The organism is Segatella hominis, assembly GCF_004535825.1.
GTDB lineage: Bacteria > Bacteroidota > Bacteroidia > Bacteroidales > Bacteroidaceae > Prevotella > Prevotella hominis.
This window is the reverse complement of sequence record NZ_SGVY01000002.1, coordinates 1-115,343: the sequence shown is the minus strand read 5'-3', so window position 1 is coordinate 115,343 and position 115,343 is coordinate 1. Positions and strand designations below refer to the sequence as shown.

The following is a 115,343-nucleotide window of genomic DNA, read 5'->3' as shown; positions in this document are numbered from 1 at the left end:
AATGAATGAGAATCAGAAAAGTGTAAATATGAAAAGGAAGGAAAATAAGGTAAAAATAGAATGAAATTCGACAAAATAGGCTAAAAACTGCTTAAATTGAGAAAAAATGAAGTTTTTTCGAAAAAAGTTCGCTAAAAATTTGGTGGAATCAAAAAATAGTAGTACCTTTGCACTCGCTTAAAAGAAATAACAATTAAGCAAGCTAACATGGTGGACGTAGTTCAGTTGGTTAGAGCGTCAGATTGTGGTTCTGAATGTCGTGGGTTCGAGTCCCACCTTCCACCCAAGATAAACCCAGTAAATCATTGATTTACTGGGTTTCTTGTTTCTACTTTCTATAAAATGGTTTATCATTTGTCTTTTTTATTCCCCCATGATTGTGGCGATGAGATGTCTGCTGCCGCCGCCTTCTCTAAACTCGCATAGGTATATCCCCTGCCAGGTTCCGAGGTTCAGTCTGCCGTTTGTGATCGGAATCGTCAGTGAAACTCCTACCATACTTGATTTGGCGTGGGCAGACATGTCCGTTGGACCTTCATCTTGGTGCAGGTATCTCGGATCTCCATCTGGCACTAATCTCTCAAAGATTCCCTTCAAGTCGTATCGCACATCTGGATCGAAATTTTCGTTAAGTGACAATCCACAACTTGTGTGTCTGACGAAAAGATTTAGTATTCCTGTCTTTGGCAGTGCGGGTAATTGACGGAGTATTTCATTCGTTACGAGGTGAAAACCGCGAGGAAAAGGTCGCAATGAAAATTCAACTTGTTGTATCATATTTTTTTTGTTTATATTCTTATAATTCATTTTTCAGCCATTCACCAAAGAACTTATCGTACAATTCGTAGGTTCCATCTGTTTCTGTAACAAAATCTTTCTCCAATAATCCTTTGATGCCACCTTGTACAAAACTGGCGGAAGGAAGATTGTGCTTCTTGATGAATGCCGACGACATGATATTTTGAGCCTTGCCAGCGTTGCAGATGGCAAAGAGAAGTTCCTTTTGCTTAGCTGGCAATTGAAAGAGAAGGGCTTCGTATGCAAAAGCACTCTCATCTATAATCGAGTTGAGTGCCAGTTCCATTATCTTGCCATCAGCCTTTTCCGTCATCTTGCCATCAGCTATTTCCGTAAGTGAGAAAATCTTATTGAGCATTCTCTGAAGATACCAGGTGATGCCGTCAAAACGGTCGTATATCTGATAAATGGTTTCTCGTATGATACGCTTCTGTCTTTCCTCAAAAAGGCGAGTAGCGAAGTCGGCATATACCTCTCTATCAATAGCTTTCAGAGTTTTAATGGAGGTGCTCTGATAGAAAGGACGGGCATGACTCAAAAACATCTCCGACATCATGTTGCGTTGAGATCCGGCAAAGATGAAACTGGCATTGTGACAGTGCTGGATGTAGGTGCGTAGTATCGCTTCTACATTCGCTTCTCTATAGCTCCTGATGGTTTGGAATTCATCAATAGCCACAATGCAAGGCTTATCAGCACTCTCCAGATAATGGAAAATTTCATCGAGCGTTGTGGTTGGACTGGTGATTTCTCCCAAATCCACTCCCCACGAAGGCACGCCATTCATATCGAAGCTGATGGATGAACGGAGTGAGTGGAGACAGTTCAGAAAATGTTCCACTACTTTGGTGCCTTTGGGTTTCAGACTTTGCAGAATACTTCTGCCTAGTTCCTGAATGAAGTCGGTTAGGGTCTTCGTGGCATAAATATCAACCAGGAATGTATAGTATTTATCCTTGATTTCTTCTTGGGCATAGACGTGTTGAACCAACCCTGTCTTGCCGATTCTTCTAGGTGCAATCAGGGTGATATTATTGCCATTCTTGATTTCTCTTATCAAGTCGATGGTTTCCTTTTCTCTATCACAGAAGTAAGCGTCGGATATGTATCCTCGCAGAATAAACGGATTCTCTATCATTGTATATAATCTTCTTAATTGTCTTTGAATAGTCTTATATCTTTCTGATAATCATGGTACAAAGATAATTATAATATTGTTATAATAATACTATTATAATGTAAATATAGGAAAGTTTAACCATTCCAGTTTATCTCTCCCGATTAAGTGGTGGATTTCCTTGCTATCTGGTAAACCTCGAAAAATCTTCTTCTTTGAAGAAGGGAGAAGGCTTTAGAAAAAAAACGAAAAAAAATTTGGTGGTTTCAGAATAAAGATGTACTTTTGCAATCGAAATAAGCATTAAGAGTTGCCCAGTTGTGGCACACCAACCGAGTTTCGCATAGAGATAACCACGGTGGTAAAAGAATGTGTAAGTGTTTAACAACTTAAAATAATTATCTTTATGAATCCAAATTCAGATTTAAAGAACAATGAGAATGTGATGGCAGCTAATGCCGAGTCAAGAATTTCAGAGTATGCAGCCCGCTTTGCCGCATATAGCGATGAACAACTAAAGCAGACCGTAGATCACGAGCGCAAGGTTCGTGGTTGGGGCAGCGAGCGCAGTTACTTCCTCGCTGCTCTGCGTAAAGAGTGCGAGAAACGAGGGATACCATATTGCTGGTAATCGTATCAGGAGATTGCAAAAATACGATTATCTTTGCGATCTCCCTGTTTTTTTTATTATTTCTTTCTATATTTTACTTACTTGTTTTAGTCAAGTGGCACTCACAAAGTGGATGAAAAAAACGGTTAGAGAAAAAGTAGAACTAAAGAAAAGGGGAGCTATTTGAGGCGGTGTTTTTTGAATTTTTTAAACAAGAGCCGTTAAAGGTCATTAATTTATGGGGCTATTAGGTTTTTATTCTGAGGAAAATACTTAATTTTGCAACCAGATAAAAGGAAGGTGTGCAAAAAATAGGTATGAAACGTTCGCTCAACATATTGATGGCTTTGATGCTCTCGTTCATGGTGGTTTACCTGAGCGTGGGCACTACAGTCATGCACTGCCTTCGTTCTGACAAGGTGATGGTGGGTATGATGGCTGACTGTTGCGTGGGGCATGACTGTTGCCAAGGTAAGCTGGGCGCACAGGTGAAAAAGCATTGCATGAACGTAAGGCAGGTGAAGCTATCGCCTACGGTCTCTGTCCAACATATGGATTTCGATACAGCACCGGTGTTTGCTGGCATCGTGCCAGCTCTTTGGCAGACGTTGTCTCGTCCTGTTATTAGTAGCATTCAGAAGGCAAGATATTGGAATCAGAACGTTCCGCATTCGCCTCCAAGGGCTTATCTTGCCCTCCTTAACACTCTGATTATTTGATTTTTTCCCTATTTGCAAATAGGTTGCAAAAGATTTATTGTACTTTTGCAACCAAGATTGTCGTATGCTTATCCCTATCAGTAAAATCTTAGGGTTGCATACATATATAAAAAGGAAAAAAACATCCGAAATTAAGATTTTGATTCGGATAAAAGTAAATATATTTATGTATTCAAAATATCTATTGCTCAGTGCCTTGCTGGTTATTGGTGCTGAGACTTATGCAAAAAATAATAAGACAGAGGTTGCGTCCCTGTTATCATATCATAATTCTGTAAGAAATGACTCTGTAGATTCCTCCTCTCAGGATTCCATCTTCAAGGACGAGACCTTGCAGGTGGTGAAGGTGGTGGCTCGTAAGTCGGGCACTTCTCGATTGGCTGGTGCCGTGAATGGCATTGCTGTGAATAAGGATGAACTCTTCAAGGCGGCTTGTTGCAACTTAGGTGAGAGTTTCACGACCAACCCATCGGTTGATGTGGCTTATAATGATGCTACGACGGGCGCAAGACAAATCAAACTCCTCGGTCTTTCGGGCACTTACGTACAGATGCTCACCGAGAATCTGCCGAATTTCCGTGGTGCAGCCATCCCATACGCCCTGGGCTATGTGCCGGGACCTTGGATGAAAGGCATTCAGGTATCTAAGGGTAGTGCTTCGGTGAAGAATGGCTATGAGTCGATTACAGGTCAAATCAATGTGGATTACTTGAAGCCAGAGGATGAGCAACAGGTGGAGGTAAACCTCTTTGGTGATACCAAGAGCCGAATCGAAGCAAACGCTGATGCCAACGTTCATCTATCGGATAAGTGGGCAACGGAGATATTGTTGCATCATGAGAATATCCTCAAAAACCATGATGACAATGGCGATGGTTTCTATGATATGCCAGGCAGAGAACAATATAATGTACAGAACCGTTGGCTGTATAAAGGAAAGCACTACATCTTTCATGGTGGACTTGGGGCTTTGAAGGAGATTCGTACCAGTGGGCAGGATGAGGAACATGTTCATAGTGATGATATTTATCGAATCAAGCTCCATACCAACCGTTATGAGGGTTATATGAAACATGCCTTCATCCTCAATCATGAGCATGGTACCAATATTGCCTTCATGTCCTCAGCTTCGATGCACCAGCTCGATGCCCAGTATGGCAACAGGTTCTACGACCTCAATGAGAAGAATCTCTATGGCTCGCTGATTTTTGAGACCAATTTTACTCATCAGCACAATTTGTCGGTAGGTTTGAGCGTCAACCATGATTACCTGGGACAGCGCGCCAATGTGAATGTTTCTCCAAGACCGACAGTAGGGGTAGAAGACTCTCCTTACCTTTTGTCGGAGATGCAGAGAATGAACGAGAAGGAGACGACTCCTGGAGCATACGCCCAATACACCTATACGTTAGGCACGAAGTTGACGGCAATGGCAGGTGTCCGTTTCGACCATAGTTCGCTTTATGGCAACTTCTTCACCCCTCGTTTCCACGTGAAGTATTCGCCTATCGATGCCATCAGCATCCGCTTGTCGGCAGGCAAGGGCTATCGCACGGTGTTTGGTTTGGCTGAGTACAATTACCTCTTGGCGAGTGGCAGGGAGTTTCAGATTACGGGTGATGGACTTAAGCAAGAGGAGGCTTGGAACTATGGACTGAGCACGGCTTTCTATATCCCTATGTTTGGTAAGACGTTGAAACTGAACGCCGAGTATTACTATACCGACTTCAGGAATCAAGCGGTAGTGGATTATGATGCCAACAAGGGGTTTATCTCCATCTATAATTTGATAGGTAAGTCTTATTCGCACACCTTCCAGATAGATGCCTCTTATCCATTGCTGAAAGGCTTAGAGATAACAGCGGCTTATCGTCTGAACGATGTGAAGTGTACATACGATTATGGCAAAACCTTGAAAGAGAAGCCATTGACCAGTAAATATAAGGCGCTTTTCACGGCTTCCTATAAGACCCCACTTGGACTTTGGCAATTTGATGCCACCGTGCAGTTGAATGGTGGAGGCAGGAATCCAGAGCCTTACCAGTTGGCAGATGGAAGCCAGTCATGGTCTCCTCGTTTCCATAGCTTCGAGCAAGTGAGTGCGCAGGTTACGAGATGGTTTCGTCATTGGAGCATCTATGTGGGAGGCGAGAACCTGACTGGTTTTAAGCAGAAGGCTCCTATCTATGGTGCCAGCAATCCATGGGGAAGCGATTTCGAGCCAACCTTGGTTTGGGGACCTGTAGAGGGACGGATGTTCTACGCAGGCGTGAGAGTACACTTTTAAGTGGAAATATTTAATGTTGAATTATTTAAGCAAATAGAAAAGTTATGAAGAAAATTTTAGTAATGTTCACAATGATGATGGCAATGGTAACCTTTGCCAAGGACATCAAGACCGTAGTGTTCACCACAACACCACAGATGCACTGTGAGGCTTGTGAGAACAAGATCAAGAGCAACCTTCGCTTCGAGAAGGGTATCAAGAGCATAGAAACCTCTGTACCGAATCAGACAGTCACAGTACAGTATAATGCCGACAAGACAACCCCCGAGAAACTCCAGAAAGGTTTTGAGAAGTTTGGCTATAAGGCTCGCATCCTGAAAGATGGCGAGAAGGTCAAGAAGAACACCGAGGAGAAGTGTGACTTGATGTAATTCTATATGCTGATGTGAAAGGAAAAATGATTATCATAAAATGATAATGAAATAAGAATTTTATCTTTTGCAGACTACTTATCGTCTTGATAATGAAAATCCCGGTAAGAGAATAGCTTCAAGCTATCTCCTGCCGGGATTTATTATTTTATGAAACTACATATCCTCCATTGACAACCCTTGGTATCCGATAGTGAATTTCTTGAATTTTCCTGTTGTCTGGAAGAAATGCTCGGCTTTATCTTTTAAAATGCCGAGATTTATATCCTTGGCTTGGCGTTTCACCTCATAGAAAATGACTTTCTGTTTCAGTTCATCAGCAGCGATAATATCAATTTCATTCTCTCCCTTTCGGTCCCACCAAGAAGCGATTTGGGTATATTCTTCGCTTTCTATCATTTTTGCAATGAAATATCTTTCCAGAACCTTGCCTGTGTATGTGGTGTAGCTCTTATCCATAACCATCTTAAGTTTTTTATTGGCGCCAACCTCTATCATGTATCCATATTTGTAGATGTAGCGAAACCAGATGCGAAGGAAGTTATCTTCTATCTGATAGCGAATGTTGCGATTGGTCTTTTGAAACATCGGTGTATAACGAGAAATCAAGCAATAGTCATTCTCCAGTTTAGTGAGATAGCCTGAGAGTTCTATTTTCATAATGCTTTCTATTTCACCACGAGTTGTGTAGCCAGAAGCAATAAGTTGCAATATTTCGAAATAACGGGCATAGTCTTTACCGAATTCTTCTATCAGCATATTTTTTCCTTCGTATATGAAATAAGAATTCTTTGCAACAAACTTCTCTGTCATTTTTTCCTTTGTCGTGGCTCCAGCATCCATCATCATTTCTACATATTCTGCAACTCCGCCTGTATAACTGTAGAGAGCCAGTAGGTCATCGTTGGTGTAGGCAGAATTATATGTTGAGAGAATTTCCTTGATAGCAGAAGGAGGAAATGGAGTGACTTTTATTTCTCCAGTCTGCCTACCATAAAGTGGTTGCTTGTTGTTTTTAAAGATGATGTTCATAAGTGAATAAACAGAACCGCAAACCACGAGATTAATATGAGCTTCCTGTTTGTTAAGATCCCATATCTTTTGCATATCTGAAAATATAGATGGATTAACCCGTTTGAAATCTTGAAATTCATCAATGATGAGAGTGATAGGGCGAATCTTGGATAGTTGAAGCAGATATTTAAAGATATCTGCAAAGCGTGTTACTTCTCCGAGAATAGGAAGCTGAAGTTTGCTTGTTATCTCTTCGATAAAATCTCTGCAGAGTTCAGCTTCTGATTTTCTTGCAACAAAGAAATACAGCATATCCTGAACATCCTCGTATGCTTTTATCAATAAGGATGTTTTTCCGCTACGTCGGCGTCCTGTTACGATTGTGAAACGAGCCGTTTGCAAAGATAGATTTCTTATCTCTTGCAATTCTTTTATTTCGTTTTGTCTTCCAAAGAACTTCATATTTCTATAATTTTATAGTTTCTTTTTATTTATGTTATTTTCGAAACCGCCGTTTCCGAAATGACGGTTTCGAATGCAAAGTTAATAAAAATGCTTGAATATCAGCCTATTTGTTTGCTAATTTAAGTTTTTTTGTTTGTATGAATGTTGTCGATGTTTTCGAAATAGCGGTTCCGAATATAGTATCTCTACAGCTAAGTATGTAATCAACAGTGATTAGCAATAGTTTCTAAAGACCAGATTGAGTGATAATCCGATAAGAAAGATTCAAGCCAGCTTTATGTCCTTCTTTAAATTAAATCCTAATACGAGTTACAAAATTTTGAGTTTTCTTTGTAACTCCCAAATTTTATTGCATAAAAACTGGGATAATCTCATTCTCGGGGGCATAAAAGTGCCCTTACCTCAGCACAAAAGTGCCCTTCCTTAGGCACTTTACAAACTTGGTGAGACATGAATATCTGCTTGATGTTCTGTTCTCTTATTTCCTTTTTATAGAAAATGTTAGTAGTGGTTTTATATAAAGATACAGGTGATAGGTATTTGGAAAAATCTTTATAACGGATTTTTTTTCTAAAACAGGAATGTGATTTTACCCTTCACCCTTCACCTTTTTGCCTGGAATGCCGATAAACACGGGGGCCTGAGGGGTGAAAGGTAAGATTTAACCCTTCATTACCCTTCATCTTTTTGCCGTTTTTAGCGGTAAGCGGCTCCGCGTTTATACCTTGCATAATTGAAAAAAGCAGTAATAGCTGATTGAATAATGCTGTTACTGCTTTTTCCATCTGTCAGGAAGCAAGTCTCTGTATTTTTCCAATGGAGTATTTGGTTGCCATTCTACGGTCTTTTCTATGACATCGCTAATGTATTCGAACAGATTAATGCCATTCATTTTGCATGAGATGGCGATAGAATATAGGATAGCTCCTCGTCTTGCCCCTTCGTGCGAACCAAAGAATAATGAGTTTCTTCTCGACAGCGATATGTACCTCTGGATTCTCTCAATATAATTGTTGTCGAGAGCAGTATCACCTCTTTTAAAAATGTCACAAATGGCATTATACTCGTTAAGGGCATAGCCGACGGCTTGCGCCAAGGGCGATTTGGGCAGCAAATCCTTCCTGGAAGATAATTCCTCCAGTTTCTCTAATAAATCCTGCAAAATGTCCGGTGCGTATGATTGCCGATAAGCCAGATGTTTCTCTATTGTCCATCCATTTACGCCAACCTTATGCTTTTTGTCTTCTTGATAAAATCTGTTGATGATGCCTGCTACTTCCTGTGCATCCTTGTCGTTCTTGCCACAGTCGATGAAGTTTCTCTTGACATGCTGCAGACAGGCAATTCTCATAATGTCCGGATAAGCATCCGACTCCAGCTTCCGGTAAGGAGCATATGCATCACTCTGTACTGTACCTTTATAATCCGAGAACACATCAAGTATGATCTGCTCAGAACGTGATCCATCCTCATATACGAAGAACACAAGTCCCAGTTTAGGTGCGCTTACCGCCCACAGGTAACCTTTCTTCGAGCCATTGTCTGTAGGCTTTACCCTCGTCAGCAGTACTTTATGATAAGTTTCATCTGCCGTAACATAATCCTGCTGTAACACCTTTTGGCAGATGGCTCTATAGATATTTTCCAGTACGTCTGCGCTTCTGGCAATCAGCTTGTTTGCCGTGGCTTTCCTTAGTGTGAACCCACTGTCGGCAAAGTATTTGACGATTCGCTCCACCGGCATGGAATAGATATACCGCAACTGCAGTAGACCTGCTGCAAAAGAAGATGTATAGGATGAGTTTAGCAGCAATGCTGATGGGGTCTTTCCTGGATACAGGACATTTCCATCCGTATAAGTGTTGATGTGATATACGGTCTTGATGAACTTGATGGGCTCCATGCTGTAACGCACACAGGTGCGGGTGCCATAGATGCGCAGCGTCTTCAAAAGTTCCGCATCCATGTCTGGATTAACCGTAACATGTTTCTCCTCCATCTCATAATGCATGTCACGCTTGGCCCCATTGTTTTTGCGCTCCTTTCTCTTTTCCGCCTGCTCTTTTTTCTTCCTGTCAAATTCTTCCTGAGTCATTGAGTCTTGCAGACACTTCTCCTGACGTTCGGACTTTTTGCCGGAAACGAGCTTGCCGAGCGCCCTGTTCTGGCGATTCGCTTTGTCTATGGCGATTCCTTTCTGGACGAGTTGCTCTTCTAATGACTTTATACGTTCAATGAGTTCACCGACCTGTATGGTCAGCGAACTCACAGTATCGTTAGCAAGCTGAAGTTGCTCCTTCAAAAGTACTATGATTTCGTCCTTTGTCATAGTGCAAAGGTACGAAAAAATATTGAGACATGCAAGTATTATTGGATATTAATTTTATCTATTTTATTGATATACAGCACGTTATTGGCATTATAATACTGCTATAAGTTAAGCCTCTTTCTAAATCTCATACTTTTAAGGCAAATTCCGCTCATGATGGCAGACAGAGTCTTGTGCGGCATTTTGCATTGCTTGTTCTTAGGGTCAAAGAATGGCAATTCAAAGGTTCCTCGTTCCAGTCGCTTGTGATATAGCAAGAAACCATCGCCGTCCCATTTTAGCAGTTTAACCTGCTGGCGATTCTTGGAGAAGAAGATGAAGACAGCACCGCCAAGTGGTGGCAGCTCCATCTCCGTCCTTACTATCTGATACAAGCCATTAATACCCGTGTTCATTCGAACGTATCGCTGGCAGACATAGTATTGGGTGTTCTCATTTAATCCAAACATACCGCATCCTCCTTCTCATAAAGTTTCATTAACGCCATAACAGACTTGGCGCATCCTTTTTTGATCGACACAACGGTTCCATTGGGAAAGGTTATGTTTATGCCTTGAAGAAGATCCTCCATAGGAAGATCTATAGTTGGAGACTCCATAGGCACGAACATCACGCCGGTATTTGCAGTAGAGGCTTCTGCTCTTTCCTTACGGGCTGCCTCCTGAACTTCACGGATTTCATGCTTGGCACGCAGGACAGAATATCCCTTCTCGGACATCCAATTTTGCATGGTGCGGTGATTTACATGCCTTTCCTTCAAGAAAGGAGTCAGATGAGCCTTTGGATTTCGATTCAAATAGATTAAGAAGGAATTCCAAGCCTTCTCAAAACGTTCGTTTGTTGTCATAATTCATGCGATTAAAAAATTATGGTGCAAAGGTACGAACAAACGAGAAAGCTACAATGGTATAAACGCGGAGCCGCTTACGGATTACGCAGACTTAACGGAACATTCTTGCTCTACAAATTATTCACGGATTTTCACGGATATAAAATTGCATCATAGACTTATGACACAGCTTCCCTCTCTTAGTCTTAATAGACGATTAATCTTAGTCTTAATAGACGATCAATTTTAGCTTAAGATGAAGGGAGGTGAAGGGTGGTGAAGGGTGCTTTTATGTTATTGCGTCTATAACTATTTATATATCAGGTACTTATGCTTGACGGGTGAAGGGTGAAGGGCTTTTATCGTTTCGCTTTTCAAATTTTCAATGATTTTATCCTCAAATCCGTTACCCCATAGGTCGCGGACTTGAGGTTTTTTTTTATTTTATTGCCAAGTGGCGGCATAAGATAGAGCCTTTTAGAAGTTGCAAGGCAATGCAGAGAGCTGTTGCATGACGGTCTTTGCCATACGAGCATGACCGGCATCGTTTGGATGAAGGCGATCTGTATCCATTTTGTTGAACATCTGGGCACCAGCATCGTAAATAGGGAAGAGACCTGAAAGGGAGTTGAGATCGATGACTGGTACAGCCCAGACATTGCCTACTTCCTTAATCGCCTTCACATATTCATCGAAGAAGAGACCACGTGCATTTTCGTACATTTCATCTGGCTGAATGTTCTTGTCGCTAGATGCAAAGTAAGCACGATGTACTGGTGTCATCACCACGATTTGCTTGGTAGGGTACATCTGCTTCAGTTTTGACATGGCAATGTTGATACGCCCTTTGAGCGTATTCTTGTCCATGGCAAAGTGCCGGTGACGACGCAGTACCATTTCACTTGGTTTGTGGCGGGCAACTCTCACGCTGTCGAATGTCTCTGTGTACCAGTCTCCGATAGGCACACCATTATTGTAATCGTTGGTACCCATAAAAATGAGGATTGCATCGAAATTATCACCATGTTCTTTCTTGAGTTTGTCCGCCTGGCGGGGAATATCATTCCATTGTCTGCCACTCACGCCATATACATAGGGAGTAATGCCAAGCCATTCTTCAAGAAATCCCCAGTATTTTACCTTTGATGCCTTGATATTAGGGTCGGTGATAGAATCGCCAAAGTAAGCAACTTTCTTTCCTTTCCATGGATTCTGGAGATTCTTGAATGCTTTTTCTTTTTCAGCAATTTCTTTCTTGGTCATCGCCTTTTGGGCGAATGTTGGCATTGTCATCGTAAGGGCAAGTGCCAGAGTGATAATCATTTGTCTTTTCATTGTTAGTTTGTTTATTTTCAATTCTTTTAGGCAAAGGTACATTAAATATTTCATAACTTAGAATCTTTTTCGTTTAAATATCGTTTTATTTCTTCTTTTTTCGTAATTTTGCACTCGCTTTTGGAGGATTGTAGGTTTTACATAGAAGATAAGAGTTCATACCGATTTTTCTCCCATATTATTGAAATTTTGATATCATATATATTAAGGTAAATACAAGGATGACTGTAGCTTTGAAAAAAATGAGTGATTTGTTGCGTAAGCGTATAGCCGTTGCGGCTTATTATTTTGTACCAGGTGTAGTTTTTGCCAGTTGGGCGAGTCGTATTCCGGATGTGAAGCAGATGCTGCATCTCACGAATGGTCAGTTAGGTTCTGTGCTCTTTGCCATTCCTATCGGTCAACTCCTGATGATGGCTTTTTCGGGTGTCTTGGTCAGTAAATTCGGAAGCAAGAAGATGATACTTCTTGCAGAAATAATTTATGTTCTCGTTCTTTTTTCTATCGGAAGTAGCAGTACAGTTTTCCAACTCATTCTCTCACTCGTAGCTTTCGGAATGATGGCGAATCTGATGAACATCGCCACCAATACGCAGGCATGTCTGGTAGAGAAGATGTACGGTCGCAACATTATGTCGTCGTTTCATGGCTTGTGGAGTTTGGGTGGATTTTCGGGCGGTATCATAGGTGCAGTCTTTGCGAATACCCTACTTCCGATAGAGGTGCATTTCGGAACGGTTTTGGTGATGAGTCTTCTCATTATAACTATCGGATTCAGATATCTGATAGATGATGCAACAGCAAAGGCAGAAGAGGAAGATGTTCCGAAGTTCTCGTTCAAGACTATCGACCCGATTCTGTTCCTCTTAGGATTAATGGGATTTGCCGGCATGTTCTGTGAAGGTACTGTTTATGATTGGAGTAGTGTATATTTCTCATCAGTGGTGAAACCCGATGAGGCTTTTATCCGTGCAGGTTATGTGGCTGGTATGGGAGCGATGACTCTGGGTAGATTTCTTGCTGATGGTTTTGTTACGAAATATGGACCAGCCAGGGTATTGAAGGTTTGTGGTGGTTTGATATTGGGCGGTTTGTGGCTGGCTGCTGCTTTGCCTTATCTCATTCCTGCCACCTTGGGTTTCCTGCTGGTAGGTTTCGGCATCTCTTCATCGGTGCCTATTTGCTACAGTATTGCGGGAAAGTTGGGAACTATCAAGGCCAGCATTGCCATCACCATAGTTTCGAGCATCAGCTTCTTCGGTTTCCTGGTAGGACCACCGGTTATCGGATGGCTTGCAGAGGCTACCGGACTTCGTATCGCCATCAGTATTGCCGCCTGTTTAGGTTTGATGATTGCTTTTTTTGCCGCAAAGGTTGGAAAGAGAATATCCATTTAATTTTGTACCATCAAAAAATACTCTTATTGACATGATGACAATTAAAATGAACTATTTAGAAAAGGTTGCAAAAACAGCTGCGCTTCTTGTTACATAAGTATGTGTAGATATTCAGAGAAAAATGTAATAAATTATTTGTAATTTTGTGGTGATACAGATGAAAAAAGCCCTTAAACTTCAAAAGCGAGGTCTAAGGGCTTTTATTTTTGCGTGCCCATGCAAAAATTCCTGCGTGCCCACGCATAATTTCATACGTCGGCACGCAGTTTTTGGGGCAGGGGTTTATGTTTTTATTTTATATAAATAAATTTCCTATCTGGAAGACTAAGGCTGATACTACCCATGCCAATAGCGTGGTGTAGCCAGCGGCAAAGCCTGCCCATTTCCAACTGCCCGTCTCGCCCTTGATGGCGGCGATAGTGGCGATGCAAGGGAAGTAGAGTAATACGAAGAGGAGGAAGCAATAGGCGGTAAGCGTAGCCTTGGATGCAGCCTCGGCATCGCTGTAACCGTAGGTCTTCTTCAGGTCAGAAGTCATCTGCTTCTTCAAAACCTCGTATTTTCCGTCTTCATCGTTGTAATCCTGGTCGTCAGAGAAACTGTCGTTGTTGCTGTAGAGCACACCCATCGTTGAGGCTACAATCTCCTTGGCACCTACACCGGAAACCAGACCCACATCTAACTTCCAGTCGAAACCCTGTGGGGTAAAGATTGGCTCGATGGTCTTACCGATTCTGCCGATATAGCTCTGCTCCTGTTGTGCCTGGGTATCAAGCTCCTCATTGTGAGGGAAGTAGCCTAACGCCCATACGATGATACTTGCCACAAGGATGATACCACCCATCTTCTTCAGGTACTGCTTACCCTTCTCCCAGGTATGTCGGCCTATTGCCTTCCAGGTAGGGAAGCGGTAAGGAGGCAGCTCCATTACGAATGGAGTATCTTCGCCCTTCACCACGAAACTGGCAAAGATGCGGCTCAATATCACGGCAAGGAAGATGCCGATGAGATAGAGCGATACCATGATGAGCGAACGGTATTGGATGGCAAAGAATGTTCCGATAACCATGATGTAGATTGGCAGACGAGCCGAACAACTCATCAATGGCAAAATCAGCATCGTTATCAGACGGGAACGGTGACTCTCGATGGTTCTCGTTGCCATCACGGCAGGCACGTTACATCCGAATCCCATAATCAGCGGAATGAATGATTTGCCATGCAGGCCCATCTTGTGCATCAGTTTATCCATGATGAAGGCGGCACGAGCCATATATCCCGAATCCTCCATGTATGAGATGAAGAAATACAAAATCAGAATCTGTGGCAGGAACACGATGACCGCACCTACACCACCAATCACACCATCTACCAGCATGTCCTTCACCGGTCCGTCCGGCATCGTGGTACTGATGAATTCGCCCAGCCATGCTACGCCGTCCTCAATCCATCCCTTAGGAATCTCGCCCAGTACGAAGGTGGCTGAGAACATGATGAACAGCAGCAGGATGAAGATAGGGAAGCCTACATATTTATTGGTCAGGATTCTGTCGATGAGATGGGTTACCTGATAGGTATCCTTTGCTTTGCCAGGTTCATAGCCTGCTTCCTGCAATGCTCCATGAATAAAACCGTATTTGGCATCCATGATGGCGGTTTCGCTATCTTCCAGAGTCTCTTCCTTCACACGCTTGGCTGCCTCATCGCGGGCTGCGAAGATTTCCTTGGCAGATTTCAGATGACTTACGTATTCCTCGGCGTGCTTATCATTCTCCAGCAACTTGATGGAGAGGTAACGGGTGGAGTAGCGCTGGCGGATGGAATCATCTACCTTCAGATACTTCTGGATATGTTCGATGCCGTGCTCTATCTCATGTCCGTGGTTTATGTGGATATGGCGATAGTGAGCGTTGGAATCTTCCTTGCCTTCGTAAAGTTCGATGATGGTCTCGAAGAGTTTATCCACGCCTCGACCATTGGTAAAGACGGTAGGTATCATCGAGATACCGAAGAGTTCGCCCAGTTTGTCGTAGTCGATGTTATCGCCACGCTTCTCGGTTTCATCAAACATGTTGAGGGCGCAGACCATGCGGATGTGCATGTCTATCAACTGGGTGGTGAGATAGAGGTTGCGCTCCAGATTGCTGGTATCAATAACGTTGATGACGATATCCGGCGTATGCTCGATGAGTTGCTTGCGCACATAAAGTTCTTCTGGTGAATAAGCAGAAAGAGAGTAGGTGCCTGGTAAATCAACAAGATTAAAGTGATAACCGTTAAAATCGGCTTCACCTACCTTGGCATCTACGGTTACACCACTATAGTTGCCCACACGTTCGTGAGCACCCGATGCAAAGTTGAAGAGGGAGGTTTTACCACAGTTTGGATTTCCCACTAAAGCAACGTTGATGACATGATGCAAACGCTCGGCTTCCTGTTCTGCCAAAGCCTCGTTTTCTGCAGAATTTTTTCTTTCTGCCACGAGCATCTTGTCGCCCAGCGCATTTTCGTCGCTATCGTTTGTATTGATAGTTTGTGAGTCAATTACTTGCTGTCTATCTTCTGCATCTGCATGATTCAGTTCTTTATTGTTTTTTGCCTCGTCAATAGAAACTACTTCTATGTGGTCAGCCTCACTATGTCTGAGTGATACCTCATAGCCCATGATTTTGTATTTCACAGGATCTTGCAGTGGAGCATTGAGGAGTACATCCACTTTTTTGCCTTTGATAAAACCCATCTCGATGACTCTCTTACGGAAGCCACCGTGACCGGATACTTTGACGATGACGCCACTTTCTCCTGTTTTGAGTTCTGATAATTTCATCGTATCTTTCCTTGAATTAACCTTATATTCTATAGAAACTGGCTTTATTGCCAGCTCTTTTTTTTTTTCAACTGCAAAATTACGAATAATTTTTTGCAACTCGGTAGCAATGATGTCATTAAATAAAAAAATACCAAGAAATGATGAGAGTATCATCAATTCTTGGTATTCTTATCATTATTTCTGATGATGTGTACCTCTTATACCTTATTATATATATAAGAGCATCACCATTTCTTGTGATTACAAGTTTCTGCCGTGGCAGTTCTTGAACTTCTTGCCGCTGCCGCATGGACATGGATCGTTTGGACGAGGCATGCGCTCTGCACGGTAAGGAGTGTGGTTTGCCTGGCTTGCGCCTTCACGAGTGTCTTGGTTGGCTGCAGCCTGTTGAGCAGCACGCTCTGCACGTTCACGCTCTTCGTCAATGTCAACCTTAGACTCTACATAGTTCTGCTGTGTTGGCTGTTCTGGAGCAGCCTCTTGTACAGGCTGTTGTTCCATTACAGGAATCTGACCACGCATCAGGATGCTTGAAATACGATCGTACATTTCGTTGATCATTGCATCCCAAATCTTGGCACTCTCCAGTTTGTAGATCAACAATGGATCTTTCTGCTCGTAGCTGGCGTTCTGTACTGAGTGACGGAGTTCGTCCAGTTTGCGGAGATTCTCTTTCCAGTCATCATCAATGATATGGAGCAGCACGCTCTTCTCGAATTCCTTCACAACACTCTTAGCCTCAGACTCGTAAGCTTCCTTGAGGTTGCATGGTATCTGGTACATACGCTTACCATCTGTCAATGGCACCATGATGCGCTCATACATAGCTCCCTGGTCCTCAAATACTTGCTTGATGATAGGGAATGCAGTAGCCTGAATGCGGTCTGTCTTGCGCTTGAAAGCTGCCATTGCCTCCTGGAAGGCACGCTCTGCCAAATCTTCACGTCTGCCAGATTCGTATTCTTCCACGGTAAAAGGAATTTCCATAGCAAGAACCTTGAGGAACTCTTCCTTTGCACCATCGAAATCATTGTTATTGATGATATTCAAGCAGCGGTCCCAAATAATGTTGGTGATATCCATGCCGATACGCTCACCCATCAAGGCGTGACGACGCTTTTCATAGATAACGGTACGCTGGCGGTTCATCACGTCATCATACTCCAGGAGGTGCTTACGGATACCGAAGTTGTTTTCCTCAACCTTGCGCTGGGCACGCTCGATGCTCTTGCTGATCATAGGACTCTCGATACGCTCGCCATCCTCGAAACCAAGACGGTCCATTACCTTTGCAATACGTTCAGATGCGAACAGACGCATCAGCTTATCTTCCAATGATACATAGAATACAGATGAACCTGGGTCACCCTGACGACCTGCACGACCACGGAGCTGACGGTCAACACGACGGCTCTCATGGCGTTCTGTACCGATGATAGCAAGACCACCTGCAGCCTTTACTTCTGGAGTCAGCTTGATATCGGTACCACGACCTGCCATGTTGGTAGCGATGGTTACGGCACCCTTGCCATTTGTTGAGCGACCAGCCTCGGCAACAATCTGAGCCTCCTGCTGGTGCAACTTAGCGTTCAACACGTTATGAGGAATGTTACGCATCTTCAACATCTTGCTCAACAACTCTGAGATTTCTACAGATGTTGTACCCACCAAAACAGGGCGACCAGCATTGCGCATTTCTTCAATCTCATCAATGACGGCACGATACTTTTCACGGGCTGTCTTATAGACGCGGTCGTCCAAGTCGTGACGTGCAATAGGACGGTTGGTAGGAATCTCAACTACGTCGAGTTTGTAAATATCCCAGAACTCACCAGCTTCTGTGCTTGCAGTACCGGTCATACCAGAGAGTTTGTGGTACATACGGAAATAGTTCTGGAGTGTGATAGTTGCGAATGTCTGAGTAGCAGCCTCAACCTTTACATGCTCTTTAGCTTCGATCGCCTGATGCAAGCCATCGCTCCAGCGACGACCTTCCATGATACGACCAGTCTGCTCATCGACAATCTTCACTTCGCCATCCATGACAACATATTCGTCGTCCTTATTAAACATGGTATAAGCTTTCAGCAACTGCTGAAGTGTGTGAACTCGTTCACTCTGTACACCATAGTGTGCCAACATCTCGTCTTTCTTGTCGAGACGCTCCTGGTCAGAGATGTCTGTGCGAGCTTCCAACTCACTCATCTCTGTAGTGATATCAGGCAATACGAAAAGTTCCTTATCGTTTACCTGTTTTGCCAACCAGTCTGTACCCTTGTCGGTAAGGTCGGCTGAATTCAATTTCTCATCTACCACGAAATACAAAGGTTCTACAGCCTTAGGCATCTCACGGTTGTTGTTAGCCATGTAGTATTCCTCGGTCTTCAACAAACCAGCCTTGATACCTTCCTCAGAAAGGTACTTGATCAATGGCTTATTCTTAGGCAATGCCTTGAATGAACGGTAAAGAGCCAAGAAACCAGCCTCAAGTATTTCCTGATTCTTGGTCTTGCTTCCTTCGCTAATCTTCTGCTTAGCTTCTGCGAGCAATTCTGTTGCCTGTTTGCGCTGTACTTCATAGAGACGCTCTACCAATGGCTGGTATTCCTCAAACATCTGATCGTCACCCTTTGGGATTGGACCGGAAATAATAAGTGGAGTACGGGCATCGTCAATCAAAACGGAGTCAACCTCATCGACGATTGCATAGTTGTGCTGGCGCTGTACCAAGTCTGCAGGACTTGTTGCCATATTGTCGCGCAAATAGTCGAAACCAAACTCATTGTTAGTACCAAAGGTGATATCTGCCAAATATGCTTTGCGACGCTCGTCAGAATTAGGGCGATGCTTGTCAATGCAATCTACAGAAAGACCATTGAACATATAGAGAGGTCCCATCCACTCAGAGTCACGCTTTGCCAAGTAATCGTTGACAGTAACGACATGTACACCATTGCCAGTTAAGGCGTTCAGGAATACAGGACAGGTACCAACGAGTGTCTTACCCTCACCGGTAGCCATCTCGGCAATCTTACCTTGATGCAAAACGACACCACCGAAGAGCTGAACATCGTAGTGAACCATTTCCCATTTCAGGTCGTTACCACCAGCTGTCCAATGGTTGTGATAGATAGCCTTATCACCATCAATGGTGATGAAGTCATTCTTAGGGTCTGCTGCCAACTCACGGTCAAAATCAGTAGCTGTAACGATGGTCTCCTCGTTTTCTGCAAAACGGCGAGCTGTATCCTTTACAATACTGAATGCAGTAGGGAGCACTTCATTGAGGGCAATCTCATATTTGTCGAGTGCCTCCTTCTCCAACTTATCAATCTGGTTGAAGATACCTTCACGCTCGTCAATAGGAGTTTCTTCTATCTTAGCCTTGAGTTCTGCTATCTTAGCTTTCTCCTCGTTGGCATACTCCTGTACATACTTCTGGATTTCTTTTGTCTTAGCACGAAGCTCGTCATTGCTCAAGGCCTTGATATTAGGATATTCTGCCTTGATTTTTTCTACGATTGGCTGGATCAACTTCATGTCGCGAGTTGATTTGTTGCCAAACAATGACTGAAGAATTTTGTTAAAGTTCATTGTTATATTTATTTTTTTTGTTATTCGAAATTTATCGGGAGTAATTGAAAATAAAGGAGTTATGAGTCATTTGACAAGTACTTGTCGCTCTCTTTTTCTCTATTTCTTTCTCCACATTATATTTATTGTCTGCAAATTTACAAAAAATATCTGTAAATCAGCAATGTTTTGTTAATTAATGCTCGTTTGCAAGTGATATTTGTGATATTCTGTCCTTATATGACTTGCAATGGGATTAAAAACAATCAGGTCCTCGAATAACAATACTACCATAAGGAGCCTTGTATTTATGCTCCAGAATAGGGTGGAAATAAATATTAGAATGAATGTCTGTCAGAAAGTCAGAAGTATCTGCTGTTAATGAAGCAGATACTGAGTGAAACTGAGGTCTTGAATGGTTTTCATCAGAGGCTTCTTTAATAGCCTTGATGATATAGAGAATGTCTTCCTCTAATGCCTTCGCCTCAGGTTGCTGGATAAATTCGTCATAGGATATATCTGTCAGCGCAAACTTCAGTGCTTGCTGATAAGTCTGCGCTTCCATGCCTGTTGCCGCTAAGACAACCAGGAGGGCGGTAATATATCTGTTGACAATCATAAATCCTAATTTATTTTATTTGTTTAATTGTTTTTTCTGTTTACGGAGATCATATACTATAGATCTTATGACATATCGCATTAGCAAAGATAATGCCAAGATTTCCATACCTTCTGCATAGTGCTGCCAGATTTGCATAAAGAGGGACACGAAAAGAAGTATTCCCCATATATTATAGTACCAATATATTTTACCTTTATACAGATTTCTGCAGGTTTTCCATGCAAAGATGAGATTGAGTGGATTCAATATCAAAATCTGGAAATTGATCTGAACAGTAGGGTGCTCTGAGTATATCATCGCCAGAAGTATAAATCCTGGAATACCTGTAAGTATCAGAAGAGTCATATCTAACCACCAGAAGTTCTTTCGTTTGAAGACTTCTATGATGGATAATAAGAATATGACTGCGCCCAGAGCGAGCGCTACTCTGAATGGAGTGATGCTTTCGCTTTCTATTGCATGGTCTGCTTGTACCGGTATCAGGTAGAATGTACTATCTACTAATTTGATATATCTTTTTTTAGTTGGATATACTTCCGCCATCGTTTTTTGAACGGTTGTGTCCTTTCTTGCTTCTGTAGCAAAGTCCTTACTGAGGTTTTCTGGCAGGAACTCCCATTCTTGTTTACTGATAGGGCGGTCTGCCATGAATCCTAAAAGTAAATCATTTCCGAATCTGGCCCATTTATGATTTTCGTTCAGACGATGGATTTCTTTACGATAGGTTGATTGGGCATCAACGTCCTTGAAATCTGTGATATGTTGCCCGAGATTTCTGATAATCATATCACGGGCTCTGGTAGTACAGTTGTCAAAGAAGAAATTGTAGCGGTAAGTGCGATTCTCTTCTTTGTTATTCTCGTCAATAGCAGAGAGAATCTTTATCTTCTCCTCTCTGGTGAGTGCCAGTCTTTGTTGTCTTACCCATCTTCCTTCGCTTGAATATTCTGCTATGAAATGCTCCATAGGGAATATACCTATCTGATAGTCGGTCATGCCGAACACAAACCGAAGAATGAAAAAGGCCTGCTTAAAGGAGAACATTCCCCAGTTGACTGCAAGGTCTGTACCGTGGACATGGTCTTCAATGCGAAGGGCAGTGTGTCCATAGTATGACCATACTTCTTGTCCTGGCCCGCAAGTCAGGAGAGATATATCTACAGAGTCGAGCCATGCTTGTGACTCTGGGGATGACATATAGTTTCTCTCAGAATTTTCTTGAGGTCTGTTACCCTGAAAATCCTGTGCGTTAGCCAAAGTCGTTAAATTGATTAACAAAACGGCTAAAAAAGCTCTAAAAATATACTTAAATCGTTTCACGATGCAAAAATACCTTATTATTTTCAATTATCCTTCTTTTTTTCTAATTTTTTTTAATACTTTTGCACTCTGAATATAAATTTGAATGATAATTATCAATGAGAAAGCTTTTTTTAGCTACCCTTTTGTTGGGTACAGTTATTTCGGTTAATGCCCAAAGTGGTACTAATTCTCCATACAGCCAGTATGGTCTTGGCGTGTTGTCAGACCAGACTTCTGGTTTCAATCGTGGTATGAATGGCGTTGGTCTCGGTTTTCATGAGCATAACCAAATCAACTATTTGAACCCTGCTTCATATTCAGCCATAGATTCCTTATCTTTTATTCTTGATGCAGGTATCTCAGGTCAGATTACCAATTTCGAAGAGAATGGAGTCAAGAAGAATGCTAATAATGCTAACTTTGAATATGTGGTTGCTGGTTTTAGAGCTGCCAAGCATTTAGGTGTTAGCTTTGGTGTGCTGCCATTTACTAATGTAGGTTATAACTATACTTCTACAGAAAAAGTAGGCTCACAGTTTAATGATGCTACTTATACCAATACTTATAATGGTGAAGGTGGACTTCATCAGGTTTATCTCGGTGTCGGTTGGGCTCCGGTTAAGGGATTGGCTGTAGGTGCTAATGTGGCATATATTTGGGGTGATTATAATAAGTATGTTTCTAATGCTTATAGTAACTCCAATTATAATACGTTGATTCGTACTTATTCTACTCAGGTCAACAGCTATAAGTTAGATTTTGGTATCCAATATACAGCCAAACTCTCCAAGAAGGATTGGGCAACAATCGGTGCAACCTATTCACCAGGTCATAATCTTGGTGCAACTGCCGACATGAATATTATTTCTAATAATTCTCAGACAAGTGCATCGGATACAGCCTTTTTCTCTATTGATAAAGCATTTGAGCTGCCTCATATGTATGGTGTAGGTTTGATGTGGAATCATAATAATCAGTGGAAAATAGGATTTGATTATACCTTGCAAAAGTGGGGTAGTTTGGAATATCCTCGAAGATATGTAAATGTCAATGACAAGAATCATGTCCTTGATGTGGATGGTGCTTACACAGACCGCAGTAAGTTCAATTTGGGTATGCAGTATTGCTATGGAGAATATAACCGTAGTTTCTTCAAGCGTTTGAGATATCGTGCCGGTGTAAGTTATGCAACTTCGTATTATAAGGTAAATGGTATTGATGGACCTAAGGAAATCTCTGTTAGTGCAGGTTTCGGTATTCCAATTATGAACAATTACAACCACCGTTCTTTCCTCAATATCAGTGGACAGTGGGTGAAGAGTTCTGCAAAGGATTTAATTAAGGAAAATACTTTCCGCTTGAATATTGGCTTTACTTTCAATGAAGAGTGGTTTAGAAAGTGGAGAATGAAGTAATATATAATAATGTATAAGATTAAAAGCACTTTTTTAGGATTATTGATGTTCATTTGTTTGGTGGCTTGCCAGGAACAAGTGGAACATACTGCACCTGCAATCTTGGCGCGTGACTCTGTTGCCATGATGACTTCGTATGGTGTTAATACGCTCATCAGTGATTCGGGTGTGATGAAATATCGTATTGTTACGGAACGATGGGAAGTGAATACCAGTAAGAATCCTTCTCAATGGATTTTTGAAAAGGGTATTTTGCTGGAACAATTTGATGAGAAGTTTCATGTGAATAGTTATATTCAGAGTGATACGGCTTATTATTATGACCAGCAGAAGATATGGAAACTTTATGGAAGAGTTCGTATCTTGACTAAAGATGGATTGAAATTTACAAGTGAACAACTCACTTGGGATCAAAATAAGCATGAGCTTTCGAGCAATGTCTTCAGTAAATTAGTTACTCCTGAACGTACCCTGCAAGGGTCATATTTCTGGAGTGACGAGAAGATGACGCGTTATTTTGTTAGTAATTCTAAAGGTAGCTTTGAAAAGGGTGATGTGGCTGGTACACAGAGTGATACTATCTCTTCTCAGCCAGATTCTGTAAAGCAGAATTTACGTCCGCAAGCTACACCGCGAAGTGCGACAAATTCGATTCCGCTTATGCACTAATATTGAATAAAAGAAAATGGAAGAAGTAGGGATTAGTCTCATAATTGGAATCTTGGTGACAATGGTCTTTTCCGCCTTTTTCAGTGGTATGGAAATTGCCTTTGTTTCATCCAACCGTATGTTGGCTGAGATGGATAAGGAAAAAAACGGATTTACACAACGTATTATTTCTTTGTTTTACTCTCATCCTAATGGTTTTGTCAGTACCATGCTTGTGGGTAATAATATTGCCTTGGTTGTATATGGTATTCTGATAGCCCGTCTCTTTGATAACACTATTTTCATTGGGCTGGATGATGGTCTGAAGGTTTCTGCTGATACGATTTTATCTACATTAATCGTGCTTTTCACAGGTGAGTTTTTGCCTAAGACTCTTTTCAAGTCCAATCCTAATAGATTGTTGTCTCTTTTCAGTCCTTTAGCTTACTTATGTTATGTCGTCCTTTGGCCTATCAGTAAGTTCAGTACTTTTTTAAGTAAGATGTTGTTGAAGATTCTTGGTGTTAAAATGGACGATGAGACTGGGGATGAAGGATTTTCTAAAGTGGATTTGGATTATCTTGTCCAATCCAGTATAGATAATGCAGAGAAGGATTCTGATATTAACGATGAGGTCAAGATATTCCAGAACGCATTGGATTTCTCGGATACCAAAGTAAGGGATTGTATGGTTCCTCGTACTGAAATTCAGGCGGTAGGTCTGGATGCAACACTTGAGGACCTGCGTCAGAAATTCGTGGAAAGTGGCAATTCTAAGATTGTGGTATATAAGGATGATATAGATCATGTAGAAGGATATATTCATAGTTCTGAGTTGTTCCGCAATCCGAAGAAATGGCAAGATCATATTCGTACGATGCCTTTTGTGCCAGAGACGATGCAGGCGCAAAAGTTGATGCAGATTTTCCTACAGCAGAAGAAGACGTTGGGCGTAGTCGTTGACGAATTCGGAGGCACCAGTGGACTGGTCAGTTTAGAGGATATTGTAGAGGAAATCTTTGGTGATATTGAGGATGAGCATGATTCAGCGAAATATGTCGCCAAACAAACTCCTGAGGGTGATTATCTTTTGTCTGCTCGTTTGGAAATAGACAAGGTAAACGAGATGTTTGATTTAGACTTGCCTGAAAGTGATGAATATATGACTGTTGGTGGATTGATACTTCATGAATATCAGAGTTTTCCAAAGTTGAATGAAGTAATACGCATTGGTAAGTTTGAATTTAAAATTATCAAGTCAACCTCTCGAAAAATAGAATTAGTTCACTTGCATTTGTTGAAGTAAACTCCTGAAAATAGAGCAAAAAGCACTTGTCGTTTGCGATAAGTGCTTTTTTCTTGCTATTTTTGGGACTTTTTGGCATGTATGTCCAAAAAAGGCATAAAAAAATTCCCTTATTTCCGATTTTCTTTGTATTTTTGCAAACAATTGGCTAAAGTCTTACCTTGCTTTCATTGATTCGGAGCAGGGTTATGGAAAGAAAAGCCTATATAACTAGAGAAAATAAACAAAAAATAAAAAATAAAATTAAAACGTAATGGCAGCATTAGGAACAATTAGAAAAAGAGGCGTCATTCTGGTTTGCATTATCAGTTTTGGCCTCTTCGCCTTCATTGCTGAAGAAGCTTTCCGTTCTTGTGATTCTGCAAAGAACAACGAACGCCAGCAGATCGGTGAGGTATTTGGCGAGAAAATCAGTGTACAGGAGTTCCAGAAACTCGTAGATGAGTACACAGAAGTAATTAAAATGCAACAGGGACAGGACAATCTCCCTGAGGAGCAGATGAACCAAGTCAAGGATATGGTTTGGAATTCATACATCCAAAACAAGATTGTTGCTCATGAGGCAGAGAAGTTGGGTCTCACTGTTACTGATGCAGAACTTCAGGATATCTTGAAGACCGGTACCAACCCAATGTTAGCTCAGACTCCTTTTGTTAATCAGCAGACAGGTCGCTTTGATGTTTCTGCTTTGCAGAAGTTCTTGGCTGATTATAAGGCTCAGAAGGCTAATCCATCTGCAAATGCTCAGATGATGGATCAATACACCAAAATTTACAACTATTGGTCATTTATCGAGAAGACTCTTCGTCAGCAGACTTTGGCTCAAAAGTATCAGTCTTTGCTCGCACACTGTTTCCTTTCAAATCCTGTAGAGGCTAAGATGGCTTTCAAGGAGGAAAACGAGGAGAGCAAGATTCAGTTGGCTGCTTTCCCTTATTCTGATATCCAGGATGACAAGGTGAAGGTTGTTGAAAGTGATTTGAAGGCTAAGTATGATGAGATGAAGGCTCGTTTCAAGCAGCCTGTTGAGAGCCGTGATATCAAGTTCGTTGATATTCAGGTAGAGGCTTCTCAGGCAGACCGCGCTGCTCTTAACAAGGAATTTGCTGGTTATCATACTCAGTTAGCTGCTGCAGCAGATCCTACAGAGGTTGTTCGCAAGTCTGCATCTACAGTTGCTTACTTGGGTATTCCTGTTGGCAAGGATGCTTTCCCTTCAGATATCGCTGCTACTCTTGATTCTATGGCTGTTGGTGCTACTACTGCAGTGAAGGCAAATAAAGCTGATAATACTTTGAATATTGTCAAGTTGGTTAACAAGCAGCAGTTGCCTGATTCTATTCAGTATCGTGTTATTCAGGTTGCCGCAGCTTCTGTTGCTGAAGCTAAGACAAAGGCTGATTCTATCCAGGGTGCTATTTCTGGTGGTGCTGATTTCGAGGCTATCGCTAAGAAGTATGGTCAGACTGGTGAGAAGGCATGGATGACAACTCGTCAGTATGAGTTTGCTCAGTCTATGGATAAGGATAATAAGGCATTCATCAACGCTTTGAATACTCAGGCTGTTAATGCTACTTCTCAGTTGCAGTTGGGACAGGGTTATGTAATCCTTCAGGTTTGCGACCGTAAGGCAATGATCGAGAAATATACAGCTGCTGTCATCAAAAAGAATGTTGATTTCTCTCAGGATACTTATCGTACTGCTTACAACAAGTTCGCAAGTTTTGTCAGCGCCAACCAGACTGCTGATGAGATTGTGAAGAATGCAGCAAAGAGCGGTTATAAGGTTCAGGATTTGAAGGATATTACAACAGCTACTCACTATGTAGCAAACATCCATTCTACTCGTGAGGCTCTCAAGTGGATCTTTGAGGCTAAAGAAGGTTCTGTGTCTCCTATGTATGAGTGTGGTAACAACGATCACCTTTTGGTTGTAGTACTTGATAAGATTAATCGTATTGGTTTCCGTGGCTTGGATGATCCTCAGGTAAAGGAGATGGTTAAGGCTGAGGTTATCAAAGACAAGAAGGCTGAAATGATTGAGGCTAAATTGAATGGTGTTAAGAATATCGCTGCAGCTAAGTCTAAGGGTGCTAAGGTTTCTGAAGTTAATCAGATTACTTTCGCAGCTCCTGTATTTGTAGCTTCTGCTGGTGCAAGCGAACCTGCTCTTTCTGGTGCAGTTTCTGCTACTAAGAAGGGGGCATTCTCTGCTCATCCTGTTAAGGGTAATGCGGGTGTATATCTCTTCTTGGTTACTAATAAGTCTAACAGACCTGTTAAGTTTAATGAAAAGGCTCAGGAGCAGAAATGCCGTCAGAAGTCTATGCAGTATGCTGGTAACTTCATGAACGAGCTTTATCTCAATGCAAATGTCGTTGATAACAGATATCTCTTCTTCTAAGTAAAAGAGAAATTCATATAAAACAAAAAGAGCGTGGCTTCATTTCGAAGTCACGCTCTTTTTGTTTTATATATCTTGTGATATTATTTATCCTCGATTCCACCAATGCTTTTTCTTAGGTGGCTCTTGGCCCGCTCCCATGCTTTCTTTAATGATGGTTCTATAGCTCTTTCCCTGGCTTATTATCTGGTAAATTTGCCCCCAGTCGGGAAGTCCACCTATATTTCTGTCATCAATGAAATAGTCAGCTTTCAGTTTTCTTGAGAAGTGATTGTTGTTTTCTAAACTTTCTTCAGGATAGTCCTTGTTTACAGCCCAGAATTCTACTCCTCTCTCTTTACACCAGTCAACTGCTTCCTGCAGGAGATATCCTTCTCGGACACTCCACAGGATTAAGCGGTGATGGTCTCTAATCAACATTTTTAAGGTTTCGATGGCAAATGGTATCTCGGTACCAATCTTTGGGTATTCATGAGTTACAATTGTGCCATCGAAATCAACTGCGATTGTTGCCATTCTTTACATTTATTTCTTTACGCTGTCGTCATTGATATCGCCATAATGACTCTTGCTGTAATTACCATAGCTACCATATGAACCGTAGCTTCCATAGCCGTAGCTCTTGTAGCCATATTTGCCCTTGCTGCCGTACATGCCGTAATTACCATATTTTCCGTACTTTCCGTACTTACCATATCCGTAATAGTAGCCATACTTCTTCTTAGATAAGTCAACGCCATTGAGTACAATGCTCATATTTGGCAATTTCTTCTCCATGCTCAAGCTGTTGATGAGACCAAAACTTGCCTTCTGGGTGAAGTCTGCACGACAAACATAAACTGTAGCATTTGAGATGCGGCCCAATGCCAATGTATCAGTTACAAGACCTACTGGAGCTGTATCGATTAAGATATAATCATAGTGCTCTTTCAACTGCTCCATAGTTTGTTCGAGGCTTTCTCTTGTTACCAATTCACCAGGGTTAGGAGGAACAGGACCTGCCATGAGGATATCCAATTTGTCATTAATACCAGAAGGGATAATCTGTTCTTTTACGTCGCTCCAGTTTACTTCGTCTTTTACGAGCAAATTAGTAATGCCATGATGATGATCGTTAATCTCGAATAATTCTGCCAGACGAGGCTTACGGATATCCAGACCAACCAATACCACCTTCTTGCCAAGGAGAGCGAAACTGATAGCTACATTCGAAGCAATGAATGTTTTACCTTCACCTGATGTGGTAGAAGTAAACATAATTACCTTGTCATGTTGTTTGAGTAAGAACTGCAGGTTAGTACGTAAACTACGGAAGATTTCCTCCATCAAGTTGTTCTTATTCTCATGTACTACGATATCAGCTTTGGTCTTAGCTCGTTCACTTGCGATGGCAACATCAGCGATGATAGGCAAGTTTGTCAATTTTGCAACATCGTTGTGTCCTTCAATCTTGTAGCGGAAGAATTCCAAGAGGAAGAGGATACCTGCTGGGATAGCCAAACCAAGAATCAATGCGATCAGCATAATCATAGAATTCTTAGGTGTTACCTTACCTGCAAACACAGGGGTATCAATCAGCTTACCCTTATCTGCAGTAGCTGCCAATGAAATAGAGTTTTCCTCACGCTTCTGGAGCAACATCAGATACAAACCTGATTTTACTTCCTGCTGGCGACCAATCTGGGTCAACATACGCTCTTGTTCTGGAGTGTTGTTGATTTGTCCTTCATACTTGCCTGCTTGAGCTGCAATACTATTACGTTGAATTCTCAAACCTGCACGGGCTTGTGTCATTGCACGTTTGATAGATGAATTCAGATCATCCAACTGAGCTGTCAGTGGTGTTACCGTAGGAGAATTCTCACTTGCACTGTGGAGTAACTGATTGCGCTGCAAGGCAATTCTGTTATACTCGTTGATGAGGGAAGTAGCACTTGCATCAGACAAACCTACATTTGATGGAATTGGCTGGTGACGGTTGCTTGGCTCATTCATGTATTTAGTTAATTCGTCCAACAGAGCCAACTGTGTATTAGCTTCGCTCAACTTTTGGGCATATTGGTCTGCGTTTGAAACAGCTTGAGATGCATTCATCTTCAACTCAACCATGTTGTTACGTTTCTTGTAATTTTCCAACTGACCTTCTGTACTACCCAGTTCAGCGTTGATTTTCTCCAATCGTTGATTGATAAACTGCTCTGTACGTACTGCAATTTCGTTCTTGTCTTCGTTAGCTTGTCTGTTATATACGATAGCCAACTGCTTCAGATAATCAATAGCTCTTTGTGGAATTTCATCGTTCAGCACCAAATCGACAATTGTAGTAGTCTTTGAGGTCTGTGTTACGTTTAGGCTTCCTACATATTTGCCTGCAGCAATCTCTGGAGCAATCATGGTAGCTTTGAGTGATTCGCCATCTCGCAACATATAGTTGCCGTTTTGTGTGAATCTTACAACACCCACTCTTGTACCGATAGTAGCAGGAAGTGCAGAGAAAGTCTTGTCGATATTGACTGCTCCTGGGTTGAATGAGTTATTATCAATAGGAACATAGTATGAACCCGTTACATGATAGTTTCTTCCTTCTCTTGTAATCTTGAAGTTCATTGGTGCATTCAACTTTTTCAAATGCTCCAAGTCCATATCAATGTTGACTTCCTGATCACCATAAAGTATATGGTCTTTCAACTTGCCTTCATGTCTGTAATTCACATAAAGTTTCAAGTCATAGACAGCCTGTTGTGCCAGGGTTCTTGACTTCAAGATTTCCATCTCGTTATCAATACCATTGGAGTTTGATATGATACCCAAATTTGTGGCACTCTGGATAGAATTACCACCTCTACGGCTGCCTGAGCCTTCGTCATCCTTGATCAAGAGTTTGGCTGCAGATTGGTATATTGGCGTGGCATAGCGCAAATATATGTGGGCTGCACCCATACAGATGATAAGGGAGAGTACAAACCACTTCCAGTTGAGTATGAGAACGGTGTAGATAGTGGCAAAGTCAAAACTTGACTTCTCCTCGTTCTCCTGGATACTCTCCATTTCTAAGTTCTTGTTTTCTTCCATTATTCAAATGTCGTTTATTATTATATAATATGTATTATCTCTTCTTATACAATTTGCCTATTTAGTAGTGGCCAATTCCATCAAATATTGTCCATAACCATTTTTGAGCATTGGTTTGGCTAATTCCTTGAGTTGTTCTGCGTTAATCCATCCCTGTTTGAATGCAATTTCTTCCAGGCATGCAACTTTCAACCCCTGTCGCTTTTCGATGACCTCAATAAATGTGCTGGCTTCTGAAAGGCTATCATGCGTTCCGGTATCAAGCCATGCAAATCCACGCTGTAAAGTTCTTACCTTTAGTACCTTTTGCTTGAGATATTCTTGGTTCACTGTAGTTATTTCAAGTTCTCCACGAGCACTTGGCTTGATGTTCTTGGCGATTTCTACCACGCTGTTAGGATAGAAATACAGACCCACTACCGCATAGTTGCTCTTAGGTTCAGCAGGTTTTTCTTCAATGCTGAGACAGTTACCATCTTTATCAAATTCGGCAACTCCATATCTTTCTGGGTCGTTCACGTAGTAGCCAAAAACGCTGGCCTGACCATTTTCGGCAGCCTTGACACTATCTTTGAGAAGACCTGTAAATCCGGCACCATAGAAAATGTTGTCTCCTAAAACCAGGCAGACATTATCATTTCCAATAAATTTCTCACCAATGATGAAAGCTTGAGCCAATCCATCAGGTGAAGGTTGTTCTGCATATTCGAAATGAACGCCAAGTTCGCTGCCGTCACCTAATAATCTGCGGAACCCAGGTAAGTCGAATGGGGTGGAGATAATCAGGATTTCCTTGATACCGGCAAGCATCAAGACTGAAACCGGATAGTAAATCATCGGTTTGTCAAAAATAGGAATCAACTGTTTGCTGATACCTTTTGTGATGGGGTAAAGGCGAGTGCCTGATCCACCTGCTAATACAATACCTTTCATATTTTTATGTGATTTTATTAATAAGCATTCTTATCGTGTATGATTATACTCTTGGCTGTCAGGTAGATAATGCGCAAATCCAACCAGAACGACCAATTTTCAATATACCATATATCTCTTTTTATTCTTTCTTCCATCTGCCAAAGCTCTTTGGTCTCACCGCGGAAACCTGTTACTTGTGCCCATCCTGTAATTCCTGGCTTGGAGAAGTGACGTACCATGTATTTGTCGATGATTGAACCGTAGATTTCTGTATGATGCAGCATGTGAGGACGTGGTCCAACGATGCTCATGTCTCCCTTGAGTACATTGAAAAATTGTGGGAATTCATCTATGTTGGATTTTCTCATAAAGTTTCCGAAAGCAAACTTCCTTGGGTCATTTTCGGTAGCTTGAACTGTATCTGCATCCTTATTGACATGCATGGAACGAAACTTCAGACATTGGAATGTATTGCCGTTGAGCCCGGTTCTTGCCTGTCGGAAAAATATCGGTCCAGGACTCTGTATCTTGATGATGATAGCTATGATAGGTAAGAATGGTAAGAAACAAAGACTGATGATGGAACTTACAGCAATATCAAAACTGCGTTAAATAACTCTGTTGCCTAATTTCGCCAAAGGCTCACGTCGATTGGTAAATACACTTTTCCCAAGATAGAGTTGTGGGTCCAGGTGCAAACTGTATTCTCCAAATTGGCGTGGCATATAATAAAAGTGAATAACGTTCTTGTCACAGAACTGCATGATACGTACTATCTCATTGGAGTAATCATGAGATAAGCAACAGAAGAGTTCTTCAATATTACTTGGAATACCATTGATGGTATTATTGATGCTTTCTGCCATCACCTTATTGAGGTGTTGCATATCCCCCAGCCATTTAAACTCTTTAGGAGCATTAGCTATTGGCTCATTTGCATAATATCCGTGTACACGATATCCGGCAGATGGGTCTTCCATCAGCGTATTGTACATTTCTATGACAGCAGGATCGTTTCCGATAAATAAAACTGTTTTGATGTTTCTACCTCTTGATCTGTAATATTTGAGAATGCTTAATTCTATATATCGGGAGAGTATTAAGCAGATGTATGTAGCAACTGCAAAATAGATGCAGAATTTGATTAAGTCGTAGCCACCCTTCAGCAAATAGGACATGGTAATATTGAAGATAAGTATCGTGGCGAAAATCAATTTGAAAGTTCTGCCCAATACCTGTATAAACCTTACCTTACGAACGTGGATAATGGACGCGAAGAGTAGTTCACCTAAGAAAAGTGAAACGTTAGCTACAAAATAACATATCTTGCTTGCATGGAAAAAGACTATTGGAACTGAGATCTTATCCCAGTTGATAGCCAGAAAAAGAACAAAGTTGAGAATGATAAAGTCTGCGACTATTACTAACCATCTCACTAAATCACTACCTTTATAAGCTTCTTTCATGTGAATGTGGTATTTCTTTTATTGATAAGTTAAAAGATGCATCATTTAAACGTGCGCAAAGTTAGCATTTTTTTTTCATATTTTGAAACATTTATGGTTAAAACTTTGTTTTTAGACACAATTATTTCAGATTATTGCAAAAAAGAAGCCTTGAATTTTGATATTTTGCGATTTTATTGTATTTTTGCAGAACAAATTAGTAAATCAATTGAAAATTTAAAAGTTTAAAAGAATAAGAAATGGGAATATTTTCAAAATTATTCGGTCATAAAAATGAAGAAAAGGTTGGAGGAATGGAAGATTACATGACCTTGGTGCGTGTTTATTTCCAGGCAGCCTTGGCTTCTCAATTAGGTATCACCAATTTGGCAATGCTTCCAGACCTCCGTGTTTTCAAAAATACCTTCCATGTTCCTACAGTCAATAATCGTTTAGGTATTGGCGAAAAAGCTCATGTGAAGAAGATGATGAAGGGCGTCTATGGAACTGAAGAGGATTATTTCAAGGAAATAGACCAAAGTATTCGTAAGAATTGCCGCAAATTGCAGGATGTCAATGTTTATCTGATTCAGTTCCAAACATTTACACAGGATTTGATGATGTTGATGGGAAACTTGATGAAGTTTAAGTTACGTTTGCCTTCTTTCATGAAGAAAGCATTATACAACATGACTCAAAAAACGGTAAATGATATTTTCAACAAAAATGATTTCAATGATGCCAGTGTCTTGAAGACTGTGGCACAGTTGAGACAGTTGAACCAACGTTTGGGATTCAGCCAGAAGTGGGTAACTGATTTTACTTACCAAGTAGTCATGTTGGCTAAGAAAGAACCACGCCCTTCTGATGAAGATGTGGAAAAAGCCAAGGCTAAAATGGGTAAGTAATCCCGCTTTTTCATTAAATTTAATAAAAATATAGAGGAATATTTGTTCTTTTCAAATTATTCCTTTATATTTGTAGCCAAAAAAGAAGTGTAATGAGTGCTAATGAGAAAAACATCAATACGTTTGCTACAAGAGTAAGGCAGATGATTCTCCAGTTTGAAGAACTCAAAAAGGAGAATGCTGAACTATACTCTATGGTGGATGAGCGTGATGCAAAAATCAAACAGTTGGAGGATAAGTTATCTCAGTCTGAGCATGATTACAATAGTCTCAAAATGGCTAAGATGATGACGATTTCTGATACGGATATGGAAGCTACGCAAAAACGTATAGCTAAACTTATCAGGGATGTTAACAAATGTATCACGTTATTGAGTGATCAGTAAAACTATAAGCGTTATGGCAGATCAAGGTGAAGAGAAATTATTGATTAGATTACATGTCTATGACACAGACCTCTCTGTGAGAATTCCCAGAGAGGATGAGGAATATTATCGTAAGTCTGGAAAACTGATTGATGATATTGTCAATTCATATAATAAAATTTTCAAGGGAAGAAAAAGCGACAAGGAAATCCTCTATATGGCGCTTATTGATATTGCCTTGAGATATGAAAAAGAGGTTGGGCGCAATGATACTGAACCTTATGATGATCTTCTCAAAAAGCTGACTGCCGAAATAGAAGATGCATTAAAATCATGATGCATGTTAGGTAGAATGTTCTATAAATACATATTAATATAATAATAATGGTAGAAATAATTATCGCCGCTCTTGTGGCTCTTATCTTAGGTGGAGCTGCAGGGTTTTTCATTTTCCGTTATGTTATTAAGGGAAAATATAATGAAATGATAGAAGCAGCCAATAAAGAGGCTGAGGTAGTTAAAGAGAAAAAGCTTCTTGAGGTAAAGGAAAAATTCCTGAATAAGAAGGCTGAGTTGGAGAAGGAAGTACAGCAGCGTAATTCCCGTATCCAGCAGAGTGAAAACAAACTCAAGCAGCGTGAGATTTCTCTCAATCAGCGCCAGGAAGAACTGGGTCGTCGCAAACAGGAAGTGGAGCAGAACCAGCAGCGTATTGACAATGAGAAAAAACTCCTCACCGTCAAGCAGCAGGAACTCGAGAAAATGCAGAAGATGGAGCAGGCTAAACTGGAGGAACTCTCTGGTTTGAGTGCTGAGGAAGCGAAACAGCGACTGGTAGAAAGTCTGAAAGATCAGGCTAAACTGGATGCTGCAAGTTATATCAATGAAATCATGGATGATGCTAAACTGAATGCCAACCAGCAGGCTAAGAAGATTGTAATCCAGACCATCCAGCGTGTGGCTACGGAAACTGCTATAGAGAATTCCGTTAGTGTCTTCCATATTGATAATGATGAGGTGAAGGGACGTATTATCGGTCGTGAAGGTCGTAATATCCGTGCCTTAGAGGCAGCTACTGGTGTTGAAATTGTTGTTGATGATACTCCTGAGGCTATCGTTATTTCAGCTTTCGATCCAATCCGTCGTGAAGTTTGTCGCTTGGCTCTCCACCAGTTGGTAGCTGATGGACGTATTCATCCTGCTCGTATTGAGGAAGTTGTGGCTAAGGTGAAGAAGCAGTTGGAGAATGAGATTATCGAAACAGGTAAACGTACTGCTATCGACCTCGGTATTCATGGCTTGCATCCAGAGTTGATTCGTATTATCGGTAAGATGAAGTATCGTTCTTCATACGGACAGAACCTCTTACAGCATGCGCGTGAAACTGCTAACCTCTGTGCTGTCATGGCTTCAGAGTTGGGATTGAATCCAAAGAAGGCTAAGCGTGCTGGACTCTTACATGATATTGGTAAGGTGCCTGATGAGGAGAGTGAATTGCCACACGCTTTGTATGGTGCCAAGATTGCTGAGAAGTTTAAGGAAAAGCCAGATATCTGCAATGCCATCGGCGCTCACCACGATGAGATGGAGATGAATACGCTCTTGGCTCCTATTGTTCAGGTCTGTGATGCCATCTCTGGTGCCCGTCCTGGTGCCCGTCGTGAGATTGTAGAGGCTTATATCAAGCGTCTGAATGATCTTGAAGCTATCGCAATGAGCTATCCTGGTGTAACCAAGACTTACGCTATTCAGGCTGGTCGAGAACTTCGTGTGATTGTGGGTGCAGACAAGATGTCTGATGACGAGAGCACAAAACTTTCTGATGAGATTGCAACCAAGATTCAGAATGAGATGACATATCCTGGTCAGGTGAAGATTACTGTCATCCGTGAGGTTCGTAGCGTTGCTTATGCTAAATAATAAAAGCTAAGTATATTGAGTAAGATACAAAGCCGCTGTTCTTTTGGGCAGCGGCTTTTTATATCTTAATTGGTCATTTACATCTTATTAAATTTGAAGTTATGAAGGTGGAACGTAAGGTTTTAAAACAGTTCAATAAAGGTTGTGTGGATTATCATCTTCTGGAAGATGGTGATCGCATTCTGATTGCTTTGAGTGGTGGAAAGGATTCTCTGGAACTTGTTCGTTTACTTGCACAACGTTCTCGTATTTTTAAGCCGCATATTGAGGTAGAGGCGGCGCATATCATCATGGATAACATTCCTTACGAAACCGACCGTTCTTATCTCCAGGCATTCTGTGCAGAGAATGGCATCAAGCTCCATATCCTGCATAGTTCCTTCGATGAATCCACCGACCCCCGCAAGACCCGTTGCTTCCTCTGTGCCTGGAACCGCCGCAAGACGCTCTTCGAGTTTGCGGTGAGCCAAGGGTTTAACAAGGTAGCTCTGGGTCATCACATGGATGATATCCTCGTTACCCTGCTGATGAATATCACCTTCGAGGGTTCACATTCCACGATGCAACCAAGTCTTTCTTTAAAGCATTATCCGCTAACTATTATCCGTCCTCTCTGTCTGGTTCATGAAGCTGATATAAGGCTGGTTGCTGAGGAATTACATTTCAGCAAACAGAAAACATTGTGTCCTTACGAAGAGACTACTCGTCGAGCTGATATGCAGGCTATTTTCCAGCAGTTGGAGCAGATGAACCCCGAAGCCCGCTACAGTCTTTGGCGCTCCGTTTTTATGATATAACTATTGTAGAAGAAGCAATAAAAACGAAAGTAGTTTCATGTGCTCATGAAACTACTTTCGTTAGCCAATGAAATAGGCTTCATTTGCCATCGAAGCCTATTGTATTTGTTCCTGGGGTAGATCTAGTAAATGGCAGTTACTAATTTTGGGGAGCTGCCCAGAAACGTGAAGTATCTGTTGTCAGTACTGAATGGTCGGGAAGTTCAAAACCTTTGAATCCAGAAGGAACAAGCACGATATGGCGATTATTGTTTCGATAAGCAGGATTATTATCTTCGCGACCATAGCCTGTTGTCTCTCAAGTATCAAACCTGTATAAGTTTTTTGCCCAATATGCCCTGTAATAAACAAAATCATTATCTGAATTCAAGAGAGGACGGTAAACGATTTCTCTGCCGTCAATATATCGCTCACGCATTTCTGTAAGAGAAAGTGGAGTGCCTTTTTCATCTTCTGCCCAAGCTTTCATATCCGAGTCTAGCATAGCCCATTTCTGTAATTCTGGCAGCCACACCAGGTTAACAACATGGCAGTCGGAATCCTCGGAATCTGCGGGTTGACAAGTTACAAAGCGGTTTACAATACCCTCAGACAGCAATAGTTCGTGTAAGAGGATGGAGTGTAATCGACAGTTGAATGCAGGCTCTATCGATCGAGTGTATTTCCATAGCGCCGGATATGCCCGTCCTCCGTTAAGCGTCCCGGCGGATATGTTATCCGCCGTTAAAAAATGTCCTAACCTCTTTATGCTTTGGGGATATGTTATCCCCAGCCCCCAGGCAGTAGCCGGTAGAGTTTTGATTCGAAGATTCAAAGATATCATATATCTATAAATATAAATATCAACCCCTAATGGATTGATACTTGCTTTTGTTTTTTTAGGTTTACTTATCACATAAGCCCCCCCATCCGGCTTGAGAAGGCAGGATGGGGGATTTCTGTATTTTGAGAATGCTTCGCTTACTTCTTGCGAGGCTGGATCTCGTAGGATGGATTGTTGCGGATCTCCCAGCGGTCGAGCTTAGTGCCGTTGGTCAGGATCAGCTTCTCCTTCTGGTAGGTTACGATGGTCTGGGATGGCAGGCTCACACGGCTGTCGCTCGCAAAGCTGCGGGTTGGCTGAGAGAAGTTGCGCTTCTGGATATCAGCCAGAGTGTATTCTGCCAGCTGCATCTTGCCGTCCTTCTCCATCGATACGAAGAACTTCTCCTTGTCGTCGGTCTTCGAAATGGAACGGATTTTCTCTGTTGCGTTCTGGGTAATCTTGGCTGGCGCATCGTTCTTCTTCTCGATGATGTCCTGTACCTTCCAGGAATAGATGGTACCTGTACGAGGGATGAAACTGTAGAGCGAATCGCCTATCGCTTCCATATCGTAGGATTCTGACTGCGGCTCAAACTTGCTGCCGATGAAATAACTGTCTGTAGCCAGCTTGGCATACACATTGTTGTTGTTGGCAGCACCCAGGTTGATAGCGTTGCGGTCGAATACTCTGATATTGGTCTCCTTAGAGTCTCTTACGAACACCAGACGAGGGGTGGCGCAGACGCATCCTGCCCAGGAAACATTGCTGGCTGGCCAGGAGCCGGTGCCCAGACGGCTGAGATACTTGCCCGTCTTCTTCTCGAAGATCTGCACCTCACGGCTGTCGCCGGCTGCCACGAAGAGGTGGTCGCCCTCGGCATATACATCCCTAGCCAGGGTGCGGTCGCCATTGCTCATGCTGCGCTTCAGACCCAGGGTTTCGGCATCGAATACGTCGATGCATTTGCCGGCAAAGTTGGCTACATACAGCTCTTCGCCATCGCTGAAGAGATTTACGGCATTCAGCTGTCGGCCTCCGATGTCCTCGGATGTGCGCGAGAGATAGCCGTCCAGGTAGAAGTGGTCTGCCACCTTGATGGTATCCACCGGCTGCGACACTACACGGTCTTCTGTAATCTCTCTATATTCTGTCTGGTTGCAGGATGCCATTGCCATCATCATCAGTCCTGCGCTTATCATCATTACGTCTTTTCTCATTTTCTCTTTCCTCCTTACTTTTTGTTGTCCTTGAGTGGGTTCTCGGTGAAGTACTTCACGAGTCGGCTCTTCTTGTAAAAATTATCGATGTTCTTCTGCAATACGGCATCATCCTGGAAAATCTCCATGATGGCGCAGTCACGATACTGCGCATTCTCCGGTTTGTGGAAACCCAGCAGGTTGCGGTCGGTATATGGCAGGTCGCCCTTCTTGCTCAACCACATGTGCAGCTGCCAGATGAACTCTGTCCAACCTACGTTCACGCCTTCCGGAGTCTTTGCCGCATAGGTCATGTTACTGTTGTGACCGTAATCCATGCAGTGCATGAACTCGTGGGTGATCGACTCCCATCCGCTGAAGGATGCATAATGGCCGTAGAAGTTCCAGTCGGTAATGCCCCAGGTGGCACCGCCGCCCAGGCCGCCATAGGCAGGTGAGGTCTGTCCGAGCACGAAGTTCTTCTTAGCCTTGAATCTCTCTATCTCGCTCTGATACTTTTCGGCTGTGAATGGTACCTTTTCGTTGTCGTAGAGGTCGCCGCCCATCACCTTCTTGAAGTTCGCCAACACGTACTTGTACTCTGGGGTGGTCATCATATAGGCATAGTTGGTGAGTATCACCACCCATTCGCGGGCATAGATAGGTCTCATCTCGCGGAAGTTGTGCGATTCACCTACGGTAGGAGTCCATCCGAAATTGGAGAAGCTGCAGTTCCACTGGGCGTCAATCTTCTGGAGCATCTTGAAGTGCTCGTCGTCGCTGGTGAGTCGTGCCTTCATCTGGTTCATATCGAGATATGGACAAAGGAAGCTCACGAAATTTCCGCCTTCCTTCTTCCATACGTTTCTTCTGCCAATGAAGGATGGCTTGAAGGAGAAACGGGAGAAAGCAGGAATGGTTTCGAAAAAAGCCACCGGGATATACTCGTCAGCCTCCGGGATATACATCTCGAGGGTGACGTTGGAGACGGTTTTCGCACTCCAGCTGGTGATGACGAGCGAATCGCCCACTGCCGATTTCTTCACGCTGATCAGGTTGTTGGTCTGGAAGGTGTAGTCTGCCTTGCCTACGATTTCCGTTGAAGGGTCGGATAGATTCAGGATGTGCTTGGCGAACTCAGCCGGCAGCTTGTCGAAAACCACGGTGTCTTTCTTGAAGTCCTGCTGGAATGGCTGCTGGATGTCGTTGTACACAATCTTGTCTTCGTAGTTTGTGGAGCAGGATGCCATCAGGGTCATCGCCGCCACGAGCGTAGTACTAGCTGCCAGAGCCGGAATCTTTCGATGTTTTTTCTGTTTCTTCATTTTGGGTTTTTACTGTATAATCATTTACTATTTCATTAAAACATTTTCTTGCAAAGATACTGAAAATAATTCAAAATTCCAAATATTTAGAAGGATATTTCGTCTAGTCCGTAGCGCCGGATCAGCATATCGATGGGATGGCTGAAGCTACACTCTCAGCGAGAGGTTGAATGCTAAGTACATGATAGTTAGGTGGATAGATTTAAGAAAATGGCCCTTATACTATACCATATATAGTTATATATATACTTTATTATACTTTTTATACTATACGTAAACGCGTGTGAGAAAATTTTTTTTAGTAAAATTGATGGAAAATGTATTTTTTTCCCAAAAAACTCTTAATAAACTGTTAAAAAAATGATTGAACATTCATTCCTGCTCCTTATTTCATTTCATCCGAGTTGAGTATGGTGATGGTCTTGCCCTCAATCCTGATGGCACCCTTCTCCTCGAATTCGGAGAGGCAGCGGAGGAGCGAGAACTTCTGGATACCGAAGATATCCGCCATTTCCTGGCGGCTGACATCCAGTCGGATGGTTCTGCTCTGCTGTTCGGTAGCCATCTTGATGAGGTATTGCGCCACCTTCTCCTTGACGGAGAAAAGGGAGAGCATGCGCATTTTCTGCGAAAGGAAGATATCTATCCTTGACAGGTGCTGGATGAAGTTCCAGCGTATGCGCTCGTTGGTATCTATCAGCAGTTTCAGTTCCGAAGGCCTCATGCGCAGGAGGGTAGTCTTCTTGCTTGTCTCCACGCTTACGGGCATCTCGTTATTATGTGCGAAGATATAGGCAGGGGCTATCAGCATCGATTCTCCCAGTCGCTCTATTTGGGCCTGCTTGCCCGACAATCCCGACATGCGGGCTATCATCTCCCCCTCGACGATGATGTCGGCATATCTGCAGGGCATTCCTGCCAGCACATAGGTTTCCCTGGCAGCAAGCTCCACCATCCGGTAGCTTACCATCGACAGTGCCTCTCTGATTTCCTCTGGAGTAAACCCCTCAAACACTGTGCATTTCTGCAAGGTAACGAATATTGATTCTTTCATACTTTTAAGTTTTATATTCAATAACGCATTTTCCCCCGATTTATTGTTCGCTCAAAAAATAAGGCACTTTGCAACACTATCGAGAATGTTATTGCAAAGTGCCTTTTAAACATGAAAACTTATCTTTTGATTTTTTCCCCGAGTTTTACAGATTCTCCCTTAACTCAGTAGCTGCTGTTCTTATCCTATATATTTTTTGATGTCCTCTTCTACCGTTCCGTTTCCGGCAATGCCAAAGGTATCTACCAGTACCTTCAGTACGGCTGGTGAACAGAAGGCTGGGAGCGTAGGACCCAGATGGATGTTCTTTACGCCTAGATGCAGCAGGGCAAGAAGTACGATGACTGCCTTCTGCTCGTACCAGGCAATATTGAAGAAGATAGGAAGTTCGTTGATGTCGCTGGCTCCAAAGATCTCCTTCAGCTTCAATGCCACAACCGCCCAGGAATAGGAGTCGTTGCACTGACCGGCATCCAGCACACGAGGAATGCCGTTGATGTCGCCCAGATTGAGCTTGTTGTACTTGAACTTGGCACAGCCGCTGGTGAGTATCACTACATCCTGAGGCAGCGCCTTGGCAAACTCCTCATAGTAGTTGCGGCTCTTCATTCTGCCATCGCAGCCACTCATCACCACAAACTTGCGGATGGCTCCGCTCTTCACAGCCTCTACTATCTTGTCTGCCAGGGCAAAGACCTGGGCATGCGCAAAACCGCCGATGATCTCGCCTGTCTCTATCTCCCTAGGTGGCTGGCAGGTCTTGGCAAGTGCAATCACCTCGGAGAAGTCCTTGTGGCCGTCGGCACCCGCCTGGATATGCTTCCAGCCAGGGAAACCGGTAGAGTTGGTGGTGAAGACGCGGTTCCTGTAGCCTGCCGATGGCGATGGCGGTACGATGCAGTTGGTGGTGAAGACTACAGGACCGTTGAAGCTCTCGAATTCCTCCTTCTGTTTCCACCACGCATTGCCGTAGTTGCCCACCAGATGCTTGTACTTCTTGAGCTGCGGATAGTAGTGGGCAGGAAGCATCTCGCCATGGGTATAGACGTCGATGCCCGTGCCTTCGGTCTGGATGAGGAGATCTTCGATATCCTTCAGGTCGTGACCGGAGATGAGAATGCCCGGATTGCTGCCTGTGCCGATGTTCACTCTGGTGAGTTCCGGATTACCGTATGCCTGGGTGTTGGCCTTGTCGAGGAGTGCCATCACATCCACGCCGTACTTTCCTGTTTCGAGCACCACGCCCAGCAGCGTGTTCATATCAGCATCAGGGTTGCTGATGGTGGCGAGAGCACGGCAGATGAAGCTGATAATCTCGCTGTTCTCTTCTCCCAGATGGGCTGCGTGCTCGTAGTATGCTGCCATACCCTTCAGACCGAGCATGGTGAGTTCCTTGAGCGAGCGGATATCTGCATTCTCGTGGCGGAGCACGGATTCACGGGCGCCCTCTGCCTCATAGTCTGTCTTCTCGCCACCCCAGGTTACCTCCTGATAGGCAGGGAGGTGGATATTCATGCTTGCCGCCTTTTGCAGCAGCTGTTTCTTCAGTACGATGCCCTTATCTACCTTTTGCAGGATATCCTGGTCGTTGAAGTTGGCGTTGGTAATGGTGGTGAAGAGTGCATCCGTGAGGAAACGGGTTACCTCTGGTGTCGGCTCTTTGCCTATGCTATGCTGTATGGTTCCTATGCCACGAACCACGCTGAGCAGCAGATCCTGCCACTTGGAAGTTGTTGCCTCCTTACCGCAAACACCCTTGATGGTACAACCTGTACCCTTAGCTGTTTCCTGACACTGGAAACAGAACATCTTGTTTTCTGCCATATTGCTATAAATTAATGAGTTATTTTAATGTTTTCTTCCAGGCGGCAATCTGCCATTCCTGGTTTCCGGCTGCAAAATTACGGCTTTAAAAATATTCCTACGGTAACAATTGTGACCGTAGGATATTAAAAAACATAAAAAGAGTGTGGGGGAACGGATTTCTCCCTTCTTGAAGAGCATGATGATTAGATTGATGTCAACACCATCATATATTTATCCTTAAGGGAAAATAAAATTAGCCTTAAGGGAAAATAAATTTTGCCTTAAGACTAAATATATTCTGTCTTCTGATGGGCTATGCATAAGAGTGCATGCCCGTGAGGAAATAGTTCACACCGAAGTAGGTCATGGCGATACTCAGGAAGGCTAAGGTGATGTAGATGTGATACACCAACGGCTTGCGGAAAACCGGCAGGCTCTGCGTGTGTACCACCACGGCATAAATCATGAAGGTGATGAGTGCCCATGTCTCCTTGCTATCCCAACTCCAATAGTTTCCCCAGCTGACATTCGCCCAGATGGCACCGATGAAAATGCCGAATCCCATGGCTGTAAGGGCAGGGTAGAGGAATATGCGACTCAAAGTCTGTAGTTCCTCAGCATGAGATTGCATGCAGATCCCCATAATGCCACAAATGAAGGTTAGCGACAGAAGGGCGTAGCTCATCATGATGATGCTTACATGAATGCTGAGCAGCGGGCTGTTCAGTACGGGCATCATCTGTCCGATGGCAGGATCCATCTGGTTGATGTGGCTTACCAGCAGGAAGAAACCTGAGAGCAAGAAGCCGAATACCATCACCAGTCGGATTCTGAACTGCATGAAGATGGCTATCAGCATTACAAACCATGCCACGGTGAGCATACTCTCATAGCCATTCGACATCGGTACGTTGCCACTGATAATCCATCTCAATATCAAACCGAAGGTCAGCGCCAAGAATGATACTACCAACAGAATAGGCAAGGCGATGTCCAGGACTTTCACTTCTCTCTTCTTCGTCATGCGATAGATGGTATAGAAGAGGGCGATGAAGCCTAATGTCAGGTTTACCATAAAGAGCACGGTGGCAAAAGGGAAGGCATTGTTGATGCGCTCCGCCTTGTACTGGGTGCTGGATGGCAAGGAGTTGCCGCCGCTTATCTGCTGATACTTCTTCATCTTGTCGAAGAAGATGTTCACTCTGTCTATATTTCCTGCCTTTACGTCGCCATAGAGCAAGGAGAATACGTTGGTGATATAGAGTGCATGCTGTTTTTCTACAGCGTAAGGCAACTTATCTGTTGGTGAGAACCAAGTGGTGGTTCCTGCCTTGATAAATGGATTCTCCTTGGTGGCACGCACGTTCTTTGTGAAAGTATAAGGCAATACCTTGAGTGATACACCGCGGCGCAGATCCATGATGAGCTGTATCTTGCCATCAATGTCTCCTGCCTGATGATGGAATTTATCTTGCGCTCCATTATAATATTCCTGCACGTATTGTCCGATGGTGTAGCCGCCCATATCCTTATTGAAGAACTGGCTGACAGAGCAGTAGTCTGGCAGATTGAGCGTAGATTTCAGTTCGCCGCTCTTCACCCTGATGAATGGTTCTTTTGCCCATTCATCTCCATAGAATATCCAACCGCTCAACACCTGTTCGGCAGTCAAGCCTTTGTAGCTTCTAGCGCCATATATCTTCTTGCAGAAGTCGAGGGCGTAGGTCTGAACGGGACAAATACGGTCGTTATAGAGAATATTTAGCTCTCCAAACTTCTCTGCTGTCTCCTTAGGAAGCACCGCATGATCCAAGGCTCCCGTTTCGGCTGCTTGCAGATTGCCCACGCTCAGAAGCAAGGCTATTCCCAATGCACCTTTCTTCAGTAGAGGACTGGCAAGGAGCTTGCGATAACCGCCCTTAGGATCCAAGAGCATCCAGATGAGCGAGAGGAAGAGTAGGGCATAACCGGTATAGGTAACAGGTATGCCAAATGGATCGGCATTGATGGCGAGCACGCTACCCTTGCCGTCCTCATCGTATGATGACTGGTAGAAACGATAGGAGCGATGTGAATAAATATTGTTCATCGACACCAACCCCTCGCTCTTCTCATTACCATCCACTACCGTAAACTTAGAGGAATAGTCGGCGACCGCCTGAGTACCATCGTGCATCTTTGCCTCAAAGTTCTGTAGGCAGAGCGAGAAAGGTAGTTTCTCCTCCTTCATTCCTTCACCATCTTCGTCAGCCATGAGATAGCTGTCTGTCGGTTGACCGATGCGTAAATGAATCATTCCTCGCTTGGCGGAGATATGCGTGAGCAGTGCGCCTGCGAGTATAATGATAAAGGAGAGGTGGAGTGCAAGTGTAGAGGCACGCTTCACCTTTCGCTTGATGATATAGAATGCTCCGAGGGCAGCTATCACTGCCCACATCAATATAAACCACCATGCGCCGTAGTAGTGGGCATGGACGTAGTCTGTACCCTGGCTTTTTTCCACGATAGTGGCGACAGCCATGCTGATGAGTACAAGGATGTAAAGGGTGAAAATAATCTTTTTGACCATCATTCCTGAATTAATTTTGCTGCAAAGTTACGATAAATAATCGATATGTGTAAGGTCTTTGGGCAATTAATTTCTTTTGACTATGAAAAAAGCTGCCAAGTCTATGGAGGGCTTGGCAGCTTTCTTATTGATAATGCTTTGTAATCAGATATGCAAAGTTGCTATCTATTTCATCTGTAGATTAGATAGAGCGCAAGAACTTCACCACTGCATCACGGTCTGCCTTGGAAGCATGGTAGAAGTGGATGGCTGAAGAGTAAGCATGACTCTGCTTGCTGTAGCAGTGCCACATGATAGCCTCTACCTCGTTGCGAGCACGGCAGTCGTGCAAGCGATCCTCGGCACCTGTGTTGAGCAATGACAAGCCACGACCCCAAAGTGGAGTGGTTCGGCACCAAGAACCATGGATGTCGTTCTTCATATAGAGCTTGTGCTGAATCAAGTCTGAATATGGATAGATAGTCTGGTTCTGATAGCGTGGCAATGGTTTGTCAGCGATATACTTAGAGGTGATGTAGTTGTCGTCGCCTGTCTTCCAAGATGGCTTGTGGCAGTTAGCACAACCCCATTCCATGAAGAGCTTCTTACCCTGTTGAACCTGTGGGTCGTTCAAGTTACGAGCACGAGGGATGGCGAGACCACGATGCCATACCATGAAAGCATAGTAGTCATCCATGTTCTGCTCTGGTGTGAATTTGTGGATGTTGTTGTCGAACTGATTGGTATAAGGATTCAACAGAACTCTTACTGCATTCTTGATACCTTCGTCCGTACCATCTGCGTAGTAAGGAGAACTTGGATCTTTCTTGATGGCTGCAATAACTTCAGGGTCCTCGGACATCTTTTGAGCCCAAGCTTCAGTGGTGTAGAGCAAAGGACGGTCTGGGCGAGTTACGTTGGTGATATTCCAAATAGCATTGGCACCAGGACCGTCTTGCAAAGAACCACGGGTCAAAGCGTATGTATAACGCTTCACTATCTTCTTGTTGAGGTCTGTTGTGTTAGGGTCGAATGGAGTACCATCTGCATGAACACCACCTGTTACATTCTGTGTGCGACTGTCTTTTGTACCATCTGCGCTCTTTTTGGCTGCGTCACGACCGAATGTGGTATAGAATGCACTTGATGCGAAATCATTTGCCTCTGCATCCCACATGCTAGGGTTGATATAGTCTGATACGGTAAGACCAGCCTTCTTGAAGTAAGCAGCCTCTGCGGCATACTGAGCCTTGATGGCCTCGTTAGGGATGGCATCAATCAAACCTGTACCGCCGATACCGATGGTTGACTCCAAGCGGCAAGCTACAGCACCGTTTCCTGTCTCGTATGGGGTAGGAGAGGTACGGAATGCGCCCTTAGGAATAGAAATCTCAGGATAGATAAGGTCGAACTTCTCACCATCAGGGAACTGCATGGCTGGAATCTCGTCTGTTTCCATCTTGCTGATGTGTGGCCATTGAAGGTTAATCATGCTCTCGTCGATAGGAGCTTTGAATGGAGAAGCGGCTTGTGTCTGAGGCATACCTGTTACTTCGGCTACATAGCCACCATCATTGCTGTTGGCACCATCAAGTGGGTGATAAACTACGAGCAAATAACCATTACCATTGCTATAGCGAGTCTCGAATTGCTTCATACGTTTGCCGTGACCATACTCTGGGTGGCAATCGATGCAAGATGTGCGGACGGAAGCAGGACCGAGTCCCTTGAAAGCACCAGTGTTGAGTGTGTATTGACGCTCAAACATCTGTTCACCTTGGAAAAAGGCATCAAATAAATCTTTATGGTTGTCAACATAAGGAGTCTGGTCGCTATAACAGCTCGCTGTTGTATTCTCGGTGGTTCCCAATTTACCACCTGGATACCATTCGTCGGCAGAGAAATTACCAACATCCTGTCCTACGTAGTTAGCATCAGTCTCTACGATTTCAATGTCTTTGTCGTCGGAGCAACTTACAGATGTGAGTGCCATGGCCAAAGCCATAGACATCCATGCATAATTCTTTTTCATAATGTATTTTTGTAATGTACTTTGTAAACGTGACAATACGTAGCCCACCTTTTTCTGTGAAGGAATCAGGAGAGGCTACGTTTTGTATTATATTCTTATTTTCCTAAGATATGGAATGGCTTATTTAGAAGCACGAATCTTACGGAACCAAGCACCTGCCTTGTTCAACTCGTCATCGAGATTGTTGATCTTGTCGATGCAAGTCTTCACACGTGTATAGGCTGCCTCGCTATTGATAGTGCCATTCTTGTATGCTTTTTCTATAGCTGCGATATCAGCAACGAATGAACTGCTGTTCTTGGCAGTCTCCAATGCTGCGATAGCCTCATTGAGGGCAGTGTTGATGTCGTTGTAGCCACTGTAGTTGTACTTCTTCATGATGTTCATCATAGAGTTGGTTACAGGAGTTGTGGCTGTAACGTCACGAGTGCCATAGAGAGAATTCTTAATAGAATAGATGTTGTCCTGGTAGTCGATGTATGAACGCTTGCTGTAAGGAGACTCGATGTAGTCTCTTGACTCCTTCTCACCATCTTCAGTAGTGCCACCCTGACCAGAAGCTACACGGAAAGCCTGACCCAATTTCTGAGTGTAAACCTCTTGGCAGATGTTAGAGCAACCAGCTACGCATGCATTCTCCAATGTTTCCTGCCATGTCTGGAACCAACCGTCTGTGGTGTTGCCCTTGAGCAACCATGCACCATAGCCAATGTTGTCTTTGCAGAGACCATTCTTACCACCTGTTGTTGTTCCTTCCTCTGCGTTGTTCTCGTCCACTTCAAATACCCACTTACAGTTGTTGTTAATCCAAGAGTAATCAGTGTTGTCTTGTGTCCAACCATAGTGGAGCAAAGTTGTCATGTTGTAGATGTCGCCAGATACTGCATCAGCAAAGGCAAGCTCGTCGATACCGGCAACTGATGTCATGCCAGCCTCTGTGTCGTTAGCAGCGAAGTCGGCTGCTGTACGAGCGGCACCATTGCGGAAGAGTACGAACTCAAGTCCGTGGAAACCCAATACAGAGCTGAATTTGCCATTGTTTGTGAAAACATATTGAGAACCTTGACCCTTGATGCCTGACATAACGTTAGCATCAGTCAAAGCCTGTACCAACTGGTCGTGGTCCAAAGGCCATGAGTCGATGTGTGGGTCGATTTCGTGGTCGGTAGCAGCACCATAGAGAAATGCCTCGCTGCGCTCCCACTGAAGACGTGCGTTCTTGAATGCTTCGCAAGCAGCCTCAACATCTGCGTTAGTCAAGTTGCCAGCCTTTGCATTGGTGTAAAGCTTGGCGCAAGCCTCATGCAAGGTCTTGCAGTTGTCACGCAAGGCTTGGTATGTTGGATAAACTACATCGTTCACATAAGTGTTAGCTACAGCAGAAAGTTCTGCTGAAGGGACGATGTCGTTACCTGTTGATGGACCATCATTGTCATCACTACATGAAGCGAAACCCAATGAAAGTGTCATGGTTGCTACGAGCATCATGACGTTTTTGAATGTTTTTTTCATTTTGTGTTTTGATTTTATTGTTCAGTTATAAATGTTTCTTGTTGTTCGATTAGAGGAAGAAACCCTCGTAAGCGATACCGATGTTGATGGCTGGCTCATCGTTGTATTTTGATCTCAAGAAGCGATGGTTGTACTCTGCCTTTACGCTGATTTGCTTCATAGGGTAGTAGTTGATACCAGCTGCGAGAATCTTCTTGTTGGTCCACTTTGATGTAGTGTTGTGTACAGATGAGTCATAGTACTCATAGTGACCGAATACATAGAGCTTCTGGTTGTTCTTTCGTAGAGATGGAATCTGTGAGAACACATTGTATCCTGCCTCTATCATGGTTGCTACAGCATGACTACCGAAGTACTTGTTCTTGCCAGACTCATTTGGTTTTACCAATGCGGTGCCTGGGTAAGTGTGGTCGGAAATCTTGTCTGCATCACTTACGTAGCCATAGTCCACATTACCACGTACAATCCAGTTGTATTTATTATAGGTAAAGTCAAATGCGCCTACATATACATTTCCCTTGATATCTTTATACACAGCATCGTAAGGAGTGGTGTTGCTCATGGCTTGTCCGTAGTAACCGCTCAAACCTAGGCGAAGACCAGGTATGCTATAGTTGTCCACACGTAAGGTTACCGCATATTTGTTGGCTACCTCAAACTCGTAAGGACTCTTGTTACCGCCTTGAATCCAGTTGCTTCGGCTGAACTTATAGGCATTCAAACCTGCCAAGAACTGAGCCTCATAGCGGAAATCGCCTGCTTTACCCCAGAAGCTAACACCTGTTTGGTGCCATGTACAAGGAAGAATGGTGTTCTCGCCCTCTGGACGATAAACAGTGAAGAAGTTCAATGGCTCATGATAAGCATTGGTCAAACCAACAGGCACAACGATATGACCCATCTTGATGTTGGCAAAATGACCGAAAGATTTCTGAATCCAGAACTGCTCCAGTTCAACTTCGCCACCTTTCTCCTGTTCCTGCTCGTACTCAATAGCCTCTTCTGCCTCATATTCGATAGAAGAACCTGTACCACCGTGCTCAAACTCAATCTCAGTACCCATGGTCCAACCCTTACCGAAGTCGTAACCCAAGTAGATGACTGCATGAGGAATGTCGAAACGACCATGTGAAGGAGCGTTCTTGTAAGCATTAGCGTTAGAGTAACGGTTACCTGCGTCGCTATAGAAGTTGCGACTCAGAGCTACCTCTCCATATCCTCCGACGCTAAGTCGTTTACCATTCACGTGCTGCATAACACTGTCAGCAGCAACTGTCTGTGCGTTTGCACTGGTCAAGCCGGCAATCAAGGCAGCAGACATGAATCCAATTCTTAAATTGTTCATTTATTTATTTCTTTTGTTATCTTTATAATCTTTTTCCTTATCATCCTAACCTAATATATAGAGTTGGAACGAAATGAAAAGAAAAGTGCGGTTGTCTGCTTGCGGTCTCGACTTCAAGTGGGTTATCCTTTATATATAGGAACACAGCACTATCCACTCGGGAGTGGCAAGCATCACCGCACTATTCTGATTTCGGGTGCAAAGGTACGGAGTTTTAAAAAAACTTGCAATACCTAAAAATCGGTAAACTTTGGCATCCCCATTTTTAGGTATTGCATGTTTCAGAGATTTTTTGTAACTTTGCAGCCGAATAGCAGAATGAAAGTTTTGCTGTCGGGATACTTGACATTATGAATGTTTTCAAAATAGGTGACAAAGATGAAAAATCAAAAGATGTATGAGGCTGGTGACAAGATGATCAGCATCATTAGAGACAATTATAACATCTTGCAGAGCCTTGGCAGCTTCGGCATCAACTTGGGATTTGGTGACAAGACGGTAGAAGAGGTATGTGCAGAACAAGGAGTGGATACTTATACTTTCTTGGCTGTAGTTAACTACGCTATGAATGGGTATAAGGAATATGATAATGCTGAACGTTTGTCCTTATCAACTTTGTTGCATTATCTCAAGGCTTCTCATGCTTATTACATTGATTTTCAATTACCTTTCATCCGTAAGGAATTGGTTGAGGCTTTGGATGAAAATGACAATTTAGCGCGTCTCATCCTCAAACTTTATGATGAATATGCTCATAGTATCATCAATCACATGAAGTATGAGGAAAAGTCGGTATTCCCTTATGTACAGTCACTTATAGAAGGTAATCCACTTGCAGATTTCAATATAGAGACGTTCTCTAAGCATCATGTTCAAGTGGATCAGAAACTCAAGGAGTTGAAAAACATCATCATCAAGTACCTTCCTTCTGATGGCTTGCATAATAATCAGCTAAGTGCTACGCTTTATGATATATATAATAATGAGGAATGGCTCAAGCATCACTCAGAAGTTGAAGAGGAAATTTTCATTCCAGCAGTAAGAAATGCAGAACGGAAGTTGAAGCAGAATGATGTAAGTGCGAAGATTTCTAATATGATATCCCAGACTCCACAGAACGATGAACAGTTGAGTGATCGTGAGAAGGATGTTATTGTAGCTTTGGTTCAAGGTATGACCAATAAGGAGATAGCTGATCATCTCTATATCTCTATTAATACAGTGATTACGCATCGAAGAAATATAGCACGAAAGCTTCAGATTCATTCTCCAGCAGGTCTTACAATCTATGCGATAGTGAATAATCTCGTGGATATTTCAACGGTCAAACTATAATTCTTTCAATAGAAAGCTCTTGGATAGATTCTTACTATCCCTATTTTTAGGTATTGAAGATACACAATAAAGCCTCCTATCAAAAAAATGATGGGAGGCTTTATTGTCTCTTTTACAGTTGATACCTACTTATAATGATGGCTTATATATGATTGATATCCACAAAACCGTGCATGACAGCATAAATGGTAAGAGCAGATACCGATTTGATACCTAATTTTTCTTGAATATTCTTTCGATGTGTTATCACAGTTGTCAATCCGATACATAGGAGGTCGGCAATTTCTTTGTTAATCTTTCCTTTTGCCACCAATGAAAGTACCTCAATTTCCCGGTCGGTGAGTGTTTTTTCCTGTGTATGTTCCAATGTTTCTGGCAAATACTCTCCATGAGGATGTCCTTTTTTTTGTAAACTGATGAGTTCTTTGATGAGTATTCCTTCTGATACATTGACGCAAAGACAATGGAAATCATTCAGTTGTGACATAGGATCATTGCTGGGAGTGAGGACGATGGTCTTGTGTTTGTAATCTAAAAAGAAATTCCGATTAGCGAGTACAATATGCATAGATACAAAAAAGTGGATGAAATGCTCTGGATTGGAAGCTTGCAATTCACCAAATGTACCAAATGCCTGAATTTGTGCAGAGGGGATGGCAGACTCGAGCAATTGCCTGAGTCCCATTACTGCCAACGTGTTGCTTTCTACTATAGCAAACGCTGGTGCTTGTCTGCCTATTTGTTGTTTCTTCATTTCTTCTTTCATTCTATATCTCTGTTTTTTCTCCTTGTTAGGAATTTATAAAAAAGGTGTCAGCAGTTTGGCTGCAAACCATCCTTTGAATCTTTGCCAGCCTGTTCTCCATTCCCGCCAATTTTTCTCATTGAGCAGGAAACTATCTTTCTTCTCTCCATCGAAGAGTTCAACAAGCTGTTGGGTTGTATGTGAATCTATGATAACTGCATTTTCCTCATAATCCCAACGAAGACTTCTCGCATTGAGGTTGGCGCTGCCCACTGTACAGAATCTGCCATCTACCATGATAATCTTGGTATGATGGAAGCCCGGGGTGTACATCCAGATATTGCAACCTTCTTTCATCAACTTATGGGCATTATAAAATCCACAGTCGGGCGTCAGCGGTATATCACTCCTTGTACTGAGCATAATCTCAACCTTCACTCCTCGTTTTACCGCATTCTTTAATGCTTTCTTCAATTTGCGGCTTAAAGTGAAGTAGGGACTGATGATTTTGATACTGTCTTGGGCATCATTGATGGCATTCACGTAGAAGTATCGGATGATGTCCTTGGAAATATGCGGTTCACGGTTGATGATGCCCACCATCTTATGATAGGCTGTTGCGGTAGTGTCTGGTTTCAGATTCTCTACCAGATATTCCTTTTTGGCTGCCCGATAGTATTCTGCACCATGTATGTTTTGTCCACTTACTTTGTTCCACATCTTGAGAAAGATTTTCTGCAGGGTATTCACTTCACTACCATCGATGCGACAATGCATGTCGTGCCATTCACCCACTACCTTTGTACCTTTTATATAATAGTCGGCAACGTTCATGCCACCTGTATAGGCGATTTGTCCGTCGATGACTACAATCTTTCGGTGATCACGGTTGAACACTCCATGTACCCATGGGAATTTCATCGGTTTATATTCATAAATCTCGATGCCCATATTGCGTATTTTTTTGAGGTGCTTCTTTCTGAGCGGTTGATTGTTGGAAGCATTTCCGAAACCATCATAGAGTGCCCTTACCTTGACACCTTCCTTGACTTTCTCGCCAAGCAGATCAAAAAGAAGTCCGGCAATACTATCATTTCTGAAGTTGAAGTATTCCAAGTGTACGCTATGTTTGGCCTGTCGGATAGCCTGGAACATATCATCAAATTTCTCCTGACCGCTCATCAGAAGTGTAACAGAATTATCGTGAGAAAAGCGGATGCCTTTCCCGCGAAGCTGATTTACGATCAATGAATCGCTTGTCTGTGCGCTGCACAGCGAACAAGACAGCCACAATGTCGCAATGAATAATAAATATCTCATCTTATTAATCAATAACCTCTAAAATCAATAACCCATGAAAGAATCCCTTACAAAAGGAATCCCCGCATAAAAAATCCGTGTAATCTGTGCATAAATCCCTTATACCATACAAGCATAATGATCGACGATTCCCATGAGATGGTTTTCCTGATCTACTACGAGTACAGTATGAACCTTGTACTTGTGCATGATGCGTTGTATCTCGGAGATTTTGGTGTTTGGATTTACCATCTTCGGAGTAGTTGTCATGATGTCGCTCACAGTCTTGTTGAAGAATTCTGCCTGCCATTTCTCCATAGCACGACGGATGTCACCATCGGTAATCAATCCGATGACCTTCTTGTCCTCATCGAGCGATATTCCTAATCCTAACTTGCCCTTACTTACATGGATGATAGCTTCACCGAGATGCATTTCCTTAGGAATAATAGGCAAATCGTCGCTTCGCATGACATCCTCTGCAGTTGTCAGCAATCGTTTTCCTAACTCACCGCCTGGATGGAATTGCGCAAAATCACGAGGTTGGAAATGGCGCACCTGCATCAGCGCAATAGCCAAGGCATCACCCATGGCAAGTGCTGCTGTTGTGCTACTTGTTGGGGCGAGGTTTAATGGGCAGGCTTCCTTCTTTACCTTTACTGTGATATGAAAGTTGGAATATTTTGCCAGCAGTGACTTCGGATTACCTGTCATGGAAATGATTGGGATGTTCATGTGAAGTACCATTGGAATGAATCGGAGCAATTCGTCTGTCTGACCGCTATTACTCAAAGCCAAGACCACGTCCTTATCTGTCATTACACCCAAATCGCCGTGATACACATCGAGTGGGTTGATATAGAAAGCTGGTGTTCCGGTTGATGCAAGTGTAGCTGCTATTTTAGCTCCTACATGTCCACTTTTGCCTACACCGGTTACGATGATTTTTCCCTGGCAGTTGTACATCATGTCAACTGCTTTTTCGAAGTTCTCGTCCAGGAAAGGGATTTGATCAAGAATAGCCTGTGCCTCTTCTCGAAGTGCCTGTTCACCATAGGCACGGACGGTTTTGTCCTCTATATGGTTGTTCTTTTCTGTCATGATTGATGATTCTTAAACTGAAATGTTATGTACTAAGCCAATAGATCGGCGATTAATGCTTCAAGCTTGTCCAATTCCAGCATGTTAGCAGCATCGCTTTTTCCATGGTCTGGGTCTGGGTGTACTTCAAAGAAATAGCCTGTAGCACCGAAAGCTTTAGCTGCTTTAGCCATGGCTGGTACGAATTTACGGTCTCCAACGGTTTTTCCGTCACCAGCACTTGGACGTTGTACGCTATGGGTACAATCCATGATGACATTAGGGACAATCTCCTTCATATCTGGAATGTTACGGAAATCAACAACCAGATTGTTGTATCCGAAACAGTTGCCGCGTTCTGTAAGCCATACTTCCTTGGCACCGCTATCCAGTGCTTTCTCCACAGGATAGCGCATATCTCTACCGCTCAAGAACTGAGCTTTCTTGATGTTTACAATTTTACCGGTCTTTGCTGCAGCCACTAATAGATCGGTCTGGCGGCAGAGGAAAGCTGGAATCTGAAGTACATCACATACTTCACCTGCAGCTTCTGCTTGATAGCTCTCGTGAATATCAGTGAGTACACGTAAGCCGTACTTCTCCTTGATATCGCTGAGCATCTGCAAGCCTTTTTCTATGCCTGGTCCACGGAAAGAGTGGATAGATGTGCGGTTAGCCTTGTCAAATGATGACTTAAATATGATGTCTGTTCCCAACTCCTGGTTGATGCGTACCAACTCCTGGGCTACTGTTTCCAGTAACTCCATGGATTCAATGACGCATGGACCTGCTATAAATGTTGTTGCCATATCTTATTATTTTAAAGTATCTAATTTTAATCTCCTAACTCTTGTTTCTTGACTCCTAATTCCTCTGTCGTTACGTTCTTGATTGTTATTTCACGTTGTGGGAAAGGAATCTCAATATTATGCTCGTTGAGCGTATCGTAAATGCATTCCATGATGATACCATCGTCTGCATACTGTGTGAGTACGTTGACCCATACCAATATTTTAAGCGTGATACAGTTGTCATCAAAACTCTTCAAAACGATGCGTACACCTTTTTCATGATAGATACAATCGAGTTTGTTGAGTGCCTCAATGAGTATTTTCTTAACTTCTTTTACGTTGGTACCGTATGCCACACCTACTTCTAATATGTCCAACTCATAACCATGATTTCGGGTCATATTTTTGTAGTTCTTGGCAAAGAGTTGAGAGTTCTGGAATGCTATGACGGAGCCGTCTGTAGCCTCCAGCATCGTGGAAGTATAGCTGATACTGCTTACGCGTCCACGGGTTCCTTCACAAATGATGTAGTCGCCAACTTTCACGCGACCCATCATGAGGGAAACGCCATAGTAGATGTTCTCCAAGATGTCTTTCGATGCAAAACCCAGACCCGTTGATAAACCTGCGAAGATGGCCAATAACCAGGATTTGCCTACATGGAATATCGTGAGAGCTATCATCAGCCAGATGCCCCAGATCACTACCTGCAGCACATTCTTGAACATCATAATCTTGGAAGCTGCAGACGTCGGATCTGACTTCTCGAAATGATGGCGCATGATATCGGTGGTTGTGATATTCAGATAGTTGAACAGGAAGTAGAGGCATGCTACAAGACTTAAACTGTATAGAGATGCCGAGAAATTCTCACTGTCGATATAATGCTTGTTGAAAATCATCCAGGTTGTGTCGCTCATGTTGAATACCGCTGCCGCCCAGTAGATGGCAATAATAAATGAGAATACACCGGCTACAGGTAAAGCTACCTTATTGATAAAGCGGAAGAACCACTTGTCTGTAATAGGTTTGTGCTTTAAATTCTTGCGCTCTGCATATACCCCCAGCCAGTCTTTGATACAGGTGATACTCAGAATACAGGTAAGCTGCATCATCCACCAGATGATGATCTGTACGGCAAGCAGGGTAAAACCAATCCACGAACAGAATGTACTGACGGTGAATACTGCCAGTGATATCCATGTGTAAATCATGTCCAGACGTGGTACTTTCTTGTTGTGTCTTTGGATGACATTCCACTGCCATAAAGTACAAAGCAACAGAATAGGTGGAAATATGAAGTTGACCAAATCGTTTGGAATCAGGATAATACGGAACGTAATAACGAAGAAGCCTATCAGCATCAATGGAGAATAGATGCGGAAAGCACTCTTGATCTGGTCATTGCCTACACGGAGAAGGAGAGAGATGAGAATAACACCCACCAACCAGGAAAATTCCACCAGCAAATCGCTTGCCATGATGATGAAATTCTGCTTGGTAATCATTCTAATAATCCCTAAAATAGCAGCAAAGGTAACAACGGTCATTGCCATGATGATACATGGACGCTTGGCCATAAAACTCTCCTTGATGCTTTCAAACCATCCTTTCTTGATGAGGAAAGTCATCAGACAACGGATGGTCAGCAAATTGAGGAAGACGGAAATGAGACCATAGAAAATGATGATGCCGAAAAGAATGAAGATGATGCGTACATCCCATTGTGACATCATACCTGGTGCAGGCTTGTATTTCTCGGTGACTGAACTTTTTGCTTCTCTATAGTTGTTGCCTAAGTTGCCTAATATCTTGAAATAGTTTGCTCCTCCATTATTGAAGATGCTGGTTTGTATTTCGGAATATCTGATATTTGCATAGTCGTTGAGAGCTTTCAGTTTTTTGTCGGTTACATCGTATGCCTTGATGTATTCGTTGAGCTGCTGTTGCTTTTCTATCAGCTGTCTTCTAATGTTTACGGCAAGGGTCAGATCCACATTCCTATTCACCTGTGCTTCCTTGCTCATGAATACGGTGTTCATGCCATAGAGATAGTTGATGAGCGAGTCAAACCGTGCCACCTCAATATTATTTTGGTTGATCATATTGCGGAATGGGGCTGCTTTAGACTTAAATTTTCTGAACTGTTCTGTAGCTTCGTTGCAGGCATAGGTCAAGTCAAATATATAACCATTTCTTTGTGAATAGAGCATAATGGAGTTCTGGTCTGCTTGCATCATGATATGAATAAGCTCTTTGATGACAGCTTGCTGCTGAGCCTTCGCCATTCTGTTCTGTTTTTCCAGGTCTATGTGGTATTGTGTCAATTCAGTACGAAGCATGAAGAGTGTCGTGTCGAGGTTAGCTTCCTTCAGCACGGCATGAGTTGGCAATAAACACACAACCAACAATAAAAGGATAAACAGAATTTTCTTTTTCATAACAAATTTCATATTTGAGTGCAAAGTTACTCAAAATCAGAGATAATGCAAAATAATCGATAAACTTTTTCGTCTTTTGTTTGGTAATATTTGTTTCTTTTCTTAATTTTGCATTGAGAAAGTGCCTGATGAATTTAGAATATGGGTGCTTGTCGTATTATTGTAGTAAGTGAAATATTCAAATTAATCATATAAGTATGTTGTATTTGATAGCTGATAGTGGCAGTACAAAAACTGATTGGAACTTGGTGGAAACTGATGGTCGTGTTCTGATAACCTGCCAGTCGCAGGGATTGAATCCTTATCATCTTCATGAGGATGAGATTCTCCGAATTTTGGATGAGGATGTGAAAGCTCCTCTTTCAAATAAAATAGGTGAAGCATTGGCAGGTCCGCTGATGGTCTTTTTCTATGGTAGCGGAATTACTGATGCCATGAAACCGAAGATGGAGGCTTTGCTTCATACTTCTTTTCCTGGAGCAACTTGTATAGCGGAGAGTGATATGCTGGGTGCAGCCCGTGCTTTATTGGGAAGAGAACAAGGTGTGGCTGTCATCTTGGGAACGGGTTCCAACAGTTGTTTCTATGATGGAGTAAATATTGTTCGGGGAGTTCCTCCGTTGGGGTACATCCTAGGTGACGAGGGTAGTGGTACTGCAATTGGAAAGGATTTTCTCAGATTGATATTGCGTGAACCTGTCATGTCTGCGGTGAAGGAAAGATTCTTTGCATGGGCTGGTATGGACTATGCTGGTATTATTGATAGGGTTTATCGACAACCTTTAGCTAATCGTTTCCTGGCTTCCATCTCTACGTTTGTCGGTGAATTACTTCAAGGTAAGGCTGATGCTAAGGTTGGATTAACGGATGAGGAGTATAAACTCTTGAAAGAGATGTTGGTTCAGGTGTTTCGTGATTTTGTTTCTCATATTTTATGTTCTTATTCCTTGGCAGAAAATGCTGTAGGATTTGTAGGCAGTATTGCTTTCTATTTTCAGAAGTTTATCTTGGCTGCAATGGAAGAAACAGGAATGAAAATGGGAGTAATCATGAGGTCTCCTATGGAAGGTTTGATTCGCTATCATTCGTCTAATTCCCCAAAAAGTTGATTACTCAATAGTCGCTTGATTTTCTTGATGGCTTAGGGCTTTTATTTTTGCGTGGGCAAGCAAGAATTTCTGCGTTTGAGTCCCTATTTTTGAGGTGAAGTGTTTTTGCTTGGATTCCTGCATCTTATAGCATAGATTCCTGCATTTTTACTCGGCCTCCTATATCTATATGATGATACTTAACACTTTATAAATAACTTAATAACATATAAAAATTAATGGCAAGTATAAAAGAAAAAATAGCATACGCATTGGGTGATGCTGCTGCTGGTGGTATAGTTTGGAAGGTAATGTCTATTGCTTTCCCTTTGTTTTTTACAAATGTTTTTGGACTTTCATTTGCTGATGCAGCAGTATTGATGCTTGTTGCCCGAATGTTTGATGTTGTGACAGATCCATTGATGGGTAGTCTTGCAGATCGTACTCAGTCTCGATTTGGTACTTATCGTCCATGGCTTATCTTCGGAGCCATTCCTTTTGGACTGATTTTTGCACTGCTACTCTATACTCCAGATTTTGGACCTGTGGGTAAACGAATATATGCATATACTTTATATCTCTTGATGATGGCAGTATATACCATGGTAAATGTTCCTTATGGCTCCTTGTTGGGTGTAATGACCGATAATGACAATGAGACCAACCAGTTTTCATCTTTCCGGATGGTAGGAGCCTATGCAATGGGATTCATCACATTGCTTTCTTTCCCCTATCTGCAGAAGATGGTGGGTGGTACTGATGCGCATCAATATGCTGTGATTGGTGCAGTTCTTGGTGTAGTTGCAGCCGTGATGACTTTGGCTTGTGGTCTTATGACAAAAGAACGTCTGAAACCTAAGCGTGCAGAAAAGTTCTCTTTCCATCAATTTGTAGATTTGGTGCACAATAAAGCCTGGTTGTATATGACGGCCATTGCTGTATGTACCAATTTCTTTAATGGTTTCCGCTATGCTGTAGCCGGCTATATGTTTGATTATTGCTTGCATGGTAATGTGACTGTAGAAGGGCTGATTATCAATTATACCGTTTTTATGGCATTTGGTGAGGTTACCTGTATGATTTTTGGTGGAGTGTCTCCTTGGTTTACTCGCTTGGTTGGTTCTAAGCGTATGGCATTTTTCTGGGCTGCAGCAATTTGCTTGGTACTTTCCATTGGTTTCTTCTTTATCCCAATGGATCCATCTTATATTTGGGTTATGATAGCTTTGGTTGTGCTTACTTCTATTGGAATTGGAATTTATTCACCATTGATGTGGTCTATGTATGCTGATGTGGCTGATTATCATACAGAACACTTCGGGACATCTGCAACCGGACTTATCTTCTCATCTGGTACCATGTCTCAAAAGTTTGGTACAGCCATCTCTGGCTCATTGATAGCATTATTGTTGGGTATGGCTGGAGCTAATATGATAACTGACGCGATGGGTAATACGATGATAGACCCTAAGTCTGTGACAGATTCTGTGCTTACCATGGTATGGTCTCTGTTCTCTCTGTTCCCAGCTGTTATCGCCTTCTTGCTGATGGTATTAAGTTGGTTGTTCCCAATCAAGAAGTAAAAATGATATTAAAACTGAATACCTCTATGGAAAATTTGAAACTGACAATGAAGGATATTCTTGAGAATAATATCCTCAAGCAGGAAAGGGTGCTATCATGAATGCTCGAATTCTATGGGCATTCTCTGCGGCTTATCGTGTATAGAAGAAGCTTGAGTATCTTGAGGCTGCTGATGAAGGCTTACGTTCTGATGGCAGTATGGTTTATGAGCATTGGAAAGATAGTGATAAATATGATTTGCAGCGCCAGTGGTGGGTGCAGTGTGAGAATATTATCGGACATATAGATCTCTACCAATATTTCCATACAGAGGAGTCGCTGGAGACGGCCATCCTATGCTGGAATTATGTAGCAAAGCATTTGCTGGATGGGAAAATGGAGAATGGCATTGGGCTGTTTGGAACTTATTGACCGCGAATATTAATACAACTTTTGTAATAGAATCAAATGTCTGGAGATTTTTATCTTCAGGCATTTTTTTATAATATGCAAAAATAGTATTTGTTTTTTCTATTTTTATCATATTCATCTTTTTGGATAAGTTTATTGGATTGCTGTTAATTGCATGAATATACTTCTATGTAATAACAATGAAATCATAGTTTTTTATATATTTCCAATAAAAATGCTATTATTACAGTTAAATATACTTAATTGTGTATGCGATATCAAGATATATTTGGACTTTTTGAATATTTATACTAACTTTGCATATTGTATAAGAATATATATTGTTACACACTATTTTGTTTTAACTTTTTAAATAAAGAACATCTTTTAAGTATGGATAAGGAATTTGAGGACTATTGGAATTTACATCAGCGGCATTTGATATTAAGTGCACCTGAGAAGCTGCGCTCAGAATATATGGAAGCCGGCCGTTTGGACTCTCCTGCAGATTGGGTATGTTTTATCCTTCCTGTTGGAGTAGGTATATTGCTGCAGCCATTACTGAGATTTACAAGTGAAATTCTATCATGGGCAATAGTTTTAGTCGTCGTTGTTGTCTTGTTTGTTCTCATGCAAATGATAAAGCCATATATATCCAAGAAAAAGACCGAGGCTGAAGCTTTAGAAGAGATTAAGAATTATTATTATGAGCGTTATAAGAAAACAGGAAAATTAGATAAATTGGAACCTTGGAATGATTGATTTCTTGTGGTTCATATGTTTAAATATAGATTTCATAATTGTTTAACACTGTCGCTAAACAATCATGAAATCTCCCATAATGTCGTCTGAAATATAAATTCCTTCTCTTGTCAATGACAAACGATTGTTTTGTTTGTCCATTTTCATGAGTCCTCTTTTTATTTTGTCGTTTGCTTCGTCGAGCAATTTCTCGAGATAGCATTTTCCAAATTCCTTTTCTGTCTTTTTCAGATCAATGCCATCACTTGTTCTTAAGGCTGTCGTTATCAAATCATTATAACGTGTGGCAAGGTCAAGGTATTCTTTTTCGGAAGGTAAGATTCCTTGATGGATACTATTGATATATTGTTGGATATTGTTGACATTCCAACTTCTGGTTACTTCCATGTTTCCAGATTGATTCTGTGCTCTACGATAGGAATGTGCTGCTGCGCCCAGTCCTATGTATGGAGTTTCGTTCCAATAGCTGCTGTTGTGTCGTGAGCGGTAGCCTGGTTTTGCAAAATTACTGATTTCGTAATGCTCATATCCAGAAATAGTAAGCATATCAACCAAGGTGTCGTACATGTTTCTGCTTAATTCTTCATCAATTTCTTCTATCTTTCCTTGTTCCAGCATTTTGTATAATGGAGTTCCTTCTTCATACATGAGACTATAGGCAGATATGTGTTCTACTCCTAATAGTAAAGCCTGTTGAATATCATATTTCCAATCTTCTATGTTCTCTTTTGGAAAACCAAACATGAGATCGATACTGATGTTTTCTATTCCTGTATTTCTCAGAAGAGATACTGCTTCTTTAACTTCAGCAGTATTGTGACGCCTACGAAGAAATTGAAGTCTTTGGTCGGAGAACGTCTGTGCTCCCATGCTGACTCTGTTGACAGGTAGTTTCCCCAGAGTCTTGCAATAGTCGGGTGTAACATCATCTGGATTACATTCCATGGTGATTTCCATGTTCTTGGTAAACAAATCTCCATACGTCTCTTTTAGCATCGTGAAAATCCTTAGCAAATGTTCGTTAGACAGTTGACTTGGTGTGCCACCGCCCAGATAGATGGTTTCAATAGGGTAGTTGTCGCCCAATGCCTGGATTGCTGGCCGCAGTTTCATCTCTTTGCATAGAGCATCTACATAATCATCTTTCCATTTGAGAGATGTAGTACTGTAAAAGTCGCAGTAAATGCATCGACTTTCGCAAAAAGGGATATGTATGTAAATTCCTGCCATGATTTTTATATTTTAAATTTATGATATCATCGTCTTTATGTTCAGACGCGATGCCTCTTATTTGCATTCTGTGTTTCCTTATATAATAAGGTGTAAGCACGAAAAGAGTATTTAATAAGGTGCAAAATTACTAATATGTTTTAAAAATAGAGCATTTTTAGGTCGAAAATTTTGCAAGGGTCAGAAAAAAGTGGTAACTTAGAAAACGAATTCAGGAGAAGATGCCTTGGTGTCCTCTCCTCACTAACAATTATGTATAACCCTTAAAATCTATAAGCGTCATGAGAGTTTATAAGACTAATGAGATTAAAAACATTGCGCTGTTGGGCAGTGCGGGTAGCGGCAAGACTACACTTGCCGAGAGTATGTTGTTTGAAGCAGGCGTTATCAAGCGTAGAGGCTCTGTAGAAGCGAAGAATACGGTGAGCGACTACTTCCCAGTTGAATTGGAATATGGCTATTCTGTGTTCCCTACAGTTTTTCATGTTGAGTGGAACAACAAGAAGCTTAATATCATTGATTGTCCTGGTAGTGATGACTTTGTGGGCGGTGCGATTACTTCTATGAATGTAACCGATCAGGCTGTTATCCTTATTAATGGTCAGTATGGTCCTGAAGTAGGTACTCAGAACAACTTCCGCTATACAGAGAAGTTGGGCAAGCCTGTTATCTTCCTGGTCAATCAGTTGGATTCCGATAAGTGTGATTTCGATAATGTCATCGCTACGATGAAGGAAATCTATGGTTCAAAGTGTGTTCAGATTCAATATCCTATTGAGACAGGTTCTGGCTTTAATGCTCTCATTGACGTACTTCTGATGAAAAAATATTCTTGGAAGCCAGAGGGTGGTGCTCCTATTATTGAGGATATTCCTGAAGAGGAGATGGATAAGGCTTTGGAATTGCATAAAACTTTAGTTGAAGCTGCTGCAGAAAATGACGAGGGCTTGATGGAGAAATTCTTTGAAAGCGAGAGCTTGACTGAAGATGAGATGCGTGAAGGTATCCGCAAGGGTTTGGTTACTCGTAGCATCTTCCCTGTTTTCTGTGTTTGTGCAGGTAAGTCTATGGGCGTTCACCGCTTGATGGAATTCTTGGGTAATGTTGTTCCTTTTGTTGATGACATGCCTAAATTGCATAACACTCGCGGTGAGGAGATTGTTCCTGACTCTAATGGTCCTGAAAGTATTTATTTCTTCAAGACGGGCATGGAACCTCATATCGGTGAAGTAAGTTACTTTAAGGTAATGAGTGGTTGCGTGAAGACGGGTGATGACTTGACAAATGCTGATCGCGGCAGCAAGGAACGCATTGGACAGATCTATGCCTGTGCTGGTGCAAATCGTGTAGCTGTAGAACAGCTGAATGCCGGCGATATAGGTTGTACAGTGAAATTGAAAGATGTGAAGACCGGTAATACACTGAATGGCAAGGATGCTGAATGGCGTTTTGACTTTATCAAATATCCTAATCCTAAATATTCCCGTGCTATCAAGGCTGTTAATGCTCAGGATACAGAAAAACTGATGGCTGCTCTCTTGAAGATGCGTCAGGAGGATCCAACTTGGATTGTTGAGCAGAGCAAGGAATTGCGTCAGGTTATTGTTCGCGGACAGGGTGAATTCCATCTTCGTACTTTGAAATGGCGTTTGGAAAATAATGAGAAACTCAATGTTGTCTTTGAGGAACCTCGTATTCCATATCGGGAGACTATTACCAAAAAAGCCCGTGCTGAATATCGTCATAAAAAGCAGAGTGGTGGTGCTGGTCAGTTCGGTGAGGTTCACCTCATTGTGGAGCCTTATGCAGAAGGTATGCCTGATCCTACCTCATTCACTTTCAATGGTCAGGAGTTCAAGATGAATATCAAGAGCCGTGAGGAAGTTGACTTAGAGTGGGGTGGAAAGTTGGTTTTCCTCAACTCTGTGGTCGGTGGTGCTATTGATGCACGTTTCATGCCAGCCATCTTGAAGGGTATCATGGATTGTATGGAGCATGGTCCGTTGACAGGTAGTTATGCGCGTGATGTACGAGTTATCGTTTACGATGGTAAGATGCACCCGGTAGATAGCAATGAACTTTCATTTATGTTGGCTGCACGACGTGCATTCAGTGATGCATTCAAGCAGGCAGGTCCTAAGATTCTGGAACCAATCTACGACTTGGAAGTTTATGTGCCTGCAGACTTCATGGGTGATGTGATGAGCGACTTGCAAGGCCGTCGCGCTCTTATTATGGGTATGGACAGTGAGGCTGGTTATCAGAAGTTGAGTGCTAAGATTCCTTTGAAGGAACTCTCCAACTATTCGATTTCTCTCAGTTCCTTGACCGGTGGTCGAGCTTCCTTTACTACCAAGTTTGCAAGTTACGAACTTGTTCCTAATGATATCCAGAGCAAGCTGATTGCTGATCATGAGGAGGAATTGGCTAAAGAAGCAGAGTAACAATGATATAAATATGGAGAAAGAGGTGGGCGTATTTCGTTCGCCTCTTTTTTTGTTGCTTTTATATGTATATAGTTGCTTATATTTAATTATAAACATCTAAAAATGTTAATATCGCTGAAAACTTCTGATTTTATTAACGTAAAAGTGTTAACTAATTAAGAAATTTCATATCTTTGCCGCCATGAAGAAAAGAACAATTTGGACTATCGCAATCATTATGGGCTTTTCGTTCCTTGCTTTGCTGTTTCTGCAGTTGAGCTATATTCAGGAAATGGTGAATATGAAAAAGGAACAGTTTGACGAGTCTGTCAACAGAGCCTTATATCAAGCTTCAAGAAATCTGGAGCTTAATGAGACTTTGCGCTATTTGGAAAAAGACGTCAATGAGACGGAGCGTAGAGCCAACAAGAAAGATTCTGTAGGAACTCGTAGTGGAGCGCCTGATGGAACCATTCAGCATTCTCATCAGTATTCGGTAGTAGGAAAGGATGGTACAATCTATTCTTCGTTCGAGTTGAAAACCATAGCCACCAATCCTGGTAATATGCCAAAGGCGATGATATTGAGGAGTGACAAAAACTCCATTGATGAGACGCAGAAATCTTTGCAGGAAATCGTCAAGAATAGATATGTCTATCAGAAAGCCTTGTTGGATGAGGTGGTTTATTCAATCCTTTACTCGGCATCAGATAAACCTTTGAAGGAGCGAATCAACTTCAAGCAGTTGGATCAGGACTTGAAGGCTGAGATGATGAATAATGGCATTGATATTCCTTATCATTTTACGGTAACGACTCAGGATGGTCGTGAAGTTTACAGGTGTCCTGATTATACGGAGGAAGGTGAGGAGTATAGTTATTCTCAATTGCTTTTCCGTAATGATCCGCAATCGAAGATGGGTGTGGTTAAGATTCATTTCCCGGATATGAACAGCTATATCTTCTCCAGTGTGAGATTCATGATTCCAAGTGTCATTTTCACTTTGGTCTTGCTTATTACATTTATCTTCACGATAGTAGTCATTTTCCGTCAGAAGCGATATACGGAGATAAAGAATGATTTCATCAATAATATGACCCACGAGCTGAAAACTCCTATTGCCAGTATCAGTCTGGCGGCTCAGATGCTCAATGATAATTCAGTGAATAAGAGTGAACAGATGATGAAGCATTTGGGAAATGTTATCAATGATGAGTCCAAGCGTTTGAGATTCCTGGTGGAGAAAGTGCTTCAGATGAGTATGTTTGATCGCAAGAAGGCTGTGTTCAAGAAGAAGGAGTTAGATCTTAATGAGATGGTGGAGAATATTGCCAACTCCTTTACACTCAGAGTAGAGCATACAGGTGGAAAGGTCTATACGGATATTGAAGCTATTGATTCGGCTATCTATGTGGATGAGGTTCATTTCCAGAATGTAATATTCAATTTGATGGACAATGCTGTTAAATACAGGAAAACAGATGAGGCTTTGAATATCACAATGAAAACCTGGAATGATGACAAATTCCTCTATCTCTCAATCAAAGATACGGGTATGGGAATGAAGAAAGAGAACTTGAAGAAGATATTTGATAAGTTCTATCGCGTTCATACAGGAAATGTGCATGATGTGAAAGGCTTCGGTCTCGGACTTGCTTATGTCAAGAAAGTCGTTGATTTGCATGATGGTGAAATTAAGGTGGAAAGTGAATTTGGTAAGGGAACGAAGTTTACCATTAAGTTGCCTGTCATTCATGATTAGAAAATAGATAATAAATTAAGAATACTAACAATTAAAAGATAAAGAATATGGAAGAGAAAATAAAGGTTCTTCTCTGTGAAGACGACGAGAATTTGGGTATGTTGCTTCGCGAGTACTTGGAGGCTAAGGATTACGATACCGTACTTTGCCCTGATGGTGAAGCTGGTTATAAGGAGTTCTCAAAGACCAAATTTGATATAGCAGTCCTTGACGTGATGATGCCAAAGAAGGATGGTTTTACCTTGGCACAGGATATTCGTCAGGCTAATGCAGAGATTCCAATTATCTTCTTGACTGCAAAGACATTGAAAGAGGATATCTTGGAAGGTTTCAAGTTGGGTGCTGATGATTACATCACTAAGCCTTTCTCTATGGAAGAACTTGTGTTCCGTGTAGAGGCAATTCTTCGCCGTGTTCGTGGTAAGAAAAATAAGGAATCAACATTGTATCATATCGGTGAGTTTACATTCGATACTCAGAAGCAGCTCTTGTCAATCCGCGACAAGCAGACTAAGTTGACAACCAAGGAGAATGAACTTCTTGCATTGCTTTGCTCTCATACGAATGAGATACTTCAGCGTGATTTCGCATTGAAGACTATCTGGATTGATGATAACTATTTCAATGCACGCTCTATGGATGTTTATATCACTAAGTTGCGTAAGCATTTGAAGGATGATCCACAGATCGAGATTATCAATATCCACGGTAAGGGATATAAGTTGATTGCTCCAGAACAGGAATAATGCTTAATAGAACATTAGTTGGTTGAAAGATAAAAGGATAGATGCTCTAAAACCGCATCTATCCTTTTTTTAATGAATAAACATAACCGAGGCATCCTGCTATGACGAGGAAAAGACCAGTGAGCAGCAATGCGTTGCTTCTGATGCTGAAAACAAACGTAGAAGCGAAAACCAAGATGCCCAAAACCACGAAGGCTATTCCCATAGAAGGAAGTGCCTGAAGTGATGATTGGATTTTCTTTCTTGAAATTTTAGAACCGAATTTCTTCATGACTTGAAAAATTTTAAAATGCAGTAATTATATGGCTGATATTATATAAAATAGGATGGATTATATAGATGAAAGCCACATCTTCTCCCTAAAAATGGTAAAATACTATAAAAGGGAGGTGTTTATAGTGCAAAAGTACAAAAAATATTTGGTTAATTCAAGAAAAAGTCGTAATTTTGCACCGCAATTTGCGAAAATAGGTGTTTTGAATACCTTTTTAGCGAAAAGCAAGAAATTTAATAATAACATTTTAATTAATTAAAGTAGTATGAATCAATACGAAACCGTTTTCATTTTGACTCCCGTTTTGTCTGATGAACAGATGAAGGAAACGGTCGCTAAATTCAAGAAGCTGCTCACCGATAACGGTGCTGAGATTTTGAATGAAGAGGCTTGGGGTTTGAAGAAGTTGGCTTACAACATCGAGAAGAAGACATCAGGCTTCTACAACTTGATTGAGTTCAAGGCTGACCCAACTGTTATCAATACACTCGAAGTAGGCTATCGCCGCGACGAGAAGGTAATTCGTTACATGACTGTTAAACTTGACAAGTATGCTGCCGCTTACGCAGAGAAGCGTCGTGCAAAGCTTGGTAAAAAAGAGGAGGCTTAATCATGGCAGATCAGAAATCAGAAATCCGTTATTTGACCGCTCCTTCTATCGATACAAAGAAGAAGAAGTATTGCCGTTTCAAGAAGAGCGGTATTAAGTATATCGACTATAAGGATCCAGAGTTCTTGAAGAAGTTCTTGAACGAGCAGGGTAAAATCCTTCCACGTCGTATCACAGGTACATCTTTGAAGTATCAGCGCCGTGTAGCACAGGCTGTTAAGCGTGCTCGCCAGATCGCTTTGCTTCCTTACGTAACCGATTTGATGAAGTAATTTAAGGAGGATAAAGACTAATGGAAATTATTTTGAAGCAAGATATTATCGGTCTTGGATACAAGAACGATATCGTGAATGTTAAGAGTGGTTACGGTCGTAACTTCCTTATCCCTACAGGTAAGGCTGTTATCGCATCTCCATCTGCAAAGAAGCAGTTGGCTGAGGATTTGAAGCAGCAGGCTCACAAGCTTGAGGCTATCAAGGCTGAGGCTGTTAAGAAGGGCGAGGCTCTCAATGGCGTCGTTCTTACTATCGCTGCTAAGGTAAGCGCTACAGGTCAGCTTTATGGTTCTGTAAACGCTGCTACTGTTGCTGAGGAACTCGCTAAGAAGGGCATCGAGGTTGATCGCAAGATCATCACTATGAAGGATGCTAAGAAGGTTGGTGAGTACGAGGCTACAGTTCACTATCACAAGGAGGTTGAGGTTAAGGTTCCTGTTGTTGTTGTTGCTGAGAATGCTCCTGTTGCTGCTCCTGCAGCTGAGGAAGCTCCTGCTGCAGCTCCAGCTGAGGAAGAGGCTCCAGCAGCTGAGTAATTATACTCAACTTTCGAGTAGTTTAGCTACTCTGTTTTTAGTACGATAATTTTCGCACTGTAAAGCAAAACAATATAAATCCCTTTTGTCGAAAGACTTAAGGGATTTTTTATTTCCCTATGATTATTTCGGGTTGTTGTTAGTCGAATTATCGAACAATCTCATGGGAAATTAGAACAATATTATCTGAAATGTTAATACAACCATTAATTTTTAATTAATCTCTGCGAAGTCTCGATTTTTTGTTGTATCTTTGCAGCCGAATTGAGTCGATGATGACATCTTCTATTTTAGTATTGAAGATGGTTATGCGACATTTCTGATAGAAAATATTAATATTAAACTTAAAATATAAATAAAATGAAAGCATTTGTTTTCCCTGGTCAGGGTTCACAGTTCGTAGGTATGGGTAAAGATCTCTACGATAACAACGCATTGGCAAAAGAACTTTTCGATAAGGCTGATGAGATTCTCGGCTTCAAGATTACTGATATTATGTTCGCTGGTACAGATGAGCAGTTGAAAGAAACAAAGGTTACTCAGCCTGCTGTATTCCTCCACTCTGTTATTTCTGCACTTTGCTTGGGTGATGAGTTCAATCCAGCAATGGTAGCAGGTCACTCTCTCGGTGAGTTCTCTGCTTTGGTAGCTGCTGGTGCTATGGCTTTCGAGGATGGTTTGAAACTTGTTGCTGCTCGTGCCAATGCTATGCAGAAGGCTTGTGAGGCAAATCCTGGTACAATGGCTGCTATCATCGGTTTGCCAGATGAGAAGGTAGAAGAAATTTGTACTTCTGTAAGCACAGAGGGTAATGTTGTTGTTGCTGCCAACTACAACTGTCCTGGTCAGCTTGTTATCTCAGGTAATGTAGATGCTATCAATGCAGCTTGTGAGCAGTTGAAGGCCGCTGGTGCTAAGCGTGCTTTGCCTTTGAAGGTAGGTGGTGCTTTCCACTCTCCATTGATGCAGCCTGCTAAGGATGAGCTTCAGGCAGCTATTGAGAAGACAACATTCTCTGCTCCTAAGTGTCCTGTATATCAGAATGTAGATGGTAAGCCTCATACTGATCCTGCAGAGATTCAGCAGAATCTTATTGCACAGCTTACAAGTTCTGTACGCTGGACATCTTCTGTTCAGGCTATGATTGCAGATGGTGCTGATGACTTTACTGAGTGCGGTCCAGGTAAGGCTTTACAGGGAATGATTGGTCGCATCGATAAGACTGTTGCAGCTCACGGTATTGCTTAATCGTTTAAAAAAAATAATCCCACGTTTTATCTTCTTGGCAAAGGCGTTGCCGAGAAGATAAATCGTTTCATTTTTAGTAGAACCGCTAAATGAAGGAAAAAATTGTAATTTATCAAGTTCTCCCGAGGCTCTTCGGTAATAAGAATACCACACGAAAGGAGAACGGAACAATTGAGGAGAATGGTTGCGGCAAACTGAATAATTTTACCGATGATGTGCTGGCTCGCATACATGATATGGGTTTCACTCACATTTGGTTTACTGGAGTTATTCGTCACGCTACCCAAACAAACTACTCATCTTATGGTATTCCTACCCAACACGCAGAGGTGGTGAAAGGAAAGGCAGGCTCTCCATACGCTATAACTGACTATTATGATATTGATCCAGATTTAGCGGAGAATGTAAGCTTGCGAATGACTGAATGGGAACGTCTTATAGACAGAACCCACAAGGCTGGTATGAAGGTCATTATGGACTTCGTGCCTAATCATGTGGCCCGTGAGTATCATTCTATTTGCAAACCAGCAGGTGTACGAGATTTAGGAGAAGATGATGATACGAACATGCACTTCTCTACAAAGAATAATTTCTATTATGCCTGGGGGGACTTAGACCTGAATGAAGTCCGTCATTCCAAACCGGCAATGGTTCCTTTTTCCGAAAAGGATTCTAAGATTTTTGAACCATATACAGAAAGTCCGGCTAAGGCTACGGGAAATGATCGTTTTGACAATCGCCCAGGTTGTAATGACTGGTATGAGACCGTGAAACTCAACTATGGTGTCGATTATTGTGATGCAGGAGGTAGAAGTTATCACTATGAGCCAGTACCAAGTACATGGGGCAAGATGACAGATATCCTGCTTTATTGGGCAAGCAAGGGCATCGATGGTTTCCGTTGTGATATGGCAGAAATGGTACCTACTGCATTCTGGTCGTATGCTACTCAGATATTGAAAGCTCGTTATCCTCATATTATTGTGATTGGAGAGGTTTATGATCCAAGTCAGTATCGCAATTATGTGAAGTCTGGTTTTGATTATCTATATGATAAGGTGGGTATGTATGATTGTCTGCGTGGAGTAATTCGTGGTGAGCGTCCTGCTGCCAGTATCACTCATGAATGGCAGGAGGTGGATGATATCCGCGAGCACATGCTCTATTTCCTGGAAAATCATGATGAGCAGCGCATCGCCAGCGATTTCTTCTGTGGTAATGCCATGAAGGCGATTCCTGCAGCAGCCATGAGTCTCTTCTTCCAGAAGAATCCTTTCATGCTTTATAGCGGACAGGAGTTTGGCGAGAAGGGTATGGATAAGGAAGGATTCAGTGGCAGAGATGGTCGCACCACGATATTTGATTATTGGAGTCCTGAGACTTTGACGCATGCTTATCAGGAAAATGCAGAGGACGTATATACCCAAGAACAGAAGTATTTGGCAGCCACTTATCGCCAGCTTCTACGTCTCGCCAATGAGGAGAAAGCGATTCGAGAGGGTGAAACCTTCGATTTGATGTATGTGAATCCGTGGTCTGAAGGCTTCGATCCGCGCACCAACTTTGCTTTCCTTCGCAAGAAGGATGATGAGGTGATGCTCATCGTGCTCAATTTCTCTCAAGAGACTCGTCAGTTGCAGGTTTGCATTCCTGGTCACGCCTTCGATTTCTTCCAAATCAAGGAAGAAGAGGTTCTTGTCACAGAACTGTTCTCTGGTGGTAAGAAGAAGGTAGAACTGAAGAAGGATGGCGTGTTCCCAATATCAATGGATGCCAATGGAGTAAGAATTTATAAATTCAATGTCAAGATGGAGGAAATTGATTTCGTATTGAATGAGCACCACAAGGAGGAGTTCCCTCCTGCTCATACGGCTGAGCATCTGCTCAACCAGTTGATGGTTCGCATGTTTGGTTGCGAGCGTAGTCGCAATGCCCATATTGAGCGTAAGAAGAGTAAGATGACTTTTGTTGTCGATCATAAGCCAACTCGTCAGGAGGAAAAGGCGATAGAAGCGGAAATGAATCGCTTGATAGAGGAAGATATGCCTGTGACCTATGAGTTTGTGGATCGCGACCATATTCCTGCGAATGTTAAGATTGATCGTTTGCCGGATGATGCAAGTGAAACTTTGCGTCTGGTACGCATTGGTGATTACGATGTTTGTCCATGTATTGGCAAGCATGTACGTTCTACGGCGCAGATTGGTAAGTTTGTATTGCTCGGCACCAATTGGGATGAGCATGCCCATTCATTGCGTATTCGTTTCAAGATCGTGCAGTAGTGATAAAATATAGTAACGATATAATAAAGCAGCAATGGCTATACTTTTCAGTAGTAGCTATTGCTGTTTTTTTTTCTTATATAGCAAGATGACTTTTTTCTCTTGATATAAATTGTTTATGCACCAGAGAGAATTCTTCGTTCAGCGTCTTTGAATGTCCGTTCAACGACTTTGAACGGCGGTTCAACGTCTTTGAATGTCGGTTCAACGTCGTTGAATAGAAATTTATCCTATAAGAGAGAAACATTTATTGAGGTATAGATGTTTTTCTATGTCTTTTGATATCTTTGTTAGTGTCAGTCTTATCCTATAAATACGTTTCTTTGTCTGTGCTCGTCTGATGGGCACATACGGACCAACTGATGGGCATCGATGGATCAACAGACGAGCACTCACTGCTCGTCACGTGAGCATTGAGTGCCCATAGTATAGAGTGATTTTTGGGCACTTTGTGCAAAAAGAGCATCAAAAGTACGTCATTTATCAGAAAAAATAGAAAGGAAAAAAATAATCTCTTGAAAGCTTGCCAGTCTCATTCCTTTTTATTATTTTTGTAACCATAAATATCAGTATATTGAAGATAAAGGCTGATATAAAGGGTAAATATCATTATAATGATAGATAAATGAATAGAAGATTATGGCAGATTTATATGAATATTCTACTCCAGAGTTGGTACGCTTGCTGGGAATGAGATTCAAAGAATATAGAATGAGATGCAATCTCACCCAGAAAGAGGTTGCCGAGCTTACGGGGCTTGGCTTGACCACCATCCACAAGTTTGAGAATGGAACAGCGGGCAATCTCTCGCTTTCTACTTTTCTCCTCTTGCTGAAGGTGGTGGGTCAGATTGATGCTATAAATGATGTGTTTCCTGAACTTCCTCCATCACCTTATCTGATGAGAAAGGATGAGAAGAAAGCGCAGAGAATACGTCATACAAAACGATGATAGATGGATCAGTTCCATAGAGTCAGCGATAAATGCTCATCTCGTATCATGGGGGTTGGAGGATACAGACAACAGTTCTGCTTCTTTTGAGATAGATGGCAAAAGTTGTACTGATGTTCGCATAGAGCAGGCTTACAAAGGCAACTTCCATTTGTATGCAAGCATAGATGGGCGAGACTGTAAGTTTATTATCGGAAAGAATAAGCCAGAATATGCTTTGATTCAAGAGTCGGGAGTATCTAATCTTCCGGAGTCGATGCTCAGAGATTTGGTTGCGAAATATCTGGTGAAATAGAAGAGAAGTGATTCTTTTGTTACCTTCTTTCTATGAAAATTCTTGGGATTTGCAAGAAAGTTAATGATTTTCTTGCCAGTCCCATTCCTTTTTATTACCTTTGCACTTGTCTTGCTGTGGATGGCTGGCATTGAGATGCTGGCTAGGAAATGAAAGTCCATGGCTTGGCACTATCATAATAAGAAAGACGTTTGCTTTACGTTTTCTTCTGACTCTTCGAAACGTAGGAAATTTCATAGAGCGTTCAGTGGAAGACAGCGGTGGGCGTCTACCCATCGTGTATATTTACACTATGGCATAGGTGTACCCTTTTCATTTGTATGGAGAGGGTGCATTCTGTGCCGTACGCAATAATATATACCCATTGGCGTAGGCTTCTATTGCTTCTTATCTTTGACGCTAAGGTTTCTTCCTACGTACCTGAAGAGCAAGGATATTGATAGCAATATGATTCCTGCGCCTTTTCTTTGTAAATGATTGTGTGTAAGTGATATAGGAGTAATTGATTCTACTTAGGGAGTCGAGTAGATTAGAAATAAAAATCGACCTAAGTATGATCATCGACAACAAGCAAGATAGAGATCCTAATGACGGAATTAACACCAAGACAGTTTGGGACTACATGAAGTATTATACCGACCCCGAGAAGGATAGGGAAGGTGTACTTGATATAGTGACGGGATTCTTCTCGGTTACAGGATTGGAACTGTTGGGCAAGCACTTCTCGCCCAACAATGAGTATCGTATGGTGCTGTCTCAGATGGTTGCCGACGATCAGTTCCAAGACCATATCCTCGACTTGCTCAATGATGACTGTGGCATAGAGAATGCACTCCATCTGAGTGATGCCGCCAAGAATGCCCTTGAGTTCCTGCGCCGTGACAAGGTATATGTCAAAGCCATCATCAATGCCTTTTGCCATGCCAAACTCTATCTCTTCAAGGACAATCATGACCCTGCCCACAACTATTATGTGCAGGGCAGCAGCAATTTGACTTATGCGGGCTTGGGATATACTCCTTCCTCTAATGTAGAACTGAATCTTGCTGACACAGGCAACTCCGATACCTACCGTTCTCTCCGTTCCTGGTTTGAGGAACAGTGGAAGTCGGTGGCAAAAGAAAAAATGCCAGAGGATAGAGAAAAACCAAAGGGTGCGCAAATAGATGTGAAACAATACTTTATCCAAGAGATAGAGAAAATTTTCCGCAAATATACACCAGAGGAAATCTATTATAAAATACTCTTCGAGTTGTTCAATTCCGATCTCGACTTGGATGGCGGCATTGAACACCGACAGGATATGCAGCTTTTGCAGACCAGTGTGATTTGGAACACGCTTTTCAATTACCAGCAGAAGGGTGTCATCTCTCTGATAAAAATGCTCCGTAAGTATAATGGAGCTATCCTTGCCGATGCTGTGGGTCTTGGTAAAACCTTCTCTGCATTGGCTGTCATCAAATATTTCCAGACTCAGAATTATCTCACAGTCTTGCTCTGTCCGAAGAAGTTGGAGCAAAATTGGGACCAGTATCTCCGTCGTCGCAACTCCCGTTTCGAGAAGGATGAGTTCGACTACATCGTCCGTTTTCATACCGATATGCAGAACGATCGTATGGAGGAGCGATACACCGATGCCAAGTTGAGCTATCTTCAGACGAGAAAGAAGATTCTGGTCGTGATGGACGAGAGCCACAATCTGCGCAATGAGAAATCTGGCAGATATCAGGAACTGATGAAGAAACTTATCCAGAACAAGGAGGGACAGGAAAACCGGGATGTAAAAGTCCTGATGCTCTCAGCTACTCCTATCAACACCGGCTTGAACGATGTGAAGGGACAGTTCAACCTTATCGGTCATGGTAAGGATGATGCCTTCGACAACGATGACTTCGGTGTGGAATCGCTTACCAATCTCTTCAAGGATGCGCAGACCAAATATACCCAGTGGTGCAACAATCCCGACAGAACCATCGGTGGATTCATCGCCACCTTGCCTCCTAAGTTCTTCAATCTGACAGACAAGCTTATCGTGGCTCGTACACGAAAGTTGATTGAGAAAACTTTGGGCGAAGACTTGGGCTTCCCAGACAAGGAGAAGCCTGTCAATATCTATCAGGGCGTGGAGCATCTGGGCAAGCTGCAAACTACGGAAGAAATTTATCAGAAGTTCGATGAACTGAGCCTTACCGCCTATCAGCCAAGTCTTTATCTCGAAGTGAATAAGAAGAAGGCTCGTAAAGGAGCAGCTAAGGATTGGGATGACAACGTAAACCGTGAACGTTTCCTGGTCAAGATGATGGGTGTATTGTTTATGAAGCGTCTGGAGAGTTCCTGGTATTCCTGCATGACTACGGTGAAGAAGGTACTCGATGTGCATGAAAGCACCTTGAAACTTGCCTTGGAGTTCAAGGAGAAGGGTGGCAATGGAGCTATTTCTACTGGTGGAGGAGAAGGTAATGCTGATTTTGATGATGAGGAAATCGATGACCTGATGGACGAGACTTATTCCCTCCGTAAGGGAACCATCAAGCTTTCGGATATGCAGAACTTGGGTGGTTTCATCCGAAATCTGCAGATGGATGTCAATAAATTGAAGGAAATCTACAAGAACTTTGAGGCTTTTGCTGCTGACTATGAGGCTGGCGAGGAGAAAGACTTGAAATTGGAAGAACTTGTGAGAATTCTCAACGAGAAGAAGAAAACCAAAAACAAGAAGGTCGTTATCTTCACCGCCTTTGCCGATACCGCTCAGTTTATCTTCGATGAGTTGAAGAAGCGAGGTTTCTCTCGCATGGCTTCTGCTTCGGGACAGAATGTCTTTACCACAGGTGCCCATAGTACCAAGAACTTCACCGCAGTGCTCGAAAGTTTTGCGCCTTATAGCAAGCTCTACAAGGAGAAAGACTGGAGCGGCATGTATGCTGATGCTCGACTAGATAGAGCCAAATATTATGATGATGAAAAGCAACGTTGGAATGTAAGTTACGAGAAGTGGTTGGAGCTGATTGCGCAATATGATGCCAAGGCCTTAGAACAGGTAAATGACGGCATTGATATTCTGATAGCCACCGACTGTCTGTCGGAAGGTCAGAACCTGCAAGATGCTGATACTCAGGTTAACTTCGACATCCATTGGAATCCTGTTCGTCTCATCCAGCGTTTTGGTCGTATCGACCGTATCGGTTCGCCTAACAAGGTAATCCGTTGTGTCAACTTCTGGCCAGCCAAGTCGTTTGAGGATTACCTTCATTTGGAGACCCGCATACAGAATCGTATGTCGTTGATGAAACTGGTGGATACCGAGACTCAGGAACTTGATGAGAAGTTCAAGAAGATGGTAGAAGACAATCCTCTGCAAGACAAGAATGCCGATCGTTTGCTGGAGGAACTCCAGAACAACAGCATCTCCGACATAGAGTCGCCAAAAACCCTGTCGCTCAAGGATTTCTCCTTTGAGACCTATCGACAGGACTTGCTCGATTTCCTTGATAAGAATCGAGATGTGTTCCGTTGTATGCCGAATGGCATCTTCTCTGGTTTCCGCTTTGACGATACTCTCTTTGAGAAGATACCTGAGAGTCTGGTTGCCGTGGTTGGTTATCCTCGCAGAATGCAGGGTAGCAATAAGCCATATACCGAGCTCTATCTGATGTGTCAGCCAGTGGATACCCATCTTCCTGCCACTTATCAGGAACTGAACAGAGCCGAGATTCTAGAGTTCCTGAGAACCAACAAAAATCAGGAGCGCTATGTGCCAGACTGGATAGAAAGCAATGACAACGAACGAATCGGCAAGCTTTCGGGAATATTGAAGGAGTGGATGAAAAGTAAGGTGCCGCAGCAGGCGACCTCCATCATTCTCGACATCGCTAAGTCGCACAAGGCTGGTGGCTTATTTGCCAACCCGAAGAAGAAAGATGCAAAAGGTAAGTTGTTGGAAGAGAAATTCAAGATAAAGAACTTCGACTTGATAGTTTGGGAATATGTTAGTAAAAAATAAGAAATATGGAAAAAATATTGCGACTCTTTAAAGAGTCTTCATTATATGATGCTTGCTTGCAGATGCTGAACCATCTGCAGGTTTCGGTGAATGAAGTCACCCGTGAACCTATCCCTTTTGTGAATTTGTATCAGGAAGCTTATTCTGTCACCCTGCCTATTGCTTTGAGAGAAGCGGTGGACAAGTTGGCTTCCACCTATTATATAGGTAATATTGATGAGGCTACACTTGCTGGTCACGGCAAGGGAATGAGCATTGATGAGGTGAATGTCGAAACCCAAGAAGGCAAATATGACGGTATGATGGTGTTTGCCGTAGATGTGAAGGAAGGCGTGAAACTTACCCGACAGGAGAGTACCATCTTGACTCGTGGCTTCAACCGCATCGCTTCAGCCCAGCCTGTCATCTTGTTTATCCGTCAGGGAAAATACCTGTCACTTTCTACTTGTGAGCGAATGAAGTATTCGCAGGAGTGGCGCAATGGAGGTAGCGAGAAGTTGGGCAAGGTAAGCATCCTCCGCAATATCAATTGCGAGCATCCACACCGTGGACATCTTGATATCTTGGAGGCTTTGGGTGACGAGGCTTGTACTTCGTTTGAGCAACTGTACAACCATTGGATGAAGGTGTTCTCCAATGAGTTGCTTACCAAGAAATTCTACAGCGAACTGAGCGATTGGTATGCTTGGGCGGTGCAGGTAGCTCGTTTTCCTAATGACTTGTGTACCAATGAGGATGACGAGAGATTCAATCATGAGGCTTGCATCCGATTGATTACCCGTTTGATTTTTGTCTGGTTCTTGAAGCAGAAGCATTTGATACCAGATGAATTCTTTGATGAGGATTATATTCGGGAGCATTTTATAGAGAACTTCGACCCACACGATCGCAAGAGTCTTCTGTATGATACAGAGAAGAGTAAGTATTACAGGTTGATATTGCAGAACCTCTTCTTTGCCATGCTCAATCGTCCGATTGTGGCAGAGGGCAAGGATGAGGCAAACAATCGTCGTTTCCGTGCCAAGGTTGTAAAGAGTGGCAAGAACTGGGATTTTAATGTGAACAATCTGATGCGCTATGAAGGCGACTTTATGCCTGGTGGTGCAGAGGAGTTTTTGCGCCTTGCCAATAGCAACGTGCCTTTCCTGAATGGTGGCTTGTTTGAGTGCTTGGATGACAAGATCAACAGAATATACTATGATGGTTTCTCTGAGAATGAAAGGTCGTTGTCGCAATTGTTTCTGCCTGATTATCTGTTCTTTGGTGATGAGGTGGGTGCGAGCATCGACCTGTCAAAATGGTATGGTGACAAGAAAAAGAAGAATGTTTCAGCGCAGGGCATCATCGACATCTTGCGTCATTATTGCTTTACGGTAGAGGAGAATACGCCTTACGAACAGGAGGTGAGTCTCGATCCTGAGTTGCTGGGTAAGGCTTTCGAGAATTTGTTGGCTGCTTATAATCCGGAGACACAGACTTCAGCTCGTAAGCAGACGGGTTCTTTCTATACTCCTCGTGAGATTGTGCAATATATGGTGAACGAGAGTTTGGTAGCCCATCTCAAGCGAGTTTGTGGAGAACAGGACGAGGCTTTGTATCGCCAGCTCTTGAGCTATTCTACGGAAGATGTTTCTGTGACAGAAGAGCAGAGTCATAACATCATGGATGCACTTTATCATTGTCGTGTACTCGACCCAGCTTGTGGCTCGGGTGCATTTCCTATGGGCATACTTCAGCAGATGGTTCATGTGCTGAAGCGTATTGACCCAACAAATGAGAAGTGGAAGGATTTTATGATAGACCGTGCCATCAGTCAGAGTAAACAAGCCTTTGCCGTAGATAGTGAGACGGAGCGTAGGGAGCGTTTGGCGGACATCGAGAGTGCATTCAATCAGAGTGTAAACGACCCGGATTATGCCCGAAAACTCTATCTCATAGAGCATTGTATCTATGGTGTGGATATTCAGCCGATTGCCACTCAGATAAGTAAGTTGCGTTTCTTCATTTCTTTGGTCGTTGATCAGCGACCAACGGATGATGCTACCCATAACTTTGGTATCCGTCCGTTGCCTAATTTAGAGGCTAAGTTTGTGTCTGCTAATACATTGATACCTGTGGAGTACGATAGTTGTTTGGTGGATAGTGCACCTGATGTTATCAAGTATAAGGAGCTGTTGAAGGAATTGAACCACAAGATCTTTTTGGCTCGTCGCAATATCGATAAACAGAATTTGAAGAAGCAAATCAAGGAAACCCGTAAGGCTTTGGCTGATGCCATCGAAGAGACAGGTTTTGTTTCTCATGGTGCAGCCCAGCAGTTGGCAGATTGGGATATGTTCGACCAAAATACCTCTTCTTATTTCTTTGACCCAGAATGGATGTTCGGGGTTAAGGGAGGTTTTGATATTGTCATTGCTAATCCGCCGTATAAAATAGTTTCTAAAAATGACCCTTTGAAAGGAAAGTATGAAACTCTATTCCAAGTAGCTCATGGTGGCAAGAGAAATCTGTATCATCTTTTTTTTGAAGAAGGTGTTAACTTGAATAAGGAGCATGGTGTATTGTCTTATATAACTCCGGATACTTATTTTTCAGGAAATGATACTCTAGCTTTAAGGGAATTTTTGGTTAAACATGTAACTATTTCAACAATAGTTCATTATACGGAAAAAGATAGAGTTTTTGATAATGTAACTCAGGCTGTTGCTGTAGTTACGATGATAGCAGAAAGAGCGTCGAAAAAATCATCTTTTAAAATAATAGGAAAGAATTGTAAATCAAATATATATTATTCGAACTTGACAAAGGATGTAAAGTTTGTATTCAAAAGCGACAATGCTGTTGTTTCTAGGATGAAGCATGCTTTGTATAAATTTGATGATGTAACAAGAAGTTACAAGGGTGATGTCAATTTAGGATTAAAGAAGGCTTATTTTGTTGGTGTACAAGATACGAATACATTGCCATTAATTAGAGGCGTACAAATATCGCAATATGGTTATACTAAAGGGGAGGAGTATTGCTATAAGGCAGCTTTGACTAAGGACGAATCTGGTTTTGCGCGAATTGTTATGCAAGAAGTTGCAAATATGGGATTAGCACAACGTATAAAGGCAACTATATTGAAAAATGTTATTTGTGGCGATTCATGTAATCTGATCTACTCTATAGATGAAACGATATCAAATTATATAGTTTTGGCAATTTTGAACAGTAAGGTTGTTAATTATTATTTTAAATTTTATAACCAGACAAATCATGTGCCAGTTGGTGAATTACGTAATATTCCTTTTCCTTTGGTTTCTGAAAAAGAAAAAAAACAGTTGGGTAAATTTGTAGAAAATGCTTTTTGTGCACAAGGTAAAAGTGAATTAGAGACACAGATGAGAAAGATAGATTTCATAGTCTATCATCTCTATGGCTTGACCTACGATGAAGTCTTGGTAGTAGATCCAGATACTCCAATCACTCGTGAGGAGTATGAGGCATACAGAGGTGAATAATAAAAGAATGATAATATGAGCAAGATACAAGATTATTATGATTTTATAGATAAGTTCAAGGGCGACTTGAAGCCTCGTTTGCAGACTGAACTTGAACAGTTGGAAGATTCATTGATAGCAGAGGAAATCCTCCCTGCTATCAGCGAGTCGGTGGCTCCTGTGCTTGGTATCCTTCGTCGTCATCTCACCCTCGTCGTGGATTACGACCCAGAGGGAGGCATCACCGTGAAGACCACTCGTGGGAAGGTGGAGGTGGATGAACCAACGGCAAAGAAATATAAAATACCATCAACAAAGAAAGTGGTGAAAGTAGCGGAGGCAAAGCCGGTGAGTGGGGAAGAACCAGAGCCAAACAAGCCTCAGAGAGCCAAGCGCAGACCAAACACAGGCCTCTGTGTATGGTTGTCTAACGGCGAGTTTATCCAAGCCAAGAAGGCAAATCTCACGATGGTTGAGGCTGTGAAATGGGCTGGGGTAGAAACTGTTGCTGCTCTTGGACTCCCTCATGATAGCGACTATCTCGTATCAAAGAAGGAGCATCCGAAATATGCTGGTGCGCAGCAATCTCTGCCCAACGGCTATCTCCTCAATACCCATTCCAGTACAATGACCAAGAAACAGCAGTTAGAGAAAATCTCCAAGGCTTTAAACTTGGGTTGGAAAGTGGAGATTGTCAAGTAAGAAGAAACCTGGGGGGCTTTGCTATTTATAAGTGGGTAATCCGAGGTCTTATTTTATTTTTCTTGCTCAAAAGTTTGTATTATCAATAATTATTCGTATCTTTGCAGCGTCAGTTCCCATCAAGCCTCTCAACGATGCTCAAATGCGTGGGGCTTTTTTTTATAATTTGAGCTTGTCGAAGTACGTGGCTCTAATGTACTTGTTGTCATCGTTCCTATCTGAATCAAAACGATAAATATTCATCCTAAAAGTGCATTATATGTTAGATTCCATTTTTTTGTTGATTTCTTCGACTTCTGCATGCAATTTCTCTCGATTAGCTCTTCTCTGCTCTGGAGTCAAACTTTCCACTCGCTTCATTTCTTTTACGAAGCGTTCAGTGTCTTTACCCACTAGAATTGGGGCTTCTCTTATTGGTCTTGCCATATTCATATCCTCCTATTATTTTGATGTTTGTATATTTCTGTGACCTTCATTAGGTGTATATCGCTTATTGCTTAAACAGGTCATCCATCGTAATCTCGCTCTGTATCATGCCGTATTGGGCATTTTTTTTGCCACACCATAGGTCGTAACGAAGGTGAGGTGCAGAGTCTTGCTGGTATCAGTGGTTTTTAGATAAAAATATGCTTGAACTGCGGTTCTATTTTTGCAGTGATATATTGTTAATAATCAGAAAAATGCTTGTTTTCTGAAATATTATCTGTATCTTTGTACATTAATTATTAAGAGTAAGATTATGGCTTCAAAGAGATATCCTTTGGGAATACAAACGTTCTCCGAAATCGTGAAGGGGAATTACTTCTATGCTGACAAGACGGCTATCGTCTATCAGTTGGCTCATTATGCCAAGTTTCATTTTCTGAGTCGCCCGCGTCGATTCGGAAAATCCTTATTTGTATCTACCCTCCAGGCTTATTTCGAGGGTAAGAAAGAACTGTTCAAGGGCCTTGCCATCGAACAGATGGAGAAGGAATGGACGGCATATCCTGTCATCCACTTGGATCTGAGTTGTGGTAAGTATTATAGTTTGGAGAATGCTAAAATTATATTAGACAATATCCTTAAAGTTGAAGAGCAGAAATATGGAATAGAAGTTCCTGAATCTGGGCGTGAAGGCTATGGTGCTCGCTTTAGGAACATCTTGCTGGCTGCCAAGGCACAGACAGGTAAGCAAGTTGTTGTTCTCATCGATGAATATGATGCTCCGATGCATGATTCTATCAGTGACGAAGAGTTGCAGAAGACCATCCGCAACATCATGCGAGATTTTTTCAGCCCCTTGAAGCAGCAAGAGGGAAACATTCGCTTTGTTTTCATTACAGGTATCTCCAAGTTTAGCCAACTCAGCATCTTTAGCGAGTTGAACAATCTCAAGATTCTCACGTTGAAAGATGAATACAGTAGCTGTTGTGGTATTACCAAGAGAGAATTGACTCAATATTTCCGTGAGGGTATCGAGGAGATGGCTGAGCATAATGGACTCACTTATGAGGAGACCTTGCAGCAACTCAAGCAGCATTATGATGGCTACCATTTCAGTATCAATAGCGAGGATATCTTCAATCCTTATAGTATTATCAATGCCTTGGACGATAGGGAGTTTAATAGCTATTGGTTTACATCTGGTACGCCTACGTTTCTGATAGAGCTGATGCAGCAGAAGAATTTGGATATGCTCAATCTGGACGATCTGTGGATACAGGCATCACGTTTTGATACACCTACGGAAAGGCTTGCTGATCCTATTCCTGTCCTTTTCCAAAGTGGCTACCTTACCATTAAAGGATATGAGAAGAAAGGCAAGTTGTATCATCTCTGTTTCCCAAATCAAGAAGTAAGGCAAGGTTTCTCGGAAAGTCTCGTCAGGTATTATTCTGCGCAAGACATGAACAGATATGATGCCATCGTGTATGCTTATTCCAAGAATGTGCTTATTAATGACGACATGGGAGCTTTTATGTCTCATTTGAAGGCATTCTATGATAAGTTCCCATATACGATTATCAACAATAATGAGCGTCACTATCAAGCCGTGATATTCACCATTTTCACCATGCTTGGCGAAGATGTGAAGGTGGAGCATACCACTTCGGATGGAAGAATAGACCTTGTTCTCAAGACGGATAAGAGTATCTTTATCTTTGAGCTAAAATATAAGAAGTCTGCCAATATCGCCATGGCGCAAATCAGCGACAAGGACTATGCCAAGGCTTTTGCCGATGATGAGCGGAAGGTTGTGAAAGTGGGTATTAACTTCTCGGAAAACCAGCGAAGTATAGAGGATTGGGTGATAGAATAAATGAAATAGAAGAAAGTTGGTGACCTTCATCAGGTGTATGTCACCACACTATATAGATAAAAATATGTCTGAACAGGGACGGTAACTCGATTTTTTAGGCGGTTACCGCCCCTATTCAGACATGTTTTGTTCTTTTTTCAGATGCAGAACTTAGATAATCACCGCCGTTCCGCTGCAAGTTACCATCAGCATGGAGCAGCTGTTACCAACGGTTTCGTAATCCAGGTCGATGCCCACGATGGCGTTGCAGCCTAAGGATGCAGCACGCTGGCTCATCTCCCTGAGTGCAGTATCTTTAGCTTCGCGGAGGGTACTTTCGTAAGAACCGCTTCTTCCGCCAATCACATCACGAATACTGGCAAAGAAATCTTTCACAAAGTTGGTACCAATGATGGTTTCGCCTGTCACAATGCCACGATATTCACGGATAGGGTGACCTTCTATGGTTGGAGTTGTGCTCAAAATCATAATTTTTTCCTTTCTTTTTATGTTATTACTCATGTTATCTTATAACTTAGACGATGAAGTAATAGAAAAGGTTACATGGAATTTTAAATTAACTTTTTTATTAATATCATTAAATGTTTTAAAAAGACCATAGAAATCTAAATGTAATTCAATAAATTTTCTATTTGCGTATAAAAATACAGGAAAAACTGACAAAATACGTGCAAAATACAAAAAATAGTAATAAAATGTTTTGCTCGTTTAACTTTATTTGCTATCTTTGTGCCAATTATTAATTTAAAACAAAAGGGACTATGAATTCTAAGAGAAAAAACTACACCATGGTCTTGAATACATCTCTTTTGTGCTTTGCTCTTGCCTCTGGACAAGCAGTCTTTGCTCAAAACAATGTAAACACAAGCCAAAAGGGAGCTGTTCAAGCTCGCCGTACTGCAGTTATTGCCAAAGGTGTCGTCACCGATGACAGCCAGGATCCCCTGCCTGGTGTAAGTGTAAGAGTGAGAGGTACCAAATTGGCAACCGTTACTGACATCAATGGTAAATTCAGTCTTACCATGCCTGAAATGGAGCCAGGAAAGGCATATTACCTGGAGTTCACTTACCTTGGAATGGAAAAGAAGGTGGTACGTTACCACAATAGCAATTCCATCAATGTGAGTATGATTCCTGCTGCAACAAGTCAATTGAAGGAAGTTGAAGTTGTGGAGACTGGTTATGGCCGTTTGCCTCGTAAGGATATGGTTGGTGCCTTCACCACTTTGAAAGGTGAAGATGTGCTGATGCCTGCCTACCAGACTATCGACCAGATGTTGCAGGGTAAGGTGGCAGGATTGATGGTAGTCAATTCTTCTTCCCGTGTGGGATCTGCTCCTAAGCTTACCATTCGTGGAAGGCAACTATTCTTGGAAATACCGACCCTCTTTGGGTTGTTGATGGAGTCATCCAGGAAGACCCTATTTCTATCGATGCTACAGCAGCGATGACTACTGATATGAAGGAATTGATAGGTAATCAGGTGTCCTGGCTCAACCCTCAGGATATAGAAAATATTACTGTGTTGAAGGATGCTTCGGCTACTGCCATCTATGGTTCTAAGGCTTCTAATGGTGTGATTGTCATCACGACCAAGAAGGGTTCTGCAGAACGTACCAGTATCCGCTATTCAGCAAACTTCTCTGTCCGTCAACGTCCTAACTATGACTTATTTGATTTTATGAATTCGCAAGAGCGTATTCAGTTCAGTAAGGAGGCGTATGATGCGGGTGTGCGCTATCAGGGTGATCCGCTTCCTCAGATTTATACTTATGAGGGATTGATGGCTATGTTTAACAAGCACATGATTTCCGAGGCCGACTTTATGAAGCAGATGGAAAGATTGGAAACTGTGAATACTGACTGGCTTGATCTCTTGACCCGTAATTCTTTCAGTCATAGTCATAATCTCAGCGTATCTGGTGGTACTCAGAGAGTAACTTATAATGCTTCTTTTGGCTACTCTAATTCTGAAGGTACAGAAATTGGTAATAGTCAAAATCAATTTACAACTCGTCTGAATGTAGGTGTGCAATTCAGTAAGCGAATCCGTGCTTCCTTTAATATTAGCGGTAGTTCACGAAATTCTTACGGCTATAGCGGTGTAAGTCCTCAGTCGTATGCTCTTAATACCAGCCGTGCCGTACCTGCTTTCGAGGAAAATGGTGAACGAGCTTTCTATAAACAATATTATACTTATCAGTTGAACAAGTCCCTTGGTTCCAACAATACTTATGGCTACAATGTCCTCAATGAGATGGATAACAGTTATAGTAAGAACCGCGGTAATACCTTCAATGTGTCTGCAAATATTGATTTCCAGCTTCTTCCTTGGCTTAATTATCAGTTGGTGGGTTCTATGGCTCATAGTTCCAACGATTCTGAAAGTTATAAGGGTGAAAGGACTTCCTACATTGAAACCAACTATCGTGGTTATGGAGTAGGTGAGGCTGAACCTGGTTCTGCTTTGTATAAAGCAGCCCTGTTGCCATTTGGCGGTCAGTTGACCAATAATAATTCCAATATGACTTCGCTTGATATGCAGCATAAGCTGGTAGCAAGCAAGACTTTCAATGAGATTCATCGTGTCAATGGTATGTTTGGTTTTGAGATGCGTTCTTCCAAAACATATGGTAAGGGTACGAATGTCTGGGGTTATGTGCCAGAGCGTGGTGAGAGTTTGATCTCTCCTTCGCTTCCAGAGGATATTGTGCCTATCGGAGGTACACAGTCTATAGGTTGGGGTGCTCTTAGAGGTCTCTTTGAGGGTGGATGGAGTAGTATCAACAATACTTCCAATTACGTATCCTTCTTTGGTACAGCTGCTTACTCTCTGAAGAATCGTTATGTTATGAATATGAATATCCGTTCAGATGCTTCCAACCGTTTCGGACAGGATAAGCGTAAGCAGTTTGATCCTACTTATTCGTTCGGTTTCTCTTGGAAGATAGCAGAAGAGAAGTTTATCAAAGACAACGTGAAGTGGCTTGACCAGCTTAACCTCCGTGCAACATATGGTATTCAGGGAAATGTAGTCAATTCCATCAGTCCGGAATTGATAGCTTCTTATGGTGGTTTGCTTCCTGGTTATAATGAATACTATACCAGCATCGCAAGTCTTCCTAACCCTTATCTGAAGTGGGAACGTACCAAGACTTGGAACCTCGGTCTCGATATGCAGATTTTCAGAGCCGTAACGATGAGTCTTGAGTATTACGGAAGACGTTCTAATGCGATTATCGAGCAAGATGTACCAGAGGAATATGGTATGGGAACATTGAAGCTCAATGGTGGTATCATCGTCAACCATGGTCTCGAGTGGACAATGAATATCACTCCTATCAAGACCAAGGACTTAGTAGTAAGTGTTGGATTTAATGCTTCCAAGAACTGGAACAAGACTGAGACAGATGATCGCACAGCCCGTGTTGACCAGTTGACTCATCGTGATTTCGTAGCCGGCAACAGTCAGCGCCCTTTGCGTAAGGGTTATTCTCTCTATTCTTTCTGGGCTTATGATTTTACAGGTCTTGACCATGAGACTGGTCTTCCTACCTTTAGAGGTACTCAGGTAGAGGAGTTTGAAAATCCGGATAAGACAATAGATCCATTGTCATTCTTGGTTTATGCAGGTGAATCAGAGCCTTTCTTTACTGGAGGTATCAATCCTCATGTGCGCTGGAAGGATCTTCAGGTAAGTGCGAGCTTTGCCCTGATTTTGGGTTCAAAGAAACGCCTTCCTAACCCATATTCTACCTTTACTTATGGCAAGATGCCAAGTCCGCTGTCCAACCTCAGCAAGGAATTGTTGAATCGATGGAAGCAGCCTGGTGATGAGCTGCATACCAACATACCTGGTCTCTATACTTCGGTAGCGGATATTCTCAATCTCTATACACCAGATGGCTATTTTACCAATCGTTATGAAATGTGGGCAAATTCAACAGCACGTCTTGTGAGCGGTTCTTTCTTCCGCTGCAATCAGTTGTCTGTGTCTTATTATCTGCCTAAGAAAATCTGTCAGAAGATTCATGCTACAAGCATCTCTTTGAGTGGTAGTACAAACAACCTCTTCGTCATTGCCAGCAAGAAATGGAATGGCTTTGATCCTGAGTTGGGTAACAGTATCCAGCCACGCATTTTCTCTTTCGGACTTAGTGCTTCATTCTAAAAAATGACAATCATGAAAAAAGTTAAATTATATACAATGGTACTCTTGGGAGGCATGCTGATGCTCAATAGTTGCGGTGACTTCCTGGAGCCTAAATCCACAAGTGAGTTTGTCCCAAAGGATGTGCGCTCACTTAATGAAATCTTGTTGGGCGAGGCTTATCCTCGTAACGACATAGGTGGCTTTAATTATTTTCTTACTTTGATGGATGACGACTTAACTGCAACTCTCTATCAGTTACCTGAAGATAATTTCAATTACGATATATTGTTGGCTTCCTATACATGGCAGCCGGATATGTTTAATATGATGAAAGAGGCTGGTAGAACCTCTATGGATATGTATTATACATATTATCGTAAACTGAAGGGTGTGAATGCTGTCATTGATTATATTGATACTGTGACAGGTTCAGAAGAAGATATCCATTATGTCCTGGGACAGGCTTATGCGCTCCGTGGCTTTTACTATCTGAACTTAGTGAATATATTTGGTCAGCCATACAATGAGAATCCTGATGCTTTAGGTGTTCCTCTGAAATTAACAAGTGGTGTAGAGGAAAAACCGATGGCTCGCAGTACCGTGAAGGCAGTCTATGACCAAATTGTCAAAGACTTGCTGGAGGCAGAAAGTCAGTTTAAACTTGTTTCTGAGGCAAGACAATGGAAGAAGGATTACCGTGCAAGTCTGCCAATGGTACAACTGCTGCTCTCTCGTACCTATCTTTATATGGAGAACTGGGAAGAGGCTGCCAAGTATGCGAAGTTGGTGATGAACGATTCGCGGTTCAAGTTGCTTGATCTCAATACAGTAGAAACGGAAAAGAATGAATATGGTCAGGTGGCACGTATCTATACCAATTATCATTCTTATGATGAATCTTCTGAGGTCATCTTCCCTTATGGTAAAGTATCGGATTGGGCAGGATGGGTTGAAGAATATTCTACGGAAGACCCAACGACAGGTTTGCCTCGTAAACCTTATTTCCGTGCTTCTGATGAACTGCTCAACAGTTTTGAGGATGGTGACCTTCGTAAGCAGCGTTATATCGTAAGGAAAGAATTCTCTGGTGAACTGCTGCCTTTGGCTATCGGTAAATTGAAGGTCAATAATAGTTATCGACCTACTGGTGGTACAGGTGTATTTGGTAGAAGTCTTCGTCTTTCTGAGGCATATCTCAATTATATGGAAGCAGAAGCAATGCTCGCCAAGGCTGGAGTGGATGCTAATGGAAGTCAGGAAGCACTTCAAGCTTTGGTAGAATTACGTAGTAAGAGATTTGCTGATAACTATGCTCCAAAGGCAGAGGATGTTGCAGATATTGATAAGTTGGTGGAGTATATACATCAGGAACGTCGTCGCGAACTTTGTTTCGAGAGTCATCGTTGGTATGATTTGCGCCGTTGGGGTATGCCTGAAATCAAGCACGTTTGGTATTCTACACCAACTACCAAGACAACCTATACCCTTCAGGCAAAGGATCCACTTTATACAGTCCCTATACCTGATGTAGCACGAGAATTGAACAATCAGCTGGAGCAGAATCCACTTTGTGCAAAGCGCATAGGTGAGACTTCTGAGTTCACAGTTGATAATACTAACCCGGATAATAACACAGAAGAATGAAAAGATTTATATATATCACAGTTGCGAGCCTCATCACAATGACGGCTTGCACTCCATCCGAAGATCCTATCACTCCATCGGGTAACTACTCCGTTCTTCGTATGGAATTTCCTCAAGGTAACAATTCTTGGGATGAAGATATTAAAGAAATACATGATAAATATGGTGTTTATCTGCTGTATAAGGATATTACTCCTGCCGACTTGAACAGAAAATGGACGGGTATAGGTACGGGAAAACTCTATTATGGTGATGATGTGCCAGGTACAGAAGTGCCTTATTATGTTGATTTCTTTAAGAACAATGTATTCCCTTACGCTTCTACCGAGATGATTCAGAAGAATTTTCCTGTAAAGATTTACTTGCAGAAAGACTTTAGGGGTGTAGATCCTAATCTTGGAGGAGATGATTCTGGTACTGGTGGCACAGGCGGTACAGGTACTGGTGGTGCAGGCACAGGTGGTACAGGCACAGGTACAGGTGGCACAGGTACAGGCGGTACAGGTGGCACTGGCACAGGAACAGGCGCTGGCACAGGTGGTACTGGTACAGGCGCTGGCACAGGTACAGGTGGTACAGGTACGGGTACAGGTGGTACAGGCACTGGCACGGGTGGTACAGGCACTGGCACAGGTGGTACAGGCACGGGAACAGGCACCGGTAGTACAGAAATTTATATCCCTGATGTAGCAGGCTTCACCCCAACTAAATTCGATGGCTTTGACTATTGGGCAATTAGTTTTTCCAATACGGAATTATATTGGTTGCAGAAACGCGCAGAACTTAAGGATAAAGAGAATAAGACTGATGTAGAGAAGGCGGAATTAGCGAAAGCTAATGAAGCAATGGCTGTAAAGCGATTCAGTTTTATCAATCAGTTCCTTACATCTCAGCGAATGGACAATACCTTGCCAGAGCCTGAAGGATTGAGAGATGGAATGGATTTCGTTTCAAGTCTGAATAGAAGCAATCCTAACCACAAAAACTATGTGTTTAATCGTGGTCTTATCAGATGGGTAGATGATAATGGCGTAGAAGAGGAATCTCTATGGAGTATTGCTACTACCTATTATAAGCAGCCAAATTATAATTCAAGTGGTATGTACAGAGATTTCTTCTCACTCTATATCAGAGCAGCTATGCGATTCTCTCCAGAAGAGTTCTATGAAAAATATCCGAAGGAGAAGTATCCGCTCATTAGTGAAAAATATGAGCTTGTTGTCAGATACATGAAGGATAAATATGGTATCGATCTCCCTGGTATTGCCAAGGGATCAGGTACAACAACTGAAAAATAATGAAAAGTAACATACAAATATCATGCAACAGATACAAATACTGTTGCGTGGTATTTGTTCTACTTTTGAAAATGATCTTTAATCGTAATTGTATGAAGAAGAAAATTATATTTCTGATATTCTCTTTATTTAATATCCTGTTGCCTATAATGGCTCAGGATTCAATCAGTAATAGAGGAATTCTTTTTGAAGATATTTCTTTTAAGGAAGCTTTGGCAAAGGCGAAAGCTGAAGGAAAGAAAGTTTTTATCGATTGCTATACTCAAACATGTGGTCCTTGCAAGTATATGATGAAGAATATCTTTCCTTTGCAGGAGTGTGGTGATTATTTCAATCCTAAATTCGTTTCTCTGACAAGGGATATGGATGTTGGTGAAGGACCGGAATTGGGCAAGAAATATAAGGTGGGTATTTATCCTACTTTCCTCATCATTAATCCCGATGGAACTCTGTTCTGCAAGGAGATGGGGGCGATAAGACTCAACTCCAATATTACTTTCGTAGAAAAAATAGAAAATGCGATTCAGCGTGCCACAGAGATTAATGAACTGGAAAAGAAATATAACTCCGGTGAAAAGAATACAGTATTGGTACGCAAATTAGTTGACTTGCTGAAGGTAAGTGATTTCCAAAAGGCAGATACCGTACTCAATCAATACCTTAGTTCGCTAAGCATAGAGGAATTGTGTAAGGATGACACATGGAATATGTTTTCATCTGAAATCAATTCTCCTGATTCTCCTGTCTTTCGCAAACTCCTTGCCAACCGTGCTCATTTTGAAAAACTGTTGGGAAAGGATAGGGTAGAGGGAAAGATTATTTCTACCTATCAGAACGAGTTTAATATGTGTAAAATGTTGGATATGCATTTTGACCAGCGAATTGCAGATTTGAAGGACTTAGAGAAGAATGGTTATTCACAAGCGCTCGCATTACGTGAGAGTATGACGCTTCGTTGGATTATCAATGAAAAGCAGGTAAATCGTATCGGAGAAATCCTGTCAATACTTCAGAAACTGAAATCTCTTCCTTCTGATGCAGAGCGCATGGCTGTTATCAAAGAATTGAATAGCTTTGAGCGGGTAGCTAATATAGCGCAAAGGAATAAAGCTTGTACAGAACTGCGAAATATTCAAAAGTTAATGGATGAAAAGAGTGCCAGAGCGATAGAGCGCTTTATCACTCGCATTTTACCTAAGAAATAAATAAAAGCTCCATTCGGTCATCATGATTCGATTGGAGCTTTTATTTATTGTTCTATGCATGAGAAAACCCATTTGGTTTCAGTAACTATTTTGTTTCCTGTTCTTCCTGCATATCCAGATACTGGTTGTCCTTATCGTAGAATTCATACTGAAGGAATGCCAGTTTCTGTGAAGCAATCACATTAAATCCGAAACCATACTTGAACTGCCATTTGCGCTTCAAAGAAATGAAGCCCTTATTGATAAAGGCAGCTACATAAGGATTCACATACAAAGTAAATTTCTTGACGCCAATCTTGTTGACTAAGCGGTCAATCTTTCTTTCCAATTGGTCGGTGAAGAGGATGCTGGACTTGATTTTGCCCGATCCAAAACAGGTAGGGCAAGTTTCCTCTACGTTTACGTCCATAGCTGGTCGTACACGCTGACGGGTAATCTGCATCAGTCCGAATTTGCTTAATGGAAGGATATTGTGCTTTGCACGGTCCTTCTGCATGTTCTTGCACATGCGTTCATAAAGCAATTGTCGGTCTTCTGCCAGATGCATATCAATGAAATCGACAACGATGATACCTCCCATATCGCGGAGTCTCAACTGTCGTGCCAACTCATCGGCAGCACCCAGGTTCACATCGAGAGCATTTGCTTCCTGACCTTTCTCACGAGTGCGGTTGCCACTGTTTACATCAACTACATGCAGAGCTTCTGTGTGCTCAATGATGAGATAAGCACCATGTTTGTAGTTGACAACTCGTCCAAATCCAGCCTTAATCTGTTTGGTAATGCTGAAATTGTCAAAGATAGGCACCTTACCAGTATAGAGTTTAACTATGCCCGCCTTTTCAGGGGCTATTAGAGAAACATAGTTTTTCACCTCGTTCATCACATCTTCGTTGTTAACGTAGATGTTCTCGTAAGATGGGTTAAACAAGTCACGCAGGAGAGCGACGGCTCTTCCGGTTTCCTCGAATGCCAGTTGCGGGCGTTGTTGTGTTTTCTGTACCTTGGCGATAGCATCCTCCCATCGCTTCACCAGGACTTTAAGCTCAGCATCGAGTTCTGCGACACGTTTTCCCTCAGCTACAGTACGTACGATTACGCCACAATTTTTTGGTTTGATACTGTGGATGAGTTGTTTGAGTCGTGAACGTTCTTCACCGCTTTTGATTTTCGACGAAACAGAAACTTTTTCTCCAAATGGCATGAGCACCAAGTATCGACCTGCAAATGAGATTTCACCTGTCAGTCGAGGTCCCTTGGTTGAGATGGGTTCTTTTACGATTTGCACCAACACTTCCTGTCCAGTCTTCAAGACATTCTGTATACTACCTTCCTTTTCGAGGTCAGGTAATTTGGTGGCTTTAGAGAATGGGAAAAGTTTCTTTCTGTCGCTCTGTACTTGTTTAAGATACTTTTGGTAGGAATTAAATTGACTTCCTAGATCAAGATAATGAAGAAAGGCGTCGCGTTCATAACCTACATCCACAAAACAAGCATTAAGTCCCGGCATGAGTTTCTTAACCTTGGCGATGTAGATGTTGCCCACAGAAAAGGAAGCCTCGCGTGGCTCATTTTGATATTCTACTAATTGTTTATCCTCCATGAGCGCGATGGAGATGTCTTTCTGTTGGACGTCAATTACAACTTCGCTTGTCATTTTCTTCAAAAAATCTTTTAAATTAGTACTTACAGAAAAGGGGCATGTCAACACTTAAGAGCTGACATACCCCCTCAGTCACGAACTGACTGGGAGCAAAATAGGCTATAAAAGCTTACTTGCTCTTATGTCTGTTCTTACGTAATCTCTTTTTACGCTTGTGAGTAGCCATCTTGTGGCCCTTCTTTTTCTTTCCGTTTGGCATGATTTTAAAATTTTAAAATATTGTTATTTATAAATGTTATGTCCAAAGACTTAATTAATCCTCATTTTCTACAGCTTGACCCAGCATCAAATCTACAAAACTCTTTGCTGGTTTGAAATTTGGATAGTCGTGAGCAGGAATGGTGAGAGTGATGTTCTTGGAAATGTTACGTGCTGTCTTTGCTGCTCTATGCTTGATATTAAAGCTTCCAAATCCGCGAAGGTAAACATTCTCTTTTCTCTCGACAAGGCTGGTCTTAACCTGATCCATAAATGCTTCTATTACTACGCCAACATCTTTCTTTGGTACGCCTGTTGCTATAGACACCTCGTTGATGATATCTGCTTTAGTCATGTTATTCTTACTATAATTATTTATTTATTAATCTAAATCGGTGTGCAAAGATACAAGTTTTTTGCGACATAACAAAAAAGTTAGCGATATTTTTGCAAAAATAATGCCCTAAGTATTTGCATATAAGGTTTTTATTGTGTATTTTTGTACCAAAATTGGAAAAATAATGAGATTTAAGCGTTTTTTTATATTGCTCTTGGTTATTGTTTCGGTGGTATCTTCTTCATTTGCTCATCGCGAGTGGAGTGCAGAGAATGTGCCGATTCCATATCTCAAGGATTCTACACAATATGTTTCTGATCCAGATGGTTATCTATCTAAGGAACAGAAGGATTCTGCTAATTTTTATCTTCAGAAATTAAATCTGGAATGTGGCGTTCAGAATGTCTTGGTCATTGTAGGGCATGTAAAGGATCAGGATGCATTCCGTATGTCACAGGATATCGGTGAAAAGTATGGTATTGGTTACAAGAAAACTCGAAGGGGACTTGTCATGGTGATTGCCGTGGAGGATCATAAGTACTTTATTGCACCCGGTATGGGACTGGAAGGAGAATTGACTGATGTGGATTGTGATGATATTGCCAGAGCATGTATCGTGAAGTATATGCGGCTGAATCAGCCGGGGATGGCAGTTGTTACCGTTAGCCGCTCTATATATAGTAAGGTGAAGAGTGGTAGGACAGGTATTCCGGATGTGGATGATGGCCCTATAGGTGAGGATGAATGGGGATTTATTATCTTTTTTCTTATCATCTGTTTCGGCATTCCCCTATATTTATTAATAAGGTATATATTGGAGGAATGCGGCGTTATCAAGAAAAAGCCATCTTCCGGTAAATCCTCTCGTCAGCATAAAAGGCATGATGATGATTGGTTTCCTCCGTTCTTTCTGGGTGGCGGAGGTGGATTCTCGGGAGGCAGTTCTTCTGGTGGCGGCTTCTCTGGAGGTTCTTTCGGTGGCGGTTCATTTGGCGGAGGTGGCTCCGGCGGTGGATGGTAAATCAAGGTTGTAGGGAAAGAAAATATTTTCAGGTGAAATAAATATAGTATTAATTATAATATAAAATTTTGAAAGTTATGAAAAAAACAGGATGGATTATCTTGGGTGTCGTAGTACTTTTGGTACTATGGGGTTTAAGTTCTTATAATGGCATCATTGGTGTACAGGAGCAGGCTACTACTGAACTGGCTAATGTGCAGACACAATATCAGCGCCGTGCAGACATGATGCCTCAGTTGGTTAAAATCGTGAAGGCTTATGCTAAACATGAGAAGGAAACGTTTGAAGCCGTGACCAAGGCACGTGCAGCAGTTGGCCAGGTGAAACTTGATGCAAACAACCTGACTCCTGAAAAGTTGAAGGCTTATTCTGATGCTCAGGGTGAATTGGCGAATGCTTTCTCCAAATTGATGGTGGTAGCGGAAAAGTATCCGGATCTGAAGGCGGTTGATAATTTTAGGTCTCTTCAGATACAGGAGGAAGGTACAGAAAACCGAATCAGCGAGGCACGTCGCAAGTATAATGATGCTGTGCAACAGTATAATATGAAAGTACGTAAGATGCCTACTGCCATCATCGCAAATCTATTCGGTTTTCAGACTATGCCTAAGTTTGAGGCTGCTGCTGGTGCAGAAAAGGCTCCCGACTTGGATATTTAAAAACGAGATAAATTGCAATTCGTAATTTCAGTTATCAGAATCAGGTTAAAATTTTGTTTAGACCCGCTCAAAGCAATACTTCTGGAATGATATTGGAAGTTTCTCAATAAAAAAACAAAAAAAAATCTTTTTAATTTTGTATTGTCTTGCTTTTGCAGTATCTTTGCAGTCAAATTGCAGAGAGCGTGTCTTTCTAGAGGAAAATTTGAGAACAAGAATAAGGTAATAAAGGATATGAAACAAACAAAAATCGTCGCTTCAATCAGTGATCGTCGTTGTGATCAGGATTTCATCCGCAAATTGTTTTTTGCAGGCATGAACGTCGTTCGTATGAATACTGCACATGCTACAGAAGAAGGTATTCGCACAATTGTCAAGAATGTAAGAGCCGTGTCTCCTCACATTGGTATTATGATTGATACCAAAGGACCAGAGGTGCGTACCACAGGTGTAGCAGAGCCTATTCATTATAATGTGGGTGATGTAGTCAAGATTTTTGGTCGTCCAGAGATGGAAACTTCTCATGACATTATCAATCTGAGCTATCCAGATATCGCTGCTGATGTGAAAGTGGGTGATGATTTGCTCTTTGATGATGGTGAACTTGATATGAAGGTCATTGATAATCAGGGCCCGATGCTCGTAGCTGAAGTTCAGAACGAGGGTTTCTTAGGTTCACATAAGAGCGTGAATGTACCAGGCGAACATATTGATTTGCCTGCGTTGACAGAAAAGGACCGTAAGAATATCCTCCTTGCCATTGAATTGGATATTGATTTTATCGCTCACTCTTTCGTACGTAATGCTGCAGATGTAAAGGCTGTTCAGGATATCTTGGATGAACATCACAGTGATATCAAGATTATTTCCAAGATAGAAAACCAGGAGGGTGTAGATAACATCGATGAGATTATCGAAGCTTCATATGGTATCATGGTTGCTCGTGGTGACTTGGGCATCGAGGTGCCAATCGAGAGAATTCCTGGCATCCAGCGCCGCATCATCTCTAAGTGTGTGAAGGCGCAGAAACCGGTAATCGTGGCTACACAGATGTTGCATACCATGATTAAGAATCCACGTCCTACCCGTGCTGAGGTAACCGATATTGCCAATGCAATCTTTTATCGCACCGATGCGCTGATGCTTTCTGGTGAGACAGCAAGCGGTAAGTATCCTGTAGAAGCTGTGCAGACCATGGCACGTATTGCTGAGCAGGCAGAGAAGGATAAGTCTCCACTGAATGATATTGATCCAATGGAAGATGGTATGATTGACCAGAAGCTCTTCCTGGCTCATGCTGCCATTGAGGCTACTAAGAAGTTGGGTGTTGCTGGTATTATTACCGATGGCGAGACTGGTCAGACTGCACGCAACCTGGCAGCCTTTCGTGGCCCAAATCCGGTATTGGCAATCTGCTATAAGGAGAAACTTCAGCGCTGGTTGAATCTGAGCTATGGTATTATTCCAATTCATCAGAAGGATCAGGTTTCTACCAAGGCTATGTTTACTGCTGCTGTACGTATGTTGCGTCAGAAAGGCTACTTAGGTGAGGAGGATAAGATTGCTTATCTGAGCGGTAGCTTTGGAGAGGGTGGAGGTACTACCTTCGTAGAAATTAATAAGGTGAAGAAGATTTTTGATAACAGTTATAGCTTCAATTTGCCATCTAACGGCATTGAGGAATAATTGTCTGGCAAATATATTGTAGTCAGCAAATGTTTTTAACTTAAATCATTAATTTTTGCTATAAACATTTGCTGATATTAAAAAAAAACATTATTTTTGCACCCAAATTTCAAAAATAAATTGTCAACGATGAAAAAACTATTATTTGCAGTCGTAGTCGCAATGACTATGGTTTTAGCGCTGAGCAGTTGCGGAAGTGCTAAACAGGTGGCTTATTTTCAAAATGCCGATTCCGTTAATTTAGCTGCGTCTAAAGTGTTGTATGATGCTAAGATTATGCCGAAAGATCAGTTGACCATCACAGTTGTTACTACTGACCCAAAGGCTGCCGCACCTTTCAATATCTCTGTAGGTGGTTCGGTTGGTAATGATGGTAGCTTGAGTTCAAGCGCCGGTTCTCTGCAAGGATATCTGGTTGACAATCATGGTGATATTGATTTCCCTGTTCTTGGTAAGTTACATGTTGTAGGTCTTACTAAGGGTGAATGTGAGGAAATGATTAAGGTTCGTGTTAAGAAATTTCTGGCTGAGAATGAGAATCCTATCGTAACAGTCCGTATGGCAAGTTACCGTGTGGTTGTTACTGGTGAGGTGGCTTCTCCTGGTGTTGTTACTGTGCCTTATGAGAAGATGAGTGTTTTGGAAGCAATTGCTAAGAGTGGCGACTTGACTCTTTATGGTAAGCGTAAGAACGTGATGCTGATCCGTGAGGATGCTTCTGGTCAGAAGAGTATTCATCGTTTGGACTTGACAGATGCCAATCTCATCAATTCTCCTTATTTCTATCTTCAGCAGAATGATATTGTATATGTAGAACCAAATAAGGCTAAGAAAGGTGGAGCTGGTTTGAGTAGCAATACTTCTTTCTGGATTTCGCTGACAAGTTCTGTTATCTCAATTGCTTCTTTGGTTGTTAATATTTTACGTTAAAATTATATGTGTGGTATTGTAGGGTATTTAGGAAAACAAGATGCTTATCCTGTTTTGATCAAAGGATTGAAACGCTTGGAGTATCGAGGTTATGATTCTGCAGGTGTAGCTCTCATCAATGATGATGGCGCACTGAATGTTTATAAGACAAAAGGTAAGGTTGCAGATTTGGAGAATTTCTGCTCCGATAAGAATATAACAGGCTCTGTTGGTATAGCACATACCCGATGGGCAACTCATGGAGAACCTTCTTCTGTGAATGCTCACCCACATTATTCTTCATCCAAGAATTTGGCGATTATTCATAATGGCATCATTGAAAACTATGCTGCCATTAAGAAGAATCTGATAGCGAAGGGTGTGACTTTCCGCAGTGATACTGATACTGAAGTATTGGTTCAGTTGATAGAATATATTCAGATTAAGAAAAATCTTGACCTGCTTACTGCTGTTCAGGTGGCTCTCCGCCAGGTAATTGGTGCTTATGCTATTGCTTTGCTTGATAAGCGTAATCCTAATCAGATTATCGCTGCCCGCAAGCAAAGTCCATTGGTAGTGGGCATCGGTAAGGAAGGTGATTTTTATCTTGGTTCTGATGCCAGCCCTATCATCGAATATACCGACAAGGTGGTTTATCTGGAAGATGGTAACATTGCTGTAATGCGCCTTGGAGAAGAACTTCAGGTGGTTAATATCCAGAATGTAAAACTAAATCCTGAGGTTCAGACTGTGGATATCGACCTCGGTCAGATAGAGAAGGGTGGTTTCCCTCACTTTATGTTGAAGGAAATCTTCGAACAGCCTGAATGCCTGCGTAATTGTATGCGTGGACGTGTCGTAAGTCGTACGGTTGAAACCCGTGTGATGACAGACGATAATGAAGCTACCTCTGATACTAAGACTGAAATGGGTGTAGTGTTGAGTTCTATCACCGATCACCGTCAGCAACTTCTCAATGCCAAACGTTTCATCATTGTTGCTTGTGGAACCTCTTGGCATGCCGGACTTATCGGCAAGCAGATGATTGAGAATTACTGCCGTATTCCTGTAGAAGTGGAATATGCTTCTGAGTTCCGTTATCGCAATCCTGTAGTTACGAAGGATGATGTCGTGATTGCTATTTCCCAGAGTGGTGAAACTGCTGATACCTTGGCTGCTATTAAGTTGGCTAAGGAGAATGGTGCATTCATCTATGGTATCTGTAATTCTATCGGCAGCAGTATTGCACGTGAAACCAATACAGGTACTTATATCCATGTTGGTCCTGAAATCGGTGTGGCTTCTACCAAGGCATTTACCGGTCAGGTAACCGTTCTCGTTCTTCTGGCTCTTGCTATCGGAAAGGAGAAGGGTACTATCAGTGATGCTGATTATCAGAAAATTACAGAACAGCTTTGGAACATCCCTTCAAAGATGAAGGAGGTTTTGAAGTTGAACAATAAGATTGCTGATTTGAGCCGTACTTTCACTTATGCCCGTAATTTCATCTACTTGGGTAGAGGTTTCCAATATCCAGTAGCCTTGGAAGGTGCATTGAAGTTGAAGGAAATCAGTTATATTCATGCAGAGGGTTATCCTGCTGCGGAGATGAAGCATGGACCTATTGCTCTCATTGACAGTGATATGCCGGTGGTTGTTATTGCCACCCATAACTTCATGTATGAGAAGGTCTTGTCTAATATCCAGGAGATCAAGGCTCGTAAAGGTCGTGTCATTGCTATTGTTAGCAAGGGTGATGAAACTATCTCTAAGATAGCTGACGAAGTGATTGAACTTCCAGAGACATTGGAGTGCCTGGAGCCATTATTGGCTACCATTCCTTTGCAGTTATTAGCTTATCATGTTGCTGTATGTAAGGGTAAGGATGTTGACCAACCAAGAAACTTGGCCAAGTCTGTTACCGTTGAATAATATATAGAGGGAATCGTCATTTTTTGACGTTTCCCTTTTTTTAGAGGGGGACCCTAAAATGGATTTATTTCCTAAGTCCTCATAAATGAATATTCAAATTTAACTAATAAGATAAAGGATAATAGAGAGATGGAACCTTTAAAACATGAATGTGGTGTGGCCATGATCAGGCTACTCAAACCGTTGGAATATTACCAGCAGAAGTATGGCACTTGGATGTATGCCCTCAACAAACTCTATCTGATGATGGAGAAGCAGCACAACCGTGGCCAGGAAGGTGCTGGTATGGCTTGTGTCAAGCTTGGTGGCAAACCTGGACATGAGTATATGTTCCGTGAGCGTGCTGAAGGTAAGAATGCTGTTACCGAGATTTTTGGTAATGCAAATGCCAACTTCAAGAATCTGACTCCCGAGCAGTTGGCTGATGCCAAGTTCGCTAAGGAAGAACTTCCTTTTGCCGGCGAACTCTATATGGGACATCTGCGCTACAGTACTACTGGCAAGAGTGGTATTCAGTATGTTCATCCTTTCCTTCGCCGTAACAATTGGAAGGCGAAGAACCTCTGCCTCTGTGGAAACTTCAACATGACCAACGTAGATGAAATCTTCGAGGAACTGACCAAGCAGGGGCAGAGTCCACGTATCTATAGCGATACCTACATTATGCTTGAACTGATGGGACACCGTCTGGATAGAGAAGTGGAGCGCAACTTTGTGGCTGCAAAGGCGATGGAGATGGAAAATACCGACATTACCAACTATATCGAGGATCATGTGAAGATGAGCAACGTGCTCAAAACCACGATGAAGGACTTCGATGGCGGTTATGTGGTTTGCGGTATTACCGGTTCGGGAGAGATGTTCTCCATGCGCGACCCTTGGGGCATCCGTCCTGCTTTCTACTACAAGAACGATGAGATTGTGGTAGTGGCAAGTGAGCGTCCAGTGCTTCAGACAACTTTCGATTTGGAAGCTGAGGAAGTACAGGAACTCATGCCTGGTATGGCACTTCTCGTGAAGAAGAATGGTGAGTGCAGCATCGAGCGCATCATGGAACAGAAGGGTGATTCTGCCTGCTCATTCGAGCGCATCTACTTCAGTCGTGGTTCCGATAAGGATATCTACCAGGAGCGCAAGCAGTTGGGCGAGCAGTTGACACAGCCTATCCTGAAGGCAGTGGATTACGATGTAGATCACACCGTGTTCAGTTATATTCCGAACACAGCTGAGGTGGCTTACTATGGAATGTTGAGCGGTTTCAAAAAGTATCTCAACGAGACCAAGATAGAGCAGATTGCTAATCTCGATCACATCCCTTCGAAAGAAGAATTGTATGATATACTTGGCGACTTTGTGCGTTCTGAAAAGATAGCATGGAAGGATATCAAGCTCCGTACCTTTATTACCGAAGGAAATAGCCGCAATGATTTGGCGAGTCACGTATATGATGTGACCTATGGTAGCATTGAAGTTGGAGTGGATAATCTTGTGATTATCGATGACAGTATCGTGCGTGGTACTACTCTGAAAGAGAGTATCCTCCGCATCCTCGACCGTCTGCATCCTAAGAAGATTGTTGTAGTATCCAGTGCTCCTCAGATTCGTTATCCGGATTATTATGGTATCGATATGGCGAGACTGGAAGAATTCTGTGTGTTCCGTGCGGCTATCCAGCTTCTCAAAGAGCGCAATATGGAAAGTCTCATCGACCAGACTTATGAGGCTTGTAAGGCTGAACTTCAGAAACCGAAGGAAGAACAGATCAATCCTGTGCGTGCCATTTATAAGCCATTTTCTATTGAGGAAATCAATGAGAAGATTGTAGAGATGCTCAGACCGGAAGGCATGACAACTCCTATCCAACTTGTGTTCCAGAGTATCGAAGGTTTGCGCAAGGCGATTCCCAATCACAAGGGAGACTGGTATTTCACCGGTCATTATCCAACTCCTGGTGGTACTAAGCTTTGCAACCAGTCTTTCGTGAACTACATTGAGAATGTGTATCATAAATAAGTGAAAAAAAGAAGAATGAAGAATTCGTTTGTTCTTATTAGTATGAAATAAAGAAATTATGTCAGATATGAAAAATGTAACCTTAGTTTTGAGCGATGGAACCAAGTTCCATGGTAAATCTTTCGGATACGATGCTCCTGTAGCGGGCGAGGTTGTGTTCAATACAGCCATGATGGGGTATCCTGAGAGTTTGACCGACCCTTCTTATGCCGGTCAGTTGATGACCCTTACTTTCCCTCTTGTAGGTAACTATGGTGTGCCTCCATTTACTTTCGAAGCAAATGGTTTGCCTACCTTTATGGAGAGTGACAAAATTTATGCTTCTGCCATCATCGTGAATGATTACAGTGAGCAGTACAGCCACTGGAATGCAGTGGAGAGTCTTGCTGACTGGTTGAAGCGTGAAAAGGTGCCAGGAATCACAGGCATCGATACCCGTGAGTTGACTAAGGTGCTCCGTGAGCATGGCGTGATGATGGGTAAGATTCTCTTTGATGATGAGCCTGATAACATCCCTGAGGCAAACTATGAGGGTGTAAACTTCGTTGACCAGGTGAGCTGCAAGGAGATTATCCGCTACAATGAGGGTGCCGGTAAGAAGGTGGTGCTCGTTGACTGTGGTGTGAAGGCTAACATCATCCGTTGCCTCATCAACAGAGGTGTTGAGGTAATTCGTGTGCCTTGGAATTACGATTACACCGATATGGATTTCGATGGCTTGTTCCTGGCAAATGGTCCTGGTGACCCAGATATGTGCGAGGATGCTGTGAATATTATCCGCAAGCAGATCAACCAGAGCCGCAAGCCTATCTGCGGTATCTGTATGGGTAACCAGTTGCTTTCTAAGGCTGCCGGTGCTACCATCTACAAGTTGAAGTATGGTCACCGTTCACACAACCAGCCAGTGCGCATGGTAGGAACCAACAATTGCTACATCACCTCTCAGAACCACGGTTATGCCGTTGACGCCAAGACGTTGGGCAACGATTGGGAGGAACTCTTTGTCAACATGAATGATGGCTCTAACGAGGGTATCCGCCACAAGGTGAACCCTTGGTTCTCAAGTCAGTTCCACCCAGAGGCTTGCTCTGGCCCTGTGGATACTGAGTTCATGTTTGATAAGTTTGTAGAAACACTCAAGTAAGTGAAGAGTGAAGAATTCGATTGATTTTATTGTAATTTAGGAAAATAATGAAAGACGAAAATATAAAGAAGGTGCTCCTCTTAGGTTCTGGAGCCTTGAAGATCGGTGAAGCAGGTGAGTTCGACTACTCAGGTTCGCAAGCCCTGAAGGCATTGCGCGAGGAAGGTATCGAGACTGTGCTCATCAACCCGAATATCGCAACCGTACAGACATCAGAAGGCGTTGCCGACCAGATTTACTTCCTGCCAGTGCAGCCATACTTCGTTGAGCGTGTCATCCAGAAGGAGAAGCCAGACGGAATCCTCCTCAGCTTCGGTGGTCAGACTGCCCTCAACTGTGGTGTGGAACTCTATCGCCAGGGTATCTTGGAGAAATATAATGTCAAGGTATTGGGTACTCCAGTACAGGCTATCATGGATACTGAGGACCGTGAGCTCTTCGTAGAGAAGCTGGATGAAATCAACGTGAAGACCATCAAGAGCGAGGCTTGCGAGAATATCGAGCAGACCCGCAAGGCTGCTGCTGAGCTCGGTTATCCTGTTATCATCCGTGCTGCTTACGCCTTGGGTGGACTCGGTTCTGGTTTCGCAGACAATGAGGAGGAGCTGAACAAGCTCGCTGAGAAGGCCTTCTCATTCTCTCCACAGGTATTGGTAGAGAAGAGCTTGAAGGGCTGGAAAGAGATTGAGTATGAGGTGGTTCGCGACCGTTACGACAACTGTATCACCGTTTGTAACATGGAGAACTTCGACCCATTAGGCATCCATACTGGTGAGAGTATCGTTATCGCTCCATCTCAGACCCTGAGCAATGCTGAGTATCATAAGCTCCGTGCCCTCGCCATCAAGATTATCCGTCACATCGGAATCGTGGGTGAGTGTAACGTGCAGTATGCCTTCGACCCTAAGAGCGAGGACTATCGCGTGATTGAGGTGAATGCCCGCTTGAGCCGTTCATCAGCCTTGGCTTCTAAGGCTACTGGTTATCCATTGGCCTTCGTCGCAGCCAAGCTCGGCATGGGTTATGGTCTGTTCGAGTTGAAGAACTCTGTAACCAAGACCACATCAGCTTTCTTCGAGCCAGCATTGGACTACGTGGTTTGTAAGATTCCTCGTTGGGACTTGTCTAAGTTCCGTGGCGTAGATAAGGAGTTGGGTTCATCTATGAAGTCAGTAGGTGAGGTAATGGCCATCGGCCGCAACTTCGAGGAGGCCATCCAGAAGGGTCTTCGTATGATTGGTCAGGGCATGCACGGTTTCGTAGAGAACAAGGAGCTTGAAATCGATGATATCGATGCAGCTTTGCGCGAGCCAACAGATAAGCGTGTGTTCGTGATTTCAAAGGCTATGCACAAGGGCTATACCGTAGATCAGATTCACGACTTGACCAAGATTGACAAGTGGTTCCTGGAGAAGTTGAAGCACATCATCGATATCGATGAGGCGATGAAGAAGTGCAATATCAATACTATTGATAAGGATTTGCTCCGCACCGCTAAGGTTTACGGTTTCACCGACTTCCAGGTTGCTCGTGCCGTGGGCTTGGAGCAGGAGTTGGGCAACATGCATAAGGCGGCCCTCCTGGTTCGCAACAAGCGTAAGAGCTATGGTATCCTTCCTGTAGTAAAGCAGATTGATACCCTGGCAGCTGAGTATCCTGCTCAGACCAACTACCTCTATGTTACATACGCAGGAGTAAAGAGCGACATCACTTTCGAGAACGATCATCGTTCTATCATTGTACTCGGTTCGGGTGCTTACCGCATCGGTTCTTCCGTAGAGTTCGACTGGTGTGGCGTTCAGGCATTGAACACCATCCGCAAGGAAGGCTGGCGCTCAGTGATGATCAACTACAACCCAGAGACCGTATCTACCGACTACGATATGTGCGACCGTCTCTACTTCGACGAGTTGACCTTCGAGCGTGTGATGGATATCATCGAGATGGAGCAGCCTCATGGCGTCATCGTATCTACCGGTGGTCAGATTCCAAACAACCTGGCTATGCACCTGGATGCTCAGAATGTGCCAATCTTAGGTACTGCTGCCAAGGACATCGATAATGCTGAGGACCGTGCCAAGTTCTCTCAGATGTTGACCAACAACGGCATCAACCAGCCAGAGTGGAGCGCTCTGACCTCTATGGAGGACATCGACAACTTCATTGAGCGTGTAGGTTTCCCAGTATTGGTTCGTCCAAGTTACGTGCTTTCTGGTGCTGCGATGAACGTATGTTCTAACGAGGAAGAGTTGAAGCGATTCCTGCAGTTGGCTGCCAACGTAAGTGAGGATCACCCAGTGGTAGTAAGTAAGTTTATCGAACATGCCAAGGAGATTGAGATGGATGCTGTGGCAAAGAATGGCGAGGTGATTGCCTATGCGATTTCTGAGCACATCGAGTTTGCCGGTGTTCACTCAGGCGATGCTACCATCCAGTTCCCTCCTCAGAAGTTGTATGTAGAGACAGTTCGTCGTGTGAAGCGAGTAGGTCGTCAGATTGCCAAGGAGTTGCATATCAACGGTCCATTCAACATTCAGTTTATGGCTCGTGACAATGATATTCTCGTTATCGAGTGTAACTTGCGTGCCAGCCGTTCGTTCCCATTCGTGAGCAAGGTATTGAAAATCAACCTCATCGAGTTGGCTACCCGCGTGATGCTCGGTTTGCCTGTAGAGAAGCCACACAAGAACCTCTTCGATCTCGACTATGTAGGTATCAAGGCATCTCAGTTCAGCTTCAACCGTCTGCAGAAGGCGGACCCAGTATTGGGTGTGGATATGAGTTCTACCGGTGAGGTAGGTTGCTTGGGCGACGATACATCTACCGCACTTCTGAAGAGTATGCTTTCTGTGGGTCATCGCATTCCAGCCAAGAACATCCTGCTTTCTACTGGTTCTGCCAAGCAGAAGGTAGATTTGCTCGATGCAGCCCAGATGCTGGTTAAGCATGGCTACAAGTTGTATGCAACTGGTGGTAGTAGCAAGTTCCTCACCGAGAACGGCATTGAGAACACCCGTGTACTCTGGCCATCAGAGGAGGCAGAAGGCGGTGCACCAAAGGCTTTGGAGATGCTTCACAACCACGAGATTGATATGGTAGTGAATATTCCGAAGAACTTGACCAGCAGCGAGTTGAGCAATGGTTACAAGATTCGTCGTGCCGCCATCGACCTGAACGTGCCATTGATTACCAACAGCCGTCTGGCGAGTGCATTCATCTATGCATTCTGCACCACCAAGCTCGAGGATATCGACATCAAGGCTTGGGGAGAGTATAAATAATGTTTAGTGATTATTTATTAGTGATTAAGAATTGACAGTTAAGTCATTCTTGATGATTCCCAATAGAAAAATCCCTGCTGTAGGAAAGGCTTCCTATGGCAGGGATTTCTTATTTGAAAAAAGCCGTGATAACTTTGGTTGTTTCACAATTAAATCGTAAATTTGCAGCAAAAACTATAATAATGAAGAGTTATGGAAGAAAAATTATCGACTATATATTTAAGAGATGGGCGGAACGCCCTGCAATATAGGCACTGAGATGGCGGCTGCGCAGAGTGAATTGTCATCACTCGTAAGCTAACTTACAGGCGATGAGTAGCCATCGAGACTATCAGCGAACAACTGAGAAGAGAACTGCCAGAATTGCGTGGCTTTTCACCTGCAAGCATAAAGAAAATGCGTATTTTCTATGAGCAGTGGAGTAAATTAATAAATCGTTCGCCAATGGCGAACGATTTGCAAACGTCTGAAAAACAAGATGTACTGTAGGAAAGGCTTCCTATGGCAGGGATTTTTTAGATAATAGGCGTCTTACTCTTCGCAATATTCAAGTTTATTGTTTGTTGTAGGTTTTATCACAAAACAACTTGACAAAATGCTTTCAGCCTTTGCAGGATATTTTTGTGTAATAGACTTTTTCATCTTGAAGTTTTTCATTGAACCTTAACCTTGTTGATGGTAGCGAGTCGAGTTACGTGTCCTTTCGGAAGTGGAGACATTGTAATTTCGCTATGAGCAGGAAAAAAATTGTCGATGTCTTTGTAGTCTATAGTATGAACTTGTATCTTCTTGGCTTTTGTTTCCATATAGCTTTCCTTTCTTTTATTATTGTAGCAAAGATACGCTGAATATTCGAAACAGTCAAACTTTTCTTGTAATTTTTGTGATTTATAATCAAATGCTAAGGTGGCATAATATAATCCCCCCAAGCGTCATCTTTGAATATGCGGTTGTTGGGATTGTAAAAAGCAAAAGTCCCACCCTGGTTCGCTGTGCAAATGGGAAGCGTGGTGGGAACAGTCGCTGCAAAGGTATGCATATTTTTTGAAACAGCAAACCTTTAGCTAATAAATTTTTGTAAAGTCCCCTGCTTTTGAACGAAGATTACACGTTGTTGGTGTAAATTTGGCTCGTTTAACCATCAACTTCTTCAGACGGTTTAGTGTTACTGTCAGTTGATTTACTGTAGATTCTCCTGTAGATCCTCAGACTGTTACATTTCCAAAAACACTGATGCTTGCGTCAAGCGGAGTGTAATAGACCATTTGTCTGTTGTTTTTCTGTTGTCATTTGGACAGTTTTGCTACAAAAACACTTTTTTCGCCTAAAAAACTGCTAATAAATAGCTTATTCTCATTTATTTTTTGTACTTTTGTGCAGTGCATTCGCAATAAATGCGTTTGTAGACATAATAAAGGGCGTCAACAACGCTTTGTACATTGGCAATTCTAAACTTCCACAATCAGAATCACCTGTCGATGGCATAGCAGAGAAGATGTCACGGGTAAGTTGTATCTGCTACTCCCGTAGTGTGCCGAGGATTTTTATATCCTAAAGGCACACTTTTGGGGTAATTATAACTTTCAGCGTGAAACTCTATCTGCTCGTCAACAGGTAAGGCTGTGGAAGGCCAAGAATTGCGGACGAGTATGAGGCGAGTTTCACGCTTTTGCTTCATAACTTAAATATATTCATTATGTTTTAAGGAATTATCTCATTGGCATTAGTTGTGTTGAGCAGATATTTACATCAAAGATAATGGTGTCGTTTATAGTTATGCTGCTAATATAGTTAATGATAAGTTAAATTAAAAGTATAGAATAATGAAATATAAATCAGATATTTTAAAGTATATAGCTGCCATTATAGGCTGTGTTTTAGGTGCTTACCTATTTGTTAGCAACAATGGTGTCGATAACGATAATCTCAATTCCGCCATAGGATTAATAGTTATGGTAGTTTGTCCAATCTATATATTAGGACATAGTATAAATTCATACCTTGATGCAAGTGAGAAACGTCGTGCAGAAAGACTTGCAGAAAAGGAAAGATACCAAGAGCAAAAGCGGCAGGAACTTAAAGAGAAGGAAGATAAGTATAATGCTTTTAGAAATGAATTGATAGCAAGGAATGGAGAGCCAGGTAGAGTTGTTCTTATCCACGAAAGCCGTTTTGATCAATTCAATATGGACAATGAACTTATTGTGTTTGACAAGGTAAAGAAACTATGGCTTTGTGGTCATGAAATTGCAATAGGGGATATAAACAGTTTTATGGTCGATGATGAGTCTACAATTCTAAAGGGAGACATTAAGGCTGTCACATCCACTAATACAGGTAGTTTGGCTGGACGCTCTATTGCAGGTGCTTTAATTGGGGGTGAAGCTGGAGCTATTATTGGTGGTGCTACGGCAAAAAAAGAAACTATCTTTCGTCAAGAAAATGATAAGGTAATCCATGACTATGCACTTGTTGTAAATGTGTGTGACTTGAACAATCCTATGCTCTTGATAAAGATTGGTAGAGACAAGAAAAAAGCAATGGAAATAAATGCACTTATGCAAGTTATTATGTCTATGAAATAAAATTGTAAAGATATATAAAAGTATGAAAAAAGCTTCATTTATATTAGTTTCTATAATCCTATTGTCATGTAATGGGAATAATTCTGTGAGAAATCAAGAATATGCAGATGTTGATTCTGCTGTTATTGACACAATGGATGTCCAACCTTTGAAGGACGAAAGTCCTAAAAAGTTAGCAAAGAACAAGACAGAAGACCCTATTGTAGGAACATATTATTGCTATCGCACTCAAGATACATATGTGTTTCAATCAGGCAAGATAGGCTATTTTACAGTTCAAGGAGGAAGTCCTTCTGTTTTTACTTGGGAACGCTCTGGTAAGAATGTCACTATTGTGTATGAAGTATTTGGTAAACAAAAACTAAAATTTGATTCACAAGCACAGACACTGACAGAAGAGTCAAAGTCATTAGGCACATTGGTATTTGACAAGCAGTAGTATGTAAGTTTTATGTATATAAATATTACGAGTATGAAAATATCATTATCATATTTAGCAATAGTTGCTTTCTGCATAGGGTGTGTTTTTTCTTCATGCCAATCAAAAGTAAACAAACCATCCCATAACGAGTTGGATTCGACAAACACTTCTGTAGAAGAAGTTGATAGTGCAGCTATCATTGCCGAGCAAAAAAGAATCGAGGCAGAGAAAGCGGCAGAGGCAGAAAGAGTTCAAAAGAAAAAAGAGGATTTGGAAAGATTGGCAAAGAACTTTAAGCAGTACAAAGATGAATTTAGCAATAAAACTTGGATTTTCCCTAAGGACAAACCGAAATATCGAAACAGAAACGCAACGTATTGCTACTTCATGAAACAAAACAATGAGGTGCAAAATTTCAGATTCGTTTTTCAGTATGTTGCTAGTGATTGGTTATTTATCAAGGACTTGATATTCAATATTGATGGCAAAATATATGAGTATAGAAGATTGGATTTCAATACGGACTGTGGAGGTGAACAAATATGGGAATGGTGTGATTTTCAACTTAGCGATACAGACCTTATCCGAGCACTTGAAAAAGCGAAGAGTATTAAAATCAAGATGAATGGAGACAAATACTATAATACTCGAACGCTAAAACCAGCCACCATTACGTCGATTCAAAATACGATAAAGTATTATAAGGCTCTTGGTGGTAGGTTTTATTAATGGCTAATGATAGCAAATAGATATAACTCTTCTAACGTGACAATTATTATGAAGCAAAAGAAAATGTTTTTATGCATAGCATTGCCAATAGCAATCTTATGTGTTGTCGCCTTTGGCTATAAGTATTACTGTTGTGATATGGTTACAGAATATTTTCAAGTAACCTACTATCCTCAAATAGTAAAACTTTACAGTGTAAATTGGGGATATGGTAGAGAGTATTATGATCCTGAAGTAAAAGTGTCAATTAAGAATTATGAAAATGACAGTATTGCATTCTCTACAGAATATGGTAAGGCTAAAGAATATTATGAGTCCTTAAGAGAATTTAGTGAGGATAATTTCTTGAAATTTGTGAATGATGATATGAGTCCCAATTCCCAACATTATGGTGAAGCGATGTTCTATAATAAAGAAATACAGAAGGAAATATTTCTTATCAAGTTTGAACATACAAGAATGTATGATGTAAAAAAGCTTTTGGGTGATATTAAAAAAATCGGAATCGATAGTTCCAAATTGGAAGAGTATATGAAAAAGAACAAAATCAAATATGACTTCACTCCAGTATGGACTCCTGATTTGGAAGACACTCCAATCTCTTTGACATATGGAGGAAGAAGAAATCGGCTCTAATTCATAAACATTGAAAAGTGAATACCCAGAAAAAGAATCAACCTCTTATTATGTGCAAAGTCTTTTTATCTGTGATAGCTATAATATTATTATGTAGCTGTAGTCAAGTTAAGACTAATCCTGTTAGAGTAAATCAAACTCCCTCAGATTCAGATGCGTTTGCAATTCAAGCTAGTAGGGATGGCAGATATTATGTCTATATTCCGAATGAAACAGACAGATTGAAAACTACTCTCTTGCGGAATTCTAAGTCGCCGACAGAAGATTCTGTTTGGGAAGTGAAACTGGCTGATATAAGAAACAACATTGACATATACAAGAAAGCAACAAAACGCCATGAGATAAATCTGAAAATAGAAACAGACCCTAATGTAGAATATCCTTATGTGAAAAGTTTAATGGGCTATTTGTAGAATATAGGTTATTCGCATTGGAATATGACAACAAAAAGATAATAGCTTTGTGGTAGAGGTATGTATAAATTGTACGGAAATGACATCACAGATTTTGTAACCTATTATGGAATGAGATAAAATTTGGCACGACTTATAACAATTATTATATTATGCTTGTGTTATATACAGGCATTTTCTGAGGAACATTTAAAGTTTCTTGGATTTCCAATTGATGGCAGCGTTAACGAGTATGCTTCAAAACTAAAGTCCAAGGGCTTTTATGTATCACCAGATAATAAGTATGCAAGTGTGGGGCTTCGTGTTATGGAAGGTCCTTTCCTTGGAAATATAGAACATTTTGGTTTGCATTATGATCCTGATACGAAAAGAATGTGGTCAGTAACATTCATCCATAGTTTTTTCAAAGAAGATGATGCGAAAGTGTTGTATGATGAACTAGAAACGTTACTTCGAGAGAAACATTATGATGCAACATATAAGTCTCCTTTGGCGTTTTTTTTTGTGTCATCTTGTTCTTTTCAAAGTAAGAAGGGAATTATAACATTGGTTGTTATAGAACAAGATTATGATTATCAAGTAAAAATGTCGTATACAGATAGAATTAATTACATACCAGTATATAAGAAAAATCATCAGAAGAATCTTGATGATATGTAAATTTCATTAGATGTACATCGTTATGATGTTATATAGTAAAAAACTAAGCATGTAAAATATGGATTTCAAAAAAATATGGTTTAGGTTTTGTTCTTATGTTCTTAAATCAAAGCGAGAATCTGAGATTATCTCTGATAAGGAATTTCTGTTTAGAGATAGTATAGTTGAGTATCTTAATCTTGAATTGGGTTGGGATAAACATTTTATTGAAACAGAATATATTGTTCCGTCTGGAAGTTCTGATAAAAGATGTGACATCATGGTGTTTGACAATAATGAGGAAGCTTTTCTTGTAGAATGTAAGCGCCCTAATAATAAGCAATCAATACGTAACCGCAAGCAATTAGACTCGTACATAGCAACAACAAGAATTGGTATAGGTATATATTTTGGAGAATTTATAGAAGTGTTCTATGATGAAAGATCAGACAAGGATTTTGCCTTGCCTGTGTTAAGAATAGAATATAAACCAGAAAATAATCCAAATGGGGAGAAATTTGTAGAATTATTCCATAAAGAATCTTTTAATAAGGATACATTGATGGCATTTTGTAAGGAACGTTATCTGTCAATTTCATACTTGAATAGCGAACTGACAAATTCTGAATCTTATATTAAAAAGCTCATCGAGAAAGACCTTTCAAATAGATTTGGATATGTTGATGAGGCTTTAATTAAAGATGTTATGTCAAGATATTCGGTTTCTGTTTCTGATAAAATTTGTGCTAAGTCCCATAAAACAGCCCCAAAAGAGGATGCGGAATTTATAATACAAAATGTAGATGAGCAAACAAAAGTAAATGTAAGCACTGTGGTTATAGCTACAAGTTCTTTGGCTGGAAAAAAGAAGTTGTGTTTACAGCAAGAAATAAAACAAGCACTATCTCTAATGGATAGACTTTATGGTTCTGAAGAAAAGATACGAATCATCATTCCTATTTCTGATGGATATTTTGAAAAAATCAAATTGTTCAAATTAGATACAGGGATTATACAAAAAGATACGGTTCTTTATGCATTTTATAAGTATGTTAATTCAGATGGAAACGATAATAATTTAAATATGCATTTAAAGTATCATCAATTAGTGCAAGGACATCAGAAAAATGGAATAAAAATAGAAATGCCAGTATCGCTATGGAAAAAAGCCTTGGAGTTATTTGGGGCAAAAGTTACCAAAAAGCAGATAGCAGCAGAAGCTGTTTGCTGCTTTCTTGATAATGTTTATTCTGCATAATAGTTAGATCCTTAATTCCGCAACACTATAGTTTAACATTATTTATAAGTGCCTGAGCAACAAAAAGTTGCCCAGGATTTTGCCATGTCAGAATTTTCACTTACCTTAGTGTTGCGAAAAGAAGACAAGCAAAACTCTAATATGACATGGCAAAAGTACAAATAAAATCTGAGAAACTCACTCCTTTTGGAGGAATTTTTTCTATTATGGAGCAATTTGATGCTCTTTTAGCTCAAACCATAGATTCCACCTTGGGATTGAGATGCACTATGTTTGGTTATCAATATAGCGAAATTCTACGCTCTCTGATGTGCGTATATCTTTGTGGCGGCTCATGTATTGAGGATGTTACAACTCACCTGATGAAACATTTGTCTCTTCATCCAACTCTTCGCACTTGCAGCGCAGACACCATATTGCGTGCTATCGAAGAACTGACTTGTAAGAACATCACCTATAAATCT

General features: G+C 42.0%; 92 protein-coding genes, 1 tRNA gene, 1 pseudogene and 1 riboswitch. Of the genes and pseudogenes, 55 read left to right on the top strand and 39 right to left on the bottom strand.

Going from position 1 to position 115,343, the window contains the following annotated elements; all coding sequences use genetic code 11:
• The first annotated feature begins 209 nt into the window (after positions 1–209).
• Positions 210–285: transfer RNA gene (locus tag EXN75_RS01220), tRNA-His, on the top strand.
• A gap of 78 nt (positions 286–363) precedes the next feature.
• Here EXN75_RS01220 and EXN75_RS01215 read toward each other — a convergent pair.
• Positions 364–777 (bottom strand): secondary thiamine-phosphate synthase enzyme YjbQ, encoded by a 414-nt coding sequence (locus EXN75_RS01215; protein WP_134842478.1) that lies wholly within the window; start codon positions 775–777, stop codon positions 364–366.
• Positions 778–796: 19 nt separating this feature from the next.
• Positions 797–1,936, bottom strand: a complete 1,140-nt coding sequence (locus EXN75_RS01210) for an AAA family ATPase (RefSeq protein WP_134842477.1) — start codon at positions 1,934–1,936, stop codon at positions 797–799.
• Between the two features lie 274 nt (positions 1,937–2,210).
• Positions 2,211–2,322, top strand: a riboswitch (SAM-I-IV-variant riboswitch).
• Here EXN75_RS01210 and EXN75_RS01205 point away from each other — a divergent pair.
• The 4 genes from EXN75_RS01205 (at position 2,322) to EXN75_RS01190 (ending at position 5,902) form a co-directional block, all read left to right on the top strand.
• Positions 2,322–2,546 (top strand): hypothetical protein, encoded by a 225-nt coding sequence (locus EXN75_RS01205; RefSeq protein ID WP_022109839.1) that lies wholly within the window; start codon positions 2,322–2,324, stop codon positions 2,544–2,546. Its footprint overlaps the riboswitch before it by 1 nt.
• Before the next feature lie 281 nt (positions 2,547–2,827).
• Positions 2,828–3,244: a hypothetical protein gene (locus EXN75_RS01200; protein ID WP_134842476.1), complete on the top strand. Its 417-nt coding sequence runs from the start codon at positions 2,828–2,830 to the stop codon at positions 3,242–3,244.
• A 166-nt stretch (positions 3,245–3,410) separates the two neighbouring features.
• A complete protein-coding gene (locus tag EXN75_RS01195; RefSeq protein WP_167639421.1) occupies positions 3,411–5,531 on the top strand; it encodes a TonB-dependent receptor plug domain-containing protein in 2,121 nt (706 codons plus the stop codon).
• 44 nt (positions 5,532–5,575) lie between these two features.
• On the top strand, positions 5,576–5,902 hold the full coding sequence (locus tag EXN75_RS01190) for a heavy-metal-associated domain-containing protein (RefSeq protein ID WP_246031252.1): 327 nt from the start codon (positions 5,576–5,578) through the stop codon (positions 5,900–5,902).
• A 156-nt stretch (positions 5,903–6,058) separates the two neighbouring features.
• Here EXN75_RS01190 and EXN75_RS01185 read toward each other — a convergent pair whose 3' ends face one another.
• The 6 genes from EXN75_RS01185 to EXN75_RS01160 form a co-directional block, all read right to left on the bottom strand.
• Positions 6,059–7,378 carry an ATP-binding protein gene (locus tag EXN75_RS01185; protein WP_134842475.1) on the bottom strand — a complete coding sequence of 440 codons (1,320 nt, stop codon included), beginning with the start codon at positions 7,376–7,378 and terminating at the stop codon, positions 6,059–6,061.
• Between the two features lie 599 nt (positions 7,379–7,977).
• Positions 7,978–8,166, bottom strand: coding sequence for a hypothetical protein (locus tag EXN75_RS01180; RefSeq protein ID WP_134842474.1), 189 nt, complete (start codon positions 8,164–8,166; stop codon positions 7,978–7,980).
• The gene (gene tnpC, locus EXN75_RS01175; protein WP_134842473.1) at positions 8,151–9,710 is read right to left on the bottom strand and encodes an IS66 family transposase; all 1,560 of its coding nucleotides are present in this window, start codon (positions 9,708–9,710) and stop codon (positions 8,151–8,153) included. Before tnpC ends, EXN75_RS01180 begins: the two co-directional genes overlap by 16 nt.
• Positions 9,711–9,811: 101 nt before the next feature.
• Entirely contained in the window at positions 9,812–10,159 is a 348-nt protein-coding gene (gene tnpB, locus EXN75_RS01170) for an IS66 family insertion sequence element accessory protein TnpB (RefSeq protein WP_022110333.1), read from the bottom strand.
• Positions 10,147–10,557, bottom strand: a complete 411-nt coding sequence (locus EXN75_RS01165) for a hypothetical protein (RefSeq protein WP_134842472.1) — start codon at positions 10,555–10,557, stop codon at positions 10,147–10,149. Before EXN75_RS01165 ends, tnpB begins: the two co-directional genes overlap by 13 nt.
• Positions 10,558–11,016: 459 nt before the next feature.
• A complete protein-coding gene (locus EXN75_RS01160) occupies positions 11,017–11,874 on the bottom strand; it encodes an SGNH/GDSL hydrolase family protein (protein WP_246031251.1) in 858 nt (285 codons plus the stop codon).
• 242 nt (positions 11,875–12,116) lie between these two features.
• Here EXN75_RS01160 and EXN75_RS01155 point away from each other — a divergent pair, with 242 nt between their 5' ends.
• Complete coding sequence (locus EXN75_RS01155; protein WP_223176136.1) at positions 12,117–13,271, top strand: MFS transporter; 1,155 nt, start codon at positions 12,117–12,119, stop codon at positions 13,269–13,271.
• A gap of 295 nt (positions 13,272–13,566) precedes the next feature.
• On the opposite strand, the gene feoB is transcribed toward EXN75_RS01155, so the two are convergent.
• The 4 genes from feoB to EXN75_RS01135 all read right to left on the bottom strand — a co-directional run bounded on the left by feoB (position 13,567) and on the right by EXN75_RS01135 (position 21,574).
• Complete coding sequence (feoB, locus tag EXN75_RS01150; protein ID WP_134842470.1) at positions 13,567–16,098, bottom strand: ferrous iron transport protein B; 2,532 nt, start codon at positions 16,096–16,098, stop codon at positions 13,567–13,569.
• A 243-nt stretch (positions 16,099–16,341) separates the two neighbouring features.
• Positions 16,342–19,695 (bottom strand): preprotein translocase subunit SecA, encoded by a 3,354-nt coding sequence (gene secA / locus EXN75_RS01145; protein WP_134842469.1) that lies wholly within the window; start codon positions 19,693–19,695, stop codon positions 16,342–16,344.
• 235 nt (positions 19,696–19,930) lie between these two features.
• Positions 19,931–20,293, bottom strand: a complete 363-nt coding sequence (locus tag EXN75_RS18095; protein ID WP_246031250.1) for a hypothetical protein — start codon at positions 20,291–20,293, stop codon at positions 19,931–19,933.
• Between the two features lie 15 nt (positions 20,294–20,308).
• The gene (locus EXN75_RS01135; RefSeq protein WP_246031249.1) at positions 20,309–21,574 is read right to left on the bottom strand and encodes an Lnb N-terminal periplasmic domain-containing protein; all 1,266 of its coding nucleotides are present in this window, start codon (positions 21,572–21,574) and stop codon (positions 20,309–20,311) included.
• Positions 21,575–21,714: 140 nt separating this feature from the next.
• Between EXN75_RS01135 and EXN75_RS01130 the strand changes: the two genes are divergently transcribed.
• The 4 genes from EXN75_RS01130 to EXN75_RS01115 all read left to right on the top strand — a co-directional run bounded on the left by EXN75_RS01130 (position 21,715) and on the right by EXN75_RS01115 (position 27,371).
• A complete protein-coding gene (locus EXN75_RS01130) occupies positions 21,715–23,013 on the top strand; it encodes a hypothetical protein (protein WP_134842467.1) in 1,299 nt (432 codons plus the stop codon).
• Positions 23,014–23,058: 45 nt separating this feature from the next.
• Entirely contained in the window at positions 23,059–23,682 is a 624-nt protein-coding gene (gene lptC, locus EXN75_RS01125; RefSeq protein ID WP_246031248.1) for an LPS export ABC transporter periplasmic protein LptC, read from the top strand.
• 16 nt (positions 23,683–23,698) lie between these two features.
• Positions 23,699–24,967, top strand: coding sequence for a hemolysin family protein (locus EXN75_RS01120; RefSeq protein WP_134842465.1), 1,269 nt, complete (start codon positions 23,699–23,701; stop codon positions 24,965–24,967).
• 253 nt (positions 24,968–25,220) lie between these two features.
• The gene (locus EXN75_RS01115) at positions 25,221–27,371 is read left to right on the top strand and encodes a peptidylprolyl isomerase (protein WP_134842464.1); all 2,151 of its coding nucleotides are present in this window, start codon (positions 25,221–25,223) and stop codon (positions 27,369–27,371) included.
• 87 nt (positions 27,372–27,458) lie between these two features.
• On the opposite strand, the gene EXN75_RS01110 is transcribed toward EXN75_RS01115, so the two are convergent.
• From EXN75_RS01110 to EXN75_RS18540, 5 genes are read right to left on the bottom strand one after another with little or no spacing between them, the layout of a single operon-like run.
• Complete coding sequence (locus EXN75_RS01110) at positions 27,459–27,887, bottom strand: BT0820 family HAD-type phosphatase (RefSeq protein WP_134842463.1); 429 nt, start codon at positions 27,885–27,887, stop codon at positions 27,459–27,461.
• 9 nt (positions 27,888–27,896) lie between these two features.
• A complete protein-coding gene (locus EXN75_RS01105; protein WP_134842462.1) occupies positions 27,897–30,443 on the bottom strand; it encodes a GumC family protein in 2,547 nt (848 codons plus the stop codon).
• A gap of 57 nt (positions 30,444–30,500) precedes the next feature.
• The gene (rfbA, locus tag EXN75_RS01100; RefSeq protein ID WP_118116176.1) at positions 30,501–31,376 is read right to left on the bottom strand and encodes a glucose-1-phosphate thymidylyltransferase RfbA; all 876 of its coding nucleotides are present in this window, start codon (positions 31,374–31,376) and stop codon (positions 30,501–30,503) included.
• A gap of 17 nt (positions 31,377–31,393) precedes the next feature.
• Positions 31,394–31,906, bottom strand: a complete 513-nt coding sequence (locus EXN75_RS18545) for a sugar transferase (protein ID WP_342776589.1) — start codon at positions 31,904–31,906, stop codon at positions 31,394–31,396.
• A gap of 60 nt (positions 31,907–31,966) precedes the next feature.
• Positions 31,967–32,824 (bottom strand): Rossmann-fold NAD(P)-binding domain-containing protein, encoded by an 858-nt coding sequence (locus tag EXN75_RS18540; RefSeq protein ID WP_342776588.1) that lies wholly within the window; start codon positions 32,822–32,824, stop codon positions 31,967–31,969.
• A gap of 239 nt (positions 32,825–33,063) precedes the next feature.
• Between EXN75_RS18540 and EXN75_RS01090 the strand changes: the two genes are divergently transcribed.
• The 5 genes from EXN75_RS01090 to EXN75_RS01070 all read left to right on the top strand — a co-directional run bounded on the left by EXN75_RS01090 (position 33,064) and on the right by EXN75_RS01070 (position 36,793).
• The gene (locus tag EXN75_RS01090; RefSeq protein ID WP_118116172.1) at positions 33,064–33,711 is read left to right on the top strand and encodes a hypothetical protein; all 648 of its coding nucleotides are present in this window, start codon (positions 33,064–33,066) and stop codon (positions 33,709–33,711) included.
• A 92-nt stretch (positions 33,712–33,803) separates the two neighbouring features.
• Complete coding sequence (locus EXN75_RS01085; protein WP_118116170.1) at positions 33,804–34,097, top strand: hypothetical protein; 294 nt, start codon at positions 33,804–33,806, stop codon at positions 34,095–34,097.
• A gap of 13 nt (positions 34,098–34,110) precedes the next feature.
• A complete protein-coding gene (locus tag EXN75_RS01080; protein ID WP_118116168.1) occupies positions 34,111–34,413 on the top strand; it encodes a cell division protein ZapA in 303 nt (100 codons plus the stop codon).
• Positions 34,414–34,460: 47 nt separating this feature from the next.
• Complete coding sequence (gene rny / locus EXN75_RS01075) at positions 34,461–35,996, top strand: ribonuclease Y (RefSeq protein ID WP_118116166.1); 1,536 nt, start codon at positions 34,461–34,463, stop codon at positions 35,994–35,996.
• A gap of 101 nt (positions 35,997–36,097) precedes the next feature.
• Positions 36,098–36,793, top strand: coding sequence for a tRNA 2-thiocytidine biosynthesis TtcA family protein (locus EXN75_RS01070; protein WP_167639420.1), 696 nt, complete (start codon positions 36,098–36,100; stop codon positions 36,791–36,793).
• 298 nt (positions 36,794–37,091) lie between these two features.
• Here the strand turns inward: EXN75_RS01070 and EXN75_RS01065 are convergent, their stop codons facing one another.
• The 9 genes from EXN75_RS01065 to EXN75_RS01025 form a co-directional block, all read right to left on the bottom strand.
• Entirely contained in the window at positions 37,092–37,688 is a 597-nt protein-coding gene (locus EXN75_RS01065) for a hypothetical protein (RefSeq protein ID WP_187349061.1), read from the bottom strand.
• A gap of 65 nt (positions 37,689–37,753) precedes the next feature.
• Entirely contained in the window at positions 37,754–38,815 is a 1,062-nt protein-coding gene (locus tag EXN75_RS01060) for a YncE family protein (protein WP_233524605.1), read from the bottom strand.
• Between the two features lie 14 nt (positions 38,816–38,829).
• A complete protein-coding gene (locus EXN75_RS01055) occupies positions 38,830–40,119 on the bottom strand; it encodes a hypothetical protein (RefSeq protein ID WP_134842460.1) in 1,290 nt (429 codons plus the stop codon).
• A 385-nt stretch (positions 40,120–40,504) separates the two neighbouring features.
• Positions 40,505–41,173, bottom strand: coding sequence for a Crp/Fnr family transcriptional regulator (locus tag EXN75_RS01050; protein ID WP_134842459.1), 669 nt, complete (start codon positions 41,171–41,173; stop codon positions 40,505–40,507).
• Positions 41,174–41,353: 180 nt separating this feature from the next.
• The gene (gene hcp / locus EXN75_RS01045; protein ID WP_134842458.1) at positions 41,354–42,997 is read right to left on the bottom strand and encodes a hydroxylamine reductase; all 1,644 of its coding nucleotides are present in this window, start codon (positions 42,995–42,997) and stop codon (positions 41,354–41,356) included.
• Positions 42,998–43,292: 295 nt separating this feature from the next.
• Positions 43,293–45,548, bottom strand: a complete 2,256-nt coding sequence (gene ccsA, locus EXN75_RS01040) for a cytochrome c biogenesis protein CcsA (protein ID WP_134842499.1) — start codon at positions 45,546–45,548, stop codon at positions 43,293–43,295.
• A 181-nt stretch (positions 45,549–45,729) separates the two neighbouring features.
• On the bottom strand, positions 45,730–47,559 hold the full coding sequence (locus EXN75_RS01035) for a di-heme oxidoredictase family protein (protein ID WP_134842457.1): 1,830 nt from the start codon (positions 47,557–47,559) through the stop codon (positions 45,730–45,732).
• Positions 47,560–47,679: 120 nt separating this feature from the next.
• Positions 47,680–49,071, bottom strand: coding sequence for an imelysin family protein (locus tag EXN75_RS01030; RefSeq protein ID WP_134842456.1), 1,392 nt, complete (start codon positions 49,069–49,071; stop codon positions 47,680–47,682).
• A 49-nt stretch (positions 49,072–49,120) separates the two neighbouring features.
• The gene (locus tag EXN75_RS01025) at positions 49,121–50,416 is read right to left on the bottom strand and encodes a hypothetical protein (protein WP_134842455.1); all 1,296 of its coding nucleotides are present in this window, start codon (positions 50,414–50,416) and stop codon (positions 49,121–49,123) included.
• Positions 50,417–50,794: 378 nt separating this feature from the next.
• Here EXN75_RS01025 and EXN75_RS01020 point away from each other — a divergent pair, with 378 nt between their 5' ends.
• Positions 50,795–51,751, top strand: a complete 957-nt coding sequence (locus tag EXN75_RS01020) for a LuxR C-terminal-related transcriptional regulator (protein WP_134842454.1) — start codon at positions 50,795–50,797, stop codon at positions 51,749–51,751.
• 142 nt (positions 51,752–51,893) lie between these two features.
• Here EXN75_RS01020 and EXN75_RS01015 read toward each other — a convergent pair whose 3' ends face one another.
• From EXN75_RS01015 to EXN75_RS00995, 5 genes are all read right to left on the bottom strand, one after another.
• The gene (locus EXN75_RS01015; protein ID WP_134842453.1) at positions 51,894–52,517 is read right to left on the bottom strand and encodes a response regulator transcription factor; all 624 of its coding nucleotides are present in this window, start codon (positions 52,515–52,517) and stop codon (positions 51,894–51,896) included.
• A 33-nt stretch (positions 52,518–52,550) separates the two neighbouring features.
• Positions 52,551–53,816 carry a phospholipase D-like domain-containing protein gene (locus tag EXN75_RS01010; RefSeq protein ID WP_134842452.1) on the bottom strand — a complete coding sequence of 422 codons (1,266 nt, stop codon included), beginning with the start codon at positions 53,814–53,816 and terminating at the stop codon, positions 52,551–52,553.
• Positions 53,817–53,915: 99 nt separating this feature from the next.
• Complete coding sequence (locus EXN75_RS01005; RefSeq protein WP_134842451.1) at positions 53,916–54,896, bottom strand: KpsF/GutQ family sugar-phosphate isomerase; 981 nt, start codon at positions 54,894–54,896, stop codon at positions 53,916–53,918.
• Between the two features lie 32 nt (positions 54,897–54,928).
• Positions 54,929–55,684 carry a 3-deoxy-8-phosphooctulonate synthase gene (gene kdsA, locus EXN75_RS01000; RefSeq protein ID WP_022110973.1) on the bottom strand — a complete coding sequence of 252 codons (756 nt, stop codon included), beginning with the start codon at positions 55,682–55,684 and terminating at the stop codon, positions 54,929–54,931.
• 26 nt (positions 55,685–55,710) lie between these two features.
• Positions 55,711–58,107, bottom strand: coding sequence for a mechanosensitive ion channel domain-containing protein (locus EXN75_RS00995; protein WP_134842450.1), 2,397 nt, complete (start codon positions 58,105–58,107; stop codon positions 55,711–55,713).
• 197 nt (positions 58,108–58,304) lie between these two features.
• On the opposite strand from EXN75_RS00995, the gene EXN75_RS00990 reads away from it, so the two are divergent.
• The 4 genes from EXN75_RS00990 to EXN75_RS00975 all read left to right on the top strand — a co-directional run bounded on the left by EXN75_RS00990 (position 58,305) and on the right by EXN75_RS00975 (position 61,931).
• Complete coding sequence (locus tag EXN75_RS00990; protein ID WP_134842449.1) at positions 58,305–59,216, top strand: ATPase; 912 nt, start codon at positions 58,305–58,307, stop codon at positions 59,214–59,216.
• A gap of 218 nt (positions 59,217–59,434) precedes the next feature.
• The gene (locus tag EXN75_RS00985) at positions 59,435–60,778 is read left to right on the top strand and encodes an MFS transporter (protein ID WP_134842448.1); all 1,344 of its coding nucleotides are present in this window, start codon (positions 59,435–59,437) and stop codon (positions 60,776–60,778) included.
• Positions 60,779–60,977: 199 nt separating this feature from the next.
• A complete protein-coding gene (locus EXN75_RS00980) occupies positions 60,978–61,190 on the top strand; it encodes a hypothetical protein (RefSeq protein ID WP_342776587.1) in 213 nt (70 codons plus the stop codon).
• Positions 61,191–61,562: 372 nt separating this feature from the next.
• Positions 61,563–61,931: a hypothetical protein gene (locus EXN75_RS00975; RefSeq protein ID WP_134842447.1), complete on the top strand. Its 369-nt coding sequence runs from the start codon at positions 61,563–61,565 to the stop codon at positions 61,929–61,931.
• Positions 61,932–61,985: 54 nt separating this feature from the next.
• On the opposite strand, the gene hemW is transcribed toward EXN75_RS00975, so the two are convergent.
• Positions 61,986–63,161, bottom strand: coding sequence for a radical SAM family heme chaperone HemW (gene hemW / locus EXN75_RS00970; protein ID WP_134842446.1), 1,176 nt, complete (start codon positions 63,159–63,161; stop codon positions 61,986–61,988).
• 281 nt (positions 63,162–63,442) lie between these two features.
• On the opposite strand from hemW, the gene EXN75_RS00965 reads away from it, so the two are divergent.
• From EXN75_RS00965 to rprY, 3 genes are all read left to right on the top strand, one after another.
• The gene (locus EXN75_RS00965) at positions 63,443–65,605 is read left to right on the top strand and encodes an elongation factor G (RefSeq protein ID WP_134842445.1); all 2,163 of its coding nucleotides are present in this window, start codon (positions 63,443–63,445) and stop codon (positions 65,603–65,605) included.
• Positions 65,606–65,789: 184 nt separating this feature from the next.
• Entirely contained in the window at positions 65,790–67,349 is a 1,560-nt protein-coding gene (locus EXN75_RS00960) for a sensor histidine kinase (RefSeq protein WP_118116126.1), read from the top strand.
• 47 nt (positions 67,350–67,396) lie between these two features.
• Complete coding sequence (gene rprY, locus EXN75_RS00955; protein ID WP_022109847.1) at positions 67,397–68,095, top strand: response regulator transcription factor RprY; 699 nt, start codon at positions 67,397–67,399, stop codon at positions 68,093–68,095.
• A 58-nt stretch (positions 68,096–68,153) separates the two neighbouring features.
• On the opposite strand, the gene EXN75_RS00950 is transcribed toward rprY, so the two are convergent.
• Complete coding sequence (locus EXN75_RS00950) at positions 68,154–68,366, bottom strand: hypothetical protein (RefSeq protein ID WP_022109848.1); 213 nt, start codon at positions 68,364–68,366, stop codon at positions 68,154–68,156.
• Between the two features lie 268 nt (positions 68,367–68,634).
• On the opposite strand from EXN75_RS00950, the gene rpsF reads away from it, so the two are divergent.
• The 10 genes from rpsF (at position 68,635) to EXN75_RS00900 (ending at position 82,753) form a co-directional block, all read left to right on the top strand.
• A complete protein-coding gene (gene rpsF / locus EXN75_RS00945) occupies positions 68,635–68,979 on the top strand; it encodes a 30S ribosomal protein S6 (protein ID WP_118116124.1) in 345 nt (114 codons plus the stop codon).
• Positions 68,980–68,981: 2 nt separating this feature from the next.
• Entirely contained in the window at positions 68,982–69,251 is a 270-nt protein-coding gene (gene rpsR, locus EXN75_RS00940) for a 30S ribosomal protein S18 (protein WP_006847399.1), read from the top strand.
• A gap of 20 nt (positions 69,252–69,271) precedes the next feature.
• On the top strand, positions 69,272–69,790 hold the full coding sequence (gene rplI, locus EXN75_RS00935) for a 50S ribosomal protein L9 (protein ID WP_118116122.1): 519 nt from the start codon (positions 69,272–69,274) through the stop codon (positions 69,788–69,790).
• A 360-nt stretch (positions 69,791–70,150) separates the two neighbouring features.
• Complete coding sequence (fabD, locus tag EXN75_RS00930) at positions 70,151–71,038, top strand: ACP S-malonyltransferase (protein WP_134842444.1); 888 nt, start codon at positions 70,151–70,153, stop codon at positions 71,036–71,038.
• Positions 71,039–71,127: 89 nt separating this feature from the next.
• Positions 71,128–73,320 carry an alpha-amylase family glycosyl hydrolase gene (locus tag EXN75_RS00925; RefSeq protein ID WP_134842443.1) on the top strand — a complete coding sequence of 731 codons (2,193 nt, stop codon included), beginning with the start codon at positions 71,128–71,130 and terminating at the stop codon, positions 73,318–73,320.
• Between the two features lie 639 nt (positions 73,321–73,959).
• The gene (locus tag EXN75_RS00920) at positions 73,960–74,271 is read left to right on the top strand and encodes a helix-turn-helix domain-containing protein (protein WP_134842442.1); all 312 of its coding nucleotides are present in this window, start codon (positions 73,960–73,962) and stop codon (positions 74,269–74,271) included.
• Positions 74,231–74,566: a hypothetical protein gene (locus EXN75_RS00915; RefSeq protein WP_134842441.1), complete on the top strand. Its 336-nt coding sequence runs from the start codon at positions 74,231–74,233 to the stop codon at positions 74,564–74,566. Before EXN75_RS00920 ends, EXN75_RS00915 begins: the two co-directional genes overlap by 41 nt.
• Positions 74,567–75,119: 553 nt before the next feature.
• Positions 75,120–78,569 carry a helicase-related protein gene (locus tag EXN75_RS00910; protein ID WP_134842440.1) on the top strand — a complete coding sequence of 1,150 codons (3,450 nt, stop codon included), beginning with the start codon at positions 75,120–75,122 and terminating at the stop codon, positions 78,567–78,569.
• 5 nt (positions 78,570–78,574) lie between these two features.
• A complete protein-coding gene (locus EXN75_RS00905) occupies positions 78,575–82,072 on the top strand; it encodes an Eco57I restriction-modification methylase domain-containing protein (RefSeq protein ID WP_134842439.1) in 3,498 nt (1,165 codons plus the stop codon).
• A gap of 15 nt (positions 82,073–82,087) precedes the next feature.
• Positions 82,088–82,753, top strand: a complete 666-nt coding sequence (locus EXN75_RS00900; RefSeq protein WP_134842438.1) for a hypothetical protein — start codon at positions 82,088–82,090, stop codon at positions 82,751–82,753.
• A gap of 255 nt (positions 82,754–83,008) precedes the next feature.
• Here the strand turns inward: EXN75_RS00900 and EXN75_RS17550 are convergent, their stop codons facing one another.
• Positions 83,009–83,179 (bottom strand): hypothetical protein, encoded by a 171-nt coding sequence (locus tag EXN75_RS17550; protein WP_167639415.1) that lies wholly within the window; start codon positions 83,177–83,179, stop codon positions 83,009–83,011.
• A 313-nt stretch (positions 83,180–83,492) separates the two neighbouring features.
• On the opposite strand from EXN75_RS17550, the gene EXN75_RS00895 reads away from it, so the two are divergent.
• A complete protein-coding gene (locus EXN75_RS00895) occupies positions 83,493–85,055 on the top strand; it encodes an ATP-binding protein (RefSeq protein WP_134842437.1) in 1,563 nt (520 codons plus the stop codon).
• Positions 85,056–85,205: 150 nt separating this feature from the next.
• Here the strand turns inward: EXN75_RS00895 and EXN75_RS00890 are convergent, their stop codons facing one another.
• The gene (locus EXN75_RS00890) at positions 85,206–85,523 is read right to left on the bottom strand and encodes a heavy metal-binding domain-containing protein (protein WP_134842436.1); all 318 of its coding nucleotides are present in this window, start codon (positions 85,521–85,523) and stop codon (positions 85,206–85,208) included.
• Between the two features lie 293 nt (positions 85,524–85,816).
• Here EXN75_RS00890 and EXN75_RS00885 point away from each other — a divergent pair, with 293 nt between their 5' ends.
• The 5 genes from EXN75_RS00885 (at position 85,817) to EXN75_RS00865 (ending at position 93,355) form a co-directional block, all read left to right on the top strand.
• A complete protein-coding gene (locus tag EXN75_RS00885) occupies positions 85,817–86,506 on the top strand; it encodes a carboxypeptidase-like regulatory domain-containing protein (protein ID WP_134842435.1) in 690 nt (229 codons plus the stop codon).
• Positions 86,422–89,226, top strand: coding sequence for a SusC/RagA family TonB-linked outer membrane protein (locus EXN75_RS00880; RefSeq protein ID WP_134842434.1), 2,805 nt, complete (start codon positions 86,422–86,424; stop codon positions 89,224–89,226). Before EXN75_RS00885 ends, EXN75_RS00880 begins: the two co-directional genes overlap by 85 nt.
• A gap of 12 nt (positions 89,227–89,238) precedes the next feature.
• Entirely contained in the window at positions 89,239–90,852 is a 1,614-nt protein-coding gene (locus EXN75_RS00875; protein ID WP_167639419.1) for a RagB/SusD family nutrient uptake outer membrane protein, read from the top strand.
• A complete protein-coding gene (locus EXN75_RS17955) occupies positions 90,849–92,150 on the top strand; it encodes a hypothetical protein (protein ID WP_187349060.1) in 1,302 nt (433 codons plus the stop codon). Before EXN75_RS00875 ends, EXN75_RS17955 begins: the two co-directional genes overlap by 4 nt.
• Positions 92,151–92,242: 92 nt before the next feature.
• Positions 92,243–93,355 (top strand): thioredoxin family protein, encoded by a 1,113-nt coding sequence (locus EXN75_RS00865; protein WP_167639418.1) that lies wholly within the window; start codon positions 92,243–92,245, stop codon positions 93,353–93,355.
• An 85-nt stretch (positions 93,356–93,440) separates the two neighbouring features.
• On the opposite strand, the gene EXN75_RS00860 is transcribed toward EXN75_RS00865, so the two are convergent.
• Together EXN75_RS00860 and EXN75_RS00855 are read right to left on the bottom strand one after the other, a co-directional pair.
• On the bottom strand, positions 93,441–95,012 hold the full coding sequence (locus EXN75_RS00860) for an Rne/Rng family ribonuclease (RefSeq protein WP_118116104.1): 1,572 nt from the start codon (positions 95,010–95,012) through the stop codon (positions 93,441–93,443).
• A 259-nt stretch (positions 95,013–95,271) separates the two neighbouring features.
• Positions 95,272–95,595, bottom strand: a complete 324-nt coding sequence (locus EXN75_RS00855; RefSeq protein ID WP_287574750.1) for an HU family DNA-binding protein — start codon at positions 95,593–95,595, stop codon at positions 95,272–95,274.
• Between the two features lie 142 nt (positions 95,596–95,737).
• On the opposite strand from EXN75_RS00855, the gene EXN75_RS00850 reads away from it, so the two are divergent.
• From EXN75_RS00850 to EXN75_RS17545, 9 genes are all read left to right on the top strand, one after another.
• Entirely contained in the window at positions 95,738–96,574 is an 837-nt protein-coding gene (locus tag EXN75_RS00850) for a TPM domain-containing protein (protein WP_134842431.1), read from the top strand.
• 77 nt (positions 96,575–96,651) lie between these two features.
• Positions 96,652–97,233, top strand: coding sequence for a LemA family protein (locus EXN75_RS00845; protein ID WP_118116098.1), 582 nt, complete (start codon positions 96,652–96,654; stop codon positions 97,231–97,233).
• 234 nt (positions 97,234–97,467) lie between these two features.
• Positions 97,468–98,919, top strand: coding sequence for a pyruvate kinase (pyk, locus tag EXN75_RS00840; RefSeq protein WP_134842430.1), 1,452 nt, complete (start codon positions 97,468–97,470; stop codon positions 98,917–98,919).
• 129 nt (positions 98,920–99,048) lie between these two features.
• Positions 99,049–99,849, top strand: a complete 801-nt coding sequence (locus EXN75_RS00835) for a polysaccharide biosynthesis/export family protein (RefSeq protein ID WP_134842429.1) — start codon at positions 99,049–99,051, stop codon at positions 99,847–99,849.
• Positions 99,850–99,855: 6 nt separating this feature from the next.
• Positions 99,856–101,760, top strand: coding sequence for a glutamine--fructose-6-phosphate transaminase (isomerizing) (gene glmS, locus EXN75_RS00830; RefSeq protein ID WP_134842428.1), 1,905 nt, complete (start codon positions 99,856–99,858; stop codon positions 101,758–101,760).
• 129 nt (positions 101,761–101,889) lie between these two features.
• Positions 101,890–103,773: an amidophosphoribosyltransferase gene (locus EXN75_RS00825; RefSeq protein ID WP_134842427.1), complete on the top strand. Its 1,884-nt coding sequence runs from the start codon at positions 101,890–101,892 to the stop codon at positions 103,771–103,773.
• 67 nt (positions 103,774–103,840) lie between these two features.
• Positions 103,841–104,917, top strand: coding sequence for a glutamine-hydrolyzing carbamoyl-phosphate synthase small subunit (gene carA / locus EXN75_RS00820; RefSeq protein WP_118116254.1), 1,077 nt, complete (start codon positions 103,841–103,843; stop codon positions 104,915–104,917).
• A gap of 47 nt (positions 104,918–104,964) precedes the next feature.
• On the top strand, positions 104,965–108,198 hold the full coding sequence (carB, locus tag EXN75_RS00815) for a carbamoyl-phosphate synthase (glutamine-hydrolyzing) large subunit (RefSeq protein ID WP_134842426.1): 3,234 nt from the start codon (positions 104,965–104,967) through the stop codon (positions 108,196–108,198).
• Between the two features lie 95 nt (positions 108,199–108,293).
• Entirely contained in the window at positions 108,294–108,449 is a 156-nt protein-coding gene (locus tag EXN75_RS17545; protein WP_167639414.1) for a hypothetical protein, read from the top strand.
• Positions 108,450–108,851: 402 nt separating this feature from the next.
• Here the strand turns inward: EXN75_RS17545 and EXN75_RS17540 are convergent, their stop codons facing one another.
• On the bottom strand, positions 108,852–109,004 hold the full coding sequence (locus tag EXN75_RS17540) for a hypothetical protein (RefSeq protein ID WP_167639417.1): 153 nt from the start codon (positions 109,002–109,004) through the stop codon (positions 108,852–108,854).
• A 692-nt stretch (positions 109,005–109,696) separates the two neighbouring features.
• Positions 109,697–109,876, bottom strand: a complete 180-nt coding sequence (locus tag EXN75_RS17975; protein WP_134842425.1) for a hypothetical protein — start codon at positions 109,874–109,876, stop codon at positions 109,697–109,699.
• A gap of 145 nt (positions 109,877–110,021) precedes the next feature.
• Between EXN75_RS17975 and EXN75_RS00800 the strand changes: the two genes are divergently transcribed.
• The 7 genes and pseudogenes from EXN75_RS00800 to EXN75_RS00765 form a co-directional block, all read left to right on the top strand.
• A complete protein-coding gene (locus EXN75_RS00800) occupies positions 110,022–110,783 on the top strand; it encodes a hypothetical protein (protein WP_134842424.1) in 762 nt (253 codons plus the stop codon).
• Between the two features lie 22 nt (positions 110,784–110,805).
• Positions 110,806–111,222: a hypothetical protein gene (locus EXN75_RS00795; protein WP_134842423.1), complete on the top strand. Its 417-nt coding sequence runs from the start codon at positions 110,806–110,808 to the stop codon at positions 111,220–111,222.
• Between the two features lie 33 nt (positions 111,223–111,255).
• Positions 111,256–111,933, top strand: coding sequence for a hypothetical protein (locus EXN75_RS00790; protein WP_134842422.1), 678 nt, complete (start codon positions 111,256–111,258; stop codon positions 111,931–111,933).
• A gap of 48 nt (positions 111,934–111,981) precedes the next feature.
• Positions 111,982–112,569, top strand: a complete 588-nt coding sequence (locus EXN75_RS00785) for a hypothetical protein (protein WP_134842421.1) — start codon at positions 111,982–111,984, stop codon at positions 112,567–112,569.
• Between the two features lie 536 nt (positions 112,570–113,105).
• Positions 113,106–113,642 (top strand): hypothetical protein, encoded by a 537-nt coding sequence (locus tag EXN75_RS00775; protein ID WP_134842419.1) that lies wholly within the window; start codon positions 113,106–113,108, stop codon positions 113,640–113,642.
• A 58-nt stretch (positions 113,643–113,700) separates the two neighbouring features.
• The gene (locus tag EXN75_RS00770; RefSeq protein ID WP_134842418.1) at positions 113,701–114,879 is read left to right on the top strand and encodes a type I restriction enzyme HsdR N-terminal domain-containing protein; all 1,179 of its coding nucleotides are present in this window, start codon (positions 113,701–113,703) and stop codon (positions 114,877–114,879) included.
• 146 nt (positions 114,880–115,025) lie between these two features.
• A pseudogene (locus tag EXN75_RS00765) lies at positions 115,026–115,343 on the top strand (IS1380 family transposase); the annotation flags it as partial.

Excerpts from the sequence above, each read along its gene's own strand:
- EXN75_RS01215 (WP_134842478.1), bottom strand. The coding sequence starts at position 777 with ATGATACAACAAGTTGAATTTTCATTGCGACCTTTTCCTCGCGGTTTT.
- EXN75_RS01210 (WP_134842477.1), bottom strand. The coding sequence starts at position 1,936 with ATGATAGAGAATCCGTTTATTCTGCGAGGATACATATCCGACGCTTAC.
- EXN75_RS01205 (WP_022109839.1), top strand. The coding sequence starts at position 2,322 with ATGAATCCAAATTCAGATTTAAAGAACAATGAGAATGTGATGGCAGCT.
- EXN75_RS01195 (WP_167639421.1), top strand. The coding sequence starts at position 3,411 with ATGTATTCAAAATATCTATTGCTCAGTGCCTTGCTGGTTATTGGTGCT.
- EXN75_RS01190 (WP_246031252.1), top strand. The coding sequence starts at position 5,576 with ATGAAGAAAATTTTAGTAATGTTCACAATGATGATGGCAATGGTAACC.
- EXN75_RS01185 (WP_134842475.1), bottom strand. The coding sequence starts at position 7,378 with ATGAAGTTCTTTGGAAGACAAAACGAAATAAAAGAATTGCAAGAGATA.
- EXN75_RS01180 (WP_134842474.1), bottom strand. The coding sequence starts at position 8,166 with ATGGAAAAAGCAGTAACAGCATTATTCAATCAGCTATTACTGCTTTTT.
- tnpC (WP_134842473.1), bottom strand. The coding sequence starts at position 9,710 with ATGACAAAGGACGAAATCATAGTACTTTTGAAGGAGCAACTTCAGCTT.
- tnpB (WP_022110333.1), bottom strand. The coding sequence starts at position 10,159 with ATGTTTGGATTAAATGAGAACACCCAATACTATGTCTGCCAGCGATAC.
- EXN75_RS01165 (WP_134842472.1), bottom strand. The coding sequence starts at position 10,557 with ATGACAACAAACGAACGTTTTGAGAAGGCTTGGAATTCCTTCTTAATC.
- EXN75_RS01160 (WP_246031251.1), bottom strand. The coding sequence starts at position 11,874 with ATGAAAAGACAAATGATTATCACTCTGGCACTTGCCCTTACGATGACA.
- EXN75_RS01155 (WP_223176136.1), top strand. The coding sequence starts at position 12,117 with ATGAGTGATTTGTTGCGTAAGCGTATAGCCGTTGCGGCTTATTATTTT.
- feoB (WP_134842470.1), bottom strand. The coding sequence starts at position 16,098 with ATGAAATTATCAGAACTCAAAACAGGAGAAAGTGGCGTCATCGTCAAA.
- secA (WP_134842469.1), bottom strand. The coding sequence starts at position 19,695 with ATGAACTTTAACAAAATTCTTCAGTCATTGTTTGGCAACAAATCAACT.
- EXN75_RS18095 (WP_246031250.1), bottom strand. The coding sequence starts at position 20,293 with ATGATTGTCAACAGATATATTACCGCCCTCCTGGTTGTCTTAGCGGCA.
- EXN75_RS01130 (WP_134842467.1), top strand. The coding sequence starts at position 21,715 with ATGAGAAAGCTTTTTTTAGCTACCCTTTTGTTGGGTACAGTTATTTCG.
- lptC (WP_246031248.1), top strand. The coding sequence starts at position 23,059 with ATGTTCATTTGTTTGGTGGCTTGCCAGGAACAAGTGGAACATACTGCA.
- EXN75_RS01120 (WP_134842465.1), top strand. The coding sequence starts at position 23,699 with ATGGAAGAAGTAGGGATTAGTCTCATAATTGGAATCTTGGTGACAATG.
- EXN75_RS01115 (WP_134842464.1), top strand. The coding sequence starts at position 25,221 with ATGGCAGCATTAGGAACAATTAGAAAAAGAGGCGTCATTCTGGTTTGC.
- EXN75_RS01110 (WP_134842463.1), bottom strand. The coding sequence starts at position 27,887 with ATGGCAACAATCGCAGTTGATTTCGATGGCACAATTGTAACTCATGAA.
- EXN75_RS01105 (WP_134842462.1), bottom strand. The coding sequence starts at position 30,443 with ATGGAAGAAAACAAGAACTTAGAAATGGAGAGTATCCAGGAGAACGAG.
- rfbA (WP_118116176.1), bottom strand. The coding sequence starts at position 31,376 with ATGAAAGGTATTGTATTAGCAGGTGGATCAGGCACTCGCCTTTACCCC.
- EXN75_RS18540 (WP_342776588.1), bottom strand. The coding sequence starts at position 32,824 with ATGAAAGAAGCTTATAAAGGTAGTGATTTAGTGAGATGGTTAGTAATA.
- EXN75_RS01090 (WP_118116172.1), top strand. The coding sequence starts at position 33,064 with ATGGGAATATTTTCAAAATTATTCGGTCATAAAAATGAAGAAAAGGTT.
- EXN75_RS01085 (WP_118116170.1), top strand. The coding sequence starts at position 33,804 with ATGAGTGCTAATGAGAAAAACATCAATACGTTTGCTACAAGAGTAAGG.
- EXN75_RS01080 (WP_118116168.1), top strand. The coding sequence starts at position 34,111 with ATGGCAGATCAAGGTGAAGAGAAATTATTGATTAGATTACATGTCTAT.
- rny (WP_118116166.1), top strand. The coding sequence starts at position 34,461 with ATGGTAGAAATAATTATCGCCGCTCTTGTGGCTCTTATCTTAGGTGGA.
- EXN75_RS01070 (WP_167639420.1), top strand. The coding sequence starts at position 36,098 with ATGAAGGTGGAACGTAAGGTTTTAAAACAGTTCAATAAAGGTTGTGTG.
- EXN75_RS01060 (WP_233524605.1), bottom strand. The coding sequence starts at position 38,815 with ATGAGAAAAGACGTAATGATGATAAGCGCAGGACTGATGATGATGGCA.
- EXN75_RS01055 (WP_134842460.1), bottom strand. The coding sequence starts at position 40,119 with ATGAAGAAACAGAAAAAACATCGAAAGATTCCGGCTCTGGCAGCTAGT.
- EXN75_RS01050 (WP_134842459.1), bottom strand. The coding sequence starts at position 41,173 with ATGAAAGAATCAATATTCGTTACCTTGCAGAAATGCACAGTGTTTGAG.
- hcp (WP_134842458.1), bottom strand. The coding sequence starts at position 42,997 with ATGGCAGAAAACAAGATGTTCTGTTTCCAGTGTCAGGAAACAGCTAAG.
- ccsA (WP_134842499.1), bottom strand. The coding sequence starts at position 45,548 with ATGGTCAAAAAGATTATTTTCACCCTTTACATCCTTGTACTCATCAGC.
- EXN75_RS01035 (WP_134842457.1), bottom strand. The coding sequence starts at position 47,559 with ATGAAAAAGAATTATGCATGGATGTCTATGGCTTTGGCCATGGCACTC.
- EXN75_RS01030 (WP_134842456.1), bottom strand. The coding sequence starts at position 49,071 with ATGAAAAAAACATTCAAAAACGTCATGATGCTCGTAGCAACCATGACA.
- EXN75_RS01025 (WP_134842455.1), bottom strand. The coding sequence starts at position 50,416 with ATGAACAATTTAAGAATTGGATTCATGTCTGCTGCCTTGATTGCCGGC.
- EXN75_RS01020 (WP_134842454.1), top strand. The coding sequence starts at position 50,795 with ATGAAAAATCAAAAGATGTATGAGGCTGGTGACAAGATGATCAGCATC.
- EXN75_RS01015 (WP_134842453.1), bottom strand. The coding sequence starts at position 52,517 with ATGAAAGAAGAAATGAAGAAACAACAAATAGGCAGACAAGCACCAGCG.
- EXN75_RS01010 (WP_134842452.1), bottom strand. The coding sequence starts at position 53,816 with ATGAGATATTTATTATTCATTGCGACATTGTGGCTGTCTTGTTCGCTG.
- EXN75_RS01005 (WP_134842451.1), bottom strand. The coding sequence starts at position 54,896 with ATGACAGAAAAGAACAACCATATAGAGGACAAAACCGTCCGTGCCTAT.
- kdsA (WP_022110973.1), bottom strand. The coding sequence starts at position 55,684 with ATGGCAACAACATTTATAGCAGGTCCATGCGTCATTGAATCCATGGAG.
- EXN75_RS00995 (WP_134842450.1), bottom strand. The coding sequence starts at position 58,107 with ATGAAAAAGAAAATTCTGTTTATCCTTTTATTGTTGGTTGTGTGTTTA.
- EXN75_RS00990 (WP_134842449.1), top strand. The coding sequence starts at position 58,305 with ATGTTGTATTTGATAGCTGATAGTGGCAGTACAAAAACTGATTGGAAC.
- EXN75_RS00985 (WP_134842448.1), top strand. The coding sequence starts at position 59,435 with ATGGCAAGTATAAAAGAAAAAATAGCATACGCATTGGGTGATGCTGCT.
- EXN75_RS00980 (WP_342776587.1), top strand. The coding sequence starts at position 60,978 with ATGGTTTATGAGCATTGGAAAGATAGTGATAAATATGATTTGCAGCGC.
- EXN75_RS00975 (WP_134842447.1), top strand. The coding sequence starts at position 61,563 with ATGGATAAGGAATTTGAGGACTATTGGAATTTACATCAGCGGCATTTG.
- hemW (WP_134842446.1), bottom strand. The coding sequence starts at position 63,161 with ATGGCAGGAATTTACATACATATCCCTTTTTGCGAAAGTCGATGCATT.
- EXN75_RS00965 (WP_134842445.1), top strand. The coding sequence starts at position 63,443 with ATGAGAGTTTATAAGACTAATGAGATTAAAAACATTGCGCTGTTGGGC.
- EXN75_RS00960 (WP_118116126.1), top strand. The coding sequence starts at position 65,790 with ATGAAGAAAAGAACAATTTGGACTATCGCAATCATTATGGGCTTTTCG.
- rprY (WP_022109847.1), top strand. The coding sequence starts at position 67,397 with ATGGAAGAGAAAATAAAGGTTCTTCTCTGTGAAGACGACGAGAATTTG.
- EXN75_RS00950 (WP_022109848.1), bottom strand. The coding sequence starts at position 68,366 with ATGAAGAAATTCGGTTCTAAAATTTCAAGAAAGAAAATCCAATCATCA.
- rpsF (WP_118116124.1), top strand. The coding sequence starts at position 68,635 with ATGAATCAATACGAAACCGTTTTCATTTTGACTCCCGTTTTGTCTGAT.
- rpsR (WP_006847399.1), top strand. The coding sequence starts at position 68,982 with ATGGCAGATCAGAAATCAGAAATCCGTTATTTGACCGCTCCTTCTATC.
- rplI (WP_118116122.1), top strand. The coding sequence starts at position 69,272 with ATGGAAATTATTTTGAAGCAAGATATTATCGGTCTTGGATACAAGAAC.
- fabD (WP_134842444.1), top strand. The coding sequence starts at position 70,151 with ATGAAAGCATTTGTTTTCCCTGGTCAGGGTTCACAGTTCGTAGGTATG.
- EXN75_RS00925 (WP_134842443.1), top strand. The coding sequence starts at position 71,128 with ATGAAGGAAAAAATTGTAATTTATCAAGTTCTCCCGAGGCTCTTCGGT.
- EXN75_RS00920 (WP_134842442.1), top strand. The coding sequence starts at position 73,960 with ATGGCAGATTTATATGAATATTCTACTCCAGAGTTGGTACGCTTGCTG.
- EXN75_RS00915 (WP_134842441.1), top strand. The coding sequence starts at position 74,231 with ATGAGAAGAAAGCGCAGAGAATACGTCATACAAAACGATGATAGATGG.
- EXN75_RS00910 (WP_134842440.1), top strand. The coding sequence starts at position 75,120 with ATGATCATCGACAACAAGCAAGATAGAGATCCTAATGACGGAATTAAC.
- EXN75_RS00905 (WP_134842439.1), top strand. The coding sequence starts at position 78,575 with ATGGAAAAAATATTGCGACTCTTTAAAGAGTCTTCATTATATGATGCT.
- EXN75_RS00900 (WP_134842438.1), top strand. The coding sequence starts at position 82,088 with ATGAGCAAGATACAAGATTATTATGATTTTATAGATAAGTTCAAGGGC.
- EXN75_RS17550 (WP_167639415.1), bottom strand. The coding sequence starts at position 83,179 with ATGGCAAGACCAATAAGAGAAGCCCCAATTCTAGTGGGTAAAGACACT.
- EXN75_RS00895 (WP_134842437.1), top strand. The coding sequence starts at position 83,493 with ATGGCTTCAAAGAGATATCCTTTGGGAATACAAACGTTCTCCGAAATC.
- EXN75_RS00890 (WP_134842436.1), bottom strand. The coding sequence starts at position 85,523 with ATGATTTTGAGCACAACTCCAACCATAGAAGGTCACCCTATCCGTGAA.
- EXN75_RS00885 (WP_134842435.1), top strand. The coding sequence starts at position 85,817 with ATGAATTCTAAGAGAAAAAACTACACCATGGTCTTGAATACATCTCTT.
- EXN75_RS00875 (WP_167639419.1), top strand. The coding sequence starts at position 89,239 with ATGAAAAAAGTTAAATTATATACAATGGTACTCTTGGGAGGCATGCTG.
- EXN75_RS17955 (WP_187349060.1), top strand. The coding sequence starts at position 90,849 with ATGAAAAGATTTATATATATCACAGTTGCGAGCCTCATCACAATGACG.
- EXN75_RS00865 (WP_167639418.1), top strand. The coding sequence starts at position 92,243 with ATGAAGAAGAAAATTATATTTCTGATATTCTCTTTATTTAATATCCTG.
- EXN75_RS00860 (WP_118116104.1), bottom strand. The coding sequence starts at position 95,012 with ATGACAAGCGAAGTTGTAATTGACGTCCAACAGAAAGACATCTCCATC.
- EXN75_RS00850 (WP_134842431.1), top strand. The coding sequence starts at position 95,738 with ATGAGATTTAAGCGTTTTTTTATATTGCTCTTGGTTATTGTTTCGGTG.
- EXN75_RS00845 (WP_118116098.1), top strand. The coding sequence starts at position 96,652 with ATGAAAAAAACAGGATGGATTATCTTGGGTGTCGTAGTACTTTTGGTA.
- pyk (WP_134842430.1), top strand. The coding sequence starts at position 97,468 with ATGAAACAAACAAAAATCGTCGCTTCAATCAGTGATCGTCGTTGTGAT.
- EXN75_RS00835 (WP_134842429.1), top strand. The coding sequence starts at position 99,049 with ATGAAAAAACTATTATTTGCAGTCGTAGTCGCAATGACTATGGTTTTA.
- glmS (WP_134842428.1), top strand. The coding sequence starts at position 99,856 with ATGTGTGGTATTGTAGGGTATTTAGGAAAACAAGATGCTTATCCTGTT.
- EXN75_RS00825 (WP_134842427.1), top strand. The coding sequence starts at position 101,890 with ATGGAACCTTTAAAACATGAATGTGGTGTGGCCATGATCAGGCTACTC.
- carA (WP_118116254.1), top strand. The coding sequence starts at position 103,841 with ATGAAAAATGTAACCTTAGTTTTGAGCGATGGAACCAAGTTCCATGGT.
- carB (WP_134842426.1), top strand. The coding sequence starts at position 104,965 with ATGAAAGACGAAAATATAAAGAAGGTGCTCCTCTTAGGTTCTGGAGCC.
- EXN75_RS17545 (WP_167639414.1), top strand. The coding sequence starts at position 108,294 with ATGGCAGGGATTTCTTATTTGAAAAAAGCCGTGATAACTTTGGTTGTT.
- EXN75_RS17540 (WP_167639417.1), bottom strand. The coding sequence starts at position 109,004 with ATGGAAACAAAAGCCAAGAAGATACAAGTTCATACTATAGACTACAAA.
- EXN75_RS17975 (WP_134842425.1), bottom strand. The coding sequence starts at position 109,876 with ATGAAGCAAAAGCGTGAAACTCGCCTCATACTCGTCCGCAATTCTTGG.
- EXN75_RS00800 (WP_134842424.1), top strand. The coding sequence starts at position 110,022 with ATGAAATATAAATCAGATATTTTAAAGTATATAGCTGCCATTATAGGC.
- EXN75_RS00795 (WP_134842423.1), top strand. The coding sequence starts at position 110,806 with ATGAAAAAAGCTTCATTTATATTAGTTTCTATAATCCTATTGTCATGT.
- EXN75_RS00790 (WP_134842422.1), top strand. The coding sequence starts at position 111,256 with ATGAAAATATCATTATCATATTTAGCAATAGTTGCTTTCTGCATAGGG.
- EXN75_RS00785 (WP_134842421.1), top strand. The coding sequence starts at position 111,982 with ATGAAGCAAAAGAAAATGTTTTTATGCATAGCATTGCCAATAGCAATC.
- EXN75_RS00770 (WP_134842418.1), top strand. The coding sequence starts at position 113,701 with ATGGATTTCAAAAAAATATGGTTTAGGTTTTGTTCTTATGTTCTTAAA.